This window comes from Pseudorhodobacter turbinis (assembly GCF_005234135.1).
In the GTDB taxonomy this organism is placed as follows: Bacteria; Pseudomonadota; Alphaproteobacteria; order Rhodobacterales; family Rhodobacteraceae; genus Pseudorhodobacter; species Pseudorhodobacter turbinis.
This window is the reverse complement of the sequence record NZ_CP039964.1, coordinates 689,166-802,079: the sequence shown is the minus strand read 5'-3', so window position 1 is coordinate 802,079 and position 112,914 is coordinate 689,166. Positions and strand designations below refer to the sequence as shown.

Below are 112,914 nucleotides of genomic sequence, written 5' to 3'. Positions count from 1 at the left end.
CATCCTTCAGCACAGCCGTGCGCAGCGCGATACAGAAATCCATCTCGCCGTTGGCTGCGAAATAGCCGACCCCGCCGCCGTAAACGCCGCGCTTTTCAGGCTCCAGCTCGTCAATGATCTCCATCGCGCGAACTTTGGGCGCGCCGGAAACCGTACCAGCAGGCAGACCGGCAAGCAGCGCCGATAGTGCATCCTCACCCTCGGCGATCTGGCCCACCACGTTTGAGACGATGTGCATGACATGGCTGTAGCGTTCGATGATGAATTCCTCGGTCGGGCGCACCGTGCCGATTTTGGCCACGCGCCCCACATCGTTGCGGCCAAGGTCCAGCAGCATCAGATGCTCTGCCAGCTCCTTTTGGTCACTCAGCAGATCGACCTCATTGGCGCGGTCTTCCTCGGGGGTTTGGCCGCGTTTGCGGGTGCCTGCGATGGGGCGGACTGTCACCTCACCGTCGCGCAGGCGCACAAGGATTTCCGGGCTGGCACCGATCACCTGAAACCCGCCGAAGTTAAAGAAGAACATGAAGGGAGAGGGGTTGGTACGGCGCAAGGAACGATAGAGCGCGAAAGGCGGCGCCTCAAACCGCTGGGCCCAGCGTTGCGAGGGGACGACCTGAAAGATGTCACCGGCGCGGATGTAGTCCTTGGCTTTTTCAACGGCTTGCAGATAGCCCTCATGGGTGAAGTTGGAAACAGGTTCCCCGACAGTGGCGGCTTGGCCGAAATCGCGATCGGCATGGGGCGCGCGTTCCAGATCGCGCAGCGCATCCATCACCCGCTCGGCAGCTTGGGCATAGGCCGCGCGCGCCGAAAGACCGGAACTGGCCCATGCGGGGGCGACCACGGTCACCTCTCCCTTGACGCCGTCCAGCACCGCCACGACCGAGGGGCGCATAAGCACCGCATCGGGCAAGCCAAGCGGGTCGGGGTTCACATTCGGCAAATGTTCCACCAGCCGGATCATGTCATAGCCGAGATAGCCGAAAAGCCCGGCGGCGATGGCCGGAAGGTCATTGGGCATATCAATCGCGCTTTCCGCGATCAGGGCGCGCAGGCTGTCCAATGGCGGGGTCGGATCGGCCTGAAATGCGTCGGGGTCAAAGCGGGCTTCGCGGTTTATCTCAACCGCCTCGCCACGACAGCGCCAGATCAAATCGGGCTTCTGACCCACCACCGAATAGCGGCCCCTAATTTCGCCCCCCGTCACACTTTCCAGCATGAAGGTATCGCTGCGCGCCTCACCGAGCTTGAGCATCAGCGACACAGGCGTATCAAGATCGGCCGCGATACGGGCCGAGACGACCTGATTGCGCCCCTCGGCCCAGCCCTTTTCAAATTCGGCGAAATCAGGTGTCAGATTTGTCATGCGCAGACCTTATTGGAAGCGGGCGTGAACGGCATTGATCACCGCATTGTCCAGCGTGATGCCGGCATCTTGTGTCAGCGAATTGGTGAACAGCGTGAAGGCATCCTGGGCCACGGCTTGCTCTGCCTGTGCGGCAATCGCGGATTTAAGCGCCTCTGCATCCGCACCGCTTGTCGGGCCGGGGATGATGCTTTCAAGCTGGGCTACGGCGATGAAGCTGCCATCCTCGATGACGCTGGCTTCGCCTTCTTCCATTTTGAAAACGGTGCTGAGCAGGGAGGCGGGTGTATCCTCTAGCGCGGTGGAGCGGGTCAGATTGGGGATCACTTCGGTGATCCCGAATCCGCCCAAGGCCTCGCCCTGATCTACCTTGGCTTTGATGTCATTGGCCATCGCTGCCAGATCTTGCGCCGTTGTTTGCGCGGTCCAGCTTTCGATCACGGCCTCGCGGGCCTCTTCCAACGGAATCGGGGTTGGGGGGATGATTGCATCCAGACGCAGGGCGAAGACGCCGCCATCTTCAAGCTGCACGGCTTCGGGGAAGTCACCTTCGGCAGCTTCGGTTGCGGCGGTGCGGAAGGTCGGGTAGCCGGCCATCGCCTCGCTTGAGTGTTCGTTGAAATCAATCTGGCCCAAGGTCAAATCGGTTTCAGCGGCAAGGTCCTCGAGCGTGGCACCACTGGCCAGACGGTCGTCGATATCCTCGACCAGATCATCGATTGCGCGGCGGGCCGCATCGGCGGCAAGCTCGGCTGCCAGATCGGGGCGTGCCTCTTCAAAGGTGACGTTTTGCGCGGCAAGGGTGGCGTTCATGCGAAACAGCGCAGGACCAAGGTCGGAATTGAACGGGCCAACGACGCCTGGGGCCTCTAGCGCGAAAATTGCAGCGCCAGCCTCACCCAGTTCTTCCTCGGATTTATCGCCAAGATCGATGTCCGAAAGGGTCACACCGCGCTGTTCGACCAATGTCTCGAATGGGGTGCCTTCATCCAATGCGGCTTTGGCGGTCTGAGCGGCCTCTTCGTTTGGGAACACCAGCCGTTCGACAAGGCGGCGTTCGGGCTGCACGAATTCTACGATACGGTCGTCATAAAGTTTTTGCAGTATGGCATCATCCAGCGGCATCTGGTCTGCGATGTCTTCGGGCAAAAGGGCGGCATAGGTGATGCGGCGCGCCTCCGGCTTGGTGAATTCGGCGATATTGGCGTCGTAATGCGCTTTGATTTCCTCGTCCGTCGGTGCAGCGGGCGCCGCTGCCAGATCGGCAGAGGTCAGGCGCAGCAGCTTGAGTTCACGACGTTCCGAGATTTGGGCGTAAAGCGTGTCGGTCAGCACGGCAGGCGCTGCAAAGCCACCCATGACTGCCCCTTGCAGCAAGGCGCGGGCCAGATCTTCGCGCATCTTGGTTTCATATTGCGCCTCGGTCAGGCCAACATTTTGCAAGGTGAAACGGTAGGTGTCACGGTCGAAGGTCCCCGAGGGGCCACGAAACACACTGGCGTTGGTGATCTCTTGCACGATGCGTTCGTCGCCAACCGAAAGGCCGATGCGTGCGGTTTCATTATCCAGGGCCGCAGCATTCACAAGCTGCTGGCGGACCTGCTGGTCGATGCCAAAGCTTTGGGCCTGCTGCAAAGTGATGCGGGTGCCGAATTGGGCCGACAGCGCGTTCACCTCTTGTTGTAGGCCACGTTCATAATCGCCGATGCTGATGTCCCGATCCCCGACCTTGCCGATCGCGTTGATGTCGCCACCAAAGTTGGTGATGCCAAAGCCGCCCAAGCCGAGGACAAGCATGCCCATCAGGATCCAGACAACAACGCTGGTGCCTTTGCCTTTTTTGCGGGGGGTATCGTCGGTCGGGTTTGCCATGGGTCTGCCTCGTGAAACGGGGGTTTTGTCGTGTCTATGGGGTTCGGGGCGCGGGGGCAAGATGTGCGCGCGCCACCGTCACTAAAGGTTGAGGTGCTGAAGACGTTTGAACAGCTCTGCAATGCCATCCGCGTCAACATTGGCAAAGGCGATCCGCAGCTCGCGCTTGGCGGAAAGATCATTCGCGGGCTTGAACATTGTGCCCGGCAACGTCAGCAATGCAGCCTCTGTGACCAAGGTCTTGGCCAGTTGATCCGAGGGCAGGGCATAGGGATGTTCGACATAGGCGAAATAGGCCCCGCAACCGAGCAGCTTCCAATCGGTCAGGGTTTTGAACCCTTCGATCATCGCGGCGCGACGCGAGAGTATTTCAAGCCGCTCGCCCGCGACCCAATCGCTAAGGTTCCGCATCCCCCAAAGGGCTGCGATCTGGCCAAGTTGGTTCGGGCAAATGGCAACCGTATCGAGGAATTTCTCGACCTGCGCTAGACGTTTTTCACTGGCCACGATGGCGCCAACGCGGTGGCCTGTCAGCCGGTAAGCTTTGGAAAAACTGTAAAGATGGATCAGCGTGTCGGCCCAGTCGGGATCGGTGAAAAGATCATGCGGCGCGCCGGAGCGGCTGTCGAAATCGCGGTAGGTTTCATCGACCACCAATGCGATCCCATGGGCGCGGGCCAGCTCCATGAATGCGCGCAGGGTGCTGGCCGGGTATTCTGCACCGCCTGGATTATTGGGGCTGACCAAGACAATCGCGCGGGTTTTCGGGGTGATCAGCTTGGCGGCATCTTGTGCGCTTGGCACAAGCCCCGGCCCGACTGTCAGCGGCACGCAGCGCACGCCTTGCATGTCAAGCCACATTTTATGGTTGAAATACCAAGGGGTTGGCAAGATAACCTCATCCCCTTTGGCGGCAAGCGTGGCCATGACGGCGCAATAGGCCTGATTGCAGCCTTGGGTGATCGCCACCTGCCTGTCGCGGATGGCACCGGCGTAGGACGCCGACCATTGCTGTGCGATCTCGGCCCGCAGGGCGGCCATACCCAGCACGGGACCATAAAGATGGGCCGCCGGATCGTTGATCGCGGCTTCGGCAATGGCTTGGCGCAGCGCGAGGGGCGGCAGATCCACGGGCGCTGCCTGCGACACATTGATCAACGGGCGATCAGCCGGAAACTGCACGCCATCCAGCCAGCTGCGCGCCTCCATCACGGGGGGCGTGCCGGTGGTTGCCATCGCGGGGTTAAGCGGCTTGGTCATGAAATGGCTCCTGCGTATCAAGGGGCGGTGCGTTTATTCCACGCCGCGGTAGGGCTGAACATATTGCAAGGCCATATCCCAAGGAAAGAAGATCCACGTATCTTGCGAAACCTCGGTGATGAAGGTTTCAACCATCGCACGGCCAAGCGGCTTGGCATAGACGGTGGCGAAATGCGCATTGGGGTAAAGCTGGCGGACCAGTTCAAGCGTTTTGCCGGTATCGACCAGATCATCCACGATCAAAATGCCGGTGCCATCGCCCATGATATCTTCTTGCGGGGCCTTGATAACTTTGGCCTCGGCGCGGTCCTGATGGTTATAGCTTTTGACCGAGATCGTATCGACAACCCGGATATCAAGTTCCCGCGCCACGATCATAGCGGGCACCATACCGCCACGGGTGATGCCAACCACGGCCTTCCAAGCGCCATCGTCGGGCCCTTTTCCATCCAGCCGCCACGCCAGTGCGCGTGCATCGCGGTGCATTTGGTCCCAAGAGATATGGAAGCCTTTTTCATGGGGCAAACGGTCTGTCATGGCGAGTCCTCTTTGGCGTTGGGCACTGGTTATGCAAGGGTCATATAACCTGCGGGCCCGCCGCGAAAGAAAAAGATGCGCAAATGCGGCCTAAAGGTTAAGGACGAGCATGACCCCAAGCCCGGCCATAGCGAAGGCAGCGATTGTATCAATCCAGAATTTTGCGGAAAAATAACGTTTGCGCATGGCGTTGGTCGACATGGCAAGGGTGACTGTGGCGTATAAAGTCAGCTCTGTCGCAAGTGCGGTTGCATAGATGGCCGCCAGCATCGTGCCGCCTTGCGGGTCGGGGAAAATGCTTAGGATAACGGCGGAATAGAATAGCGCGGGCTTGGGGTTTGACAGGTTCAGGATGATCCCGCCCATAAACCCGCTGCCAAAACGCCGCTTGGCGGCCTCGGGAAGGGGGGCACGCGCCCCGCGCCACAGCCCCACCGCCATATAAAGCAGATAAAGCCCGCCACCGATTTTTGCGGCCTGAAACAAGGGTGGATAAAGCTTGAACACAGCCGCCATGCCCAACAGCGCAAACAGGCACCAAAGAGAGGCCCCAAAGGCAAGGCCAAGCCCGTAGGGAAGCGCTTTTTCACGCCCTTGTGCCAGGGCCATTTGCGTTGCCGCAATAATGGCTGGCCCCGGCGAAAGGATCGCCGGGGTAAGTACTGCAATCAGGGCCAGAAACGGCTCTGGTGTCACTCAGCGCCTTTTTGGGCTTTGGCCGTGACCACGTCGATGTCGGGCGCATCAACCGCCTTCATGCCCACCACATGATAGCCCGCATCGACATGCAGGTTCTCACCCGTGGTGCCGGATCCAAGATCGGAGAGCAGATAAATCGCGGCTTTGCCCACTTCCTCTTGCGTCACATTGCGGCGCAGCGGGGAGTTCAGCTCATTCCAGCGCATGATGTAGCGGAAATCGCCGATACCGCTGGCGGCAAGCGTCTTGATCGGACCGGCAGAAATCGCGTTGCAGCGTATACCGTCCTTGCCCAGATCCTCGGCGATATATTTCACCGACGCCTCCAGCGCGGCCTTGCACAGGCCCATGACATTGTAGTGTGGCATCACTTTTTCGGCGCCGTAATAGGTCAGTGTCAACAGGCTGCCGCCCGGTTTCATGATGGCTGCGGCGCGGCGGCACACGGCCGTAAAGGAATACACCGAGACATCCATCGACATCGCGAAATTCTCACGTCCGGTGTCGACGTAGCGGCCGCGCAGTTCGTTCTTGTCCGAAAAGCCGATGGCATGGACAACGAAATCAACCGTTTCCCAGATATCTTTGATCCGCGCAAATAGCGCATCAAGCGAGGCTTCATCCGTCACATCGCATTCGATCAGCTCGGTAGAGCCGACCGATGCTGCCAACGGGCCAACCCGTTTCTTCAACTGCTCGCCCTGATATGAAAAGGCCAGCTCGGCGCCTTGTTCGGCGCATGCCTTTGCAATGCCCCAAGCGATGGACTTGTCATTGGCAAGCCCCATGATTAGCCCGCGCTTGCCTGCCAAAAGTCCAGCCATGAAATACCCCGTTTTTGCGAACAATAGAGCGTTGGTTTAAGCGATAGCGATTGCGGCATCAAGCCTCGTGGTGCCTTTGCGGGCATTGCAGGGCTTGCCCTTGCCGTATGGTAAGCTAGGTTAGTCCTTATAGTTAATGGTAAAATGGGGGCTGGCATGGATCGGGGCGGAATTTTTGCAGGGAATGATCCCTTTGCTTTGGCCCGATCATGGCTGACTGAGGCCGAAGCAACCGAGCCGAATGACCCCAATGCCATTGCTTTGGCAACTGTGGATGCCGGTGGCTTGCCCGATGTTCGTATGGTTTTGCTTAAGGATATCGAGGAAGACGCCTTTGTTTTCTACACAAACTACCAAAGTCGCAAAGGCGAGCAGATAGAGGCGGCGGGCAAAGCAGCTTTTGTCTTGCACTGGAAATCGCTGCGCCGCCAGATCCGCGTGCGCGGTGTGACCGAGCGCGTAGATGGTACCGTTGCGGATGAGTATTATTCATCCCGCTCGCTTAAAAGCCGAATCGGTGCATGGGCCTCGGCACAGTCGCAGCCCTTGTCGTCGCGTGCCTCTTTAATGGCCGATGTGGTTAAAATTACGGCAAAACTTGGCGCAAACCCTTCCAGGCCACCCTTTTGGGGGGGGATTCGAATCGTTCCAACAGAAATAGAGTTCTGGGCCGATGGTTCCTTTCGCCTGCATGACCGTTTTCGCTGGACACGTGCAGGTAGAAATGATTCTTGGAGTATTGAGCGGTTGAATCCGTAAAATGCGAAATGTTCAGGATCTGTTTCGCGCGTTAGCGCAGGATTGTCCGTAAACATTTAGACGAATGTTCCATGAGAACAACTAAAATTTAGGGCTCAATCTGGGGAAAAAGCTCTGTCATGAATGATGATGAAGAAATGCCGTTGCCGGTTTTGCACGGTCGAGTGAAATGGTTTGATCCGGTTAAGGGATTTGGGTTTATCCTCTCGGAGGAGATGGAGACCGATGTTCTATTACATGCAAATGTGTTAAGAAACTTTGGCCAAAGTACGGTCGCGGATGGGGCAGATATTACTGTCACGGTGCAAAGAACGCAGCGCGGCGTCCAAGCCGTAGAGGTGCTGTCTATTGTTCCTCCCGAAGGGGCGGGGTTCTTGATGGCGGGCGATGACGAGGTGGTTAGCGCCGAAGTTATTGCGGCCTGTCCACTAGAGCCTGCACGGGTGAAATGGTTCGATAAGGGTAAGGGTTTTGGCTTTGCCAATGTTTTTGGTCGGTCCGAGGATGTTTTCGTGCATGTCGAAGTGTTGCGGACCTCAGGCTTTGCGGATCTGACCGCGGGGGAGGCAATTGGCCTGCGTATCGTTGATGGCAAACGGGGCCGGATGGCCGCGCAAGTCCTCGCGTGGGATTCCGCTCTGCGTACGTCGAAATGAAACGGTTTCTGCTTTGCTTTATGCTTACCTGCGGCGTGCCGGCCGCAGGCCTCGCGCAATGCGCTGCCAGTCAGGTTGATATCCGCCTGACTGACGGCGGCTTTGTGCGTTTCAACGTTGAAGTTGCCGATGACGCGGCATCGCGCAGCAAAGGCCTGATGTTTCGCGAAAAGATGCCGAAATCTTCGGGCATGCTGTTTTTGTACGAACGTCCGCAGCGTGCCGTTTTCTGGATGAAAAACACACTGATTCCGCTGGATATGATTTTTGCTGATGCGACGGGCGTTGTTCGCCATGTCCATGCCAACGCGATTCCGCATGACGAGACGGGAATCGACGGGGGAAAAGGCGTTCTGGCTGTTCTTGAAATCAACGGTGGGCTGGCTAAACGCCTGAATATTAAGGCTGGTGCGGTACTTCGGCACCCGGGATTTAAACAAAATTCAGCTTCATGGGCTTGTGATGCGCAATAGGGCTTTTCAATCCCAAAACCTTTCTGTAGTAAGCCCACATGTTCGATGAAGTAATGAATTGAACACTGAAAAGGTCGGGGCGTAGCGCAGCCTGGTAGCGCGACGGTTTTGGGTACCGTAGGTCGTAGGTTCGAATCCTATCGCCCCGACCACTTCATCAACAAAAAATATCATCACAACATCGGTCCTGCGGGACATTAGGCTTAATTGTTGGCAGCAGAGAATATGCATCTTTCTTTGTTCAACCCGTATTTTTCATGCAGATAGAATGCTATAGCCGCCAAACCGGCTACCGGCATGTTCCAGCACCCAAGGCTTGGTTCAATATCAAAGAGCCCTGGCATGCATTTTCGGTATGTCTGCGTGTGCCGTGACGGGGGCTACCGGCCACGGGGTAATGTCTGTCCCATAGTCACGTTTCAGCTTGGGTCGCTATTGCAGCCCATCCATAACTGAAGATTCCAATCTTCGCTATTTCGGGACCAATCATGGCGCAAAAAGCCACCATTTATAAAATTGAACTCTCTGTCTCCGATATGGATCGTCATTACTATGAGGTCCATAAACTGACTGTTGCCAAACACCCGTCTGAGACGGATGAGCGGTTAATGGTGCGTATTCTCGCTTTTGCACTGAATGCGCATGAGCAGTTGGAGATGACCAAGGGGCTTTCAACAGATGACGAACCCGACATCTGGCAGAAAAGCCTAAGCGGCGATCTGGAGTTATGGGTGGCGTTAGGGCTGCCGAGCGAGAAGGTTGTGCGCCAATCCTGCGGCAAAGCCAGCAAGGTGATTGTTTATTGTTACGGCGGCAGGACGGCCGAGGTGTGGTGGGAGAAGATCAAGAATAGCACCACCCGCTTTGACAACCTTCAGGTTGTTAATCTCTCGGCACAGGACACGGGTGATCTGGGGAAGCTGGCAAGTCGCTCAATGAAGCTACAGGTTAACATTCAAGACGGCGAAGTAATGCTCAGCGTTGATGAGAGCATAGTCTATGTTGCGCCGGTCAAATTGAAAGATGTTGAGTAGAAATGGCCGTTGGGCGTTGACCGGTCCATTGCCGTCATAGCACGCCTTGTGTCGCCCGAAATTCGGCCCCGCCACCCAATAGTGGCGGGGGATTTTATGTGCAGCCCGGCATATCAATTCGGGCAGCAGGCAAGATCAGTCGCCCTGTGGGATGCGCAGAACTTGACCGGGATAGATTTTGTCGGGATGGCTTAGCATCGGCTTGTTGGCCTCAAAAATCTCGGTGTAGCGGTTCGCGTTACCAAGTGTTTTCTTGGCGACTGCAGAGAGGGTGTCACCGGCTTCGACGGTGTGGAACACAGCCTCATCGGCAGCGTCATCCTCTACCTCGGCGACGCCCGCGACGTTGCCGACGGCCAGAATGACTTTCTCACGGATCTCTTTTGAAACCGCATCGCCTTTGATTTTGACCTTGTCGCCCACGATCGAAATGTCGAGCCCTTTGGCATCAAGACCAAGATCGGCGACTTCTTTCTTGAGCGAATCCGCCGTCGGCTCATCTGCAACCTTCTTGCCGGAAGTCTTCCAGAAATTAAAAAGTCCCACTTGGTATCTCCTTTTACAAGTTTTCTATAGCGTCTGTTCAGTTCGCAGGCTTTGGCGCCGCCGGAGAGGGGGCTGCCGTACCTTCCGGGAAGAAGCAGGCTGTCCGATGCGTTGCACCGTCCAAAAGCGGGCGATCTACATGACAGCGGTCCTGCGCCTTCCAGCAGCGCGGCGCAAAGGCGCAGCCCGGCGGGACGTTCATCGGCGATGGCAGCTCCCCTACCAGCTTGATGCGTTGCTTTTCCAGGCCCGGCTCGGCCACAGGGGTCGCTGACAGCAGCGCCTTGGTGTAGGGGTGGCGCGGTTCTGCGAAGACCTCTTCCTTGGAGCCGGTCTCGACAGGGCGGCCCAGATACATCACGATCACATCGTCGGCCATATGTTTGACGACCGATAGGTCATGGCTGATGAACAGATAGGCAAGGCCCATCCGCTCTTGCAATTCGGTCAGCAGGTTCAGGATCTGGCTTTGGATCGACAGATCAAGCGCGGAAACGGGTTCATCCAGCACCAGCACCTTGGGGTCCAGCATCAGCGCACGGGCGACCGCGATTCGCTGGCGCTGGCCGCCGGAAAACATATGCGGATAACGCTCAAAATGCTCGGGGCGCAACCCGACGAGGCGCAGCATATCGCGCGCTTTGGCAGTGCGCTCGGCGGCGCTCATTTCGGGGCGGTTGATCTTGAGCGGCTCTTCGAGAATGGCACCGATCTTCTGGCGCGGGTTAAGCGAGCCATAGGGGTCTTGGAACACGATCTGCACATCGGTGCGCAGGCTGGCCCAGTTTTCCTTGGTGGCCGCCTGTCCGGCAAGCTCGAAATGCCCGCCGGTGGGTTCCTCGATCAGGGTGATAAGCCGCGCGAGGGTGGATTTGCCACAGCCGCTTTCGCCCACAACGGCAAGGGTTTTGCCAGGAAGCAGGGTAAAGCTTGCCTCGGACAAGGCGCGCACGATTTGGGGTTTACGGAACATACCGCCGCCGACCTCGTAATGGCGGCTTAGGTTTTTGGCGATGACTACGGGGGTGTCGCTCATGCCTTGACCTCCTCGGTTGCGTTCAAGGGGTAATGGCAGCGCGCGAGGCCCAGTTCGGGGCCACATGGCACGGGTGGTGTGCTGCGGCAGCGATCATCGGCAAGGGCGCAACGGGGTGAGAACAGGCAGCCTTTGGGGCGGTCGAACTGGCCCGGCACCACGCCCGGAATGGTCGGCAGCAGCTTGGAGGTTGCCCGTTCCGGCAGGGCGGCCAGCAGGGCGGCGGTATAGGGGTGATGCGGGCGCGCAAAGAGGTCATAGACCGGCTGGTCCTCAACCTTTTGGCCTGCATATTGCACCGAGACGCGTTCAGCGTTTTCGGCAACCACGCCCATATCATGGGTGATCAAGATCAGCCCCATGCCGGTATCGCGCTGCAACCCTGTCAGCAGGTCGAGGATCTGCGCCTGAATGGTCACGTCCAGCGCCGTTGTCGGCTCATCCGCGATCAAGAGTTTTGGGTTGCAGGCAATCGACATCGCGATCATCACGCGCTGGTTCATGCCGCCCGACATCTGGTGCGGAAAAGTGTTGAGGCGCGTTTCGGGGGCAGGGATGCCCACCATCTCCATCAGCTCGATCGCGCGGCGGTGGCGGGTGGCGCGGTCCATCTTCATATGCAGGCGCAGGGCTTCTTTGATCTGGAAGCCAACGGTGAAACAGGGGTTAAGCGATGACATCGGCTCTTGAAAGATCATGGCGATCTCTTTGCCAACGATCTTGCGCCGCGCCTTGGGGGGCAGGGTGCGCAGGTCGCGGCCCTCAAATTCCATCACATCGGCGGTGATGTTCGCGGTCCAAGGCAAAAGCCCCATTAGCGCCAGCATCGACACCGATTTGCCCGACCCGCTTTCGCCAACAATGGCCAGAACCTCTCCCTTATCGACCGAGACATCAACCGCATCCACGGCCCGAAAGGCCCCCGATGCGGTGGTGAAATCAACGCAAAGGTTGCGAATTTCCAAAAGGGCCATGGCTCAGCTCCGCTTCAGCTTGGGGTCGAGGGCGTCGCGCAAACCGTCCCCCATCAAATTGATCGCCAGCACGGTGACCAGAATCGCAAGACCGGGGAAAGTGACAACCCACCACGCGCGCAAGATAAACTCACGTGCCTCGGCCAGCATGGTGCCCCATTCCGGCGTTGGTGGCTGTGCGCCCATACCAAGAAAGCCCAATGCCGCCGCATCCAGAATGGCGGTGGAGAACGACAAGGCGCCTTGAACGATGATCGGAGACATGCAGTTGGGCAGCACGGTGATGAACATCAACCGCGCAAGACCAGCGCCGGTGGTCCGCGAGGCGGTGACATAATCCTTAGACAGCTCCGACATCACGCTGGCCCGCGTCAGACGCACGTAATGGGGCTGCAAAACAATGGCGATGGCGATCATCGCATTGGTCAGGCTTGGCCCCAGAATGGCAACCAAAACCAAGGCCAAAAGCAAGGACGGAAAGGCCAGAATGATATCCATCACCCGCATGATGATCGTATCCAACCACTTGGGCGCAAACCCCGCGATCAGCCCGACCAAAATCCCGCCCGAGGCTGCAACAGCCACCACGACAATCCCCACGTAAAAGGAATAGCGCGCGCCGTGCAGAAGCCGCGACAGCATATCGCGCCCCACGGCATCGGTGCCCAAAAGGAAGGCCGTCGTGCCACCTTCTTGCCAGAAGGGTGGTTGCAAAAGGTGCTGGCGGAATTGCTCGGTCGGATCATAGGGGGCGATCACATCGGCCAGAATGGCCACCGCCACGAATATGGCAAAGACCCAAAGCCCGAAAACAGCGCCGCGGTTTTCGCGGAAGTAATGCCAGAACTCGGTCAGCCTGCCGGGGCGTGCCTGCATGTCAGGATCTTGTTGGATAATATCGGCCATCAGCGTTTCCTGATCTTGGGGTTGATGAAACCGTAAAGCATATCCACGGTCAGGTTGACGATCATCACCATCACGGCGATTAGCAAAAGGCCGCCTTGCACCACGGGGTAATCGCGGCGGAAGATGCTGTCGACCATCCATTTGCCGATGCCCGGCCAGCTAAAGATCGTCTCGGTCAGGATCGCACCGGCCAGCAGGGTGCCGACCGAAAGGCCGATCACGGTGATGACGGGAATAAGGGCGTTGCGCAGTGCGTGGATACCGTTGATCCCGAAAGGCGAAAGCCCCTTGGCACGGGCGGTGCGGATGTAATCTTCGGACAGCACTTCCAGCATCGCGGAGCGGGTTTGCCGCGCGATCACCGCCAGCGGGATGGTCCCCAGCACGATTGTCGGCAAAACCAGATGGCTAACGGCCGATGAAAACGCGCCCTTTTGCCCCGAAAGCAGGCTGTCGATCAGCATAAAGCCGGTCGTGTCGGGGAAATAGAACATCAGGCTGATCCGGCCCGAAACAGGGGTCAGCCCCAACCAGCCCGAAACCACGATAATCAGCAAAAGCGCCCACCAAAAGATGGGCATCGAATAGCCGATCAACGCCGTGGACATCAACGCGCGGTCAAAGAACTTGCCGCGGTTCACGGCGGCAATTACCCCCGCTGGCAGGCCAAGCCCGACCGCAAAGATCATAGCACAGATCGACAGCTCGAACGTGGCGGGGAACAGGGTGAAAAATTCATCCCAGACCGGCTTTTTGGTCACAAAGGACGTGCCAAGATCACCTTGCACAATCCCCTTGAGGTATTCGAAATACTGCACATAAATCGGCTGGTCAAAACCCAGCTGCACCATCAATTCCTGATAGCGTTCGGGCGATACCCCGCGCTCACCCGCCATGACGGTGATCGGATCGCCCGGCAACATGCGGATAAAGGCAAAGGAGATTAATGTGACGCCGATGAACGTGGGAAGGAACGTCAGCAGCCGTGAAGCAAGATATTTGAGCATCAGCTTATCACCGTTAGGTCTTTGGGGAATTCGGTCAGGGAAAGGGCACCTCCATCAGTTACCAAAATATCATCCTCTATCCGAACTCCGATTTCATTCGGGATATAAAGCCCCGGCTCGTTGGTAAAAACGGTTCCGGCGGCCAGAACCTCATGGTTGCCTCGCATGATATAGGGCGCCTCATGCACATCGCGGCCCAGCCCGTGGCCGGTTTTGGTGCGGATATAATCGGCAAAGGCCGAGGCCTCAAGCACCGACGTTACGGCATCATCGATCAGGTGCGCGGTCACGCCCGCGCGTGTCACCGCATGTCCCGCCATATTGGCACGCAAGACGGTATCATAAACCTGATGCGCGCGGTCATCGGCATGGCCGATAAAGAAGGTGCGGGTAATATCGGCGGTAAACCCGTCCTTGCGCCCACCGAAATCGATCAGCAGGGCATCGCCGGGCGCAATCGCCACATCGCGGGCATGGGCATGGGGCATCGCCGCATTGCCGCCCGCAGCCACGATCGGCCCAAAGGAAAGCCCATCAGCCCCGTTGCGAAAGAGCGCGGCCACGAGCAGGCTTTCAACCTGCCGTTCGGTCATGCCGGGTTTCACTTCGGCGATGGTTTCGGCAAGAGCGGCCTCAGACAATCGGATTGCAGCGGTGAGGGCGGAAATCTCATCAGGGGTTTTGCGCAAACGCAGGCCGGAAATTTGCGCCTCGGCGTCCAAAATCCGCAGGCCGGGATAGGCCGTAGCCAACGCATGATGCACAAACACCCGCATCACCTGACCTTCAACCGCAAGGGAGGTCAGTGGCAGATGTGCGGCCATGGCCGCAAAAGCATCGCTATATCCGGTCTGGTCGCGCCAGTCAAAAACAGCGCCCTCAAAGCCAAGCGCCTCAAAAGACAGCAGTTCAAGGTTCGGGACCAAAGCCACCGGCGCGCCGATCACGGGGATGATGATGACCATTGGCCGCTCATGGCTGCCGAAACTGGCGTTATACAAACGTTCAAAGTTGCTGCCGGGGACGAGGGCAATGGCATCAACGCCCAAGTCGCGCGCAATCGCACGGTGTTCGGCATAGCGGTCGGTCATGGTGTTTTCTTACCTTGGCAAAGGGCTCAGGGGGTGGGAGGGGGCCGTTTGGCCCCCATCCCATGTCAGTCGATCACTCGGCTAGGTCAACGCCGTAGAAACGGACAGAGCCGAGCGGGCTCATCTCATAGCCCTGAACCTCTTTGCGCATTGGCGTGAAGGTCACGGAATGGGCGATCGTGCTCCATGGCGCTTGATCCTTGAAGATCACCTGCGCTTCCTCATAAAGCTTGGTGCGTTCGGCCTGATCAGCCGTAACCTTGGCTTTCTGGATCAGCGCGTCAAAATCGGCGTCACACCATTGCGCGCGGTTGGCGTTGCCAACAGCATCACAGCCCAGCAAGACGGCAAGGAAGTTGTCCGGGTCACCATTGTCACCGGTCCAGCCCAGCAGAACGGCACCGTCGCGGTCTTCGGCTTTGGCGCGTTCCAGATACTCGCCCCACTCATAGGATACGATCTCCACCGAGACGCCGATCTTGCCGAGGTCTTCTTGCATCAGCTCGGCCATACGGCGGGCGTTGGGGTTATAGGGGCGCTGCACAGGCATTGCCCAAATTTTCATAGACAGATCCGAAACACCCGCATCGGCAAGCATCTGCTTGGCCGCTTCGGGATCATAAACGTCGTCCTGCACCGCGTCATTATAAGACCACATCGCAGGCGGGATCGGGTTTTTGGCAATGCTGCCGGCGCCCTGGAAGACCACATCCAGAATTGCCTGTTTGTCGACCGCCATATTCAGCGCGCGACGCACGTTGACGTTATCAAATGGCGCAACCTTGGTGTTATAGGCCAGATAGCCGACGTTCAGGCCCTCTTGCTCTTGGACCACCAGATCGGCATCTTCTTGCATCGCGGCCACATCGGCAGGGTTGGGATAAGACATCAGGTGGCACTCGCCAGCCTTCATCTTTTGATAGCGCACCGAGGCGTCGGTCGTGATCGCAAAGACCAGATTGTCCAGCGGTGACGCGCCTGCCCAGTAATCGGGGTTGGCGGCATAGCGGATCACGGCATCTTTTTGGTAGGCCACAAAAGTGAACGGCCCCGTGCCGATCGGCGCTTGGTTAAGCATCTCGGGGGTGCCGACCTCAAGCATGGCATCGGCATATTCCTTGGACACGATCGAGGCGAAATCCATCGCGAGGTTGGCGATCATCGGCGCTTCTGGGCGGCTGAGCACGAATTTCACGGTGTTGTCGTCAATTTTGACGATTTCCGAGATCAGATCGGACATCGACATGGAGTTGAAATACTCCCAGCTGCCGCCCTCATATTTGTTGTAGGGGTTGTCCTCTTTGCGCTGACGGTCAAACGTAAAGATCACGTCGTCAGCGTTGAAGTCGCGGGTCGGGGTAAAGCTGTCGTTGGACTGAAACTTGACGCCCTCGCGCAGCTTGAAGGTGTATTCCAACCCATCCTCGGACACTTCCCAGCTTTCGGCCAGCGCCGGTTTGGTGGCCGTGGTGGCGCCATCAAATTCAACCAGACGGTTGTAAACCGGATGGGAGGAGGCGTTAAATGTGGTGCCTGTGGTGAACAGCGCCGGATCAAAGCCCTCGGGCGACCCTTCGGAGCAATAGACCATAGTCTTGGCGTAGGCCGCAGGGGCCAAAAGCGCGGTCATCACCAGACCGGTCGCGAGCGTAGTTTTAAGAGACATCTTGTCTTCCCTCGTTGTAAGGCCGCGATTCGGATGCGGCGTTTTAATGGGTGGACGCCCAAGCATACAAAGCCGGTAAACCGGATGTGGCCAAGGCATCGACCCAACCATCATGGCGATGATGAATTTTTTTGCAAGGGCGAGAACACACGCCGCGACGTAAGCGTGGGCACTGCGAGGCAGGGCCGCATTGATCCCGTCGTGCCCTTGTCTGGGTTGTTTTAGCTGCGCACCTACTGATCGCGCGGTGAATAAGAACCTTTTCCCAGCAAACCGGTCTGTGGTGCGGGGCTGTTTGCGGTGCTGTAAGACGGTTAGGTGGTTGTTGTGCCTTCCTCGTTCAGGGCGGGAAATAATTCTGGCTACTGGTGTGTTTTGGCGTTTGATGTTCCTTGCGCCTGCAATAACTTTACGAAATTGGAGGCAAAACACCTCAATTCGAAAAGGTTACATTATGCAACGGATCATGCTGTCTTCCCTGACGGGCCTTGCCATGTTTTGCGCCACGACGGCATTGGCGGGTGATTTCGGCCCGTTGATCATGCCCGCTGATCTGGCGGCAGGTACGGTGCCAGAGGCGGTCATTCTGGATATTCGCCCCAAGGGCTTTGAGGCGGGGCATATCGCGGGCGCGGTCTCTGCCCCCTATGGGTTGTTTCGCGGACCAAAATCCAATCCAGGCGCGGTGCCTCCGGTCGCAGATCTGGAACGGGCCTATGAGACGCTGGGCCTTGAGCTAGACCGTCCGGTGGTCATTGTGTCGCAGGGCGATACCGATAGCGATTTCGGCTCTGCGGCGCGAGTGTACTGGACGTTGAAAAGCTCGGGCTTTACCGAACTGGCGGTGCTGAACGGCGGTGCGACGGCTTGGGTCAATGCGGGGCTGCCGCTGTCAACGCAGGCCGCAACGCCGGTGCCGACCGAGCTTGCGATCACATGGGACAACACATGGACCGCCGATACCGCCGAGGTCACTGCCGTGGTTGCGGGCACCGAGCAGGCCACTTTGGTCGATTCGCGCCCCGGTTCGTTCTTCAACGGCAAAAAGATGCATGACGCGGCCGATCGCCCCGGAACGCTGCCGGGTGCCATGAACCTGCCGCATACCGATTTCTTTCGCCCCGGTGCTACGGCCATCAACGCCGATCCCGATCTGGAGGCGCTTCGGGCCAAGCTGGGCGGTACATCGAACACGCCCGTGGTCGCATTTTGCAATACCGGCCATTGGGCCGCGACCGATTGGTTCGCGCTGTCCGAGGTGGCGGGGATCGATAACGTGAAGCTCTATGCCGGTTCCATGGTCGAATATTCCCAGACCGATGGTGAGATGGCAAACCAACCGGGTTTGATTGCCCATTTGTTCAACCAGCTTTTGGGTGGCTAATTGATGTCTGATATTTCTTATGCACAGGCACGGACGTCCGATATGGTGTTTGGCCGCAGCGCGCTGATCGGGGCTGCGGTCGTTCTGGTGGTTTTGGTGGCGCTGTTTGCGGGTGCGCGGTTCGGGCTGATGCTTGCGCTTGGGCTGGGGTTTGGCGTGGCGCTGGAAGGGTTGCGCTTTGGCTTTGCGGGGCCTTGGCGCGCGATGATCCTGCGCCGTGAACCCGCCGGCATTTTTGCGCAGCTGTTGTCAATCGGCTTGGTGGCCTGCGTGGCGATCCCGCTGCTGGCCGCCAACCCCGGTGAGTTAAGCGGGGCGCAGGCGCCAATTGGTTGGGCGATGATCGGTGGGGCCTTTGTTTTTGGCGCGGCGATGCAGGTGGTCTTGGGCTGCGGTTCGGGCACTTTGCTCAATGCCGGATCGGGCAACCCGATTGGACTGCTGGCACTACCGTTTTTCGCGATTGGCAGCTTTGCGGGGGCCTATCATCTGGTCTGGTGGACGGATCTGGGGGCTTTGCCGATCCTGACGTTACGCGGCGGCGTGGGGCTTATGATTACTCTTGCGGGGCTTGGACTGACAGCAGGGGTGTTTTGGCTTTTGGGCAAGCCGGGGTCGCGCAAGGTGCCTGCACGCTATCTTGTGGCGGCGGGTGTCTTGGCGGTGCTGGCGGTCGGGAACCTTGTTGTGGCGGGGCAGCCTTGGGGCGTGGTTTACGGGCTTGGGCTTTGGGCCGCCAAAGGGGCCGTGGCGCTGGGGGCTGATCTGTCAGGGTCCGCGTTCTGGGCGGCGTCCGGATCGGTGCAACGGCTGAATGCAAGCGTGCTGACGGATTATACCTCGCTGACCGATATCGGTCTGATTGCGGGGGCGTTCGGGGTTGCGGCGTGGCGGCGTGGCGGGCTTTCGCAGGCGTTGCCGTCCTATCCGGCGCGGGCTTGGGTGGCGACGATCATCGTGGGCTTGGTGCTTGGCTATTCGTCGCGACTGGCCTTTGGGTGTAATGTCGGCGCGTTCTTTTCGGGCATTGCAACGGGCAGCCTGCACGGCTGGGTCTGGTTTATCGCGGCCTTTGCCGGTGCGTTTGTCGGCATCCGCATCCGCCCACTTCTTGGATTGGAGGCCCGCACATGACGCGTCGTTTCACCGCGTGTTTGGCCATTTCCGGATTGGTTGCCTTGGTCGCGCTGGATGTGCTTGCCAGCCCGCCGAACCCGTACCGTGCACCACCGATGCTGGCCTTCGGATCTGGTCTGGCGGCAAGCGGCGGCTTTTGCGGTGCGCTGCCCGATTGATCAAAAGGGGGCGGGTTAGTCTCGCCCCCTTTGCGGCTTGCCGTCTTGGTTAACGCTGGCTAAGCTTCCTTTACGTAATTTACGGGAGGGAGACTTTGATGAAGCGAACACTTGCAGTTGCCGTGAGCGGCGCGTTGGTGCTGACCCCGATGGTCGGCATGGCACAAGAGGCCGCGATTTACAGCGGAATGGACCGTATTCACCCGGCTTGGGCCCAGAATGGCATGGTCGTCGCACAAGAGGAAATCGCCGCTGAGGTCGGTCGTGATATCCTGAAGGCGGGCGGTAACGCGGCCGATGCGGGTGTTGCCGTGGCCTTTGCGCTGGCCGTGACCCTGCCGCGTGCGGGTAATCTTGGCGGCGGTGGTTTCATGATGGTGCATGACGCCGAAACCGGCGAAACCAAAGCGATTGATTACCGCGAAATGGCCCCGATGAGCGCCGATCGCGATATGTTCCTAGATGATGCAGGCGATGCCGATAGTGAGAAATCGCGCTTTACCGGCCTTGCGACCGGCGTGCCCGGAACCGTTGCGGGCATGCAGATGGTGCTTGATCAATACGGGACCATGAGCCTGTCCGAAGTGCTGCAACCGGCCATCGGTCTTGCGCGCGACGGGATCGTTGTCACTGCCGATCTGGCCGACAGCCTCAAAGGGCTAGAAAGCCGGTTGAAAAAATGGCCCTCCTCCGAGGCGATTTTTTATAAGGAAGGCGGCGCGTTCTTTGAGCCGGGCGACAGGTTGATCCAATCCGATCTGGCCGCAACGCTTCAGCGGATTGCCGACGCGGGGCCGGACGGCTTTTACAAAGGCGAAACCGCGCAGCATATCGTCGATGCGGTCCAAGCCTCGGGCGGGCGCATCACGATGGAGGATATGGCAGGCTATAAGGCGCTGAGCCGCGATCCGGTTAGCGGCACCTACCGCGGGTATGAGATTGTTTCCATGCCGCCGCCTTCATCCGGCGGGATCCATATTGTGCAGATCCTCAACACACTAGAGGAATATCCCATCGGATGGTTGGGGCATAACTCTTCGGATACGATTCATCTGATGGCCGAGGCGATGAAGCGCGCCTATGCCGACCGGTCCGAGTATCTGGGCGATCCGGATTTCTATGATGTGCCGCAAGCAGAGTTGATGTCCAAGGATTATGCCGCCGATATCCGCAAGGGCATTTCCCTGAGCCGTGCGACACCTTCGGAGGATATCAAACCGGCCGATCTGGCACCTTACGAGAGCGATCAGACCACGCATTTTTCCATTGTGGATAAAGACGGGAATGCGGTTTCCAACACCTATACGATCAACTTTTCCTATGGGTCGGGCATGGTTGCCGATGGCACCGGCGTCTTGATGAACAACGAGATGGACGACTTTGCCGCCAAGCCGGGCGTGATGAACGCTTATGGTTTGATCGGTGGCGATGCCAACGCGGTTGAGCCGGGAAAACGGCCTTTGTCCTCGATGAGCCCGACCTTGGTGATGAAAGACGGCAAGGTGTTCATGGTGACCGGCAGCCCGGGCGGGTCGCGCATCATCACGACCGTGATCCAGATGATCATGAACGTGATTGATCACGGCATGAATGTGGCCGAGGCAACCGTTGCCCCGCGCATTCACCACCAGTGGATGCCCGAGGTTCTGCGTGTCGAGGAAGGCCTGAGCGCCGATACGATTGCCGCACTTGAGGCCAAGGGCCATGTCGTCGAGGTGATGTCGACCATGGGCTCGGCGCAATCCATCGTTGTCGATGAAGCGAACGGCTTGTTGCTGGGCGGGGCCGATACACGGCAGACGAGTTCAGCCGCGCGCGGTTACTGATATGGTTGGCGGGCGGGCAATGGCCCCGCCCGCCAATTCCCTAGCTGGCTTTGATCAGGGCATCGATTGCCTTGAGGCTGCTCAAAAGTCCTGCAAGCTGGTCCAACGGCACCATATTCGGCCCGTCCGATGGTGCGGTGTCGGGGGCTTCATGGGTTTCAATGAAAACACCCGCAACACCGACCGCCACCGCGGCGCGCGCCAGAACCGGCACAAATTCGCGTTGCCCCCCTGATGACCCGCCAAGCCCGCCGGGTTGTTGCACCGAATGGGTCGCGTCAAAGATCACCGGCGCGCCGGTCTGTGCCATAATAGGCAAGCTGCGGAAATCGCTGACCAAAGTGTTATAGCCAAAGCTGGCACCACGTTCGGTCAACATCACATTGTCATTGCCCGATCCGGTCAGCTTGGCCACGACATTGACCATATCCCAAGGGGCCAGAAACTGCCCCTTTTTCACATTGATGATCCGGCCTGTCTTGGCGGCGGCAATCAACAGATCGGTTTGACGGCACAAGAACGCGGGGATTTGCAAGATATCGCAAACCTCGGCGGCGGGCGCGCAATGGGTGGCATCATGCACATCGGTCAGAACCGGCATGCCGAAGCGTTCCTTGACCTCGGCGAAAACCTCCATCGCGCGGGCCATACCGATGCCGCGTGTTCCTGAAAGGCTGGTGCGGTTGGCCTTGTCATAAGAGGCTTTGAACACCGCCTTTACACCAACGGCGCGGGTAATCTCATCAATCGCGGCGGCCATTTCCAGCGCATGATCGCGGCTTTCCATCTGGCAGGGGCCAAGGATAAAGGCCACGGGGTCCGCATTGCTGAACTCAACATTTCCGGCGGTCACTTTGGTTCTGGTTTGCATGATCGGCCCCTTTTGTCGTTGCACATAAGCGGTGGCCCATGGCCCCGACAGTGTCAACCCAAAGCATAGGTTCACGGTTTTTCTTGACACGAATCATACCTGCCCCCATGAATTGAACGGATGTTCAATTCATGGGGGAGGATACGACATGTTCATGGGCTCTATGCGGTTCGATCTGGGAGAAGATATTTCGGCGCTGCAAGATATGGTGCGCCGCTGGGCGCAGGAACGGGTGAAGCCGATGGCCACGCAGGTCGACGCCGACAACATCTTTCCGGCCGAGCTTTGGACCGAGATGGGGGAGCTGGGCCTGTTGGGCATCACCGTGCCAGAAGAGGATGGCGGCGCAGGCATGAGCTACCTTGCCCATGTGATTGCCACCGAGGAAATCGCGCGGGCTTCTGCCTCTGTCAGCCTGTCTTATGGCGCGCATTCCAACCTTTGTGTGAACCAGATCAAGCTGAACGGCACGGCGGCGCAAAAGGCGAAATACCTGCCGGGGCTGATCGCGGGCACCCATGTCGGCGCGCTTGCAATGTCGGAGGCGGGGGCGGGATCGGATGTGGTCTCGATGAAGCTGCGCGCCGAGAAGAAGGACGATTATTACCTTCTGAACGGCAATAAATACTGGATCACAAACGGTCCGGATGCTGATACGCTTGTGGTCTATGCCAAGACCGACCCTGAGGCGGGCAGCCGCGGTATGACGGCCTTTATCGTGGAAAAGACGATGAAGGGCTTTTCCACCAGCCCGCATTTCGACAAGCTGGGGATGCGCGGGTCGAACACGGCCGAGCTTATCTTTGACAATGTCGAGGTGCCGTTTGAAAACGTGCTGGGGACCGAGGGCAAGGGCGTACGCGTGTTGATGTCGGGGCTTGATTATGAACGTGTGGTGCTGTCGGGCATTGGCACGGGCATTATGGCGGCCTGTCTGGATGAGGTGATCCCATACTTGCAAACGCGGGAACAATTCGGCCAGCCGATCGGGAATTTTCAGCTGATGCAAGGCAAGGTTGCCGACATGTATACGGCGATGAATTCGGCCCGTGCCTATACCTATGAGGTGGCGCGCGCCTGTGATCGTGGTCAGGTCACTCGTCAGGATGCCGCGGCTTGCGTGCTTTATGCGTCAGAACAGGCGATGGTGCAGGCGCATCAGGCCGTCCAAGCGCTTGGCGGGGCAGGGTACCTTGGTGATAGCGTGGTCAGTCGCTTGTTCCGCGATGCCAAGCTGATGGAGATTGGGGCCGGCACCTCGGAAATCCGCCGCATGTTGATCGGGCGTGAGTTGCTGGGCAAATGAGCCTGCGTCAGAAATGCGCCATGAAAAAAGGCTGCGGGCATCGCCCACAGCCTTTCATGTCTGCTCTGCCGGTTAAGGGATCAGAACTTCATGACGTAGGATACGCCAAAGACCACGGGGTCGATATTGACCTCACCGATCTTGGCACCGTCAAGATAGACATCGCTGTCGATGTCGATGTAGCGCAGATCCATCCGCAAGGCGGCTTTCTCGCTCAGGGCGTAATCAACGCCAACATGGGCAGCAAGGCCCCAGCTGTCGTCGATCTTCAGCTCGCCACCACCCAGATCGGTGCGGTCCTCAAAGAAGGTGGTGTAGTTGATGCCAACACCGGCGAAGGGTTTGAACGCGCCACCTGTGGGGAAGTGGTAGTTCAAGGAAACGGTTGGCGGCAGATGCTTGGTCGTGCCGATCTTGCTGCCACCGATGTTGATGTCATGCTTGAAGGGCAGGGCGGCCAGAACCTCGATGCCGAGGTTGTCACGGACGAAATATTCAAATGTCACCGTGGGGCGCGCATTGCCGTCAATCGTGGTCGCACCGCCCGCAAGCGTGCCATTGTCGGATTTCGGCTCCACATAGCCGATACCAAACCCAAGCGTCATATCGCCTTGGGATTGGGCAAAGGCAGGGGCAGCAAGCGCCGCAGTGGTCAGGAAGGCTATGGCGAGGGTTTTCATAGGGATTCTCTCTGTTTGTATGCCGGGCGACCATGTCATGTAGCCGCGCTTGCAAGCCTTGATCTGGATCAAGCCTACCTTGTGGATTTCTGCGACAATATGGCGCATAATGCATTGATGTTGCATAAAAACAGCCGTCCCACGTTCCGCCGCTCAGATGAAGTTTGACAGGATTTAAAAGATGAAATTGAACTCCTCCTTTCTGCCCAATACCGATGCTGCCAAAAGCAACCGTGCGGCGCATCTTGAGATGTTGGAAACCGTTGCACAAGCGGCGCAAATGGCCGCGGCGGGCGGCGGTGAGAAATCCATGGCCCGCCATATCGGGCGCGGGAAAATGCCGCCGCGTGAACGGGTGGCCAACCTGCTTGATCCGGGATCGCCGTTTCTGGAAATCGGGGCCACGGCGGCGCATGGGCTTTATGGTGGGGCCGCACCGGGTGCTGGTGTGATTGCCGGCATTGGTCGGGTGATGGGCCGCGATGTGATGGTGGTCTGTAATGATGCCACCGTAAAGGGCGGCACCTATTACCCGATGACGGTGAAAAAACACCTGCGCGCCCAGGAAATCGCTGAGGAAAACCATCTGCCCTGCGTCTATCTGGTGGATTCGGGTGGTGCCAACCTGCCAAATCAGGATGAGGTGTTCCCCGACCGCGATCACTTTGGCCGCATCTTTTACAATCAGGCCCGCATGTCGGCCAAGGGCATTGCGCAGATTGCCGTGGTTATGGGCTCTTGCACTGCGGGGGGGGCTTATGTGCCTGCCATGTCGGATGTGACGATTATCGTGCGCGAACAGGGCACCATCTTTCTGGCCGGCCCCCCCTTGGTCAAGGCCGCCACCGGCGAGGTCGTCAGCGCCGAGGATCTGGGCGGCGGCGATGTCCATACGCGTCTGTCCGGCGTGGCCGATTATCTGGCCGAGGATGACGCCCATGCGCTGGCCCTTGCGCGGCGCGCGGTTGGCAACCTCAATGCGGTTCTACCCACTTCGGTGCAATGGCAGCCCGCCGAGGATCCGGCCTATGACCCCGAGGAAATCCTTGGCCTTGTCCCCGCCGACCTGCGCACCCCTTATGACATCCGCGAGCTGATCGCCCGCGTGGTGGATGGCTCCCGCTTTGATGAATTCAAGGCGCGCTTTGGTGAAACGCTGGTCACGGGGTTCGCCCATATCAACGGTTGCCCTGTGGGGATTATCGCCAATAACGGCGTGCTGTTTTCCGAGGCCGCCGTCAAAGGCGCGCATTTTGTAGAGCTGTGCAGCCAGCGCAATATCCCGCTGGTCTTTTTGCAAAATATCACCGGCTTTATGGTGGGCCGCAAATATGAGAATGAGGGCATCGCCCGCCACGGCGCCAAGCTGGTGACGGCGGTGGCCACCACCAATGTGCCCAAGGTGACGATGTTGGTCGGCGGCTCTTTTGGCGCGGGTAACTACGGCATGGCCGGTCGCGCCTATTCCCCGCGCTTTTTGTGGACTTGGCCAAACTCGCGCATCTCGGTGATGGGTGGCCCGCAAGCTGCGGGTGTCTTGGCAACCGTGAAACGTGACGGGATCGAGCGCGCAGGCGGCACGTGGTCCGAGGCCGAGGAAGCCGCCTTCAAACAACCCACGATTGACATGTTTGAGGAACAATCCCACCCGCTTTATGCCTCGGCTCGGCTTTGGGATGACGGGATCATCGACCCGCGCAAGACGCGTCAGATCCTGTCGCTGTCGCTGACCGCCGCGCTGAACGCCCCGATAGAGCCGACCAAATTCGGCATCTTCCGCATGTAGGCCGACCATTGTTCAACAGCATTCCGCGGGGCCAAGGGCTGGCCCCCGGCGCTCTCCCAAGAAATGGACGTAGAGATGTTTGATAAAATCCTGATCGCCAATCGCGGCGAAATCGCCTGCCGCATCATGGAAACCGCGCAAAAGCTGGGGGTTTCCACGGTTGCGGTTTATTCCGATGCCGACCGGCATGCCAAACATGTGGCCCAGGCCGATGAGGCCGTGCATATCGGCGGGCCGGCCCCGCGCGACAGCTATCTGCGCGGCGATGCCATCATTGCCGCCGCCTTGGATACGGGCGCGCAGGCGATCCATCCGGGCTATGGGTTCCTGTCCGAAAACCCCGATTTCGTCGATGCGGTTGAGGCGGCTGGATTGGTCTTTATCGGCCCTTCGGCCAAGGCCATTCGCGCGATGGGCCTGAAGGATGCCGCCAAAAAGCTGATGGAGGCGGCGGGCGTTCCCGTGGTTCCTGGCTATTTGGGTGAAAATCAGGACCCTGCCGTTCTGGCGGCCGAGGCCGATAAAATCAGCTATCCCGTGTTGATCAAGGCCGTGGCGGGCGGCGGAGGCAAGGGGATGCGCAAGGTCGATCACCCCAAAGGGTTCGCCGATGCTCTTGCCAGCGCCAAGGGAGAGGCCGCAACCGCCTTTGGCAATGATGCCGTTCTGATTGAAAAATACGTCGAAAAGCCGCGCCATATTGAGGTGCAAGTCTTTGGCGATGGCACCGATGCGGTGCATTTGTTCGAACGCGACTGCTCACTCCAACGTCGCCACCAGAAGGTGATTGAGGAGGCACCGGCCCCCGATATGCCCGAGGATATGCGCCAAGCGATGGGCGATGCGGCGGTCAAGGCGGCGCGCGCGATCGGCTATAAAGGGGCCGGCACGATTGAATTTATCGTGGACGCCAGCGACGGTCTGCGCGCCGATCGTTTCTGGTTCATGGAGATGAATACACGTCTGCAGGTTGAGCATCCCGTGACCGAGGCCATCACCGGCGTCGATCTGGTGGAATGGCAACTGCGCGTGGCCAGCGGCGAGAGCCTGCCCCTGCGCCAAGAGGATCTGACCATCAACGGCCATGCCTTTGAGGCCCGCCTTTATGCCGAGGATGTGCCCGCAGGGTTTTTGCCCGCAACAGGCAGGCTTGACCATCTGGCCTTTCCGCCCAATGCCCGCAGCGATAGCGGCGTGCGCCAAGGCGACAGCATCAGCCCGTGGTATGACCCGATGATCGCCAAGATCATCGTCCACGGCCCGACCCGCGCCGTGGCCTTGTCACAGCTTTCACGAGCCTTGGGCCAGACGCAGGTTGCGGGCTCTGTCACCAACCTTGCCTTTCTGGGGGCCTTGTCGCGCCATGCGGGCTTTGCCAAGGGCGATGTCGATACCGGCCTGATTGAGCGTGATCTGGAGGCGCTGGTTGCCGCCCCCGCCGCGACTGGTCCTATCAAGGCGCTGGCGGCTTTGGTTGCCGCTGATCTGACGGGGGATGCGCTTTCGGGCTTTACCCAATGGGCGCCTTTGCGCCACAGCGTGGCGTTGCTGTATGAGGGCGCGCAGCTCGATCTGACCATTGAGCCGCTTGGCCCCGATACCGCCCGTGTCACGCTGGACGGCACCGCACATTTGGCCACGCGCAGCGCGGGCCTGTGGCGGATCGACGGCGCGCCTTTGATCCCAGCACAGAAAACAGGTGCTACCGTAACGGTATTCGCCCCCGAGGCTGCCTTTATCTTTACGCCGGTTGATCCTTTGGTGCGGGCTGCGGAGGGCGCGGGTTCGGGCAATGCGACCTTGTCACCGATGCCGGGCTTGGTGAAGTCGGTCTTTGTGACCGCAGGTCAAGCGGTGACAGCCGGCGACAAGCTTTGCGTGTTGGAGGCGATGAAGATGGAACACACCCTGACTGCCGCGCGTGATGGTGTTGTGGCCGAGGTTCTGGTCGTCGAGGGCGCGCAGGTTGAGGCCGGCGCTGCGTTGATCTTGCTGGAGGAGGAGGCATGAGTTCTGTCGAGATCTATGAGGTTGGCCCGCGCGACGGTTTGCAAAACGAAGCACGGCTGATCCCGACCGCCGAAAAGGTCGCGCTGATTGATCTGTTGTCACGTGCAGGCTTTCGTCGGATAGAGGTGGCGAGTTTCGTATCCCCGAAATGGGTGCCGCAAATGGCCGATAGCGCCGAGGTGATGGCGCAGATCACCCGTGCGCCAGGGGTGATCTACGGCGCGCTGACCCCGAATATGAAGGGCTATGAGGCGGCTCGTACCGCGCGGGCGGATGAGGTGGCGATCTTTGCTTCTGCCTCGGAGGGGTTCTCTAAGGCCAATTTGAATGCGACCATCGCCGAAAGCCTTGAACGCTTTGCGCCCGTGGCTGAGGCTGCGAAACGGGACGGGATCGCCCTGCGCGGCTATGTTTCCTGTGTCACGGATTGCCCCTTTGACGGGCCGGTTGCCCCCGCTGCGGTGGCGCGGGTGGTGGCGGCCCTGCGCGATATGGGCTGCCATGAGGTCAGCCTTGGCGATACCATCGGCCAAGGCAACCCCAACACAATCGATGCCATGCTGGCGGCGGTGCTGGAGGAATTGCCGCCCGACCGGCTGGCGGGGCATTACCATGACACCAACGGGCGCGCGCTGGAAAATATCGGCGCGTCTTTGGCGCGTGGTTTGCGGGTGTTTGATGCGGCCGTGGGCGGGCTTGGTGGCTGCCCCTATGCGCCCGGTGCCGCAGGCAATGTCGCGACCGAGTCGGTGGCCGCCTATCTGGCCGCAGAGGGGTATGATTGCGCTTTGGATAGCGGGCTTTTGGCGCAGGCCGCAACAATGGCGCGCGCGATGCGCGGGCAGGGGGAACAGGCATGACATATCATACCATTCGCATTGAAACCGACACGCGGGGTGTGGCCACGCTGACACTGGCGCGCCCTGAAAAGCGCAATGCTCTTTCGGCGCTGATGATCGCCGAGCTGACCGAGGCGGCGGGCGTTCTGGCGGCCGATAGCGCCGTGCGCGTGGTGGTTCTTGCGGCCGAGGGCGACAGCTTTTGCGCCGGGGGCGATTTAGCGTGGATGCAAGAGCAGATGGGGGCCGATGGCCCGACCCGCGCCGCCGAGGCGCGCAAGCTGGCGATGATGCTGGCCGCTCTCGACAGCCTGCCCAAACCCCTGATCGGGCGTGTTCACGGGCAGGCCTATGGCGGAGGCGTGGGGATGATGTCGGTCTGTGATGTGGCCATCGGCGCCTCGGGGGCGCGTTTCGGCCTGACGGAGACCCGTCTGGGCCTGATCCCCGCGACCATCGGCCCTTATGTCGTGGCGCGGATGGGTGCGGCCAAGGCGCGCAGGGTCTTTGCCTCGGCCCGCCTGTTTGACGCACAAGAGGCGGTACAGCTTGATCTTCTGGCGCGGGTGGTCGCCCCCGAAGATCTGGACGCCGCGGTTGAGGCAGAGGTGAAGCCCTATCTGTCATGCGCCCCCGGTGCGGTGGCTGAGGCCAAGGCGCTTATCGCCACGCTTTCGCCCACAACAGGCACCGAGCAGATCGAGGCCAGCATCGCCGCCCTCGTCACCCGCTGGGAAAGCCCCGAAAGCGCCGAGGGGGTTGCGGCCTTCTTTGCCAAGGAAAAGCCGGGATGGGTCGGATAAACCCTGAATTACACATATAACTTACTGTTTTTGTCGGGTGAATTTGCCTGTATTTTTGCCCTGTTTTCCCTTCGCCTTCGGTTGACCCCGCTTAGGGGGCGGAGTAGATGAAGATGAAAGAGTCCTCTGCCCTTTGGTGGCAGAAGCCTGCGTGCAGCCAGCGATAGGAGCATCTTCGTGGACCACCTTCTTCGGGAATATCTGCCCATCATCATTTTATTGGCAATTGCCGTCGGGCTTGGGCTGGTGCTGCTTTTGGCCGCTGTTGTTCTTGCTGTGCGCAATCCGGACCCGGAAAAAGTATCGGCCTATGAGTGCGGCTTTAACGCATTCGACGATGCGCGGATGAAGTTCGATGTGCGGTTCTACCTCGTGTCGATCTTGTTTATCATCTTTGACCTCGAGGTGGCGTTCTTGTTCCCTTGGGCCGTTGCCTTTGGTGAAATCTCGATGACGGCCTTCTGGTCAATGATGGTCTTTTTGGCCGTGTTGACCGTTGGCTTTGCTTATGAATGGAAGAAGGGGGCGCTCGAATGGGAGTGATGGCCGGTGCAAATACCGCAGGGGCAGACCTTGAAGTGTCCACCCAAGCGCTGAACGCAGAGCTGCAGGACAAAGGTTTCCTGCTGACCTCGACCGAGGATATCATCAACTGGGCGCGGACAGGGTCCTTGCACTGGATGACATTCGGTCTGGCGTGCTGCGCGGTTGAGATGATGCACACCGCGATGCCGCGCTACGATGCTGAGCGTTTCGGGTTTGCGCCGCGCGCCTCACCTCGCCAGTCGGATGTGATGATTGTTGCCGGTACGCTGACCAATAAAATGGCGCCCGCGCTGCGCAAGGTCTATGATCAGATGCCAGAGCCGCGCTATGTGATCTCCATGGGTTCTTGTGCCAATGGTGGCGGTTACTATCACTACAGCTATTCCGTGGTGCGTGGCTGTGACCGTATCGTTCCGGTGGATATCTATGTTCCCGGCTGCCCGCCCTCGGCTGAGGCGTTGCTTTATGGCATCTTGCAGTTGCAGCGCAAAATTCGCCGCACCGGCACGCTGGTTCGTTAAGGAGTGACAGAGATGATCGAAGCCCTGACAGAACTGGCCGCCCGTCTGGAATTGCGCTACCCGGATGATATCGTTTCAACCGAGATTACGCATGGTGAGCTGGCTGTGACCATTCAGCCCTCCGCTTTGGTGGGGTTTGTGGACCATTTAAAAACCGATGCGGGCTGCCGTTTTTCAAGCCTTGTGGATATTACTGCTGTCGATTACCCCACACGGGGCGGTGTGCGGTTTGATGTGGTCTATCACTTCCTGTCGATGTACCAAAATCAGCGTATTCGCGTGAAAATGGCCGTGCGTGAGGATGAAATGGTGCCTTCTATCACCTCGGTTCACCCTTCGGCCAACTGGTTTGAGCGTGAGATTTTCGATATGTTCGGGATCTTGTTCTCAGGCCATCCAGACCTGCGCCGCATTTTGACGGATTACGGTTTCCGCGGGCACCCGCTGCGCAAGGATTTCCCGACCACGGGCTATACCGAAGTGCGCTATGATGAGGCGCAAAAGCGCGTGATTTATGAGCCTGTCAAGCTGGTGCAAGAATATCGCCAGTTTGATTTCATGTCGCCATGGGAAGGTGCGCAATATGTGCTTCCGGGCGATGAGAAGAAAGAAGGGGCGAAGTGATGGACGGCGACATTCACACCTATGATGACGGTTCCCATGACGCGCTGACGGGCGAGCAGAAGATCCGCAATTTCAACCTGAACTTCGGCCCGCAGCACCCTGCGGCCCACGGGGTTTTGCGTCTGGTGCTGGAACTGGACGGCGAGATTGTGGAACGTTGCGATCCGCATATCGGCCTGCTTCACCGCGGTACCGAGAAGCTGATGGAAAGCCGGACCTACCTGCAAAATCTGCCCTATTTCGACCGGCTGGATTATGTGGCCCCGATGAACCAGGAACATGCTTGGTGCTTGGCCATTGAAAAGCTGACAGGCGTAGAAGTGCCCCGTCGTGCGCAGCTAATCCGCGTGTTGTTCTGCGAAATCGGCCGCGTGTTGAACCACCTTTTGAATGTGACTACGCAGGCGATGGACGTCGGTGCGCTGACCCCGCCGCTTTGGGGTTTTGAGGAACGTGAAAAGCTCATGGTGTTCTATGAGCGGGCCAGTGGTGCGCGTCTACACGCCGCCTATTTCCGCCCCGGTGGTGTTCACCAAGACCTGACACCTGCGCTGATCGAGGACATCGATACGTGGGCCATTGAGTTCCCGCGTGTTCTGGATGATATCGACGGGCTGCTGACGGAAAACCGGATTTTCAAACAGCGCAACGCCGATATTGGCGTGGTCTCGGAACAAGAGATCCTCGACTGGGGTTTCTCGGGTGTGATGGTGCGCGGTTCCGGCCTTGCATGGGATTTGCGTCGCGCGCAGCCCTATGAATGCTATGATGAATTTGAGTTCAAAATTCCGGTTGGCAAGAACGGCGACTGCTATGATCGCTATCTTTGCCGGATGCAGGAAATGCGCGAAAGCACCTCAATCATCCGTCAGGCCATTGAGAAGTTGCGCAAGGAGCCGGGCGATGTTCTGGCCCGCGGTAAAATCACCCCGCCAAAACGCGGTGAGATGAAAACTTCGATGGAAGCCTTGATCCACCACTTTAAACTTTACACCGAAGGGTTCCACGTGCCCGCCGGTGAAATCTATGCCGCTGTTGAAGCGCCCAAGGGCGAGTTCGGCGTCTATCTGGTGGCGGATGGGACCAACAAACCCTACCGCGCCAAGATCCGCGCGCCGGGCTTTTTGCACCTGCAAGCGATGGATCACATGTGCAAAGGCCACCAGTTGGCCGATGTCGCCGCGATTATCGGTACCATGGATGTCGTGTTTGGGGAGATTGACCGCTGATGTCGCTGTATCTGGCTTTCTTCGGGCTCGCATTTGCTGCTGGACTGGTGGCGCGGTCATGCCATACGCCCGCCGTTGTGCGACGTGCTGCCTATAATTCCAAACAGTCTGCGGTTGGCCCGGCCCCGCGACTTGTTGCCATGATTTCGAACGGAGCCGCCTGATGCTACGCCGTCTGCACAAAGAACAACCCAGCCATTTCGCCTTTACCCCCGCCAACCAAACTTGGGCTGAGGGGCAGATCACGAAATATCCCGAAGGGCGTCAGGCCAGCGCGATCATCCCGCTTTTCTGGCGTGCGCAGGAACAAGAAGGTTGGCTGACACGGGCCGCGATTGAACATGTCTGTAATATGCTGGGCATGCCGTTTATTCGGGGCCTTGAGGTTGCAACATTTTACTTTATGTTCAAGCTCGAACCCCGTGGAACCATTGCAAATATTCAAATTTGCGGCACCACATCCTGCATGATTTGCGGGGCCGAAGATCTGGTCGCTGTTTGCAAAGAGTTGATTGCGGAAAAGCCGCATACGGTGTCGGCGGATGGCAAGTTTAGCTGGGAAGAGGTGGAATGCCTCGGTGCCTGCAGCAACGCCCCGATGGCCCAGATCGGCAAGGATTATTACGAGGATCTGACCCCGGACAGCCTGCGCGATTTGATCGCCCGTTTCTCTAAGGGGGAGGTGCCTGTTCCCGGCCCGCAAAACGGTCGTTACGCCGCAGAGCCACTGGGCGGGCTGACCAGCCTCAAGGATCATGAAGCTGGCCGCAAACCCTATAACGCAAGCGCGCAGGCGGCTGTGGATATTGGCGATACCGTCAAGCGGATCGACGGGACCGAAGTTCCGATCCTGACACCGTGGTTGGGTAAGGCCAATGCTGCTGCCAAGCCAAGCAAGGTTGCTGACAAGCCGATGTCCAAGGCGCAAGAGGCGGCTTCAGACAAGGCGGCCACTACCGATGCCGTCGAGAAGGCGCGCCCTCCACAAGCGCAAGAAAAGCCTGTTGAGGCCGTCAAGCCAGAGGGTTTGACCGCGGCACGTGATGGCAAGGCCGATGACCTCAAGCTGATCAAAGGTGTCGGGCCAAAGCTGGAAAAACTGTGCAACAGTCTTGGGTTTTACCATTTCGATCAGATCGCGAATTGGACACCGGAGCAGATTGTCTGGGTCGATGAAAATCTTGAGGGCTTCAAGGGCCGTGTGACGCGGGATACCTGGGTCGCTCAGGCGAAAATTCTGGCCGCCGGTGGCGAGACCGAGTTTTCACGCCGGAATGATAAAGGGAGTGACGGTTAACCGGGTTAAGGGCAAAGGAACGTCGGAATGCAGAAGAAACCATATATCATGACTTGTCCCGGTATCTGCCGGGCGGCAGGGGCGGGCTTTGGCCTTCTGATGGCGTTTCTTTTTGGTCCCGGCTTTGCTGCGGATGGTCTCAGGCAGATCAAAAGCATAGGCCCGAAACTGGCGCGCTTGTTGCGAGGCCTCGGAGGCGGTGTTGCCCGTGATAATTGGGGCGCGCAGGCGCGGGCTTTGGTATCGGACGAAAGCGCGGCGTTTTCGAAACGTGTCGGCATGGGCGAGGTTTATTGATATGACCAAAGCCCAACCCAGCAAGGTCGATATCCAGAACGCGCGCGACTCGCGGCTGGTGGCGATTGTGCTGGTTGGCACGATGGCGGGCTGGCTTGGCGCGCAATGGATCGGGGGTCATTTCGGCTGGGAGGCACGCTTTGTCTTTCTGTTCGACTTGGCCGCATTGGCCGCGTTCTTTTGGACGATGGTTGTAACTTATCGGATCTGGCGGCGGAACAAATCCTCCTCCGGGAATAATTGAGGGCATGACATGCTGAAAGATCAGGATCGGATCTTTACCAATCTGTACGGGATGCATGACCGCTCCCTTGCGGGTGCGAAGAAGCGCGGCCATTGGGATGGAACTGCGGGTTTCATCCAACAGGGGCGTGATTGGCTGGTTAACGAAGTGAAAGCCTCGGGTCTTCGGGGGCGTGGTGGCGCGGGCTTTCCCACGGGGTTGAAGTGGTCCTTCATGCCGAAGGAAAGCGATGGGCGCCCGTCCTATCTGGTGATCAACGCGGACGAATCCGAGCCGGGCACCTGCAAAGACCGTGAGATCATGCGCCATGATCCGCATACTTTGATCGAAGGTGCGCTGATTGCCTCTTTTGCGATGGGCGCGCATGCCTGCTATATCTATCTGCGCGGCGAATATATCCGTGAGCGGGAGGCGCTACAGGCCGCGATCGACGAATGCTATGATGCGGGGCTTTTGGGTAAGAATGCCGCCAAATCGGGGTGGGATTTCGACCTCTATCTGCACCACGGGGCAGGCGCCTATATTTGTGGTGAAGAAACTGCGCTTTTGGAAAGCCTTGAGGGCAAAAAGGGCATGCCGCGGATGAAGCCGCCATTCCCTGCGGGGGCCGGTCTTTATGGCTGCCCGACCACGGTGAACAACGTCGAATCCATCGCGGTTGTGCCTACGATCCTGCGGCGCGGGGCGGAATGGTTTACCTCCTTCGGGCGGCCTAACAATGCGGGGACCAAGCTGTTCGGGATTTCCGGCCATGTTGTGAACCCCTGTGTGGTTGAGGAATCCATGTCCATTCCGCTGCGTGAGTTGCTGGACCGTCACTGTGGTGGCGTGCGCGGCGGTTGGAAAAACATCAAGGCGGTTATTCCGGGCGGCTCTTCGGTGCCGATGCTGAATGCCGAGCAATGCGAAGACGCGATCATGGACTTCGACTGGCTGCGGGAGCAACGGTCGGGCCTTGGGACTGCGGCGGTGATCGTTATGGATCAATCCACGGATGTGATCAAAGCGATCTGGCGGCTTTCGGCGTTTTACAAACACGAATCCTGTGGCCAATGCACGCCCTGCCGTGAGGGTACTGGCTGGATGATGCGCGTCATGGACCGGCTTGTGCGCGGCGAGGCAGAGGTTGAGGAAATCGACATGCTGCTCGACGTGACCAAACAGGTCGAAGGCCACACCATTTGTGCGCTTGGCGATGCGGCGGCTTGGCCGATCCAAGGCCTTGTGCGGCATTTCCGTGAAGAGATCGAGGACCGGATTAAGGCGCAAAAGACCGGCCGCATGGGGGCGATGGCAGCAGAATGATGCATCCCGGCTTTCCCCTGACACTCTGCGCGCTGGCACTTTCGGCTTGCGCTGCATCCGTGCCACCCTTGCCGCGGGCACCGATCGTGCTGGACGGGGTCAGCTATAACGTGGCCAAACGGCCGACGGGGGCGGTTGAAGTTTCCCGTATCGGGCGGCCGTTCGAGAACTGGGAAGGCCAAGAGGCGCGACGCGCGGCGGACCGCTTTTGTGTCACCCGTGCCAAGACCTCTATCAAGGACCGCTTTCAGGGCAGCACTTGGTTGATTGTGGAGGGTTGCGCGTGACGGTTGCAAGCAGAAATGATACTGGCCACTGGCCGGAAATGAACAGCGCTGACCGGGGTCTTCCGGCACCAGCACAGCGGATGGCGGAGTAAAGGCATGTCCAACCTCAAGAAAATCATCATTGACGGCATCGAGGTCGAGGTTGATCCGGCCATGACCCTTATTCAGGCAGCCGAGATTGCCGGGATCGAGATCCCGCGTTTTTGCTATCATGAACGGCTGACGATTGCAGGCAACTGCCGCATGTGTCTGGTTGAGGTAGTTGGCGGCCCGCCAAAGCCGACCGCCTCTTGTGCGATGCAGGTCAGGGATTTGCGCCCCGGCCCCGAAGGCCAACCGCCCGTGGTCAAGACCAACAGCCCGATGGTCAAAAAGGCCCGCGAAGGCGTGATGGAATTTCTGCTGATCAACCACCCGCTTGACTGCCCGATCTGCGATCAGGGCGGCGAGTGTGATTTGCAAGATCAGGCAATGGCTTATGGCGTAGACTTCAGTCGTTTCCGTGAGCCAAAGCGCGCGAGCGAAAACCTTGACCTTGGTCCGCTGGTGTCGACCACTATGACGCGCTGCATTTCCTGCACGCGCTGTGTGCGCTTTACCTCTGAGGTTGCGGGTATCCTGGCCATGGGCCAAACCGGCCGCGGTGAGGATGCCGAGATCACGACCTATCTGGGCGCGACCCTCGACAGCAACCTGCAAGGCAACATCATTGATCTGTGCCCCGTTGGCGCGCTGACCTCTAAGCCCTATGCCTTTACCGCGCGGCCTTGGGAGTTGACCAAGACCGAAACCATCGACGTGATGGATGCGCTCGGGGCCAATATCCGGGTGGATGCAAAGGGGCGCGAAGTGATGCGCATTCTGCCGCGCAACCATGACGGCGTGAATGAGGAGTGGATTTCGGACAAGACCCGTTTCGTTTGGGACGGTCTGCGCCGCCAGCGTCTTGATACGCCTTATATCCGTGAAAACGGGCGCTTGCGCAAAGCGGGTTGGGATGAGGCATTGAAGGCCGCTTCCGCCGCGATGAAGGGCAAGAAGGTTGCCGGCCTGATCGGTGATCTGGTGCCAGTTGAGGCTGCGTTTTCGCTCAAGACCCTTATCGAAGGGATGGGCGGCAAGGTCGAATGCCGCACCGATAAGGCCAAGCTGCCAACGGGCAACCGCTCCGCCTATGTCGGGACGGCGATGATCGAAGATATCGACAGCGCGAAGTACATCATGTTGATCGGCAGCAACCCTCGCATTGAAAGCCCGGTCTTGAATGCGCGTATCCGCAAGGCTTGGTCCAATGGTTGCGATGTTGATCTGGTCGGCCCTGCCGTTGATCTGACCTATGACTATGCGCATAAGGGCGATGGTCGCGCGGCTTTGTTGGAGCTGGCGAAAACCAAATGTTCCGATAAGGTCAAGGAAAACCCGTCGATCATTATTGTCGGCATGGGGGCATTGAATGAGGCCGACGGTGAGGCCGTTCTGTCGCAAGCGATGGCCATGGCCGAAGCCTCGGACAGCAAGTTGATGATCTTGCACACGGCAGCCGGCCGCGTTGGCGCGATGGATGTCGGTGCGGTAAGCGAGCATGGGATGACCGATGCTTTGGACGGGGCAGAGGTTGTCTATAACCTTGGCGCGGATGAAGTCGAAATCGCCCCCGGTGCGTTCGTGATCTATCAAGGCAGCCATGGTGATCGGGGTGCTCATCGCGCCGATCTGATCTTGCCCGGTGCTGCCTATACCGAGGAATCGGGGCTGTTCGTCAATACCGAAGGCCGCCCACAGCTTTCGGCCCGCGCAGGTTTCGCGCCGGGCGAGGCCAAGGAAAACTGGGCGATCTTGCGCGCTTTGTCGGGTGAGCATGGTTCTGTGTTGCCATGGGACAGCCTTGCGGCGCTTCGCAAAGCGGTTGTTTCGGCGGTGCCGCATCTTGGTAATATCGACGAGGTTCCCGAAAACGCTTGGCAGCGCATTCCTTTGCGCGACCCGGCAACTGCCGATTTCCGCTATGCGGTCACGGATTTCTATCTGACCAACCCCATCGCACGGGCCTCCAGCCTGATGGGAGAGCTTTCGGCGATTGCCAAGGCGCGGTCTGAAAAACCCTTGGCGGCGGAGTAAGATATGAGCCTGCGCGCGTCCCTTTCCCCTAGCATTCTGGCAATTGTCAGCCTGTCGGCCTGTGTTCCGGCAGTGGGGGAAGACATGGCGCGTGCAGAGTTCAAACCGGTTTATGGCGGCATTCAAACGGTGCTGCTGGATGGTGATCTGGTGAATTTCCACGTGTCGATGAAGGGTGCGCGGGACCGGTCGGATGTGGATACCTATGCACGTTGTGCTGCGGCGCAATATGCATTGATCCGCGGTGCGTCATTTACGCGGCACGTCCGCACATCCATTGCACAAACGGGTGGTAATTGGCGCGGCGATGCGGTTTACACCATCTCAAAAGAGCTTCCCCGTGGGTCGGCAACAATCGATGCCGAGGTAACCGTCCGCGATTGCGGCGAACAGGGGATACCGACGATATGACGAAGACGAACTCGAATAAGGCCGAAGGATAAAAGGCGTCATGGATCAATTTCTGCAAACGGGCTTGGGGATCACATTGTTGATCGTTGCACAAAGCCTTCTTGTCATCGCCTTTGTGATGATTTCGCTGCTGTTTCTGGTGTATGGCGACCGTAAGGTTTGGGCCGCCGTTCAGATGCGGCGGGGCCCGAACGTGGTGGGCGCTTGGGGCATTCTGCAATCGGTTGCGGATGCGTTGAAATATGTGGTGAAGGAAATCGTTGTGCCCGCCGGTGCGGATCGCGCGGTGTTCTTTTTGGCACCGATGTTGTCTTTCGTGCTCGCCATTTTGATGTGGGCTGTGATCCCCTTCAGTGACGGTTGGGTTCTGTCGAATATCAACGTGGCGATCCTCTTTGTCTTCGCGATCTCTTCTTTGGAAGTGTACGGCGTGATCATGGGGGGCTGGGCCTCCAACTCCAAATACCCGTTCCTTGGCTCGCTGCGTTCTGCCGCGCAGATGATTTCCTATGAGGTCTCCTTGGGGTTGATCATCATCGGGATCATCATTTCCACCGGTTCGATGAACTTCAGCGCGATCGTTGAGGCACAGCGCGGTGATTTCGGGTTGTTCAACTGGTACTGGCTGCCACACTTCCCGATGGTCTTCCTGTTCTTCATCAGCGCCTTGGCGGAAACCAACCGCCCGCCCTTCGATCTGCCCGAGGCGGAGTCGGAGTTGGTTGCCGGCTTCATGGTTGAATATTCCTCGACGCCTTATCTGTTGTTTATGGCTGGTGAGTATATCGCCATCTTCCTGATGTGCGCGCTGATGTCCTTGCTGTTCTTTGGTGGCTGGTTGTCCCCGATCCCCGGTTTGCCGGATGGTGTGTTGTGGATGGTTGGCAAGATGACGTTCTTCTTCATCATGTTCGCCATGGTGAAGGCCATCGTGCCGCGCTACCGCTATGACCAACTGATGCGTATTGGCTGGAAAGTATTCCTGCCGCTGTCTTTGGGTTGGGTTGTGCTGGTGTCTTTCCTTGCGAAATTTGAAATTCTTGGCGGCTTTTGGGCACGCTGGGTTATTGGGGGCTGATCATGGGTGAGAACCGTCCAGTGGATTGGGGTCGTGCCGCGAAATATTTCCTTTTGATGGATTTCGTCAAAGGGTTTGGTTTGGGCTTCAGATACTTCTTCGCGCCGAAAAGCACGTTGAACTATCCGCATGAAAAAGGCCCGCTTAGCCCGCGTTTTCGCGGTGAGCATGCGCTTCGCCGCTATGCAAATGGTGAAGAACGTTGCATCGCCTGCAAGCTGTGTGAGGCGGTTTGCCCTGCGCAGGCGATCACAATCGATGCCGAGCCGCGCGATGACGGTAGCCGCCGCACCACGCGCTATGACATTGATATGACCAAATGCATCTATTGCGGTTTCTGCCAAGAGGCGTGTCCCGTGGATGCCATCGTTGAGGGGCCGAATTTCGAGTATGCCACCGAGACGCGGGAAGAATTGTTCTATGACAAGGAAAAGCTGCTTTCCAACGGTGACCGTTGGGAGGGGGAGATTGCCCGCAACCTCGAATTGGATGCACCTTACAGATGACCGATGATTTCGCAAAAATGTTCAAATCCATGATGGAGCAGGGGCAGGAAATGGCCAAGGCGTTCGCGCCTGCTCTGGAAGGGGCGAACGTGAAGGGCTTCGAGAAGCTGTTCCCGTCGATGCCGCCAGAGATGCTGGAACTGTGGTTTGGCAAAACGATGAACCCTGACGGGCTTGATGCCCGCACCCGTTTGCTGGTGACGATTGCCGCGCTGACGGTGCTTGGTGCGCAGGCCGATGCACAGCTGCGGCTGACCATTCAGCAGGCGCTTACGGCAGGGGCCACAAAACGCGAGATCGCCGAGGTGATCTGGCAGATGAGCATGTTCGGCGGCTTGCCCGCCATGCAAAAGGCGTTGGAAATTGCCCAATCCGTCTTTGCGGAGACCGAGGAGACAGAGAAATGACCATCGCCGATCTGGCCTTTTACGCCTTCGCCCTAACGGCTGTAGCTGCCGGGGTTTTGGTGACTGTGTCGCGCAACCCGGTGCATTCGGTGCTGTGGTTGATCCTTGCGTTTCTGTCCGCTGCGGGGCTGTTCGTTCTGTTGGGCGCTGAATTCGTGGCGATGCTTTTGATCATCGTTTATGTCGGCGCTGTTGCGGTCTTGTTCGTCTTTGTGGTGATGATGCTTGATGTCGACTTCTCCGAGCTTAAGGGCGAGATGTCGCGCTATATGCCCATTGGCCTGCTGATTGGTGTCGTGCTTTTGATGCAGCTTTTGATCGGCGTTGGTGCCTGGGTTCAGGCGGATGGCGCCATGGGGCTGCGCAAGGCTGTGACGCCTGACATGGCGCAGGTGGAAAACACCCGTGCGATTGGCCTGCTGCTTTATGATAAATACCTGATGCTGTTCCAGCTTTCCGGGATGGTGCTGTTGGTTGCCATGATCGGGGCGATTTCCTTGACCCTGCGCCACCGCAAGGATGTGAAACGTCAAAACGTGTTGCATCAGATGTGGCGTGACCCGGCCAAGGCGATGGAGCTTAAAGATGTGAAACCGGGGCAGGGGCTTTAACGCCAGAACCGGTCGCCGGGGGGCGCTATTTGCCCCCCAAACAATACGAAGAAATCGGGCAATGACCCGGAGGGACGTAAGATGGTAGGACTAGAGCATTATCTGGCAGTGGCTGCCGCACTGTTCGTGATTGGGATTTTTGGCATCTTCCTGAACCGGAAGAACGTGATCGTCATCTTGATGTCGATCGAACTGATGCTGTTGTCGGTGAACATCAACCTTGTCGCGTTCTCTTCCTTTCACGGTGACCTTGTCGGGCAGATCTTTACGATGTTCGTGCTGACGGTTGCCGCGGCAGAGGCGGCGATTGGCCTTGCGATCCTTGTCACCTTCTTCCGGTCCCGTGGTTCTATCGACGTCGAAGATGTCAACGTGATGAAAGGCTAAGCTGATGGCAACGATCATCCTTTTTGCGCCCTTGATTGGCGCCCTGATCTGCGGCTTTGGCTGGCGTTTGATCGGAGAATTCGCAGGCCAGGTGATCACCACCGGCCTGGTGTTCCTTGCGGCCTTCCTGTCGTGGATCATCTTCCTTGGTCATATCGACGAAACCCAGCACATCGTAATTATGCGCTGGATTGAAAGTGGTTCGCTTTCCACCGAATGGGGTATCCGGCTTGACCGTCTGACGGCGATTATGCTGGTCGTGATCAATACGGTGTCGGCGCTGGTGCACCTTTATAGCTTTGGCTACATGGCACATGATGAAAACTGGACGCACCATGAGAATTATAAGGCGCGTTTCTTCGCCTATCTGTCCTTCTTTACCTTTGCGATGTTGATGCTGGTAACGGCAGATAACCTTGTCCAGATGTTCTTTGGCTGGGAAGGCGTGGGCGTTGCCTCATATCTGTTGATCGGGTTTTATTATCGCAAGCCCACGGCAAATGCTGCTGCGATCAAGGCCTTTGTGGTCAACCGTGTCGGGGATTTTGGTTTCCTGTTGGGGATTATGGCGCTGTTTTTCCTGACCGACAGCATTCGTCTGGATGATATATTTGCCTCGGGTGCCAAATTGGCGGAGACCAATCTGCATTTCTTGTGGACGGATTGGAACGCGGCCAACCTGATTGCGATGTTGCTTTTCATCGGGGCGATGGGGAAATCGGCGCAGCTGTTCTTGCACACATGGTTGCCGGACGCGATGGAAGGCCCAACGCCTGTGTCGGCGCTGATCCACGCGGCGACCATGGTTACCGCCGGTGTGTTTCTTGTCGTGCGGATGTCGCCGATCTTTGAATATGCGCCCGATACATTGGCCTTTATAACCTACCTTGGTGCGACGACTGCCTTTGTTGCCGCAACGATTGGCTTGGTTCAGAACGATATCAAGCGTGTGATCGCCTATTCGACCATGTCTCAGCTTGGATATATGTTTGTGGCCGCCGGTGTTGGCGCCTATCCTGTGGCAATGTTCCATCTGTTTACCCACGCCTTCTTTAAGGCGATGCTGTTTCTGGGCGCGGGCTCGGTCATCTATTCGATGCACCACGAGCAGGATATGCGGAACTATGGCGGGCTGCGTAAGAAGATCCCGATGACCTTCTGGGCGATGATGATCGGCACGCTGGCCATCACCGGCGTTGGCATTCCGTTGACGCATATCGGTTTCGCGGGCTTCCTTTCCAAGGATGCCGTGATTGAAAGCGCCTTTGTCGGCTCCAATTATGCCTTCTGGATGCTGGTGATTGCAGCGCTGTTTACCAGCTTCTACAGCTGGCGGCTGATGTTCCTGACCTTCTTTGGCAAGGCGCGCGGCGACAAGCATACGCATGACCACGCGCATGAGGCGCCAAAAGTTATGCTGATCCCGCTTGGGGTTCTGGCGCTTGGGGCCGTGTTCTCAGGCATGGTTTGGTATAACTCCTTCTTTGGCGATCTTGATAAAATCCACAGTTGGTTTGGCATGGAAGTTGTTCAGCATGAGGCCGCCGAAGGTGTTACCCATGCCGAGGTTGCCCATGATCTGGCGCCCAAAGGTGCGATTTTCTTTGGCCCCGAAAACCACACGATCCATGAGGCACATGACGTGCCTGCCTGGGTGAAGGTTTCGCCTTTTGTAGCAATGATTTTGGGCTTTGCTGTGGCGTGGATTTTCTACATTGCCAAACCGAGCCTGCCGGCCAAATTGGCCAAGCAACAGCGCCCGCTTTACCTGTTCTTGCTGAACAAATGGTATTTCGACGAGCTTTATGACCTTATCTTTGTTCGCCCTGCCAAGTGGCTTGGTGCCTTCCTTTGGAAAAAGGGCGACGGCAAGGTTATTGACGGAACAATCAACGGGATTGCTTTGGGGATTATCCCGATGCTGACCCGCCTCGCTGGCCGCGCACAGTCCGGTTACATCTTTCACTACGCATTCGCCATGGTCTTGGGCATCGTTGCCCTTGTTACCTGGATGACGCTCTCGGGGGGCGCGCACTAATGGAAAACCTCCTTTCCATCATCACATTCATCCCGGCGGTTGCTGCCGCCATACTTGCGCTTTTCCTGCGGGGCGATGATGCTGCGGCGCGCAAAAATGCAAAATGGGTGGCACTGGTTGCGACCTCTGCGACTTTCCTGATTTCCCTCTTCGTTCTGGCTGATTTCAACCCGAGCGATACCGGTTTCCAGATGGTTGAGGAATATAATTGGATCCTTGGCCTGAAGTATAAGATGGGCGTCGACGGGATTTCGGTTCTTTTCGTGATGCTGACAACCTTCCTGATGCCAATTACCATCGCGTCCTGCTGGACCGTGGAAACCCGCGTCAAGGAATATATGATCGCCTTCTTGTTGCTAGAAACGCTGATGCTTGGTGTGTTCTGCGCCTTGGATCTGGTGCTGTTCTATCTGTTCTTTGAAGCGGGCCTGATCCCGATGTTCCTGATCATCGGCATCTGGGGCGGTAAAGAGCGGATCTATGCGGCGTTCAAGTTCTTCCTTTATACCTTCCTTGGCTCGGTGCTGATGTTGGTTGCGATGATCGCGATGTATGCCGATGCAGGTACGACCGATATCCCGACATTGCTGACGCATAACTTCGGCTCTGACACGATGACCATCGCTGGCTTCCATGTTGTTGGCGGCTTGCAGACGATGCTGTTCCTTGCTTTCTTTGCAAGCTTTGCGGTCAAGATGCCGATGTGGCCTGTGCACACTTGGTTGCCTGATGCGCACGTTCAGGCGCCGACGGCCGGTTCCGTGGTGCTGGCGGCGATTTTGCTGAAGATGGGGGGCTACGGCTTCTTGCGGTTCAGTTTGCCGATGTTCCCGGTTGGGGCCGATTTGCTAAGCCCCGTTGTGCTTTGGATGTCCGCGATCGCGATTGTTTACACCTCGCTCGTGGCCTTGGCGCAAAGCGATATGAAAAAGCTGATCGCCTATTCCTCGGTGGCCCATATGGGCTATGTGACGATGGGGATTTTTGCTGCAAACCAGCAGGGTGTTGATGGTGCTATCTTTCAGATGATCAGCCACGGCTTTGTCTCGGGCGCGCTGTTCATGTGCGTCGGGGTGATTTACGATCGGATGCACACCCGCGAGATCGACGCCTATGGTGGTCTCGTCAACCGGATGCCGCATTACGCGCTGATCTTCATGTTCTTTTCCTTGGCCAACGTGGGCCTTCCGGGAACTTCCGGCTTTGTTGGCGAATTCCTGACTTTGGTCGGCGTTTTCCAAGTGAACACTTGGGTCGCGCTTGTGGCGGCTTCGGGTGTGATCTTGTCGGCCTCTTACGGGCTGTGGCTTTATCGCCGGGTGGTTTTCGGCGATCTGATCAAGGAAAGCCTGAAATCCATCACCGACATGACCACCCGCGAGCGTCTTATCTTCGCTCCGCTGGTTGTGATGACTTTGCTCTTGGGCGTGTATCCTAGCCTTGTGACCGATATTATCGGCCCCTCGGTGACCGCGCTTGTGACCGACTACCAGGCGGCCATCCCCGTTGCGGGTGATGTGCAGCTGGCAACACATTGAGGGACGACAGATGACTCCGATAGATTTTTCAACCGTCCTCCCGGAAATCACCTTGGCGCTTGTCGCTATGGCGGCGTTGCTTGGGGTGGTTTACACGGGTAAGGATGCACTGGCGTCTTCGCTGAACTGGGGCATGGCCGGGGTTTTCGTGATCCTTGCCTTCTGGATCGGTGTCGGCACAAGCGGGGAACGCGTCGCTTTTGACGGGATGTTCAACGACGATCCTTTCGCGCGCTTTGCCAAGGTGACGATCTTGCTGTCGGCAGCGGCGGTTTTGGTCATCAGCCATGATTACATGGTCAAGCGCGGCCTGATGCGGTTCGAGTATCCGATTTTGATCGCGCTTTCCGTGCTTGGTATGATGTTCATGGTTTCGGCCGGTGATTTGATCGCGCTTTATATGGGGTTGGAACTGCAATCCCTTGCGCTTTATGTGGTGGCCAGTTTGCGCCGTGACAGCGTGAAATCGTCGGAGGCAGGCCTCAAGTACTTTGTGCTCGGTTCGCTTTCCTCGGGGATTTTGCTTTATGGCGCCTCGCTTACATATGGCTATGCGGGCACGACCGATTTTGCAGGGATCCTGTCGACATTGGGGCATGGTGATGTACCGCTTGGGTTGGTATTCGGCCTGGTCTTCTTGATTACAGGCTTGGCATTCAAGGTTTCGGCCGTACCGTTCCACATGTGGACGCCTGACGTTTATGAAGGCTCACCCACGCCGGTCACTGCATTTTTTGCAACTGCGCCCAAGGTTGCCGCGATGGGGCTTTTGGCCCGACTGATGTATGATGCCTTTGGTGCAATCCCGGGGCAGTGGGGGCAGGTCATTGCTGTGCTCGCCGTTCTGTCGATGTTTGTCGGGGCAATCGCCGCGATCGGCCAGCGTGATATCAAGCGCCTGATGGCATATTCGTCCATCTCTCATATGGGATTTGCGCTGATCGGGCTTGCTTCGGGCACGGTGTTTGGTGTGCAGGCCATGCTGATTTATGTCGTGATCTACGTTAGCATGAACATTGGCACCTTTGCCTTTATCCTGTCTATGGAACGTGACGGCGTGCCTGTGACCACGATTGACGGGCTGAACATGCTGTCGAAAAAGGCGCCCCTGCAGGCTTTGGCCATGCTGGTGCTGCTCTTCAGCCTTGCGGGCGTTCCGCCAATGCTTGGCTTCTTCGGCAAGTTTTATGTGCTTCAAGCCGCGGTGAAGGCCGATATGACATGGCTTGCTGTGTCCGGTGCTGTGGCCTCGGTGATCGGTGCGTTCTACTATCTTCGTGTCGTCTTCTTCATGTACTTCGGCAAAGAGGGCGCTGGTATCGACGCGCAAATGGGCCGTGTGCAATGGCTGGCGCTTATGGGGTCTGCGGCGGTGATGGTCTTTGGCATCATCAACCTCTTCGGGGTTGAGGGCGTTGCACAAATTGCGGCGGAAGCGCTTGTCCGTTAACGAGGCAACTCCGGGCTGGCCGCAAGGGGTGGCCCGGATCTTGCTTGATGGCGTGGACAGCACCAATGCCTATGCCACACGGCTTGCCCCCGTTGGTCCGACGTGGATCATGGCGGCAGAGCAAACTGTTGGGCGTGGCCGTCGTGGCCGCCCATGGCAAAGCCCCCGCGGGAATTTCTATGCCACACATGTTCTGCATCCGGCTGAAACTGCGGATAAGGTTGCGCTCCGGTCCTTTGGCGCGGCGCTTGCCTTGCGGGATGCCTGTGTCGCGGTGACGGGACTTGAGGCGGGGCTATCGCTGAAATGGCCCAATGATGTTTTGCTCAATGGTGGTAAACTTGCCGGGATTTTGCTTGAAAGCAGTGGTAACGGCCCGCAGATAACACAGCTTTGCATCGGGATTGGCGTCAACCTGATCGCCGCCCCCCCGCGCGAAGCTGTGGAAGAGGGCGCAACCCCGCCGGTTTCCCTGCTGGCTGAAACGGGTATGCGCGTCGCGCCAGAACGGTTCCTGACCGCCCTTGCGCAGGCCTATGCCCATTGGGAAGCGGTTTTCACCAGCCAAGGCTTTGCCCCTTTGCGCAGCGCATGGCTGTCTCATGCCGCGCGCTTGGGCGATACCATCACCGCGCGCACCGGAACCACATCAGAGGATGGCGTTTTCGAGAGCATCGACGAGACCGGAGCGTTGATTTTGAAAACGGCACGGGGTCGCCGCGCCATTCCCGCGGCAGAGATTTTCTTTTGAGACGGAAGGACGCGCCTTATGCTGATGGCAGTCGATTGCGGTAATACCAACACCGTGTTTTCCATTTGGAACGGGGCAGAGTTCATTGCAACCTGGCGCTGTTCCACCGACCACAAGCGGACGGCGGATGAATACTACGTCTGGTTGACCACTTTGATGACGCTCCACAAGATGGATGTGCATATCTCTGAGGTAATTATCTCCTCTACCGTTCCGCGTGTGGTTTTCAACCTAAGGGTTCTGACGGATCGTTATTTTAGCTGTCGCCCCCTGGTTGTGGGAAAGCCGGACTGCGCGTTGCCAGTTGCACCGCGCGTTGATATGGGCACCACCGTCGGGTCGGACCGCTTGGTGAATACTGTTTCGGGGTTTGACCGTCATGGTGGTGATCTGATCTTGGTTGATTTCGGCACGGCCACCACCTTTGATGTCGTGGATCAGGACGGTGCCTATATTGGCGGTGTCATTGCGCCCGGTGTTAATCTTAGCCTAGCGGCGTTGTCCTCGGCGACGGCTGCCTTGCCACATGTGGATGTTACGCATCCCGCCCAGACAATCGGAAAGAATACGGTGGCTTGTATGCAATCGGGCGTGTATTGGGGCTATATCGGTTTGGTCGAGGGCATTTGCCGCCAGATCAGGGCGGAACATATTCGCCCGATGAAAGTGATAGCCACCGGGGGGCTTGCCCCGTTGTTCCAACAGGGAACAGAAATTTTTGACGCAATCGAGGACGATTTGACCATGCATGGTCTTGTCCTCATAAATGAACTGAATAAGGATCGAGATACCGCATGAAAGCGAACCGGCTAATTTACCTCCCCCTCGGCGGCGCGGGTGAGATTGGGATGAACGCATATGTTTATGGCTACGGGCCTGAGGACAAAGAACGCCTGATCCTCGTGGATCTGGGCGTGGCCTTCCCCGATATGGATACAACCCCTGGGGTTGATTTGATCATGCCTGACATTTCGTGGCTTGAGGCGCGCAAGGACCGACTGGAAGCGATTTTCATCACCCACGCGCATGAAGACCACATCGGCGCTGTTGCGCATTTCTGGTCGCGGTTCAAATGCCCCGTCTATGCCCGCCGCTTTACCGCGACGATCGGCAAGCTGAAGTTTGACGAACATGGCCACCCCAAAGACGCGATCACAGTGGTGGAACCGCGTCCCGATGTGGTCAAGGCCGGCCCGTTTGATGTGCAATTTGTGCCTGTTGCCCACTCCGTTCCCGAAAGCTCTGCGCTGATCATTGATACCGAAGCCGGGCGCATCGTCCATTCGGGCGATTTCAAACTTGACGAAGATCCCTTGGTGGGTGAGGCGTGGCAGCCGGATGTGTTCAAGGCCATCGCGCAGGAACGTCCGGTCAAAGCCTTGATGTGTGACAGTACCAATGTGTTCTCACTACACGCAGGCCGTTCCGAAGCGACTTTGCGCGATCCTCTGCGGGAGCTGATCAGCGCCCAACGCGGCATGGTTGTGGCAACGACATTTGCGTCGAACGTGGCGCGCCTGAAAACGCTGGCAGAGGCCGCCCAGGCCGCGGGCCGCACGATTTGCCTTTTGGGCCGTGCGATGCGGCGGATGGTTTCGGCTGCCGAAGCTTCGGGCGTTTTGACTGGCTTTCCGCGCACCGTCAGCCCCGAAGAGGCACAAGATGTTCCGCGTGGCGATCTGATGTTGATCGTGACCGGCAGTCAGGGAGAGCGGCGCGCCGCCTCCGCACAGCTGTCACGCGGGAAATATTTGGGGTTGTCGATGAAGGAAGGCGATACCTTCCTGTTCTCCTCCAAAACCATTCCGGGCAATGAGCGCGGTGTTATTTCCATCATGAACGCCTTTTCCGAGATGGGCGTGAATATCGTCGACGACAGTGGCGGACTTTACCACGTTTCTGGGCATGCCAACCGTCCTGATCTGGAAACTGTGCATCGTGTGCTGGACCCTGAAATGGTGATCCCGATGCATGGCGAGCACCGGCATTTGCGCGAGCATGCACGGATTGCAATGGCGGCCGGGCGTGTTTCGGATGTTGTGACCAACGGCATGATGATCGATCTTACCGGCAAGAAACCGGATGTTGTCGAATATATCGAGGCGGGCCGGACCTATCTCGACGGCTCAGTCATGATTGGCGCGCGTGACGGTGTTGTACGTGACCGCATTCGGATGGTTTTGAACGGCCATGTTATGGTGACGCTCTTGCTTGACGAAAGCGATTCTTTGCTGGGCGATGCCTGGGTAGAGGTTAAGGGTCTGGCTGAAAAGGGCCGCACGGGTGCAGTGTTGGGCGAGACGCTTGAGGCGGATTTGACGGAATACCTCGACGGGGCCGGCAAGAAAGTCTTGAAAGACGATTCCAAGCTGGATGAGGCTGTGCGCCGTGTTGTGCGCCAGATCTGCATGGAAGAAATCGGCAAAAAGCCCGAGGTGACTGTGGTTGTCAGCCGCTTGACCGAAGGCTGATCCGGTTCAAAGTTAAAGAAAAGGCGCGCAAGGGAAACCCTGCGCGCCTTTTTCTATGTCATATTTGATGCGGGTATCGCGTCACAATCGGAATAGGGAAGCTCTGCCGCAAAAACGCCAGAGCTTTGATGCCGTGACTATTCGGTCGTTGCATCCTCAATATTCGATGTATCTGTGTTCTCAGTATCGTCGCTAGAGTAATCCTCAAGCTTGAAGCTGCGCAGAATGAAGTCAGGCACATGATCGCCCATGCCGACAACCCGGTCATTGCCGCCATTGTTGCGTCGATCGCCTCGTTTGTCATCACGCCGCGATTCGCGCGGTGCCCGACGGGAGGTATTCGCCGGTGCGTCGGTTGCTGCACTGTCTTTTACCGGAGCTTCTTTCGCCGGGGTTTGTACAGCGGGTTCTACCGGCGCTGCCTCAACCGCAACGGGTTCTACCTTTTCGACCTTGGGGGTGCGGGTCCTGCTACGGGTCCGGCTGCGCGCAGGCTTCTCGGCCTCTTCGGTTTTGGCGTCTTTGGCCGCAGGGACGGCTGGTTTTACCGCACCCTCGGGCAACTCGCCGCGCGGGATAGGTTTGCCGATCAACTGTTCAATCGCCGCAAGATATTTCGCATCCGATGGGGAGGACAAAGTGAAGGCCTTGCCTTCGCGCCCGGCACGACCGGTGCGGCCGATGCGGTGCACATAATCCTCTGGATGGCTGGGCACGTCAAAGTTGAAAACATGGCTGACAGCAGGCACATCCAAGCCGCGCGCCGCCACATCGGAGGCCACGAGCAAATGCACAGACCCATCGCGGAAACCGTCCAGCGTGCGGGTGCGCACTGACTGGTCAAGGTCGCCGTGGATTGGAGAAGCGTTAAAACCATGCTGCTTCAAAGACTTGGAGACAATATCCACATCTGACTTGCGATTGCAGAAAATGATCGCATTGGTACAGCTTTCACCTTCGGCACGGATAAGCGTCCGCAAAACATCGCGCTTCTCCGAGGCCGTGCGGTCCTTACGGCTCGGCACCACCTCAATCAGCTTCTGCGTGATCGTATCGGAGCTGGAGCTTTGACGCGCCACCTCGATTTTTACGGCGGCAGAAAGGAACGTGTTGGTGATCCGCTCGATCTCGGGGGCCATCGTGGCAGAGTAAAAGAACGTCTGGCGCGTGAAGGGCGTTAGGCTAAAAATCCTTTCGATATCAGGAATGAAGCCCATATCGAGCATCCGGTCAGCCTCATCGACAACCATGATTTGCACGCCTTGCAGCAGCAATTTGCCACGCTCAAAATGGTCGAGCAGGCGGCCGGGGGTCGCAATCAGCACGTCAACGCCGCGGTCGATCAGCTTGTCTTGTTCGCCAAAAGCCACGCCGCCGATCAAAAGAGCTTTGGTCAGCTTGGTGTATTTAGCGTAAATTTCAAAGTTTTCAGCAACTTGCGCCGCCAACTCCCGTGTCGGGGCCAGAACGAGCGAACGTGGCATACGCGCGCGCGCGCGGCCTTTGCCCAAAAGGGTAATCATAGGCAAGGTAAAGCTTGCGGTTTTGCCGGTGCCCGTTTGGGCGATGCCCAAAACATCACGGCCTTCGAGCGCGTGTGGAATCGCTTGCTCTTGGATCGGGGTTGGGGATTCGTAGCCAGCTTCGGCCACTGCTTTCAACACGCGGGGATCCAGCGCGAGATCAGAGAATTTGGTCATGTGCGTCCTGTATATGCGGTATCGGACCGCAAAAATGGGATGGGACGCAAGATTTCCGGGCGTCCCGGCGTCATTGCCCGAAGGCGTGACAGCAAATAGCCTTTTTGGCACCAAAGGTCAAGTTGTAGCCGCATAGCGCTGTTTTTTTTACTTCAGATACATCTCTGCCAGACCGGTCAGATCCGGCGGCGATGATATGGCATGGTCCGTATGCGGGTTTACGGCATTGGGATGTGCCTTGCATCTGTCACGGAAATCACGCATCGCGGGCTTTTGGAGCATCGTATAATAGCGCGAAAGATGGGTGTAGATCGCGGTTTGACGCAACTCCATCAACTGCCCGTCTGAGGCCTCGTCCAATGCGTTCATCCGGGCGATAGTGCGTGCTTGCCATGGCGCCATGCTACCGTCGATTTCAAAGTTTTTGTTACGCTTTTTCCAGTGACGCAGCACCGTTCTACGGTCAGCCTTCATGTCAGAGTTTTCCGTGGACTTCAGCAAAAAACTGGTCAAGTCGCGCGTGATATAGTGGTTGATTTGCGCAAATTCACAGCCGCAAATATCGGTGGAGAGGATGCTTTTGACTCGGTAATGATCGGGGCGCAACCCGCTGCCGTTGGTATAGCGAATGGCCTCGGGTGCAATCACGGGCTTCTCGGGGTGGTGGATGCCGGGACGTTGAAATAACGACGGCCGGAACAGGCATTTATAGGGACTGGCGTTTTCGGTTGGGCCAAGCGGGTGGTCGGCCATGCAAAAACGGTCCGTCACCAGCTCATCCGTCAGCAGCTCAAAACCGGAGTTGCCAAAATCACGGCGGTTGAGGTGCAGGCAATCACTTTCCGGCACAGCCGCAATCAGATCGGTCAGGGTGCCATTGCCGGTTTTGACAACCAGAAACTCGTTCATATCCAGCGCCATCGCCCAATCGCAGTCCTTGAATTCGGGAAAGCTGTCTGCACGCGTATAGGCCTGCGTTTTGATCTGGCGATTTTCGGCGCGGTTATAGAAATATCGAATGGCGCCGATCTTGCGCAAGGCAAAGAGGGTTTCATGTGTCAGGTCATCGCTATCGTTTTGAAAAATAACGATATCGGTGAAACCAAGTTCCAGATGATGGGCGACCCACTCCAGAAAATAGGGGGCCTCATTCTTGGCGGTGGTTACCAGAAACGCTCTCATCTTTGCCATCCCGCCTGTTGATACATCAAGCCTTGCGCCCCGCGATCCGCGCCTGCTTTTTTGCGCGCATTGCGGAAATACGCCGGAAAATACCGCCCTTATCATGGTTTAGCCGGTCCAGCAGGGCGTAGGCAAGCGGCCCCATGACCGGCTCTTCTTGGGCGCGTTGCCAAAGCGGGGCAAGCAGGTTGATATCGAGCCCCCCCGACGCCAGTGAAAACGGGGTCATCTCCAGCGGCATTTCGGCATCGATACGGCGCAGGCCAAAGGTTTCATCCGGGGCTTTGCCGCTATGGAGGCGTTCGAATTCGTAAAGCTTCATGATCGAAAACAGCATCCCCATTTCACGTCCCAACAGCTTTTCGCGCGCTGTGGCACCATGCTCGCCAAAGGTGATCACCGCAGAGATCAGCCAGCGCGTGTTGAGGCACCCAAGCAGGTAGGGGGACTGCTCGGACCAGATTTTGCGAAACAGGGCCGGGGTGTGTCCCGGAAAACGGCGTTTGCGCAGGTGGGCGATCACCAATGCGTGCAGCAAGACCAACTCTGATTGACCGCCAAGCTCGCTGCGCAGCTCATGCTCTTTTGCGGCGTGCCTGCTGGCGCCTTTGGGCAGATCGGCGGATGTTGGCGGTAAAATAACCTGCGCAAGGGCGGCCAGATCGACATCCAGCCCCGCCAAACCCTCACCCTCTTGCAAGTGCAATGGGCCGCGCCGCTTGTTCCAATGGTCAATCAGGCTTTGGGGGGCATCGGGGTAAGTGGGGTCGGTCATGCTCTGCCTCGTCTTGATCGGTCCGGCGCAAAGGTTATGCCATCATTTCCTTTGTCGCCGTCAGCTTCAGTTCGGGGTAATCGCGGGTGATCCGGTCAATATCCCATTGCAAGCGCGTCAGGAACACCGTGTCGCCATCGCTGTCTTGCGCGATATGGCCCTTGTTGACGGCCATGAATTTGTCCATCTCGGCCTTCGGCCCCTGCACCCAGCGCGCAGAGCTGAATTGCGACGGTTCAAACCGGACGGGGAGTGAGTATTCCTGCTCGATCCTGCTGGCGAGCACGTCAAACTGCAAAGGCCCCACAACGCCGACGATATAGCCCGAACCGATCATCGGCTTGAACACTTTGGCCGCACCTTCCTCGGCAAATTGCAAAAGCGCCTTTTCCAGATGCTTGGCCTTGAGCGGATCACCTGCACGCACACCTTGCAAGAGTTCCGGCGCAAAGGACGGGATGCCGGTAAAGCGCAGGGCCTCACCTTCGGTAAGCGCATCGCCGATCCGCAACTGGCCGTGGTTGGGAATGCCGATGATGTCGCCGGCCCAGGCCTCTTCGGCCAACTCGCGGTCGGCGGCGAGGAACAGCACGGGGCTGCTGATTGTCATCGCCTTTTTGCTGCGCACATGGTTCAGCTTCATGCCGCGGGTGAAATGCCCCGAGGCAAGGCGCACAAAGGCCACACGGTCGCGGTGCTTGGGGTCCATATTGGCCTGCACTTTGAACACGACACCGGTGACGGCGTCCTCGTCAGGAAAGACCTCGCGGGCGGCGGTGGGTTGGGGCTGTGGCTCGGGGCCAAATTTGGCGATCCCGTCCATCAATTCCTTGACCCCGAATGAGTTGATCGCAGAGCCGAACCAGATCGGTGTCATCGACCCGTTTAGCAGCGAATCGCGGTCCAGCGCGGGCAGCAATTCGCGTGCCATTTCCAGCTCTTCACGCAGGCGGGAAAGGGCTTCGGCAGGGATGTGTTGTTCCAGTTTGGGATCATCGAGGCCGTTGATCGAAATGGTTTCGGCCACCCGATTACGGTCGGCGCGGTCCATCAATTCCAGCCGGTCGTTCAAAATGTCATAGCAGCCCAGAAAGTCCCGGCCCGACCCGATGGGCCAGCTGGCGGGCGACACATCAATCGCCAGATTTTCCTGAATTTCATCGATGATCTCAAACGTATCACGGGCCTCGCGGTCCATTTTGTTACAAAACGTCAGGATCGGCAGGTCGCGCAGACGGCAAACCTCGAACAGCTTGCGGGTCTGGCTTTCCACACCTTTCGCGCCGTCGATCACCATCACGGCCGCATCCACCGCCGTCAGCGTGCGGTAGGTATCCTCCGAGAAATCCGAGTGGCCGGGGGTGTCGACCAAATTGAACCGGTATTCGCGAAAATCAAATGACATCGCCGAGGCCGAGACCGAGATCCCACGGTCTTGCTCCATCTTGATGAAGTCGGATTTGGTGCGCCGCGCCTCACCTTTGGCGCGGACCTGACCCGCCATCTGGATCGCCCCGCCAAACAGCAGAAACTTTTCGGTCAGGGTGGTTTTACCGGCATCCGGGTGTGCGATGATCGCAAAGGTCCGGCGGCGGGCGATTTCAGGCGGAAGGGGGGGGCGATTTTGCTGCATGTGCTGGCACATATCCGCTATTTCAACGCTTCGCAACTGGCGTGGCACTGCCTTTTACGTTGTGCCGCGCCTGCGTCTGGCCGCATCCAGCTTGAGGGCTGCCACAACTTGCGGCCCTGCCTCCACCCCGAAGTGCTGATTCTGGCTTACCCCGGGAAAACGCGCTTGCACTTCGGCAGCAAGATCCGAGGGCAGACGAGAGACAGTCGCCTCGGTCACCAGCAGGCTTTCGGCGGGAATTCCTTCGGCATAGATGATCTCATGGCTGCCAAACACAAGGCTGAAATAATCGACATAGCCACCCTCGCGGATAAAGATATGCTCACCATCGACCAGATGCTTGGCCTGTACCAGCACCTCGGACTTCGCAAGACCGCCGCTGCGATGACGTTGGTAAAGGAACATACGGTGGTGTTGGCTGATGACCAGATCACCCGCATTTCCCATCTCGCCCGCCGGGATCACCACAGGGGCATAGGTGCCCACAGCGCGCAATGTTACCTTCCCCAGCCAGTGCAATTCCTGCGGGCCGTGATCGCGGGTCAACACCCGATCGCCCACGCACAGCTCCTCAACCGGGCGCTGCGCGCCATTGCCCAGCGTGATCAGAGTGCCCGCAGCAAAAGAGGTGCAAAGCAGATCCAGAAGCCGTTCTGCCGGTTGCGGCTCTTCCATCTTGAGCAAGGTATAGTCGATGCCGGTACCGATCGGGGACAGAGGCAGCAACCAATAGCTGCCATCATGCCCCAGCCGGAGCGAAAGAAGCTCCACCCGGTCGCCGTCGGGCGCCATCATGGTATAGCGCGCATTCATGGTGACGGGGGAATGTGGCGCGCCGATACTGCTGCCCTCGGCCACCGTCTGGGTATTGCCGCTTCGGTTCAGCATCAGTTTTTTCGGGCTGGCATCCTGCATCAACTCGTAGATGTCGCCAAGGCAGGCATCATCCAGGCCCGCGAGCCCGTCGCCCATGTTTACGCCGATGGTGACAATCAAGTCATCTGCTTGAAAAACCTGACAAACCTGTTCGGGCAATGAATGGTTTTGCATAGCGAAGTTCACAGAGTTGTCCAATACGAGAGCGAGGGTTCTATTATAGTGTTTGGCATTATATCTAGCAAACCCTTAAGATTGACGCCAGAAGCTTCATTTTTTCAGATTTTTTGCGCGGGTATGATTTGCGTCATGCCACTTTCCCTTTGTTCCCTTGGCTGATAGCCAAGGAGCAGTGAATTCACGTGCATGAGGGCAGGAATATGGATCTGGGTATCAAAGGCAAAACAGCGCTGGTTTGTGCGGCGTCCAAGGGCTTGGGGCGCGGATGTGCCGAGGCGTTGGCCGAGGCAGGGGTCAACCTCGTCATCAATGCGCGCGGTGCTGAGGCGCTTACGGCGACCGCCGAACATATCCGTGCGGCCTACGGCGTGACGGTCACCACCGTTGCCGCTGATATCACCACCGAAGAGGGTCGTGCAGCCGTTCTGGCCAAGGCCGAGGGGGCCGATATCTTGGTCACCAACGCTGGTGGTCCGCCCCCCGGCATGTGGTCGGACTGGTCGCGTGATGATTTCATCAAAGCGCTGGATAGCAATATGCTGGCGCCGATTGCCTTGATGCAGGCGCTGCTGCCGGGGATGATCGCGCGCAATTGGGGCAGGGTGGTGAACATCACTTCGGGTTCAGTCAAGGCGCCGATCCCGCAGCTTGGCCTGTCGAATGCGGCCCGCACTGGCCTGACGGGATTTGTTGCGGGTACGGCACGGCAGGTGGCACCGCATGGCGTCACGATCAACAACCTGCTGCCCGGCATCCATGACACAGACCGCGCCATCAGCCTTGATACCGGCGTGGCCGAGGCGCAAGGCATCGATATGGCGGCGGCCCGCAAACAGCGTGAGGCCACGATCCCCGCCCGCCGCTATGGCAGTCCTGAGGAGTTTGGCGCGGCCTGTGCGTTCTTGTGCTCGGACAAGGCGGGCTTTATCGTTGGCCAGAACCTCTTGCTGGATGGTGGGGCCATTAATGCCACGATCTGACGGAGCAGCGCAGGCGGATTGGCAATGCGTCATGTTCTTGTGGGGCGACAAATATGATGTCGCCCTCGTAAACCGCTTGATCGATGCGATTGCACAACATGCAAGCAGCCAACCCCGTTTTGTGCTGCTGTCCGATCGCGCACGCCCCAACCTTGACCCAAGGGCAGAGCTGCGCATGATCCCCGACTTCTGGCTGACGCCGCAGTTTCGCGGGGCGGGCTGCCAAACCAAGCTTGCGATGTTCGAAAAAGGCGTTCTGGCCGATGATTTGCCCGCGCTCTATATCGACCTCGATACCGTGGTGACGGGCGATCTGAAGCGGATATTGAACCTTTTACCACGCCCTGATGCCTTGATGTTGCTGCAAAGTGCGATTGTGCCTTTGGGGGCTGTGGGGCGGTTTATCTGGCGGCGGACGAAGGGGCGGAAATACGCGCGAGGCAATTCCTCTTTGGTGGCGTTTCACCCAAAGCATCACACAAAGATCGCCGCGCAATTTACTGAATTATGGAATAAAAAGCAGGAATGGTGGTTTCGCCCCATGATCGCGGACGAACGCTTCATGAGCTGGGCCGCGCAAGAAACAGTAGAGGCCATCCCCAAGAGTCTGGCGGTGAAATTCCCGACAGAGTTTATGTCGCGGATCAATCTTCTTAGCTATGTCTGGGCGGTTTTGCCTTGGGTGCGTGCCCGTCGCCAAGGTCTGATTGCCGTGACGCTTTGCGGGGTAGAGATCAAGCCCGACGAGCTGCTCCAAATGGCCGAAGGCGCGCGGGTGACAGACCCCAAGGGTCGGACGTTGATCTGGTCCGATTTCATATTGGGCAAAACGCGCGGTGATATCATCCGTTTCTACAGCAGGAAACTGAAGTAATGCGCATTTTGTATTTGTCACATCCAGAGGTGAAGATTGACCCGCAAACCCCTGTTCTAGAATGGGAATTGTCGGATCAAGGGCGTCGCCGTCTGCGCGCGGCGGTCAAGCGGGGCTGGCCGGGGCGCGGTTGGCGGCTTATCGCCTCTCCCGAGGTCAAGGCCCAGCAAACCGCCGAGATCCTGTCGCATGCTTTTGGCCTGCCGCTGCACACCCACCCCGAAATGGGCGAGGTGGACCGGAGCGCCACCGGCTATTTGCCGCAAGACCAGCATGAAGCGCTTGCCAAGGAGCTTTTTGCGCAGCCCGAGACAGGCCCCGAAGGTTGGGAATCCGCCAATGCGGCCTCAGCCAGAGTTTTGGAGTGTTTTCATCAGGTTATGGCAGAAGTATCTGACGATATTATCTTTGTTGGCCATGGGGCTGTTGGCAGTTTTCTGTGGTGTGCGCTGACCAATCGCCCGATTACGCCTGCAGCGGATCAAACTCGGGGCGGCAGCTTTTGGGCTGGTCGCTATGACGGATCCGGCTTCTCGGCGGTGCATAGCTGGCAAGCCTTGGAGACGGCTGCGGCAAAGTGAACGGCTTGCCCCTTTTGGCTTGGCCTGCTAACCCATTTCCGATTGAATTGATAAGGTAAGGCTCCGCGCCAAGATGCCCCAAACTGCAACACCCCGCCTGCAAGCCAGCAACCTAACCCGGAAATTTGGCCCGCGTGCGGTCGTCAGTGACCTGTCGCTTACCGTCGCTGCGGGGCAGGTCACGTGCCTTCTTGGCCCCTCGGGGTGCGGTAAATCCACCACGTTACGGATGATCGCAGGGGTGGAGACGCCTGATAGCGGCACCATTCAGATCGACGGACAAATTGTTTGCGATGCCACCCGCCACCTGCCGCCAGAGGCGCGCGGTGTGGGCATGATGTTTCAGGATTTCGCGCTGTTTCCGCATTTGACAATTGCGAAAAATGTGGCGTTCGGCCTGCATGGGGATAGCGCCAAAAAGGCCGCCCGCGTCCGGGAGTTGCTGGAACGGGTGAATCTTTCGGGGTTTGACCGCAAATACCCGCATGAGCTTTCGGGCGGAGAGCAGCAGCGCGTGGCCCTTGCCCGCGCGCTTGCCCCGCGCCCGCGTGTGATGTTGATGGATGAGCCGTTCTCGGGCCTTGATAACCGGTTGCGCGACGGTATCCGCGACACCACACTGGAGGTGTTGAAAGAGGAAGGTGCCGCAGTTTTGCTGGTCACGCATGAGCCGGAAGAGGCGCTGCGCATGGCCGACGAGATTGCCCTGATGCGCGATGGAAAGATTGTGCAGCAAGGCTCTCCTTATAATATCTATAACGCCCCCGCAGACAGAGAAGCGGCAGCTTTCTTTAGCGATATCAATGTAATTAAGGGTGTTTCTAAGGGCGCGCTGACCGATACCCCCTTTGGTGCCTTCCTGACGCCGGGCCATGCGGATGGTGGTCTTGTGGATATTGTGATCCGCCCGCAGCACCTGAAGATTGACTTTGATCGCGCGGGGCGTGGCCCGAACCCGACCTCATTGGAAGGCACACCTGCGCGTGGCGTGGTTTCCCGGGCGCGGTTTTTGGGACATGAAAGCCTTGTCGATTTCACGATGGAGTTTGATGGCTCCAAGCTGACGGCGGCGGTGCCGGGGGTGTTTTTGCCCAAGATCGGCACGCCTTTGTGGCTGATGATCCGCCGCGACCGTTGCTTTGTTTTCAAGGCCTAACCCAAATCCTCGGGGTTCGGGATCAAGCCGGCCTGTGGCAGCAGCGTGGTGATCTTGAAACGCAATGCGCGCGCGGCTTTGGCCTGTGCGCTATCGTCACTTCCCACGCGTGCAAGCCCATCCATCAAGGCCTCTAGTTCCTCGGCCGTTAGCATGAGGGGCGGCAGAACCAATGGTGATCGCAGGATATAGCCCAAGCCACGCTCCCCCTCAACGGGGATGCCGGTTGCCGCCATCATCGCCATATCGCGCCATATCGTTCTGGTGGAAACGCCAACCGCCTGTGCAAGCTCGGCCGCGGTGCGCAGCTTTCCGTCCCGCATCCGCTGGATCAAGTCAAATATACGCTGGTCGCGGCTCATGGCATGGGGCCTGTCGGTTTTGTTGCTACTGACAAAATACTGTCAGCAGCATGGCGCGTAAAGCAAAAACACCCTTTGATCCGCCGCGTAATGGTCCTAAACGAATAGGGTAACGTTGCGGGCCCGGCATCCAGGCCCGACATAGGAGAATAGGCATATGCTTAACAATATCGGTATTCCGGGCCTTCTTTTGATCGCCGTTGTCGTCCTCGTGCTGTTTGGCCGGGGCAAGGTTTCGTCCTTGATGGGCGAAGTGGGCAAAGGCATCAACGCGTTCAAAAAGGGCGTGAAGGAAGAAACAGAAGAGCTTGATAAGGTTTCGGATGACGCAGTGGATGTGACACCGAAAGAAAAGGACAAGGTCTGAAAAGCGCTGCGCGGGGAAAACGCCCATGTTTGATATCGGTTGGACCGAACTTATGGTTATCGGGATTGTCGCGCTGATCGTGATCGGCCCCAAAGACCTGCCCGAGATGTTCCGTACCCTTGGCCGCTTTACCGCCAAGGCCAAAGGCATGGCGCGGGAGTTTTCGCGCGCGATGGAAACGGCGGCGGATGAGGCGGGCGTCAAGGATGTCGCCGCAGACCTGCGCAAGGCAACATCGGCCAAATCGATGGGGCTTGATGCCGTCAAGGATGCGGCAGGCAAGTTTGAATCGTGGGACCCGATGAAATCGAGCAAGGCCAGCGCAGCCAAGCCCGATCCTGCGGCCCCCACGCCGGAGGTGCCAACCAAAGGCCCCGAAACGCAGGCCATGACCGAGACGCAGACCGCGAAACGAACAGAACGTCCGGCCGTTGCCGCACCTGCCAAGAAACCTGCGGCAAAACCAAAGGCCAAAACCACAACAAAGGCAGGCCCCAAGGCGGCGGCGAAAAAGACGGCTGCCAAGAAACCTAGCCCAAAAAAGAGTGACGTATGAGCACCGAGAACCTTGATGATAGCTCCGCCCCGCTGATCGAGCATCTGGCAGAGCTGCGTAACCGGCTGATATATTCCGTGCTGGCCTTTGTGGTCGGCATGGTTTTGTGCTTTACGGTCTGGAACCCGATCTTCAATTTCCTGACGCAGCCGATTTGCTCTGCACTGGCCGAGCGTAATCAGGATTGCGGGCTCGTGCTTATCAAGCTGCAAGAGGGCTTCTTTGTTGCCATCCGAATCTCGCTTTTTGGCGGTTTTATCCTTTCGTTCCCGATGATTGCCTATCAGATGTGGCGTTTCGTGGCGCCGGGGCTTTACAAGAACGAGAAGGGCGCCTTCCTGCCGTTTCTGATCGCCTCGCCGGTGATGTTCACGCTTGGCGCGGGGTTCGCCTATTACGCGATCCTTCCGCTCGCCTTTGATTTCTTCCTCGGGTTCCAGCAAATGGCCCCGACCACGGGAGAAGTGGAAAACAGCAGCGCCGGCGTCTTGTTCCAGGGGTCGATGGAGGAATATCTGGCGTTGACGACCAAGTTCATTCTTGCCTTCGGGATCTGCTTTCAGCTTCCGGTATTGTTGACATTGCTAGGCAAGGCAGGGCTGGTTTCTGCGCGAGGTCTGGGCTCAGTGCGTAAATATGCGGTGGTCGCAATTCTGGCGCTGGCCGCTTTGGTGACGCCGCCGGATGTGATCACGCAGGTGATCCTGTTTGTCGTGGTTTACGGCCTATATGAGATTTCGATTATTCTGGTTCGCCGCGTTGAAAAGAAGCGTGAGGCTGAATTGCGCGCCCAAGGGCTTTGGGTGGATGAAGATGACTATGACGAAGACGATAGCGGCGAGGAGATGAAGTGATGGATAATGCAACCCTGCTCCGCATCGCCGAGGCCTTTGAGCGGATTAGCCCCCGCCCGCAACCGGCACCGGATTTTGACGCAGCCAGCGCCTTTATCTGGCATGTCGCGCCGGACCGGTTGGATCCGGTACCGAATGTGTCGGGGGTGGATCTGTCGCTTTTGGTGGGCATCAACCGGGCACGCGATATCTTGCACGATAACACCCGCCTGTTCGCCCAAGGGTTGCCCGCCAACAACGCGCTTCTTTGGGGCGCGCGCGGGATGGGGAAATCAAGCCTTGTCAAAGCGATACATGCCGAAGTTAACCAAAAGCACAATCTGAAACTGGTTGAGTTGAGCCGTGAAGACCTGCCAACAGTCGCTGCCCTTCTTGGCCATTTACGCGCCGCCAAGGACCATCGTTTTATCCTGTTTTGCGATGATCTGAGCTTTAGCCATGATGATACGCATTACAAATCGCTCAAGGCGGTTCTGGATGGCGGTATCGAGGGGCGCCCAGAGAATGTGATCTTCTATGCCACCTCCAATCGTCGCCATCTGATGCCGCGCGATATGATTGAAAATGAGCGTTCCAGCGCGATCAGCCCCTCGGAAGCGGTAGAGGAGAAAGTATCGCTTTCGGACCGTTTCGGACTTTGGCTGGGGTTCCATCCGTGCAGTCAGGATGAATATCTGGCGATGATCGACGGCTATTGCGCGGCCCATGGGGTGAGCGTCGATGCCGATACCCTGCGCGCCGAGGCGATTGAATGGCAGGCCACGCGCGGGTCCCGTTCGGGGCGGGTTGCATGGCAATTCTTTACCGATCTGGCGGCGCGTCACGGCGTCAAACTCTAACCGGTTCAGAGCTTATCCAAGAGTCTGATTTTTGCGGGCGGCACGAGGCTGCCCGCAAAAGGTATTCTGTGGCGCTATTGTAGAAACGTCATCGGGTCCAGCGCCTCAACCCCTTTGCGCAGTTCAAAGTGCAAGAACGACGGGCTGGCGCTTTGGACCACGGCGATGGCTTGGCCCTTGGTCACGTTATCGCCCTTTTTGACCTTCACCTTATCGATCCCGGCATAGACTGAAAGCAGGTTGTCCTCATGGCGCATCACCAAAATCGGCACCTGACCGGTGTCTTTGGTGATGGCGACAACTTGTCCGGCGGCTGTCGCACGCACGGTTGCTCCTGCGGACGCACCAATATCGATGCCCTCGCTTTTGCCCTTCACGAAGGGCCGGATGATTTTTCCATCCACAGGCATCACAAATTTGCTGCTGGAGGCTGCCGTGCGGGTTTTCCCGAGATCCGGAGAGGCGGGCGTGCCTTGGGCCTTGGCCGCTGCGGGCTGTGTCTTCTCGGTGGGCAAAGGTTGGGCCGCAGAGGGCGGCACCGGCGTGGGGGAGGTGGTGCCGGGCAGGTTGGTGGTTTGGGTCGCAGACGCGCTGCCGGTGACCACCGGGATCAACAGGTATTGGCCCTCGCGCAGGCTTAGATCGGTGCCAAGGCCGTTCCAGTCGGCAAGCGCCTTGACGCTGACGCCGTAGGTGCGGGCGATGGAATAGGCGGTCTCTCCGCGCTGGACACGGTGACGGCCGGGCTGTTCGGCGGTGGCTGTGGGGGCGGTTTGCGGTGCTGCTGTGCCAACACGGTCCAGCGCGCCCGAGGCAATTGCAGTCACCTCGATCGGGGCAGGCGCAATCGTGCCGCCAATGATCGCACCCGATTGTGGCGCGCCGCCGATGACCGATGCGGCCTCGATACGGCGGGGCAGGGCGATGACCTCGCCGTCGCGTAGCAGGTCACCGGGTTTGAGGGCATTATAGCTGCCCAGCTCATCCGCGCTCATGTTCAGGCGGCTGGCAACGCTGGCCAGCGTATCGCCGCGCCGCGCAAGCGCAACCTGATAGCCGGGATAAGAGATCACCCCGCGCGCATCCGGACTGGGGCGGTTTGCGGTGGCGTTGCGGACAGCGTCGCTGGTATCAAGCGCGCCACCGGTCATTCCGCGCAGATCCCAGTCCAGCGCGTTGCCATTCGGCCCGCAGGCAGAAAGCGCACCAAGGGCCACACCAAGGGTAAGGAAGCGGGAAAAACGGGTCATCATGCAAGGCCTCATTGGGTTCGTCCGGGTTGGCCCCGGTACGGGTTGAAACAGGGTTAGTCTAGTCCTAGGCCTTCGAGCAGCGGCACAAAGCGCACTGGTCGAAGCTCTTCGTAATCATAGCCCTTCTCAAGGCGGGTGACCTTGATCAGGGTTTGCACGGCATCCGACTGGCCGACAGGTACCACCATGATACCCCCAATCTTCAATTGCGCCAAGAGCGGCCCGGGCGGGTCTTCGGCGGCGGCGGTTACCAAGATCTTGTCAAACGGGCCTTGGTCGGGCAGGCCAAAGCTGCCATCGGCAACAAAAGCGGTGATATTGCTCAGGTTGAGCCGCAGGAAAACCTCGTTCGCCTCACGCACAAGGCGGCGGTGGCGGTCGACGGTATAGACGCGCCGCGCTAGCTGCGCGACGATGGCCGCCTGATAGCCGGATCCTGTGCCCACCTCTAACACCGTATCGCGCGGCAGGATGTGCAGCGCCTGCGTCATCAGCCCCACAACCGAGGGCTGGCTGATGGTTTGGCCACAGGCGATGGGCAGGGGCATATCCTCATAGGTGCGGTCCGCAAACAGCCCTTTAATGAAATGGCCACGGTCCACCCGTTCCATGGCGGTCAGGACGCGGGCATCTGTGACGCCTTTTGATCGCAACGCAAAGAGAAAGCGCATCTTGCGCTCGGCAAGGGCATCCTCTTCTTCTGATGCGCTTAAACTCATGCGAGGCGGGCCTGTAAATCGGCGATGCGGTCATGGGCGGTCAGATCGGCGCGCATCGGTGTGATAGAAATGAAATCTGCCAGATTGGCGTGGACATCGGTGCCGGGGCCGGAATCCACATGTTGCTCACCACCTTTGATCCAAAGGAAACGGCGGCCGTTGGGTGCGTGATGCGGTTCCACGCCGAAATAGCTGCCCGGACGCCAGCCTTGGGTTACGACCTGCTTGCCCTTCACATCCGCCGCCGAGCAGGGCGGAAAGTTGATGTTGTAGAAAAGCTGGTAGTCGTCATCCTTGTCCCACATCCCCTTGTCGAGCAGGGTGCGGATCACACCCACGCCATGCGCGCGCGCGCCTTCAAACGGGTCGGCGAGGGTTTGGGTGCGGTGGCCCAAAAACTGCGACATCGCAATCGCGGGGATGCCTTGCAGGGCGGCTTCCATCGCGCCGCCGATTGTGCCGGAATAAAGCGCGTTCTGTCCCGCATTATTGCCACGGTTCACGCCTGAAAGCACCAGATCGGGGCGGGCATGGGTCATCACATCATAGATGCCGGCCATCACGCAATCGGCAGGGCTGCCCTCGGCGGCAAAGGCGCGCGGCGCCAGTTCAGAGATCATCATCGGGTGGGTGTAGCTGATGCAATGCCCGACGCCGGATTGCTCAAACGCGGGGGCCACGGTCCAGACCTCGCCGTCGGGGCCTGCGATTTCTGTCGCGATTTCGTGCAAAGCCTTGAGGCCTGGCGCGTTTATACCGTCATCATTCGTGATCAAAATGCGCATTGATGCCTCCTATATCTTGTCCGTTTGATTAAACGACCACAGCGCCCCGGTAAAGTGCACGCGGTCCGATTGATGCCGATACTGTGTCAATTCCTGCGAATTTCACACATTACCCGTCACGTGTGTAAACACCCTGCGCGGTTTCATGCCGTTAATTTTGTTTGATCTTGGCCTTGGGGGCAAGCTGTGGTCTGAGGCGCGTAAGACCCAAGCAAACCGGAGAACCCCATGACCGCGCTTACCTGCTTCAAAGCCTATGACATTCGCGGGCGCTTGGGCGAAGAGCTGAATGAGGGCATAGCCGAACGTATCGGCCGTGCCTTTGCGCAGGTTCTGGGGGCAGAGCGGGTGGTGGTTGGCCATGATCCACGGGCCTCATCAGGGGCGCTAGTGGCGGCGGTCAAGGCGGGCTTGGTGAAATCAGGGGTGGAGGTTCTGGACCTTGGCCTTTGCGGCACCGAGGAGATGTATCACGCCACCGCCTATTTTGAAGCCGACGGCGGGATCGAGGTGACGGCCTCGCACAATCCGATGGATTATAACGGGCTGAAGCTGGTGGGAAAAGGGGCGCGCCCGCTGGACCCTACAACGGATATGGTGGCGATCAAGGCACTTGCCGAAAGCGGCGATTTTGGTCCCGATAAAGCGGGGGGCGAGGTGCGCCCTGCCAAGGCCGCGCGCGGCGCCTATGTGCGCACGGTGCTGTCCTTTGTGGATGTGGCCGCACTGCGCCCGTTGAAAATTCTGGTGAATGCGGGCAATGGCGCGGCCGGCCCCACCTTTGACGCGCTGGCCGAGGCGCTTGCGAAACGCCGCTCTCCGGTGTCGTTCATTTGTCTGAACCATGAACCCGATGGCAGCTTTCCCAACGGTATTCCCAATCCGCTGTTGCCGGAAAACCAGCCGATGACGGCCAATGCCGTACTGGCGGCCAAGGCCGATATGGGCATCGCGTGGGACGGTGATTTCGACCGCTGCTTCTTCTTTGACCATTTGGGCCGCTTTGTTCCGGGCGAATATATCGTGGGCCTTCTGGCCGAGATTTTTCTGGCCAAGGAGCCGGGCGCGAAAATTGTTCATGACCCGCGTATTCGGTGGAACACCCAAGAGGTCGTGACCCGCCTAGGCGGCGTGCCGTTGATGGCACCAACGGGGCATGCCTACCTGAAACGGGCGCTGCGCGATACCGGCGCTGTTTACGGCGGTGAGATGTCGGCGCATCACTATTTCCGTGACTTTTCCTGTTGTGACAGCGGGATGATCCCGTGGCTGCTTTTGATCGAACTGATGTCGCGGCGCGGTGTCAGCCTTGCCGATCTGGTCAGCGCGCGGATGGCGGCGTTTCCCTCCTCGGGCGAAATCAATTTCCGCAACGACGATCCGCAAGCCGCGCGTGACCGCGTTCTGGCCGATCTGGGGGATGAGGTGGTCGCGCGTGATGACACCGACGGGATGTCGCTTGATATGGGGACGTGGCGGTTGAACCTGCGGTCTTCGAATACCGAGCCCTTGCTGCGGTTGAATGTGGAAACGCGCGGCGATGCGGATTTGCTGGCACGCTCTGTCACCCGCCTGCGCGGCTTGATCGAGAATGGCGCGATCTGACGACCGGCCTCTTGGCCTCTCCCCTAGCGGATGCTAGAGGGTGGCCAGCTAAGGAGAGGGCCGCAGATGACCGAGATACTGGAGCAAGAACGCCAAACCGCCGCCGCGTGGTTTGAAACGCTGCGCAACGAGATTGTGGCAAGCTTCGAGGCGCTGGAAGAACGCCAAACCACCGGCCCGACCGCAGGTTTGCCCGCCGGCCGGTTTGAGGTCACCAAGACCACGCGCACCTCCGAGGATGGCTCTGACGCGGGGGGCGGTTTGATGTCGGTCATGCGTGGCGGGCGGGTGTTTGAAAAGGTCGGGGTGAATATCTCGACCGTTTACGGCCAGTTGGGGGCGGCGGCGCAAAAGGCGATGGCTGCACGCGGTGTGCCGGGCATGGACAGTGATCCGCGCTTTTGGGCCAGTGGCATCAGCCTTGTTGCCCACATGCAAAACCCCCACGCGCCTGCCGTTCATATGAACACCCGGATGTTCTGGACACCGCATGCTTGGTGGTTCGGAGGCGGATCGGACCTGAACCCTTGCATCGAATATGCCGAGGATACCGCACATTTCCACGATGTGCAGCGCGATCACTTGGCCGCCCATGGTGATGATCTTTACCCCAAGCTTAAGGCTTGGGCGGATGAGTATTTCTTTATCCCGCACCGCAATCGCGCGCGCGGGGTTGGCGGGATCTTTATGGATGATCGCAACAGCGGCGATTGGGCGGCAGATTTCGCACTGACCCAAGATATCGGCCGTGCATTTCTGCCCGCTTTCGTGCCGTTGGTGGACAAACGCCGCGACACCCCTTGGACCGAGGCCGATAAGGACACGCAGCTTGTCCACCGCGGGCTTTATGCCGAATATAACCTTGTCTATGACCGCGGGACCAAATTCGGCCTTGCCACCGGCCATGATGCCAACGCGGTTTTGATGAGCCTGCCTCCGATGGCGAAATGGATCTGATTCCGGCATGGATTGACGGGGCTCTGCAGCCCGTCGAAAAGCTGTCTGTGCATCAGCGCGGGCTGCGGCATAAGGCGGTGTCGGTCTTTGTGCTGGATGGCACCCGCGTGCTGATCCAGCAACGCGCGGCAAGCAAATATCATACGCCAAATCTTTGGGCCAATACCTGTTGCACCCACCCGCATTGGGATGAGACCGATCTGGCCTGCGCAAACCGGCGCTTGGCCGAGGAGCTGGGAATTGAAAACCTGCCCCTTACCCATCAGGGGCAAGTCAGCTACCGCGCCGATGTGGGGGGCGGGTTGACCGAGGATGAGGTGGTGCAGGTGTTCACCGCGCAGGCCGATGCCGGTTTGCCCCTCGCCCTGAACCCCCAAGAGGTGCAGGCCGCGCGTTGGGTGGATTTGCCCGATCTTATGACCGAGATTGCAGTTAATGAGGCGGCCTTTACGCCGTGGCTGCGGATCTATTTGGCCGAGCATCGCGCACAGATTTTCGGTCATGTTGCATGACGTCGGTTTTCGATTTCCCCAACTGAAAGGTTAAAAAATGAAGCTCTATCTGGCGAGAGGTACTATCTCTGTCGCGGCGGCGATTGTGGCAGAGGAGGCGGGGCTGGCCTATACGCCCGTGGTTCTGGATTTCGCCGGCGAAGAGCAAAGCCGACCAGAATATCTTGCCATCAACCCCAAAGGCCGTGTGCCCGCACTTGAGGTGCCAAACGGTATCCTGACCGAGACGGGGGCAATTTTGGACTATCTCGCCGCTCTTGCGCCCTTGGCGGGTGTGGTGCCGCAAGATCCGGTGCAAGCGGGACGGATGCGGGAGGTGATGTATTACCTCGCCTCGACCATGCATGTGAACCACGCCCATAAGCTGCGCGGTCATCGCTGGGCGGTGCAAACGGCAAGCCATGAGGATATGCGCGCCAAGGTGACGGAAAATATGGCCGACTGCTGCGCCTATCTGGAAGGGGCCTGTATGCAAGGCCCCTATGTGCTGGGCGACGATTTCAGTCTGGCAGACGCCTATCTATACATCGTGTGCACATGGCTTGCGGGCGACGGGGTGGCGATTGCCGATTACCCAAAGCTGGCAGCCCATCACGCGGCCATGGGCGAAAGGGCCTCCGTCAAGGCGGTGCGCGCGGCAGGATACCTTTAGGTTTGACCCGCGCTGGTAGGGCGTCCAAATCAGGGCGGTGCCGGTGCTAAAGGGGGAAATGGTTAAAATTTGATTTAGGCCGTGCGGGATTTGGTGTGAGATAACTATGCAATACTATGCATTATTCCACGCCAAGCCCGCGCGGCGATGTTGCCCATTTCGCGGTTCTGTGTCATCAGATCGAGAACAGCAATTAAACCAATGGGTTCATCTATGATCGATTTTGCCGCTCGTCGGACCATGATGGTCGACACGCAGGTTCGTCCTTCTGACGTCACAAAATTCCCGATCATCGAGTCGATACTGGCCGTCCCGCGGGAGGTCTATGTGGGCGCGGATCAGCATGAGGCGGCCTATGTTGGCGGCAATCTGACCATCGCCCCCGGCCGTGTGATCCTAGAACCGCGCAGCTTTGCCAAGCTATTGGACGCTGTGGATATTCAGCCGGATGAGGCGGTTCTCGATCTTGGCTGTGGCTTTGGCTATTCCACCGCCGTAATTGCCAACCTTGCGGATGCCGTGGTTGCGGTCGAGGATGGGGCCGAGATGGCCGATGACGCACAGGGCCGCCTGTCAGAGCAGGGCGTAGATAACGCTGCCGTGATCACCGGCCCCTTGGCCGCAGGCGCTGCAAAACACGGTCCCTATGACGTGATCGTGATTGAGGGCGCCGTGCAAGAGGTTCCACAAGTCTTGCTTGACCAGCTAAAGGACGGTGGCCGCATTGGCGCGCTGTTCATGGAAGGCAGCCTTGGTGTGGCACGTATCGGACATAAGGGCGAGGGCGGGGTAACGTGGCGCTATGCGTTCAATGCCTCGGCCCCGGTGTTGCAAGGATTTGAACAGTCAGCCGCTTTTGCGCTGTAATACGACGGCTTGGCCGGAATTTGGAAATGCGGAGATAGGTAAATGACATCACTTGGCAAATGGCTGCGGGTCGGGATTTTGGGCGCGGCACTGGCGCTTCCGCAGGCGGCCTCGGCGGAAAGCCTTGCTGATGCGCTGATCGCGGCATACCGAAATTCCAATATCTTGGAACAGAACCGGGCCGTACTGCGCGCCGCAGATGAGGATGTGGCGATTGCCGTTTCCAGCCTGCGGCCGGTTTTGGCCTTTCGGGCCGGTGGTGCTTACAGCCACACAAAATACACCGAAGGGTTGACCAGCACGGTTAGCCTGCTGGCCGAGATGACGCTTTATGATTTCGGTCGCAACAAGGCCACGATTGCAGCCCGTAAATCGGCCGTTCTGGCGGCCCGTCAATCGCTTGTCAGCTATGAGCAGGATGTGCTGCTGAACGCGGTAAGCGCCTATGTCACCCTGCAGCAGGCCCAAGATACAGTGGCGCTTCGTCAGTCCAATCTGCGGCTGATCACGCAAGAATTGCGGGCCGCGCAGGACCGCTTTGAAGTGGGAGAGATTACCCGGACCGATGTCGCGATTGCGGATTCGCGTCTTGCGGCCTCTCAGTCAGAGCTTGCTGCGGCACAGGGCGATCTGTCCGTTGCGCGTGAAAATTACAAGCTGGCGATCGGTAAGGTCCCCGGAAGGTTGCAGCGCTTGCCTGCAATGCCACGCACTGCAAACAATTTGGCAGAAGCAAAATCAGTCGCGATGCGGACCCACCCTCTCGTCCGTCAGTTGCAGTATGAGGTGGCCACCGCTGAGGCCGGCATCGTCCTTGCCAAGGCAAATATGGGTCCGACACTGAGCGGAAGCCTTGCCGCGACCGACAACAATGTGAACACCGATAGTTTCAGTGCTTCGGTAACGCTGAACCAAACGATCTATGCGGGTGGAAGCTATTCGGCGCTTTACCGTCAGTCGCTGGCACGGCGCGATACGGCGCGCGCGCAGTTGCATCAAAGCACAGCGCAGGTTGTGCAGGCGGTGGCTGCTGCTTGGTCCAATATTGAAGTGGCGCGTGCCAGCATTGCTGCCAGCCAACGTCAGATCCGCTCTGCCCAGACCGCCTATGATGGCGTGAGGGAAGAGGCGCGGCTTGGCTCCCGGACCACGCTGGATGTGTTGGACGCCGAACAAGAATTGCTAAGCGCGCGCACATCCCGCCTTACGGCGCAGTCGAATTATTCGATCGGGGTTTACACCCTGTTGTCGCGCATGGGTCTGCTTACGGTTGATCACCTTAAGCTTGGCATCCCAACTTATGATCCCGAAGCCTATTACAATGCTGTCAAAAACGCACCTGCGACCTCCAGTCAGGGCAAGCGTCTGGACCGTATTTTGAAAGCAATCGGCAAGTAAGCGCCCCTGATGATGCCACAGATTCGGCCGGTTACCCGGCCGGATGCTGTTTTGTCGGGCGGTGGCCCTATGGCAACGCGCTCTGGTTGAGGGAAATTGCAGAATAGGCCGATGCGACGACTGCCAATTCCTTGTCTTACTCACGGCGGTTTGATAACCTTTGCTAAGCGATGTCAGGCAGCAGGCTGTCCCTTCGTTTGGGCAATTAAAAAGAAACATGGTGTCAAGCTGTGTCGCTCTTGGGTGGTTTAGGTAATGAAGCAGGGTCACATGTCAGAACCGATGAGTTCGGGTGAGATTGAAGACGTTTTGTCCTCGATCCGCCGTTTGGTAACCGAGGATCTGCGCCCTGCGGCCCCGTCACCCAGTGAGGAGCCCGTTGGAAAGCTGCTTTTGACGCCCGCATTGCGGGTGGTTTCGGGTGAGCCCGTGGAGCCAAGCCGCCAACCGGCGCGTCCGAAGGCGAAATCACCGGCCGCAGAAGAACCACAAACCCAGGCCCAAGCGGATATGGCGCGCGTGTTGAGCGAAATCCGCGCCGCCGTAGCGGGCACCCATCAAGAGTGGGAGCCGGAGAACGGCGATGGACCTATGGCCCCGGTGTCATGGCAGGCGCCTGAATGGGTTCCCGAAGCAGAGGTAGTTCCGCCAAAAGGGGATGGCCGCCGGGCAACCGAAAAAGAGATTGCAGATGCTGCCGAGGCCGCTGCGGTGGCCGAAATTACGGCCCGTATGGCCGCTGAGGCCGCACCCGCAGATGCTGGTCAGCTGGGCGGGATTGACGACAAAGTGCTGCGCGATCTGGTTCGTGATTTGATCCGTGAGGAATTGAGCGGATCATTGGGCGAACGTATCACGCGCAATGTTCGCAAATTGGTGCGCGCAGAGATTAACCGCGCAATTACAGCCCGAAACCTCGATTAATTACATTTTCGACGCTCAAATGAAACAAAACGCGCCCGGATAAGGCGCGTTTTGTTTTGCTCGTTTGAAAATGGAAAGATCGGGACGTTCCGATCTGATCCGGTTCAGGCAGCTTCGGCTTGTTCCAACGCATTGCGGCGCTCGGACTCTTCGCGCGAAAGCGCGACCGATGTCCGGATGCCTTTGGATACAAACTCCATCAGACCTTTTACAACACGTTCGTTCGGATCAATCCCGGCGCAAGATAGCACCTCACGCCCGTCACGAGAGCGTGCCCAGCGGGCGATTTGATCCGGGCCGTTTCCGTATTTCTTGTCGTCAGCAATAGCGTCATCCAATGCGGCAAGAACTACAGCGGCAAAAAGCTTGCGCGCCCGCTGTCCCTGTTCAAAGTTGAACGCAGTTCCATCCACGAAGTCTAGCATAGTGTCGTCCTACTCTTGCTCTTGCTCTTTTTTGACGTTCGCCCAATATGACTATTTTTGGCCGATTCGGCATGCCCCGTTTGGAATAGCACATATGCGTTGAGTGCATAGCTTTCTTTTTGCAATACCGCATATTGTTATCTTGCCGTTGGGCATGGTGGTATATATAGGGGTGGATCGATTTCCTTCAATGTTTTGTCAAGGTTTTGTGATAATGCCCAAGATTAACGGCAACGAGATTAAACCCGGCTATGTGCTGGAGCATGATAAAGGCCTTTGGGCAGCGGTTAAGGTTAATAGCGTCAAGCCCGGCAAGGGTGGTGCCTTCGCTCAAGTTGAGCTGAAGAACCTGCGTGATGGCCGCAAGTTGAATGAACGCTTCCGCTCCGAGGATAAGGTGGAACGGGTTTCGCTTGAAACCAAGGACCAGCAGTTCCTGTATGAGACTGACGGCATGCTGGTGTTCATGGATAATGAAACCTTTGAGCAGATTGAACTTCCTGCCGATCTGTTGGGGGAGCGTCGCCCGTTCTTGCAAGACGGTATGATGGCCGCGGTGGAATATTACGGCGATGAGGCGCTCTCGATGCGCTTGCCGCAAAAGGTGCGCTGCAAGATTGTTGAGACGGAGCCGGTGCAAAAAGGCCAGACGGCGGCCAACAGCTTCAAGCCCGCAATCCTGGATAATGGCGTGCGCATCATGATCCCACCCTTCATCGGCGTGGACGAGGATATTATCGTCCACACCGAATTGATGGAATATTCCGAGCGCGCTTAATCCGCGCTGAGCGGGGAAACTGTTGCATCACCGGCCTGCATCGGGCCGGTGGCACGATCAAACCGCAGATAGGCCAGTGCGAAACCGCCGCTTTGGGTAAAGAGCGTGCCTGCGGGCTTGCCATTTTGGGTGGTTATTTCGGTCCCGATCGGGGCCGTGCCCTCAATGCGGACACGGGCCAGACCTTTGCGCAGCTCGGTTTTATGCTTCATGCGGGCGGTGACCTCTTGCCCGACATAGCAACCTTTGCGAAAATCCACACCGTGCAGGCGCTCAAACCCCATCTCTAGCAAATAGCTGTCATCGGGGATCAGCTCTACCCCGCTTTGGGGGATGGCATGTTCGACGCGGATCGCATCCCAGTCAATCGTCGGCGCCTGTCCTTGGGTTTCGCCATAAAGCCGCCAGCCAAGCGCAGGGTGGCGTGGGTCCGCCATCGCGCCATCAGGGGCCGTACCCAAGCCTCGGATGACATGCTGCGGGCTGGGTGTCAGCTGTACATCGGCGCGCAGTTTATACATCGTTAGCCGTTTGATCGTCGCATCAGCCAGCGCTTCGGGTAGGTCCAGCAGCAGCGCATCGCCCGTGTTGACCACAAAGAAATCCGCCAGATATTTGCCCTGCGGCGTCAGAAACGCTGCCCAGACGATGCCCCGCGCATCCTGAAGGCACAGAACGTCATTGCTGACCAAGCCTTGCAAGAAACCCAAAGCCTCCGTGCCGGTCACGGATATCAGGCGGCGGTCGGTTGTCATTTCACCTTGCATGGAAATATCCCCTCAGGACTGGAATTGCAGCTTGCACAGATCGGCATAGAGGCCGGAACGCGCAAGCAATTCTTCATGTGTGCCGCTGTCAACCGCGCGGCCAGCATCCATCACCACAATGCGGTCTGCATTGCGGATCGTGGCAAGCCGGTGGGCAATGACCAGCGTTGTGCGCCCCTTGGAGGCCTCGGACAGGGCCTCGGCGACCAGCGCCTCTGATTGGGCGTCCAGCGCGCTTGTCGCCTCATCCAGCAGCAGGACGGGGGCATCACGCAGCAGTGCGCGCGCAATCGCTACCCGCTGGCGCTGCCCGCCCGAAAGTGCCGACCCACGCGGGCCTGCCGGGCTGTCGAGGCCAAGCGGCAAACCGTCCACGAATTCGCTAACATGGGCGGCATCCATCGCGGCGCGCAGTTGGGTCTCGGTGGGGTTGCTGCCAAGGGCGATATTCTCGCGGATGGTTTCATCAAAGAGCGCGGCATCTTGGGTGACAACGGCAAACTGGCTGCGCAAGGCGGGCAGGGGCAGGGTGGCGATATCGGTGCCGTCCAGTGTGATTTTCCCGTCTTGGGGCGTGGCCATGGCCGTTAGCAGGTTGAAAACCGTGCTTTTGCCTGCGCCCGATGCGCCAACAAGGGCTGTCATCTTGCCTGCCTCGGCCACCAGCGACAGCCCGTGCAACACCGGTACGTCGCCATAGCCGAACACGACATCGCGCACCTCGATGCGGGGCGCTTGGCCTGCATTGGGCAACGTCGCGATTGCATCGGGGCGCGGAGTGGGCTGGGTATCAAACAGGCGGAAAAGCCGCTCAAGGCTGGCTGCTGCCACCTGCCAGAACCCGGCCATATCGCCCAGGCGGCGCAAAGGCTGGAACGTCAGCGCCATCGCCGAGAAAAACGCCATGAAATCCCCGATGGTGCGGGTGCCATCGGCGATCTGCGCGCCACCCAGCATCAGCACCGTGAAAAAGCCGATGCCGGTGATCACATCGATCAAGGCGGGAAGGGTGGAGCGGCCGATCATCATCTTGATCTCGGCGCGCACGATTGTGTTGACGATGGTTTTGAACCGGCCGGTTTGGTATTCCTCCATCCGGTTCAGCTTGACCGCCTGAATACCGTGGAACACCTCATCCAGCCGTGTGGCGCGTTGACCCGCATCAATGCGCATCGCAGCTGTTTTGCGGCGGATATAGCGCTGGATCACCAAGGCGGGCAAAATCAGCAACGGCGCGCCGATCAGCGCGGCCACAGTCCAAGTCGGATCAACCGCCAAGGCGACCGCAAACAGCCCGATCAAAGAGATAACATCGCGCCCGACCCCGGTAATCAGCGTGGACCAAACCCCTTGTACCGCAGCCGTATCGCCCTGCACCCGCTCAATCAGCGCGCCGGGCGGGTTTGATTGGAAAAAACCAGCGTCCAGCGTCAGGATATGGCGCAACAGATCCACCTGCATCGCCGATGAGGACCGCTGCGCAATCGTTGTCAGCAAGGACTTGGAGGTGATCGATGTGATCGCCCGCAACACAAACAACCCCAGAATCGCAAAGCCGACCCATATCAGCGCATCCTGCCCACCTTCCGAGAATACCTTATCGAACAGCGGTTTAAGAAGGTAAGACAGTGCGCCAAGTGTGCTGCCCTCAATCACCATCACACCAAAGGCCACGGCCATCAGCCCTTTGAACGGGCGCAGATAGCCGGCCCAAAGCCGCCCGAACAGGCGAGAGGAACGGTAAGGGTTCGCGGGTTTGGTCTGGGTCACGGGAAGGGCGCCGCCATCATTGGATCAGGTTGGCCATGATGTAACGCGATATGATCGCAACCCGCAAGCGCAGGTGGCGGGATCAGTATTGACGCACGGCCTGCGCGCGCCTAGCAGTTGTGGCAGAACACAAGCCAGAAAGTCTGCTGATGTCTGATACTTCCCGTCCTGCCTCGCTTGCCTTCGGGCGTCCCTATTTGGCAATTCCCGGCCCTTCGGTGATGCCCGACCGCGTGCTGCGGGCCATGCACCGCGCCTCTCCGAATATCTATGGCGGAGAGATCTATGATGTAGTGGACGATATCTGGCCGCGTCTGAAGGCGGTGGCGGGCACCACGCAGCATTGCGCGGTTTACATCGGCAACGGCCATGCCGCGTGGGAGGCGGCGAATGCCAACCTCTTTAGCCGCGGGGATAAGGCGCTTGTGCTGGCGGTCGGGCATTTCGGGCTGAATTGGGCGCGGGCGGCGCGCGCACTTGGGGTGGATGTTGATGTGCTGGATTTCGGCACCTCTGCCCCCGTTGATCTGGCCCGGCTAGAGGATGCCTTGCGCGCCGATACCGGACATAAGATCAAGGCGCTGCTGGCCACTCATGTTGATACGTCAAGCTCTATCAAGACCGATGTTGCGGCCCTGCGCGCGGTGCTGGATGCGACCGGCCACCCGGCTCTTTTGGCGATGGATTGCATTGCCTCGCTGGGGTGTGATGAATACCGGATGGATGATTGGGGCGTCGATGTGACCGTGGCTGCCAGCCAGAAGGGGCTGATGACCCCGCCGGGGCTGGGCTTTTTGTGGTTTTCCGAAAAGGCGCGGCAGCGGTGTGCGGGCGGCGATCTTTGCACCCCCTATTGGGATTGGGAGCTGCGCGCCCGTGGCCCTGAATTTTGGCAAAAGTTCAACGGCACGGCCCCCACGCATCACATCTACGGGCTGTCCGAATCCTTGCAGATGTTGGAGGAGGAGGGCCTGCACAACGTCTGGGCGCGCCACCGCACATTGGCGGGCGCTGTTTGGGCGGCCTTTGATGCTTGGGGGCGCGATAATCCTGCCATCGCTTTGAATGTCGTAAACCCGCAAGATCGGGGCTGTTCGGTGACGGCGGCCCGGCTTGGCGGCAAGGATGCAACCCGCTTGCGCGAGTGGTGTGAGAAAGAGGCAGGGGTGACGCTTGGCATCGGCCTCGGCATGGCCGCCCCCGATGATCCGGCGTGGCACGGCTTTTTGCGCGTGGCCCATATGGGGCATGTGAACGCCCATATGACGCTGGGTGTTCTGGCCGTGATGGAGGCGGGTCTGCAAAGCCTGCGCATCCCGCATGGCGAGGGCGGTATTCTTGCGGCGACAAAGGCGATTTCATCACATTTCGGGTGATCGCGTTCAAGTAGATTGATTTCTGCTGTAATTATGCTATATATAGTTGCAGGAGAAATGCCATGCAAAGACAGATCAAAATCGCACAGGACCAGCGCCCAACCCCCGGACGGGTGGCGGCAAAAGCGGTTTATGCCGCAGCTCAGGAATTGGGTCTGACACAAAAAGACCTTGCCCGCGTGATCGGCGTATCCGAGCCGAGCGTTAGCCGGATGAAGGGCGGCGGCTTTGACCTTGACGGTAAACCGTTGGAGCTTGCGCTATGTTTGGTCCGGCTGTTTCGTGCGCTGGATGCCATTACCGGGGGCGAGGCCGCCGTGACACGGGGCTGGATGGCCAATAACAACCGCGACCTTGGCGGGGCACCAAAGACGTTGATCGCCTCTGCCGCCGGTTTGGTCGATGTGATGAACTATCTGGATGCGGCGCGTGCGCCGGTTTGACGGCGCGCTGGGGCCTTTAAAATCCGGCCTGTGGCGCATTATCGAAGGACAGTACCGCTCCTCTACCCTGCGGCTGGTGGATACGTTCGAAGAGCATGACATGCTGGAGGCGATGCTGGAGGCGACAAAGCCGCCTGTGCCGCCCGAATGTGCGCATCTCGATTTTCAGTTCTGGTCGCCCTTTCGGTATGGCTGCTACCCCAAGGATTCGCGGTTTCGCAGGGCGGGCCGCACGCCGGGGGTCTGGTATGGCTCTGAGATGCCCTTGACCGCGATGTGTGAAATGATCTGGGGGATGCTGCGGTTCTTTCGCGCCTCGGATGGGACGCCCCTGCCGCGCCGCCCGATCGAATATACCGCCGTTCGGGCCGATATCCAGACGCCCTTGATGCTGGACCTAACGGCCGAGGATTGGGCCGCGCAAGGCAACTGGATGGCGCCGGATGATCACAGCGATTGCCTTGCCCTAGCGGACGAGCTGCGCACGGCCGGCGGAGAGGCTGTGCGCTATGCCTCTGTACGTGCGCCCGATCATGCGGCGAATGTGGCGGTTTTGACCTGTTCTGCCTTCGCCAATCCGCGGCCCGTGGGCTTGCAAACATGGCACGTGCTCTATTCGGATCTGTTGCAACGCGTGACATGCGAAAGCGATGGTACGCGTCACAGCCTTGCTGTGAATGGATCAAAACTTATTTATAAGTCATAGACTTACAAGGCAAAGTTAAAGCCACTTCTTGTATTTGAAATACAGATAAGGCAGCACCGCAAAAAGCACCATCAGCCCCAAGGCAAAGGGATAGCCATAGGTCCAGCCCAGCTCTGGCATGTTCACAAAGTTCATCCCGTAAAGCGAGGCGATCAGGGTTGGCGGCAGGAAAATAACCGCCGCAACCGAGAATATTTTGATAATACCGTTTTGCTCGATGCTGATCAGGCCAAGCGTGGCGTCCAGTAAAAACGTGATCTTATCTGACAGGAAGTTCGCATGATCGGCCAGTGATTTCAGATCGCTGCCAAGGGTCTTGCCCCGCGCGCGCAAGTCAGCCTCCACCTGGTTTTTATCCAGAATTTGCATGAGAAACGCCGAGAGCCGATCCATCGTCAGCAAGCTGTCGCGGATGTTGGAATTTAAAATCCCCATCTGCCCGACCTTTTCCAGAACCGCCTGAAAATCCCGGGGCGTTCCCTTTTGGGCGGGGCGGAAAATATCGCGGGACAGCCGGTCAATATCGCGGGCGCTGCGTTCCAGGATATCGGCCTGCCGGTCAATAATGGCCTCCAACAGACCAACCAGAACATCCTGCGGGCCGTCCATTTCGGCATGCGTTGCTTGGGCGCGGGCCGGAAAATTGGTAAACACGCGCGGATCGTGAAAGCGGATGGTAACCAAATGTGTCCGGGTCAGCGCAAAGGCAACGGGCCCCATTGCCGGATCGCCGCTGTCAGAGTTGGCGGGCAGAACGGCTGTCATATAGGCGGTGTTTTTATAGGTATAAAGCCGCGAGGAGATCTCGATCTCGTGCATTTCCTCATGGGTCGGGATTTCAAAGTTAAGCGCGGCTTCGACGGCACGCTCCTCCTCGGGCGTCGGAGAGTGCAGATCAACCCAGGCCGCCTCCGCAAGGTTGCCCTCTTGCGGGACAAGGAGCTTATCCTGAAGGGCGTAGCTTTTGATCATCGTGATCTCCATCCTAGGGGCAATTTGCCCTCATCTGGCCCAACTGTGCCCAATTGTCACGCGTTTTGGCTGTGTAACGCAGCATTGATCGGCGTTGCGGGTTCATTCCACTTTCCGTCGCGGGAAAATCGCCCTATCTTTGGCCAATGATGAATTATGTCCGGACCTGTCCATGACCCGCCCCACCCCGCGCCGTCCCGTTGTCGGAATTATTGGCAATATGAGCATGCTGAACGACAGCTATCCTGTCCACGCCGGCGGCACCATGAACACCGAGGCCGTTGCGCAGGTGGCGGGCTGTTTACCGCTGATCATTCCGCCGGACCCGAGCTTCGTGAGCGTGGAAGAGCTTCTCTCACTGTGTGACGGTTTTTTGCTGACGGGGGGGCGGCCGAATGTGCATCCCAGCGAATACGGCGAGGATGAAACCCCTGCGCATGGCGATTTCGATCGCTGCCGTGATGCCATTACCTTGCCCTTGGTGCGTGCCTGTGTTGAACGGGGGCAGCCCTTTTTGGGCATTTGCCGTGGGTTCCAAGAGGTGAATGTCGCGATGGGCGGCAGCCTTTATCCCGAGATCCGCGACTTGCCGGGGCGAATGAACCACCGCATGCCGCCAGATGGCACGATCGAGGAAAAATTTGCCCTGCGTCATCCAGTGAAATTCACGCCGGGCGGGGTGTTTGCGCAATTGCTTGGCGCGGATGAGGTGATGACCAACACATTGCACGGGCAGGGTATTTGCCGTGCCGGCGCGCAGGTGGTGGTGGATGGCCATGCCCCCGATGGCACGCCCGAGGCGATCTACATCAAGGGCGCCCCCGGTTTTACCCTTTCGGTGCAATGGCATCCGGAGTGGAACGCGGCGGCAGATCCGGTGTCGCGCCCGCTTTTCACCACGTTTGGCAAGGCAGCCGCCGCTTGGGCGGCAGACAACAGGCCGATGCCCTTGTCTGCGGCCTAAAAGCGGACAGACCGTTTACTGGGCAGGTTCTGCGGGCACCGAGGGCCGCGGCACCTCAGGGATCGTTGGTACAATGAGGTTGGTCGTGGTGGGCGTCGCCACCTCTGGTGTGGTTTCTTCGGCCTGTACCTCTACCTTCGCCTCTGGCTGATAGCTGACGGTTTTGATTTCCGGCTCTTCCAGCTTGGGGATAGGGGTCATTTTCGGCTTCGCAACCTTCTTCGGCTTTGGCGGCGTCGGGATTTTCAACCCTTTGGGCATAGAGCCGTCCGCGTTCAGCACCAGTACATTCGCGCCCTTGCTGACCCGTTGATTGAGGTCGATGATGTCTTGCTGCACCATGCGGATACAGCCAGAAGAGGCATTGCGCCCGATTGACCACCAATCCGGCGTGCCGTGAATCCGGTAGCCGTAATCACGCCCGTTCGACAACAGATAGATCGCGCGTGCGCCCAAGGGGTTGGTCGGACCACCGGGTTGGCCGTCTTTCCACTTTTCCAGCTTTGGGCTGCGGGCGATCATTTCCTTTGGCGGCGTCCATGTCGGCCAGTTTTTGGTCTGCGAAACAACGGCCTCTCCGGCCCATTCAAAGCCGGATTTCCCGACCGAAATGCCGTAGCGAATTGCGCGGTTCTTTCCGGTCACGAAATACAGGTATTTCTGCCCCGGATGGATGATGATGGAACCGGGGGGCTGATCGGTTGTGTAATCCACCTCTTGGCGGCGATATTGTTCCGGAAATTTTTCCAGCGGCACGGCGGGGATCACAATGTCGCCATCCATCTTCGAGACATAGGCGACTTCGGCAGGTTCCACCGCGGCGTTACGCTTGGCAGCCTCTGGGTCGGTTGGCGCGGTGGCGACAGGTGCCACGCAGCCCGACAAAAGAAGGGCAACAGCTACAGGCAAAGCTGTCAATCGAAGGGAGAAACCGGTTCCGCGCATAAAGATATACTTCCACAATACCGCCCGAAGGCAGATTCATTCACTTGGGGGGTGTGGTAAATCAAACCCGCGTGTGGGTCAAAGCCCAAGGTCTTAAAATATGACGTAAATCCGCCTATTACCAGCATGCAAGCCCCCGTTCACAGGCTTGTGCGCAGGTGCCAAAGCTCTGGGAACAGCTCTACCTCCAGCATCTTGCGAAGATATTGCACGCCAGAGGTGCCGCCCGTACCGCGTTTGAAGCCGATAATCCGTTCGACCGTTGTGACGTGATTGAACCGCCAGCGCCGAAAATAGTCTTCGAAATCAACCAGTTTCTCGGCCAGCTCATAGGCCTCCCAATGGGTTTCGGGATCGCGGTAGACAATTTCCCAAACGGCTTGCACACCGTCATGCGCGGCCCAAGGTTGCGTCAGGTCCCGGGTGATCACATCTTCGGGAACAGGCAGGCCCGCGCGGTGCAAATGGCGCAGCGCCTCATCGTACAGGCTGGGGCGGGCCAGCTCTGCCTCTAGCCGCTCAGTGTAATCGGCGCGATGTGCGTGGGGTTGCATCATGGCGCGGTTGCGATTGCCAACGGCAAATTCGATCAGCCGGTACTGATGGCTTTGAAACCCCGAGGATTGCCCGAGATCATCACGAAAGCGGGTGTATTCCGAGGGCGTCATGGTGCGCAGCACATCCCACGCGGAATTAAGCTGCTCAAAGATCCGAGCGATGCGGGTGAGCATCTTGAACGCCTCGCGCGCGCGGCCCTGTGCGATGCAAACCCGTGCTGCGTCCAGCTCATGCAGGGCGAGGCGCATCCACAGCTCTGATGTCTGGTGCTGGATGATGAACAGCATTTCGTCATGCGCATCGCCGCGCGGATGCTGCGCGCCAAGGATGGCATCTATCCCGAGGTAGTCGCCGTAAGACATCCGGCCCTCAAAAGACATTTCCGCACCATCTTTGGCCGGATCAACTTGCGTCATCGGGCATTTCATATCTGCTCTCCTATGGGCTCAAGTCACGCGGGCGCGGGTTTTATATTCGGGTTGATCCCAAAGGGCGCGGTCCATGACATCACGGATAATCTCGATGGATTTATCGACGTCATCTTCATTGATGAACAGGGGGGTAAAGCCGAATCGCAAAATATCAGGTGCGCGGAAATCGCCGATCACGCCGCGCGCGATCAGGGCTTGCATGATCGCATAACCCTCGGGGTGGCGGAAAGACGCCTGCGAGCCGCGTTGCTTGCCATCGCGCGGCGAGGCGAGGGTAAGGCTTGGGCAACGCGCCTCGATCCCCGCGATGAAGCGGTCGATAAGCGCGATCGATTTGGCGCGCACATCGGCCATATCCACTTGGTCCCAGATATCAAGCGAGGCCTCCAGTGCTGCAAGTTGCAACACCGGCGGCGTGCCAACGCGCATCCGTTCCACGCCTGCGCCGGGGCGGTAGTCGAGATCAAAGGCAAAGGGGGCCTCATGCCCCAGCCAGCCCGAAAGGGCAGGGCGCGCCACATCCTGATGGCGCGGCGCGACATAGATAAAGGCTGGCCCGCCGGGACCGGAGTTGAGGTATTTATAGGTGCAACCCACCGCGAAATCCGCGCCACAATCCGCCAGCGCCACCGGCAGCGCCCCTGCGGAATGCGCAAGGTCCCACACCGTCAAGACCCCCGCCTTATGGGCAAGTTCGGTCAATGCGGCCATGTCATGCTTGCGGCCCGTGCGGTAGTCGACCTCTGTGATCATCAAGACCGCGACGCTGTCATCTATTGCGCCGGCGACATCTTCGGGGGCGACGGTTTTAAGGGTATAGTCAGGGCCAAGCGTGCGGCAAAGCCCGTCTGCCATGTAAAGATCCGAAGGGAAATTGCCGGTGTCGGACAGGATCACGCGCCGTTCAGGGTTCATCTCCAGCGCTGCGGCCAAGGCCTGATAGACCTTGATGGACAGCGTATCGCCCATCACCACCGATCCAGCCTCGGCCCCGATCAGCCTTGCGATACGGTCGCCAATTGCGGCCGGTTGCGCCATCCAGCCAGCTTTGTTCCAGCCGGTGATCAGCAGTTTCCCCCATTCTTGCGTGATCGCATGGCCCACACGTGCCGCCGCCGCCTTCGGCATCGGGCCAAGGGAGTTGCCGTCAAGGTAGATAACGCCCTCGGGCAAATCAAACTGGGAACGAAGGCTGGCAAAATCGGTTGGCATAAGGCATCCTTTAATTGGTCACGGCATTGAACCGTTTCGCCATAAGAGTTTCAAGTTCAAGATGATGAAAACCGTGGAAAAGCTGCTGGATTGGCCGCCAGTCTGGTTGGCGGGCGCATTGGCGCTGGCCTATGCGCTGCGGCATGCGGGCGGGGGGCCGTTGTGGGCGCGCGGGCTTGGACTGGCTTTGGTGGTGGCGGGGCTGGTGCTTATGGCTCAATCGGCGCGTCAGTTTCGCGCGATGAAAACCACAATTGTGCCGCACCGCACGCCAAGCGCGCTTGTCACCAATGGCGTCTACCGCTTTTCGCGCAATCCGATCTATCTGGCGGATGCGGCGATCTTGCTGGGCGCGATCCTTTACTGGTATGCGCTGGCAGCCCTTATCCTTGTCCCTGCCTTCATGGCAATTATCGAGTGGCGCTTTATCCGGCCAGAGGAAGAGCGCCTTCGTGCCAGCTTTGATACAGCGTTTGCGGCGTGGGAAAAGAGGGTCCGGCGCTGGATCTGACATATTTTCAAGCGTGGCTTAATACATATTCTTGTTCCCTAGCATCTTGTGAAATATTGTTACGCGGTGTTTAAGGGGCTTTCCAAGGGCATGTAGCCTGTTGTTGGGCCATTTTTACGGGGGGAAGAAGCTGTTGAAGATTGGGGCACCCAAAGAGATTTTTGAGGGCGAAGCGCGCGTAGCGATGACGCCGGATTCGGCCAAGCTGCTGCAAAAGCTGGGCCATACATGCATGATCGAGACCGGTGCCGGTATGCGCGCCGGGTTCTCCGATAAGGCCTATACAGATGCGGGCGTCGAGGTGGTGAAAACCACCGCCGCCCTCTTTGGGGCTGCGGATGTGATCGTGAAAGTGCGCGGGCCGGATCCTGCGGAAGCCAAACAATTGGTTGCGGGAAAGACGCTGATCTCCTTCTTCTGGCCGGCACAAAACGCCGAGCTTTTGGAACAGATGAAGGCGCAAGGGTCGTCCGTCATTGCGATGGATATGGTGCCACGCATCAGCCGCGCGCAAAAGATGGACGCGCTGTCGTCGATGGCCAATATCGCGGGCTACCGTGCGGTGATCGAGGCGGGCAACAACTTTGGCCGCTTCTTTACCGGTCAGGTTACGGCAGCGGGCAAGGTGCCGCCGGCCAAGGTGCTGGTGGTTGGGGCTGGTGTGGCCGGTCTGGCTGCGATCGGTACGGCGACCTCGCTTGGTGCGATCACCTATGCCTTTGACGTGCGTCCCGAAGTGGCCGAGCAGATTGAATCAATGGGCGCTGAATTCGTCTATCTGGAATTTGATGCCTCGGAGCTGCCGGATGGTGCGGAAACGGGTGGCTATGCAGCCCCCTCGACGCCGGAATTCCAAGCCAAGCAATTGGCGAAATTCCGTGAGTTGGCACCCGATATCGACATCGTCATCACCACCGCCCTGATCCCCGGTCGGCCTGCGCCGAAGCTGTGGACCAAGGACATGGTCGAGCTGATGAAGCCCGGCTCCGTCGTGATCGACCTTGCAGCCGAGCGTGGCGGCAACTGTGACCTGACGGTCATGGATGAAAAGATCGTGTCGGACAATGGCGTGACCATCGTAGGCTATACCGATTTTCCAAGCCGGATGGCGGCACAGGCATCGACGCTTTATTCCAACAACATCAGGCATATGCTGGCCGATCTTACACCGGGCAAGGACGGCGTTATCAACCATAACATGGAAGATGACGTGATCCGCGGTGCCACGGTTGCCCATCAGGGGGAAATTACCTTCCCGCCGCCTCCGCCAAAAGTTGCGGCGATTGCGGTGCAAAAACCCAAACCGAAAGTCAAAGAGTTGACGCCCGAAGAACGCCGCGCCAATGAAGTGGCGGCCTTCAAGACGCAGACGCGCAACCAAGTCGGGCTTTTGGCGATCAGCGGCGGGCTTTTGCTGCTGGCGGGGCTTTTCACGCCTGCAAGCTTCATGTCGCATTTCATCGTCTTTGTGCTGGCGTGCTATGTCGGCTTCCAAGTGATCTGGAAAGTCAGCCACAGCTTGCACACACCATTGATGGCGGTAACCAACGCGATTTCCTCGATCATCATCTTGGGCGCCTTGCTCCAGATCGGATCAAGCAGCGCTTTGGTGGTCATTCTGGCGGGCTTGTCGGTTTTGATGGCCGGGATCAACATTTTCGGCGGTTTCATGGTGACACGGCGCATGCTCGCCATGTTCCAAAAGTCGTAAAGAGGGGCGATTATTATGGAATATGGTTTTACAACAGCAGCTTACGTCGTATCGGCGGTTCTGTTCATTCAATCGCTCGGCGGGCTTTCGGGGCAAGAGAGCGCGAAACGCGCGGTGTGGTATGGCATTGTCGGTATGGCTTTGGCTGTGCTGGCAACGATCATGGGGCCGGGGGCCGGCAATTGGGTAATCTCGATCCTGATGCTGATCATCGGTGGCAGCATCGGTTGGGTCGTGGCCCAGCGGGTGAAGATGACCGAGATGCCACAGCTTGTGGCGGCGATGCACTCGCTCGTTGGTCTGGCCGCGGTATTCATCGGCTACAACGCGCATATCGAGGCGGCATTGGTCGCGGGTACGCCGTTGGACCAACGCGCAGCCTTGGAAGGTTTCGCGGCCTTGCTGGCGCATAAAGCGCCGGTAGAGCTGACGATCCTGCGGATCGAGGTTTTCCTTGGTGTGTTCATCGGTGCGGTGACATTTACCGGCTCGGTCGTTGCTTATGGCAAGCTGGCAGGCAAGGTGGATGGCAAGGCCAACAAGCTGCCCGGCGGGCATATGTTGAACGCTTCGGCGGCGCTTGGCTCTGTGCTGATGCTGGTGCTTTACCTGCAAACCGCATCGGCGATGCCACTGATCGTGATGACATTGCTGGCTTTCTTCATCGGGTACCATTTGATTATGGGCATCGGTGGCGCGGATATGCCGGTGGTGGTTTCCATGCTCAACAGCTATTCTGGCTGGGCGGCGGCGGCGATTGGTTTCTCGCTGTCCAACGACCTGTTGATTGTGGTTGGCGCGCTGGTTGGTTCCTCGGGTGCGATCCTGTCGTATATCATGTGTAAGGCGATGAACCGCAGCTTTATCTCGGTGATCCTTGGCGGTTTTGGTGGCACCACTGGCCCCGCGATGGAAATCTCGGGTGAACAAATCGCGATTGATACCGACGGTGTTGCGGCGGCCTTGAATGAGGCCGACAGCGTGATCATCATTCCGGGTTACGGTATGGCGGTGGCGCAGGCGCAATCGGCAGTGGCGGAACTGACCCGCAAGCTGCGCGCCAAGGGCAAGAATGTGCGCTTTGCCATTCACCCCGTTGCGGGGCGTTTGCCGGGCCATATGAACGTGCTGCTGGCCGAGGCCAAAGTGCCCTATGACATCGTGATGGAGATGGACGAGATCAACGAAGATTTCCCGTCGACAGATGTGGCCATCGTTATCGGCTCCAACGACATCGTGAACCCTGCGGCCCAAGAAGACCCTAACAGCCCTATCGCCGGCATGCCGGTATTGGAATGCTGGAAGGCGAAACAGGTGTTTGTTTCCAAGCGTGGTCAAGGCACCGGCTATTCCGGGATCGAGAACCCGTTGTTCTTTAAAGATAACACCCGGATGTTCTATGGCGATGCTAAAAAATCCTTGGACGCATTGCTGCCGTTGATTGACTGACACGGATTTTACTGATGATTATAACGCCCCGCTGGAAACGGCGGGGCGTTTTGCGTCTTCAGCGTGGCGGAAATACCAGTGTACCATTGCGCACCGTGCAGGTTGCCCCTGCGGAATTTACAATGCGGCTGTCGCGTCCTTAAGTGTCGTATCTGACTGAGGACCCTATGCCAAAGATCGAAGACCACCCGCAACGCTACGCCCTTGTGAATGAGTTGCACGCCCGTCCTTTTCCCGCGCTAAGCGTGCCTTGCCATGCCGTCTATGTGGCGATTAAGGAACCGGAGCGCGCTGTCGGTCGGGATCGCGGGGCCGATATTGCGCATCTTCTGGCCTTATTGGATCGTCACGGCTGCGCCCACCCCCAGCCCGCCGCCACGCATTTTTTCACCACCATCGGACGGCATAGCCTGAAATGGGAAAACCATACCGAATTTGTGACCTATTCGGCCTTTGGCGCAGGGCTTTCGGCGCGTGCATTTGACCCGAGCGAGGCTGATGTTTTTCCTGAGGGCTGGCTGGCCACCGCCCCCGGCGCGCGGCTTGTCTCGGCCCTGATCCGGGTGGAGGAAATGCCCGAGGATGAGGCCGATATGCTGGCCAAGCTTGAGGACTGGTTTGTCCCTGAAAGCCTTGCCATTTCGTGCGTGGTTGATGGGGCCGCGGTGATCGCGGGGGATTTTCGCATCGATCCGGCGGGCCATATGCGTTTTGCCGTGTTCATCCGCAAAGGGGCGGAGGGCCGGCGTGTGGGCCGGATCGTGCAGCGGCTCTGTGAGGTGGAAACTTACCGCGCGATGTCGATGCTGGGCCTGATGCGCGCGCGCGATCTTGGCCCCCAGTTGAATGCGCTGGACGCGCAGCTTTCGACCTTGATCTCGGGGATGACCGCGACCGACCAACCGCCCGAGGCTGTGCTGCAAACCTTGCTGCAAATCGCGGCGGAACTGGAAAGCCTATCGGTACAATCGGGTTTCCGCTTTGCCGCGACCGAGGCCTATGAGGCCATCGTCAACCAACGTATTTCTGTTATGCGAGAGGAGCGGGTGCAGGGCCGCCAAACCTTTGGCGAGTTTATGACACGTCGCTATGACCCCGCGATGCGCACCGTAAAATCGGTCGAGGCGCGCCTGCATGCGATGGCGGCACGTGCCACACGGGCGGCGGAATTGCTGCGCACAAGGGTGGATGTGGAACGCTCGGCACAAAACCAGCGCTTGCTTGAAAGCATGGATGCGCGGGCGGATGTGCAGCTGCGGCTGCAAACTACGGTTGAGGGGCTCTCGGTCGTGGCGATCAGCTATTACGCGGTGAACCTGCTGGCCTATATCGCCTATCCGCTGACCGAGGGTGTGGGGCTTTCCAAGGGAATGACGCTGGCGATGCTGGCCCCTTTGGTGATTTTAGGGGTCTGGGGCATGGTGCGACGGATCCGCAAGAAATTCCATTAGCCAAAGGCGGGCTGGGCGTCGCGCCCTTGCAAGGCGCGGTCCGCCAGACGTGCGCCAAGCGCGATCGCGGCCAGCGCCAGAAGGGCAGAAACCGATAATGTAGGCACGCCCGCCAGCCCGGCCCCAAGGGTGCAGCCCCCCGCCAGAACGCCGCCAACCCCCATCAAGGCCCCGCCCAAAAGGTAGCGCCCCGTTTCGGCAGGCGAGCCAAAGCTTTGCCATTTGAAGCGGCGCGTGGCCAGTGACGACAGCGCCGCCCCCGCAACCGAACCACCAAAAAGCCCGATACCAAAGCTTGCCGCAACCGAGGATGAGGCAATCGCCCAGAACAGGGTCTCGGACAGGGGCAGGGTAAAGGACAGGCTTTCCATGCCGATGGGATCGAATTCGTCGAACAACACCAAGCCGGTGCCAACCCACGCCAGCGGGACCAAAGCACCAATCGCCACGCCTGCGATGACCTGTTTGATACCAAGGCGCGCAGAAGCAGCATATGCAAGTGCTACCACCGCCAAAAGCCCCGTCACCAAAAGCGGACCGCCGGGCAAGACGCCAAGGCTGATCGCATCACCCATCGGCAGGGTCAGGCTGCCAAGCGTGGTGCGCAACGGCGCCAGAAGCCCCTTCATCGTCGCATGGGCGGCAATGGCAAAGACCACCAGAACCGTTAGCGCCCGCAGGTTTCCCGTGCCCGTCAACACCGTCAACCGCGATGCACAGCCGCGCGTCAGCACCATCCCCGCGCCAAAAGCCAGCCCGCCAAACAAGATCGCAGCCCAAGGCAGGTCCGGCGTCAACAGGCGGTGGCTCTCAAACCCGATCCATCCCAGTGCAACGGCGGCTTGGGTCCCGATCAGCGCAGTTGCCAGTGCCACCGCCCACAAGGCAAGGGCAGGGGTGCGTTCGGCCTTTGGCCCAACAAGACCGCGGCGCAAACAAAAACGGGTCCCCTCGGCCAGAATACCAAAGGCCAGACCGATCAGCAGACCAAGGATCACCGAAGCACCGCGTGGTGTCAGGTTCTCAAAACCAAGGGACTCAAACATGAATGCTCCTGCAATATGCGCAATTTCATTCCCTTTGAGAGATGCTGCTTTGAAACACAATGGGGCAAGCCGATTGCCAAGACAGGCGGGGCGGAATGACGTTCTGCCATGACCGCGCCATTGGAACGTTACCCCTCAATCGCCGCCGCTCTGGAACATGTGTCCACAACAGGCGGCGACGGTAGAGGATTTATTTTATTCTGGCAGCCGAAGCGCAATGGCTTCCTACCCGCCGATCTGGGGGGTTACAGATTGCGCAGCTCTCGTCGCATCACCTTGCCGGTCGCGGTCATTGGCAGGCTGTCCACAAAGACCACGTCGCGCGGGGCGACATGCGGGCTGATGCGGGCGCGGACACGGGCGATAAGCCGCGCCTCGGCCCCTTCCTGGAATGCCCCGTCGCGGAGCACGACATAGGCGCGCACGGCCTCTGTCCGGACCGGATCGGGGATACCAACGGCGGCCGCCATGACCACATCGCTGTCCCCCATCAGACAGTTTTCGATCTCGCTTGGCCCAATGCGGTAGCCGGCCGAGGTGATCACATCATCATCACGCGCGGCAAAGGTCAGGTAGCCATCCGTATCCATGCTGGCCAGATCACCGGTGCGCAGCCAATCGCCGCGAAACTTTTTGGCGGTTTGCTCGGGCTGGTTCCAATAGCGCAGGAACATGCTGGCAGCCCCTTTGCGCACGCAAATCTCGCCCATCACGCCGGGCGGGCACGGGGTGCCATCCTCGTCCATCACGACGACATCGAAGCCGGGCAAGGGCTGGCCCATGCTGCCCGATTTCACCACCATCATCCCCGCCACCTGGCTGACACTAAGGTTGCATTCCGTCTGTCCGTAAAGCTCGTTTATCGGCGCGCCCAGCGTGTCCTTGCCCCAAGCCAGCATCTCGGCCCCAAGGCTTTCCCCGCCCGAGGAAATAGAGCGAATATTGACGCCCGCAGGCACATCCGTGCCGCGCATCAGTTTAAGCGCTGTGGGCGGCAGGAACAGGTTGCGGATGTTATGCTCGGCAATCATCGCATAGGCCGCAGCCGCATCAAACTTGCGCATCCGGTGGGCAACCAGTGGCACACCGTAAAAAAGACAAGGCATCGCCATATCCATCAGCCCGCCGATCCACGCCCAATCCGCAGGGGTCCAGCCCTTGTCACCGGTTTGGGGAAACCCTTCATGCGTCAGCTCCATACAGGGCAGATGGCCGAATAAAACACGATGGGCATGCAACACGCCCTTGGGTGGGCCAGTGGTTCCGGATGTATAGATCATCAGGGCCGGATCCTCGGCCAATGTGGTGACTGGGGTTTCCAAAGGGGGATGGTCGGCGATCTCATCCCAGAGGTTGGGGGTGTCCCTATTGGTTTCCGTGCAAAAAACCACTTTCAGATCAGGAAGCTGCGCAGAGATGTTCAGAACCTTTGGCAAGCTTTCGCCATCTGTCAGAACCGCTGCCGCACCTGAATCCGACAGGCGAAACAGCAAGGCATCCTCGCCAAAAAGCGTGAACAGCGGCAGTGCCACAGCCCCCAGTTTCATCGCGGCGAAATGCACTATGGGCACCGCTGCCGATTGCGCCAAAAGCACGGCTACGCGATCGCCGCGCGTCACGCCCGCGTCAGCAAGGGCGCTGGCCAAACGGTCAGAGGCATCCTTCAGCGCACCATAGGTCCAATCGGTGCTGCCGCCCTCGGTAATCTCGGTCAGTGCGATTCGGTCAGGTTCCGTGGCGGCCCAATCATCACAGCAGGCGTTTGCAATGTTGTAGGCTTCGGGCCACCCCCATCTAAAAGCGGCGCGTTTTGCGGCCCAATCGCCGGTCAGCGGGATCAATCTATTGCGCATAAATTGTCACTTCCGGAAGGTCGGTCAAGGACAGGTTGAGCGCACGAAACGCCGCTAATGATAGTTGTGCTGCCCCCTCACCGGGGATCAGATCCACGGCAATCGACGCCCCGCCCGCCGTGACGACACGGCCCGCGCCCGGGGATGTCACCAGCGCCGAGCGTAGCCAGAACCCCGGCTCTGTTACATTGCCCAAACCAACGGCGGTCTTGCCCAAAGCTTGTTCCCCAACGGATTTCGCAGGTGCCAGAACCGCGGCCTTTTGCGCGGCGGTTGTCGTGTCCAATGCAGCAGCCGTCCGCGCGCCCTGTGGCGGGGCTGTAACCCCTTGCGACAATGGGCGCGCTTGGGGGCGTTGCTCAGTCGCGGCGGCAGAATTCTGGCCTTGATCCGCCTTGCCAAAGGGCAGGCTGGCACAGGCAGAGAGGACAAGAAGGGCGGGGATCAATGCGGCGGATATATGTTTCATAGCGCAAAGGATAACCCCGCCCACAGCCGCATTCAATGCCCTTGCGCAAGCCACGGTCGCACCATAGGTTGATCGGCATGAATACGCCCCTGATTGACCCATTCGCCCGTGCCATCAACTACCTGCGCGTCTCTGTGACGGATCGCTGTGATTTCCGCTGCGTCTATTGCATGTCGGAAAACATGAGCTTCCTTCCCAAGGCAGAATTGTTGACGCTGGAGGAGCTGGACCGCATGTGCACCACCTTCATCAGCATGGGGGTGGAAAAACTTCGCATCACCGGCGGGGAGCCTTTGGTGCGCAAAGGCATCATGACGTTTTTCGAGGGCATGACGCGGCATCTGGAAAGTGGCGCGCTTCAAGAGCTGACATTGACAACCAACGGCAGCCAGCTGCGCAAATTTGCGGCTGATCTGGCAGCTTGCGGTGTCAAACGCATCAATGTTTCGCTTGATACGCTGGACGCCGATAAATTCGCGCGCATCACCCGTTGGGGGCGTTTGGCCCAAGTGCTCGACGGAATTGAGGCTGCCAAGAATGCCGGATTACGGGTTAAAATCAACGTGGTCGCCCTCAAAGGTTTTAATGAGGATGAACTTTTCAGCATTACCGATTGGTGCGCGACCCAAGGCCACGATCTGACCTTTATCGAAGTGATGCCAATGGGCGATCTGGGGAATGAAGACCGGATTGATCAATATTGGCCCCTCAGCGATCTACGCGCGCGCCTGCGCGAACGGTTCACCGTCACCGAACTGGACGAGCGTACCGGCGGCCCCGCGCGCTATGTCCGGCTAGAGGAAACAGGCCAGAAGCTGGGTTTCATCACCCCGCTGACGCATAATTTCTGCGAAAGTTGTAACCGCGTACGTCTGACCTGCACGGGCGAACTTTATATGTGTCTTGGCCAAGAAGATATGGCGGATCTGCGCGCGCCCCTGCGTGCTAGCCCTGATAACAAGATCTTGGAAACCGCCATTAGGGATGCGATTGCCCGCAAGCCCAAAGGCCATGACTTCGATTATTCACGTCAGAAAGCCGACGGTCAAATGACCCGCCACATGAGCCACACCGGAGGTTGACCTCTGCCTGTTGGGATGTCCATGGCAATGCGTTTCGCAGGCGGCTCAATGCCACCAAGAAACGCGGGCCCTTAGCCCAGGTACTGCCCGGACTCTTTGCGCGCCCAAGTTTTCATCAGATCACCGAATTCTGCCAGGAAGGCTTCTGTTCGCGCAGGATCATGTTTGGAGAGATCGCGCAGCCAGCTTGCAACGGCTTTCTGGATGAACCAATCCTTGTCGCTAAGAAAGGACGCCGCCCAAGACAAAACCCGCTCGCGCGCCTGTTCTTCTACGGGTTTAAGGTTGTTCAGGCGGGCAAAGGGCAGCGTGGCCACAAGGGCTGCGCGCCGTTCCCACATCAAGGGGCTTTGGGTCCATGCCTCCACATCATCAAGCCGCGAAGGGTCTGCGACAATACGCTTGGAGGCGGCACCGGCCACCGCATCGGCAATCGCCCAAGCGTCCAGCTGTGGTATCCAAGAACAGATAAGCGCCCAAGCGGCGGAGTCATTGGGTTTTATCCGCGCTTGGGTCAGCAGTTTGGCGGCGGCAATGCGGGCCTCATGGATATTGCTGTCCCACAGGCCTTCGCAAAGCGACAGGCGTTCCTCCAGCGTGATGTCCGCGCGCCATGCTTTGCACAGGGCGTCGATTTCGGGCGTGGCTGTGCCCAGATAGGGGCGCTCCGCCTTATGATAGGCGGCCATCTCGGCTGCTTTTTCGGGAATAGCGCAGGCGGTCATCTGTTCGATTGCGAGTTCTGGGGTCATTCTACTGTCACCGATTTTGCGAGGTTGCGCGGTTGGTCCACATCGGTCCCCTTCGCGATTGCTGTATGATAGGCCAAAAGCTGTGCAGGCACGGCATAAAGGATCGGCGCCAGAAAATCAGGAACCGAGGGCATGGTAATCGTGCGCCAACAGCCCATCCCGGCCTCCTCCAACCCCGCCGCATCCGAGATCAGCAATACCTTACCGTGGCGGGCCATCACCTCTTGCATGTTCGAGACTGTCTTTTCAAAAAGCGCATCACGGGGCGCAAGTACGACCACGGGAACATGCGCATCGATCAAGGCGATCGGCCCGTGTTTCAACTCACCACTTGCATAACCTTCGGCGTGTATGTAGCTGATTTCTTTAAGCTTTAGCGCGCCTTCCATGGCCAGCGGGAACAAAGGCCCGCGCCCCAAGAAAAGGATATCCTGCGCTTCGGCCAGCTCCTTTGCTACGCGCGACACTTCGGGCGCGATCAGCAAGGCTTGGTTGACCAACCCCGGCAGCGCCGACAGATCCGCGATGTATTGCGCCAGTTCCGCAGCCGTCAGCCGCCCGCGATCTTGCGCGGCCTTCAGCGCCATCAGGGCAAGGGCCGTCAACTGGCAGGTAAAGGCCTTGGTGGAGGCAACGCCCACCTCAACGCCCGCGCGGATCGGCAAGGCGATATCGGATTCCCGCGCAATAGAGGAGGTCGGCACATTGACCACGCCCACAATCTTGGCGGCTTTGCCTTGGCAAAAGCGCAGGGCGGCAAGCGTATCGGCAGTTTCGCCGGATTGGCTGACGAAAACGGCCCAAGTGTTGGGCGTGATCGGCGGCTCGCGGTAGCGAAACTCAGAGGCGACATCGACCTCTACCGGCAGGCCCGCGACTTTCTCGAACCAGTATTTGGCCACGACACAGGCGTAATAGGCCGTGCCGCAGGCCACCATCGTCAACCGCTCTACCTTGGAAAAATCCATGTCTTCTGGCAAGTTAAGCGTGCCATTCGCGACACCGCGCTGGATCGCCTCGGCCAGAACCACCGGTTGCTCGGCGATTTCCTTGGCCATGAAGTGCTTGAAGCCACCCTTTTCAATCTGCGCCTGATCCAGCGCGATTTGCGTGACCTTGCGGGCGACGGGCTGGTTTGCCTCATCAAAGATTTCTGCGCCGGCACGGGTGATGACCGCCCAATCGCCTTCTTCCAGATAAGTGACGCGGTCGGTCATAGGGGCCAATGCAATCGCATCCGATCCGACAAACATTTCACCCTCTCCATGCCCGATCGCAAGGGGGGAGCCTTTGCGTGCAGCGATCATCAGGTCTTCTTCGCCGTCGAACAAAAAACACAGCGCAAACGCTCCGCGCAAACGGCCCAGCGTTTTGCGCGCCGCCGCCCTTGGCTCCATGCCCGCATCCAGATGCGATTGCGTCAGGATGGCGACAGTTTCGGTATCGGTCTCGGATTCGAAGGCATAGCCCTTGCCGGTCAGCTCGGTCCGCAATTCGCGAAAATTCTCGATGATGCCATTGTGGACGACGGCAACCTTGGCGGTTTTGTGCGGGTGGGCGTTGGCGACAGTCGCCGCCCCATGTGTGGCCCAACGCGTATGGCCAATGCCCGCCTTGCCCGCCAGCGGCTCATGTACCAACAGATCCGACAGGTTCACCAGCTTGCCAATCGCGCGGCGACGGCCCAGTTTGCTGTTGTTTACCGTGGCAATCCCCGCGCTGTCATAGCCGCGATATTCAAGCCGTTTAAGCGCCTCAACCAAAAGAGGTGCGACTTCATGCTTGCCTAAAACGCCAATAATTCCGCACATTTACAGCTTTTCCTTCTGGCGATCAGCTTTGATTTTCTCAAACCGGTCCATCAGGCGCGCGGCCAGTCCGGGTTTGTTTTCTTGACGCGCACGGGCCACGGCAAGCGCCTCGGCCGGGACATTGGCGGTAATAACCGAACCCGAGGCCGTCATCGCATCGCGCCCAACCGTGACGGGTGCCACCAGCATAGTGTTGGAGCCGATGAAGCTGCGCGGTCCGATTTCGGTGCGGTGTTTGTTCGCGCCGTCATAGTTGCAAGTGATGGTGCCTGCGCCGATATTTGTACGCTCGCCCACATGGGCATCGCCCAGATAGGTCAAGTGGCCGACTTTGACGCCTTCATCCAGAACGGTGTTTTTGATCTCGACGAAATTGCCGACATGCACATCCTCGGCCAGCTCGGCGCCCGGGCGCAGGCGGGCAAAGGGGCCAACGGTGGCGCCTCGGCTGATATGGCAGCCCTCAAGATGGCAAAAGGCAGCGATCTCGGCACCGGATTCAATGGTGACCCGCGGGCCAAAGACCACATTCGGGCCAATGGTCGTATCGCGGCCAATCACGGTATCAAGCGCGAAATAGGTCGTCGCGGGATCATAAAGCGTGACACCGTTTTCCACCGCTTGATCGCGCATGCGGGCCTGAAAGGCAGCCTCGGCGTGGGCAAGTTCCGCGCGGGTATTGATGCCAAGGGTTTCCGCCTCGTCGCATTGCACCACGCCGGCAGAAAGCCCCTTGGCACGCGCCAGCGCCACGATATCGGTCAGATAGTATTCACCCGAGGCATTCTCATTGCCGACTTGTGCGACCAGATCAAACAGAACCGATGCCTCGGCACAAATGACGCCAGAATTACAAAGCGTTATGGTGCGTTCTTCATCCGTTGCATCCTTGAATTCAACGATGCGGTCCAAGGTGTCGCCAGTGGTAATCAAGCGGCCATAGCGGCCCGGATCGGCGGCCTCAAACCCCAAGACGACAACCGCGTGGTGGGCGCGGGCGTCAAGCATGGCTTGCAGGGTTTCGACCCGCACAAAAGGCGTGTCACCGTAAAGCACAATCGCGTCGCCCGAAGCATTGGCCAGCAAGGGGGCCGCTTGGGCAACAGCATGACCTGTGCCAAGCTGTTCGGCCTGAAGCACCACCTCAACGCCGTCATCAAAGGCGCGGGCAGATTTTTCGACCTGACTTGCGCCATGGCCGGTCACAACAACGACCTGTGCGGGATCAAGGGCAAGACCGGCCTGAAGCGCATGATGCAGCAAGGGCGCGGCCCCGATACGGTGCAGCACCTTCGGTAGGTCCGAATTCATCCGCGTGCCTTTGCCTGCGGCCAGAACAATCAATGAAACCGACATGAAACCCTTTCCTTCAACGTGACAACCCTTTTACACGGGGGGGCGCGAGTCGCAAGGTGGCCGCGGGTAACGCGCTGTTGCAGCGCTGACATATGAGGGTTTTATGCGCACGGTGGTTTTTGATCTGGATGGCACGCTAGCCGATACCAGTGCTGATTTGATCGCTGCGGCGAATGCCTGTTTTGAGGGCGTGGGCCATGGCAGCCCTTTGGGTGTGGCACAGGATGCGCTGACGGCCTTTGGCGGCGGGCGCGCGATGCTGCGGCTTGGGGCTTCTCGTTTGGGCTTGGATTGGGATGAGGCGCAGATAGATGCGCAATATCCCGTGTTGCTTGAGGCTTATGCTGGCGCGATTGCCGTCCATAGCACAATTTACCCGGGCGCGGTGGCGGCTGTGAACAGCTTGCGTGCGGCTGGATTTTCCACCGCGATTTGCACCAATAAACCCGAACGCCTTGCGGTGGCGCTTTGCGATCAGCTTGGGATTTCGGGCCTGTTCGGTGCACTTTTGGGGGCGGATACCCTGCCTGTGCGCAAACCCGACCCGCAACATTATTTTGAAACCGTGGCCCGCGTTGGTGGAACGGCGGCGCGGTCCTTGTTGATTGGCGACACAATCACCGACCGCGACACCGCACGGGCGGCAGGTGTGCCGATTGTGCTGGTGGGCTTTGGCCCCGAAGGTGCGGGTGTTTCGCGGCTTGAACCCGATGCGCTGCTGGATCATTATGACGATCTGCCCGCGCTTGTAGAGCACCTTATACCGGCCTAGGGGTTAGCGCGGCGAGATATGGGTGATACCAACCGCCGCCGCCCGTGCCAATTCGGGATCAAGCGACATTGGGATATATTCACCGCGCCGCCACAACACGCCCAGATCATCATAATGGCGTGACAGTGGATGGCCCGACTGCCCCGTGGACAGGATAAACACCGAACTGTCAGGATCGGCGAAATCATAGACCCCGCGATAGCCGGCACCATGCACATTCTGGAACGGGTCGGGGTCCATCCCCGAGGTGCGCCCGCGCATCAAGGTGCTGTCGCCGCCGCTGGTCGATTGGCGCAGGTTCACAAAATAACGCAACGCGGGCACATTGCCCAACACCGGATGGTCATGCGTGGCCTCATGGGCATCGCCCCAGCGCCATGTCTCGATGTTGCGGCCGTAACGCTCTGACAGGGTCAAAAGCGCCTCATCCAGGGACACCCGCGCGATATCGGCGCAGGTTTCAATGGCGGCCGATTGCAGGATGTCACACCATTTTTCGGCACCGTCGGTATTGCGGAACACGCGTTCGATAAACACCGGATCGGGGTGGGTGAATTCATTGGCCAAGGGACCAAGCTCATCCCGGATCAAGCGTTCTTGCAGTGCGCGCAGCCAAGCCGCATAGATCAGCGGCTCGGGCAGATGCTCGTTCATCTCGCCGTTCCATTCGGCAAGCAGGTGCAGCGCGTTTTCACGCATCCGTTCCGGTGTGCCTTCAGGGGAAGGGGTCTCGGTGAACCACAGCTCTGCGCCGATCAGCGGCAGGATGGCGCGCGCGATGGGCGAGACCGTATCAAGCTGCGCCTCGATAAAGCTTTCGCGGGTGTGGACCTCGCGGGTTTTCATCAGGGTCAACCAGCGCTGGATGCGGTGGGTATCGCCCCATGTAAAGCTGATGTTATCGGGGAAGGCGGCATCGGTGGTTTTATTGTTGGTATTGCCCAGCAGCCCCGAAGAGGGGTCCAGCACTTGCAGGTTTTTCGCGTATTCCTGCATCCCGTTCCAGCGGTTGCGCGGATCATCGCCAAGGCTGGGCATACGCCCTTGGGTTGCGTGTGCGGGGTTGCGGTTGGGAACGGCCCCGATCAACTGAAAGGCGATCCCGTCGCGGTCTGCCAGCATGAGGTTCTGTGCTGGTGCGATAAACAGCCGCCCCGCCTCGATCGCCTCGGGCACTGACCGCGCCTGCATCAGGCGCATCGCTGCCGTCATGGAGGTATCTTGCGCCGAAAGCGCCGTCCAAGACAGGGCGGCGACATGGCCGGGGGGGGTGACGGTGGCAAGGTTGTAATGGCTGCCCGGCAAGACCGGCCCCGCCTCGGACCAGCGCAGGGTGATGGTAACGGGATCGCGCTCCTTCACCTTGATAATGGAGCGGCGCGTCTCAAAATCTTGCCAGCCATCGGCGCCTGCGTATTGCTGGTTATTGTCAGGGTTGATGCGTTCCATCACCACATCCTGATCGTCCAGATAGGATGACGTCAGCCCCCACCCCAGCGCATCGGAACGCCCGATAAGAATGGCGGGAATGCCGGGAATGGTGGCCCCGATAACGCCGCCGCTTTGCAGTTCCATCCGCGCCAGATACCACAGGGTCGGCGCGGTAAAGGCCAGATGCGGATCATTGGCCAAAAGCGCGCCCCCCGCGGCAGAGCGTTCAGGGGCCGCGGCCCATGCGTTGGAGGCACCGGCAAAAGCGCCCGACCGAAACGGCGACAGTGGATCATAAGCCACGCGCTGCGGAAAGCCGCCGGGCGGTGGATTGGGCATCATGTCGGCGTAATCGGGCAGGGCCGTTATGCCGCTCCCCAGCGCATCGGGCAAAATGTCGTGCAACCGTGCCTGTGGCAACAGCATAGAGGTGCGGGCGCGCAACACCTCTGCCTCAAGTTGACCCGAAAGCTGCAAGGCCATGAGCTTGATCAAGGCGATGCTATCGGCGGGCTGCCATGCGGCGATCTGGTTGGAGAAAAAGAAAAACTCCGGCGCGCCACGCCCCCGGGCCTTGTCGTTGACCTCTCCGATCCAGGCGTTAACGCCGCTGGCATAGGCGGTTAGCGCGGCTTTGGTCGCATCATCCTGTGCCGCGACGGATTGAGATGCGAGGGAGTAAAGATCATAGCGCCGCATCAGCTCGTCAATTTTTAAGGTGCGCTCGCCAAAAACCTCGGACAGGCGGCCCTGAACGGTGCGGCGCAGCATTGTCATCTGCCACAAGCGGTCCTGCGCATGAGCAAAGCCAAGCGCGAAATACACATCCGGGTCCGACTGCCCAAAGATATGCGGCACATTGGCGTTGTTGCGCACGATCTCTACCTCGGCGCTGATGCTGTCTGTGACGAAGTCTTCTGAATAATCAGGCAGGGAGCGGGACAAAAAGAAATAGGCAATCAGCAGCGCCATAGCCGTAAGGGCCAAAAGCACAAGAAGGATGCGGCTGAGCCAACGAAAGGCAGTAATCATATACGGTCTTTTCTTGATGTCTTGGATTGTCTGCGTACCTATGCGATCTTGCAGGGCGAGGCAATTGGAAGGGAAGAGGCAATGGCAAAACTGGCGTTTTTGGGCTTGGGTGTGATGGGCGCACCGATGGCGGGGCATCTATTGGCCAAAGGGCATGAGGTGACGGTCTATAACCGCACCGCCGCCAAGGCACAGGCTTGGGTGGAGGCGCATGGCGGACGTATGGCAGCTACCCCGCGCGAGGCCGCAGAGGGACAAGATTTTGTGATGGCCTGCGTTGGCAACGATGATGATCTGCGCGGCGTATGTCTTGGCGATGACGGCGCTTTTGCGGGCATGTCGAAGGGGGCGATTTTTGTGGATCACACCACCGTGTCGGCGCAAGTCACCCGTGAGATGCATGCAGCGGCGGCAGAACTGGGGATCGGCTTTGTCGATGCGCCGGTTTCTGGCGGGCAGGCGGGGGCTGAAAACGGTGTGCTCTCGGTGATGTGTGGTGGGGACGAGGGGCAATATGCCGCGGCAGAGCTTGTCATTTCCGCCTATGCCAAGATTTGCAAACGGCTGGGCGACAGCGGCGCTGGGCAGATCGCCAAGATGATGAACCAGATTTGCATCGCCGGTTTGGTGCAAGGCTTGGCAGAGGCGCTGGCCTTTGGACAAAAAGCCGGAATGGACAATGAGGCCGTGATCGAGGTGATCGCTGGCGGGGCTGCGGGATCTTGGCAAATGGCCAACCGGCACAAGACCATGCTGGAGGATCACTTTACCCACGGGTTTGCTGTGGACTGGATGCGCAAGGATCTGGGCATTTGTCTGGCCACCGCGAATGAGATCGGCGCAAGCCTGCCGGTTACGGCGCTGGTCGATCAGTTCTATAAGGATGTGCAGAACATGGGCGGCGGGCGTTGGGATACGTCCAGCTTAATCAAGCGCCTTAAGTAAATCGTGTAATGCCCCGATTTTAAATGAAAAACCGGGGCATGTATTTTATGGGATGATGCGCGAGTATTTGGACCCGGCAAGGGTTGCCCCAAGAATAAGACCCGACTGTCCAAAGACAAAGGCAATGACCGGCGCATATTCGGTGGTCTCTTTGCCGATGCTTGCCCCCTCATTCGGGGTGGCATAGCGGATATCGGCGCTTGCGGCCCAGCCAGAGGCACGGCGGAAATCACCCAAAGCAGCCTCAGTCATGAAGAACAACGCGTGGGCATATTGCTGCGCGCCGATCTGCAAACCAATCGTGGCGCGTGTGGCAGAGTAATAATCCACCGTTACATCATTGATGCGCAACGCACCTTTGCCATAAGCGGCACCAATGCCAAAGCCGGCCTCGGTCATCAATGGCATGTACAGCACGCCAAACGCCTTTTGCGCCAGATCACGTGTGCCGGGATAGCGCGAGAACAGGAAGTCACGGGTCGCATCAACACGACTGTCCATCCGGGGCCCGCCCGTTCCGCCAACGCCATTCGCACAGCCGCCAAGCGCAAGCGCCGAGGCAGATGCCCCAAGGAAAACCCGTCTGTTCAAAATTGTCATGCTCTATCGCCTCATATACCGCGCCGGGGTGGTTCCCCGGTCGCCAATTGATTTTATCAATACCTGACCCGAAGGGTAGCGTGTTTTCGCGCCCATGTCATCCATTTGCCAAACATCTGCGCGTTTTATTGCCGCGCGTCAGGCCTTGCCTTGCAAAATGCGGGCCACGCGGGGGGCAAAATAAGTTAAAACCCCGTCACATCCGGCACGGCGAAACGCCATCAAACTCTCTAGCATGATCTTTTCGCCATCAATCCAGCCGTTTGCAGCGGCGGCCATGATCATCGCATATTCGCCCGACACCTGATAGGCATAGGTCGGCGCGCCGAATGTATCCTTGGCACGGCGGCAGATGTCGAGATAGGGCAATCCGGGCTTGACCATGACCATATCCGCGCCCTCGGTCAGGTCACGCTCGATCAGGCGCATCGCCTCATCGGCGTTGGCGGGGTTCATCTGATAGGTGTTCTTGTCGCCCACCAAACGGCTGCCTGCGCCGACCGCATCACGAAACGGGCCGTAAAAGGCCGAAGCATATTTCGCCGCATAGGACAGGATCGCCACATCCTTATGCCCCGACATCTCCAAGGCCAAACGCATCGCGCCGATCCGCCCGTCCATCATATCCGAAGGGCCGATAATATCAGCGCCCGCATCCGCTTGGGCCAACGTCATTTTCACCAGCGCCTCAACGGTTTCATCATTTAGGATGATGCCATCTTGCACCAAACCGTCGTGGCCGTTGGCATTATAGGGATCAAGCGCCACATCCGTCATGAGCGCCATATGCGGCACGGCGGCCTTGACGGCGCGGATCGCGCGGTTGGCAATGTTGTCGGGGTTCCAAGCCTCGGCGCAATCATCGGTGCGATTATCGGGATCGGTATAGGGGAAAAGGCAGATCGCGGGGATGCCAAGCTCGGCAGCTTCCTCGGCCGCTTTCACGATCAGATCAACCGAGAGGCGCTGCACGCCGGGCATAGAGGTGACAGGCTCTGACACATTCTCGCCCTCGCGCACGAACAAGGGCCAGATCAGATCATTCACAGAAAGCGCGTTTTCCTGTGACAAGCGTCGCAGCGCGTCGGATTTGCGCAAGCGCCGGAAACGGGTTGCGGGATATTGACCGATTGTCGGGCGCATAAGCTGGCTCCTGCTTGCTGTGATGCTATTGCAAGGGGTTGCGGGTTTTTTCTCTGACTGTCATGGAAAAGAACCTATCTCAAGGGTAGGAATGACGCAGCACCTGCGCAACCTCAATCGGATGCAGGGTATTTAGACAAAAAGGTTGTTGCAGTGGATTGGTATAAAACAGTTTTTGGACTGATCGACCTGCGGTCATTCTCGAATCTCTGGTTCTGGATTGCTTTGGCGGTTCTTTGGTCCACGACCAGCCATTGGGTGTTGGGTGTGCCTTTTGACATGGTGACGCGCGCGCGCAAATATGGCGGAGAGGTCACGCAGGACCTGCATGACCTTGTCGGCATCAACACACGGCGGCTTTTGTTTATCGCAGAGGTCTCGGGGGTGTGGCTGATCGCGATTATCGCATTTTTGCTGACGGCGCTTGCGGTCTTGGGGTTTGTCTATAGCATCCAGTTTGCACAGGCCGTGTTCTTGCTGCTTGGCCCGATGACCCTCGTTGGCGCGCTAAGCCTGTCGGCGGCCAAACATATCGCCACAGTGCAGCCAGAGGGCGAGGATCTGTACCGCCGTTTGACTCGTCACAGGATCATCGTGCAAGCCATTGGAATGGTATCAATTTTCATCACATCACTTTGGGGAATGTGGCAAAATATGCAAGTGTTTAGCGGTTGGCCGAACTGAATCCCATGACAGATCATATCACACTGGGCGGAGCGCCCGAAGGTTTCGACGCAAGGCTGGTGGCCAAGGAATTGGCGCGCGGTGTTCCTGTTATCCATGTCGCACGCGATGACAAACGGCTGGAGGCGATGCGCGATGCGCTGGCGGTGATGGCCCCCGAGGTTGTGGTCCTGGAGCTGCCAGCCTGGGATTGCTTGCCCTATGATCGGGTGTCACCGAACCCTGATATTATCTCTCGGCGGATGGCGACATTGGCGGCGCTGGCGCAAGGGGTGCCGGGGGCATTTGTGCTGCTGACCACGCTGAACGCCGCGACGCAACGCCTTCCTGCACGTGAGGTTCTGCGCGAGGCGTCCTTTGCCGCGACCGTCGGCCACCGCTTGAATGAGGAAAACCTGCGCAACTTTTTGACGCGCATGGGCTTCACCCCCAGCCCCACGGTGGCAGAGCCGGGCGATTATGCGATTCGCGGCGGTATCATTGATATCTATCCGCCGGGTCCCGGTGGGCCGGTGCGGCTGGATCTTTTTGGTGATGTGCTTGACGGGGCGCGGCGGTTTGATCCGCAAACCCAGCGCACCACGGAAAAGCTGAAATCGTTGGAATTCGCGCCGGTGTCAGAGGTGATCCTCGATGAGGCGGCGATCGCGCGGTTTCGCCAGAACTACCGTGTAGAGTTCGGCGCGGGCGGGTCGGATGATCCGCTGTATGAGGCGGTAAGCGCGGGGCGCAAACATCAGGGGATGGAGCATTGGCTGCCGTTCTTCCACGCGACGATGGAAACGATATTCGACTATGTTCCAGATGCGTCGGTCATGTTGGACGACCAAGTCCCCCCCGCACGGCTATCGCGTTGGGAAGGGATCGACGACCAGTATGATGCGCGGATGGAGGCGATGCGTGCCAAGGGGCGGCTTGATACGGTCTATAAACCTGTCGCGCCCGCGCTGCTTTATCTGAATGAGGCGGCTTGGGATCAGGCCGTTGCGGGACGTCGGGTGATCCAGTTGTCGCCCTTGGCACAATCACCGGGGCCGGGTGTGTTGGATGCGGGCGGGCGGATGGGGCGCAGTTTCGCGCCGGAACGGCAACAGGAAAACATTAGCCTTTTCAGCGCACTTGCCGATCATATCAAGACATTGCGCAAAGATGGAAATGTGGTGATCGCCAGCTGGTCCGAGGGCGCGCGAGAGCGGCTTCGCGGGCTGATCGCCGATCAGGGGATTGAGGGCGCGGTCGAGGTTTCCGATTTTCGCGACGTCATCGGAAAGGCCGGAATTTTCCTGATGGTCTGGCCGCTGGAGGCAGGGTTTACCGCGCCCGGCGTGGCCGTGATTTCGGAACAGGACGTGTTGGGGGATCGGCTGGTCGGCAAGCCCAAGCGTAAACGCAAGGCCGATAACTTCCTGCGCAACGCTGACACGTTGTCGCCGGGTGATCTGGTGGTGCATGTTGAACATGGCGTCGGGCGCTATCACGGGTTGGAGATGATAACCGCCCTTGGTGCGCCGCATGAATGTCTGGCCATTGAATACGCCGAGAATGCCAAGCTTTATCTTCCCGTTGAAAATATCGAATTGCTTAGCCGTTATGGCCATGAAGACGGGCTTTTGGACCGGCTTGGCGGTGGCGCTTGGCAGGCGAAGAAAGCCAAGCTCAAGGCGCGCATCCGTGAGATCGCCGAACGCTTGATGCGGATTGCCGCCGAACGCCATCTGCGCAAAGCCCCAGTTCTGGAAGCACCCCATAGCATGTGGGAGGCATTTGCCGCGCGCTTTCCCTATACCGAAACCGAGGACCAGCTGACTGCGATCACCGATGTCATTACAGACCTAGAGGCCGGCAGTCCGATGGATCGTTTGGTGGTTGGCGATGTCGGCTTTGGCAAGACCGAGGTCGCGATGCGGGGCGCGTTTGTTGCGGCGATGTCGGGGATGCAGGTGGCGGTGATCGCGCCGACAACGCTTTTGGCGCGCCAACACTACCGCAGCTTTGTTGAAAGATTTCGCGGATTTCCGATTAATGTCAAACCTTTGTCGCGCTTTGTTAGTGCAAAAGAGGCAAGCGGCACGCGGGCAGGAATTTCGGATGGCACCGTTGATATTGTCGTCGGCACCCATGCGGTTTTGGCCAAGGCGATTAAATTCAAAAACCTCGGCCTGTTGGTGATCGATGAGGAGCAGCATTTCGGCGTCAGCCATAAGGAACGGCTGAAAGAGATGCGCTCAGACGTGCATGTGTTGACGCTGACGGCAACGCCTATTCCGCGCACCTTGCAGCTGTCACTGACGGGTGTGCGCGACCTTTCCATCATCGCAACACCGCCGGTGGACCGTCTGGCCATCCGCACCTATGTGAGCGAATTCGATACAGTTACCATCCGCGAGGCGCTTTTGCGTGAACGCTATCGTGGTGGACAGTCGTTCTTTGTGGTGCCACGGATTTCCGATTTGCCCTTCGTTGAAGATTTCTTGAAAACCCAAGTGCCGGAAGTGAATTATCTGGTGGCACATGGGCAGTTGGCGGCAGGCGACCTCGATCAGCGTATGAATGATTTTTACGATGGAAAACATGATGTTCTGGTTGCAACCTCTATCGTTGAATCAGGTCTGGATATCCCCACTGCGAATACGATGATCGTTCACCGCGCCGATATGTTCGGCCTTAGCCAGCTTTACCAAATCCGGGGCCGTGTGGGCCGTGCGAAAACGCGGGCCTATTGTTATTTGACCACCAAGCCGCGCGTGCCGCTGACACCGCATGCGATGAAACGGTTACGGCTTTTGGGCAGCCTTGACAGCCTTGGTGCCGGGTTCAATTTGGCGAGCCATGACCTTGACTTGCGCGGTGCAGGCAACCTTTTGGGTGAGGAACAATCCGGTCATATCAAAGAGGTCGGCTATGAGCTGTACCAATCCATGCTGGAAGAAACTATCGCCAAGCTGCGGTCGGGTGAGATCTCGGGGCTGGCAGAGGTGGATGATCAATGGGCGCCGAATATCAACCTTGGTGTTCCGGTATTGATACCAGAGGTTTACGTTCCAGACCTCGACCTTCGTCTTGGCCTGTACCGCCGCCTGTCTGCATTGACCACGAAGGTCGAGCTTGAAGGCTTTGCTGCCGAATTGATCGACCGTTTCGGGCCCTTGCCGCGCGAGGTGAATACCTTGATGCTGGTCGTGCGGATCAAGGCGATGTGCAAACGTGCAGGCATTGCGCGGCTGGATGCAGGGCCGAAGGGCGCGACGGTTCAGTTTCACAACGACAAATTTGCCAATCCTGCTGGGCTTGTGGACTTTATCAAAACCCAAGCTGGCGCGCGGGTTTCTGGTAATAAAATCGTGCTGGTGCAGGACTGGAAAACCGAAGGTGAACGGATCAAGGGGGCCTTTGCCATTGCGAAAGCTTTGGCCGAGAAGTTGTTGGAACTAAAGAAGTAACGCCTGTTATGATTTATCCTGCGGCATCAAAAGCATCAGCCCCATCGCCACCACGGCCATAACCGCCACACCGCCCACCAACGGTAAATAGGTGCCGTTGAACGCAAGCCCCAAGGGGGCGGCCAAAAGCACGGCCACAATCGTCGCAATCGCCCCGCTGACAGAGGCGGCCATACCGGCAATATGGCCCACGGATTCCAACGCTAGCGCGTTCAGGTTGCCCAAGGTCAGGCCCGCCATTGCAAAGACGCCGATCATCCAGACCACGAAGGCCGGAAATGTCAGCCCCTCGGGCAGCAAGCCTGAAACGGTCAGCACCAGCATGCTGCCCGACAGCACAATTTGCGCCACCAGCGTGCGTGTGATCATGTAGCGCATGCCCATACGTTGCACCAACATTGCGTTGGTCGGGCTGGCAGAGCCTGCACAAACAGCAACCAGCGCGAACCACAAAGGAAAGCTTGCCCCGCGATCAAAGGTTATCTCAAAGATCGATTGCGCCGAGGAAAGTGTGCCAAAGAGCGCCCCGATGATCAGGGCTTGAACGGCGATGGCGATCAGGATGGTGCGATAGGAAAGCACCTCGCGAAGCGCGGCCCACATCGGCTTGGCACGGAAGGGCCGACGGGCCTCAGCTGACAAGGTTTCGGGTTGCCGGATCAGCAACCAAGCCATCGATGCCAGCGAGAATAGAATGAATGTCACAAAGATAGAGCGCCAACCAAAGGCAGAGATAATCCCGCTTGCTACCAGTGGGGCCACGGCGGGCACCAGTGAAAACACCATCATCGCAAAGCTGACGACTCGCGCCATCTCACGCCCTTTGTACAGGTCCCGCACAAGTGCCAATGAGACCACGCGCGGCCCAGCAGCCCCCAAGCCCTGCACGATCCGCGAAAGCAGCATCGTTTCCAGTGTCGGGGCAAAATAGGCGGCAACCGCCCCACCACAATAAAGCAACGTCCCCAGAATGATGATCGGACGGCGCCCGTAGCTGTCTGACAAAGGCCCGACGATAAAGGTACCAAGCCCCATCCCAAGCAAAAAGCTGGTCAAGATAAGTTGGGCGTTGTTGGGCGCTTGTGGCGACAGCTCTGCCGCGATGGTGGGCAAGGCGGGCAGCATGCTGTCGATGGCAAAGGCGACGGTTGCCGAAAGCATTGCGATCATCGCAATAAACTCGGGTTGCCCCATGCGCTTGGTCGGTTGGTTCATGGGGAGGGCCTTTGTCTTTTGTGCATTCTGTCACACCCTGCCGTAATGCAGGGAGGGAAGAAAAGGCAAGCCCTGTGCCTAGCCTTGTTGTGTTAGCTGGGCCGCCAGTTCATCGATTACCTGTTGCCATGTTTCCACCGATTGCGCACCCGACATCACGTATTGTTGTGCAACGAGAAATGCAGGAACGCCGCTTAACCCCTTTTGGCGCGCATCCATATCGCGGGCCATCAGGTCATCGCGGTCGGCGTCGCTTTCCAAAAGCCGCATTGTGCCTTCGGCGTTCATGCCAATGGAGGTTGCAATCTCGACCAGAACCTCTCGATCACCGATATCGCGCCCCTCTTTGAAGTAGGCGCGAAAGAGGCTGGCAGCGGCTGCGGCTTGGCGGCCCTCCAACCCGGCCCAATGGATAAGGCGGTGGGCGTCCATTGTGTTGGGTGTACGGGTGATCGCGGCGAAATCAATCGCGACACCTGCATCTTGGGCGGCCTCTGCGATGTGGGCGTAAACCTCAACCGCTTTTTGTTTACCGCCGAATTTGGTTTCCAGATATTCGCGCCGGTCCATACCATCTGCGGGCATTTCCGGGTTCAACTGGAACGGATGCCATTCAATTTGGAACGGGTGATTTGGACGGCTTTCAAGCGCTTTGTCCAGATAGGCTTTGCCGATCAGGCACCAAGGGCAGATCGGATCGGAAAAGATATCAAGGCGGATCATTGCGGGTCCAATGCATTAGGGAAGGGGGTGAAAGCCAAATACCCCGTGTTTGGCGGGGCTTGGGCCTATGTGGAAAAGGGGAAGTCGGCCCCTAGAGCATATCCGACACGCGGTTGGATGCGCCCGAAATATCGCGCCCGATCCCGTCAATCGTGCCACATGCCGCAAGGGTTGCAAGCAGTGCCATCAAAACAAGGGGGCGTAGCTGGATCATCGTGTGTTTCATCTGCTCTCACTCAATTTGGCCGCTTATGCGGGCTTTATTTTGCTTCATACCACCAAACATCGGGCTGAAAACCCGGCCAGTCGCCATAAACTGGCAATCTTTCGGGAAATTTCAATTCCTTGACATGGGCCAGACGTGAAATCTCTGAATACCAGAAGGGGATGACATAGCGTCCGGCGGTTAACACCCGGTCAAGCGCCTTTGTTGCCGCGATAAAGTCCTCTTGGCTGGTCGCGTTGAGCAGGGTTGAGATCATCGCCTCGGCGGCCGGAGAATTCATGCCCATCAGGTTGCGGCTGCCCGGAACGGTCACCCCGGCAGAGCCCCAATAGTAGGTCTGCTCATTTCCCGGTGACAGCGACATGTTGCGGATCATATGGGTCATGTCAAAATCATAGGCGGTGGTGCGCTCTGTCATCTGGGCGCTGTCGATTGTGGTCAGCGTCGCGGTAATCCCAAGCAGTTTAAGCGCCGCGATATACATATTTGCGATGGTTATCTTTTCGGAAGATCCATTGGTGAGCAGGATATCAAACGCGAAAGGCGTGCCCTTTGAATTCACCAAAATGCCCTCGTCATTGGCGTTCCAGCCAGCCTCCTCCAGCAGTTTTTTCGCGGCGCGGATGTTTTTGCGGTTGGTGCCGCCGTCCGAGACGGGCAGGGCATAGCCCTCGATCGTGCCGGAGGGCAGGTTTGCCGCATAGGGTTCCAGCAGCGCCAATACCGGACCCGTGGCAGGCGCGCCGGGTTCCATCCCCAGAACCGAATTGTGGAAATAGGATTGAATGCGCGGGGCCGCCCCGCCGGTGATGGTGGTGTTGATCTGCTCAAAGTTGAAGGCTTGTATCAACGCCTCGCGCACACGCCAATCGGTGAATTGCGGACGGCGGGTGTTCATCACAAACCCGTCGATGCCGGAAGGGCGCGCATGTGGGATTTCGGATTTCACGATCTCGCCTGAGGTGACAGCCGGAAAATTATATTGTTGCGCCCATTTTGCCGCGTTGGTTTCGCGGTAACTGGTGATCTCACCTGCCTTGAAGGCCTCAAACACCACGCCACCATCGCCAAAGAAATCATAGCGGACCTCGTCAAGGTTATGGCGACCTTTGTTGAAATTCAGATCCTTGCCCCACCAATCCGGATTTTTAACAAAGGAGACAAAACGCCCCGTCTCATATTCACCGACCGTATAGGGGCCGGAGCCTATGGGCGCCTCCAGAGTGGAGGCTGCGAAATCCTTTTCCGCCCATTGGGCCTTTTGCAAGATCGGGCGCAGGCCAAGGATCAGCGGCAATTCGCGGTCCGGTTCGCTAAAGGTGAAGCGGACGGTCCTCGGGCCGGTGATTTCTGCTGCCTCGATCTTTTGCCACGCGTTGAGATAGCGCGGGTGGCCGATGGTGCCCAAGGTCTCGAACGACCAAAGCACATCTTCGGCGGTGACCGGGCTGCCATCGCTAAAGCGTGCCTCTGCGCGGAGGGTGAATTCGACGAAACTGCGGGCGTCATCGGTGTCGACTGATTCGGCCAAAAGCCCGTAAAGGGTGAAGGGTTCATCGTAAGATCTGCCCAAAAGTGTCTCGACTGTCAGATCCGTTTGGCCCCAGGGCGCGCGGCCCTTCAAAATGAAAGGGTTGAGGGAATCATAGCTGCCCGATTCGCCAAAAATAATGCGCCCGCCGGACGGTGCATCGGGGTTGGCATAGGGGAGGGACACAAAATCAGGTGGAAGGGCAGGGGTGCCATACATAGCTATGCCATGTTCCGGCGCTGCAATTGCGGGAATCGCCACTGTGCAAAGGCAAAAAGCGACCGTTGCATCGCGCAGTTTATTGAAAATCTGATACTTCATTCCGGCAACAACCCCATTTCCCTCAGGTTTACTGGCGCAAACACTACGGATGGTTGTCGGGGTTTTCAAACTTTTTGCTTGGCCCCCGATAAGTTAACGCGTATAAAGTAGACACTGCTCGATAGGTTTCTTGCCTGTATGAAACCTGCCTCAATAACTCAACGCCAGCCTTGTGCTGGCGTTTTTTTTGTTTTGATCGCAATGAAGTGAGATTATCCTTTGTGCAAGGGCGTTCCTTTTGGCGGCCGAGGGTGTATTGATTGTGCAGACGCAGCAATCAGGAGGCTTCGATGACCCTTAAAGGTAAAACCGCAATCGTGACCGGATCGAATTCAGGCATCGGGCTTGGCGTCGCGCATGAGCTGGCGCGGGCAGGGGCCAATGTGGTCATCAACTCTTTTACCGACCGCGATGAGGATCACGCCTTGGCCGCCGAACTGGCTGCAGAGCACGGCGTCGATGTGCGCTATATCAAGGCGGATATGTCCAAAGGCGATGAATGCCGCGCGCTGATAGAGGCTGCGGGAGCCTGCGATATTCTGGTGAACAATGCGGGCATCCAATTTGTCGCGGGGATTGAGGAATTCCCGACCGAAAAATGGGATGCGATTATCGCGATCAATATGTCGTCGGCTTTTCACACCACGGCGGCGGCCCTGCCATTAATGCGCGCCAAAGGCTGGGGGCGTGTGGTTAACATCGCCTCGGCGCATGGCCTGACGGCAAGCCCCTATAAATCGGCCTATGTCGCGGCGAAACACGGGGTCGTCGGGCTGTCGAAAGTGACCGCGCTGGAATGTGCGGGCCAGGGAATTACGTGCAACGCGGTTTGCCCCGGCTATGTGCTGACCCCTTTGGTTGAGTCGCAGATCCCCGATCAGATGAAAACCCACAACATGGATCGCGAGACCGTGATCAAGGAAGTCATGCTGGAACGTCAGCCCTCGCGCCAGTTCGCCACGACCGAGCAGGTTGGCGGTACGGTGACATTCCTATGCTCCCCCGCCGCGGATCAAATCACAGGCACCACGATTTCGGTTGATGGCGGCTGGACCGCGCTATGAGCGAGGGTTCCGAAAAGCTGGAGATTACCGACCGCGTTCTGGTCGGGTCCAGCTTTCTCCGTGTGAACCTTAGCAAAGTAGCGTTTCGGCAGTCTATTATCGCCGATGCGCTATTTGACGATGCCAATATGGCCGGGGCTACATTTGAAAACGTCAACCTTTCGGGCGCGGTGTTTCATAATTTGAACCTTTCAGGCGCAATGATTGGCAATGCAAATATGCGGGATATGAAAATGGAAAATATTGACATGGCCGGGATGACGATTGATGGGGTGCTGGTCTCGGATATGATCGCGCATTGGAACGCAAAATGACGCCGGTCCGCGTCAATCTGGCGCTGCAGGGTGGCGGCGCGCACGGGGCGTTTACTTGGGGCGTCTTGGACCGGCTGCTGGAAGAGGAGCGGCTGGAGATTGCCGCGATTTCCGGCACCTCGGCCGGTGCGCTTAATGGGGCGGCGCTGAAATCGGGGCTGGTACGCGGCGGGCGCGATGGGGCCAAGGCGGCGCTGGATGCGCTCTGGGGCTCTGTCGGGCAGGTGGGTGATATGCGCATGAGTGCGTGGATGCAGCCCGCGCTGCCCTTTGCCGCGGCCCTGACGGATGCGTGGGAAGCTGCGTTCAAGACATCCCCGCAAGGGATCGCCGCGCAGTTGTTTTCACCCTATGCGATGGGTGGCGCGTGGAAAAACCCCTTGGCCCCTGTTGTTGCCAGTTTCGACTATGACTCGGTGTGTT

The 112,914-nt window shown here is 58.6% G+C and carries 111 protein-coding genes and 1 tRNA gene (2 of these 112 running past the window's edge); 68 read left to right on the top strand and 44 right to left on the bottom strand.

The genetic code is table 11. The features are described 5' to 3' along the window. The 6 genes from trpE to fabI all read right to left on the bottom strand — a co-directional run. Positions 1–1,369, bottom strand: partial view of an anthranilate synthase component I gene (gene trpE / locus EOK75_RS03750; RefSeq protein WP_137192646.1) — the 5' portion only. The gene continues 140 nt to the left of window position 1, outside the view; only the first 1,369 of its 1,509 coding nucleotides appear in the window; it begins with the start codon at positions 1,367–1,369; the stop codon falls past the left edge of the window. A 9-nt stretch (positions 1,370–1,378) separates the two neighbouring features. Further along, positions 1,379–3,241, bottom strand: coding sequence for a SurA N-terminal domain-containing protein (locus EOK75_RS03745; protein ID WP_137192645.1), 1,863 nt, complete (start codon positions 3,239–3,241; stop codon positions 1,379–1,381). Between the two features lie 81 nt (positions 3,242–3,322). Then, positions 3,323–4,501 (bottom strand): aminotransferase, encoded by a 1,179-nt coding sequence (locus tag EOK75_RS03740; RefSeq protein ID WP_137192644.1) that lies wholly within the window; start codon positions 4,499–4,501, stop codon positions 3,323–3,325. A gap of 33 nt (positions 4,502–4,534) precedes the next feature. Further along, positions 4,535–5,038 carry a xanthine phosphoribosyltransferase gene (gene gpt / locus EOK75_RS03735; RefSeq protein ID WP_137192643.1) on the bottom strand — a complete coding sequence of 168 codons (504 nt, stop codon included), beginning with the start codon at positions 5,036–5,038 and terminating at the stop codon, positions 4,535–4,537. A gap of 90 nt (positions 5,039–5,128) precedes the next feature. Beyond that, positions 5,129–5,734: a LysE family translocator gene (locus EOK75_RS03730; RefSeq protein ID WP_137192642.1), complete on the bottom strand. Its 606-nt coding sequence runs from the start codon at positions 5,732–5,734 to the stop codon at positions 5,129–5,131. After that, positions 5,731–6,561 carry an enoyl-ACP reductase FabI gene (fabI, locus tag EOK75_RS03725; RefSeq protein WP_137192641.1) on the bottom strand — a complete coding sequence of 277 codons (831 nt, stop codon included), beginning with the start codon at positions 6,559–6,561 and terminating at the stop codon, positions 5,731–5,733. Before fabI ends, EOK75_RS03730 begins: the two co-directional genes overlap by 4 nt. Before the next feature lie 156 nt (positions 6,562–6,717). Between fabI and pdxH the strand changes: the two genes are divergently transcribed. The 5 genes from pdxH (at position 6,718) to EOK75_RS03700 (ending at position 9,483) form a co-directional block, all read left to right on the top strand. Next, on the top strand, positions 6,718–7,320 hold the full coding sequence (gene pdxH, locus EOK75_RS03720) for a pyridoxamine 5'-phosphate oxidase (protein ID WP_137192640.1): 603 nt from the start codon (positions 6,718–6,720) through the stop codon (positions 7,318–7,320). Between the two features lie 119 nt (positions 7,321–7,439). Further along, positions 7,440–7,976, top strand: coding sequence for a cold-shock protein (locus EOK75_RS03715; RefSeq protein WP_137192639.1), 537 nt, complete (start codon positions 7,440–7,442; stop codon positions 7,974–7,976). After that, entirely contained in the window at positions 7,973–8,449 is a 477-nt protein-coding gene (locus EOK75_RS03710; protein WP_168199137.1) for a DUF192 domain-containing protein, read from the top strand. The genes EOK75_RS03715 and EOK75_RS03710 overlap by 4 nt, the downstream gene beginning before the upstream one ends. 75 nt (positions 8,450–8,524) lie before the next feature. After that, positions 8,525–8,601: transfer RNA gene (locus EOK75_RS03705), tRNA-Pro, on the top strand. Between the two features lie 336 nt (positions 8,602–8,937). Further along, entirely contained in the window at positions 8,938–9,483 is a 546-nt protein-coding gene (locus EOK75_RS03700) for a YaeQ family protein (RefSeq protein WP_137192638.1), read from the top strand. Positions 9,484–9,618: 135 nt separating this feature from the next. Here EOK75_RS03700 and lysM read toward each other — a convergent pair whose 3' ends face one another. The 7 genes from lysM to EOK75_RS03665 all read right to left on the bottom strand — a co-directional run bounded on the left by lysM (position 9,619) and on the right by EOK75_RS03665 (position 16,709). Continuing rightward, positions 9,619–10,029, bottom strand: coding sequence for a peptidoglycan-binding protein LysM (gene lysM / locus EOK75_RS03695; protein WP_137192637.1), 411 nt, complete (start codon positions 10,027–10,029; stop codon positions 9,619–9,621). Positions 10,030–10,066: 37 nt separating this feature from the next. Next, positions 10,067–11,065 (bottom strand): ABC transporter ATP-binding protein, encoded by a 999-nt coding sequence (locus EOK75_RS03690; RefSeq protein ID WP_137192636.1) that lies wholly within the window; start codon positions 11,063–11,065, stop codon positions 10,067–10,069. Next, complete coding sequence (locus tag EOK75_RS03685) at positions 11,062–12,039, bottom strand: ABC transporter ATP-binding protein (RefSeq protein ID WP_137192635.1); 978 nt, start codon at positions 12,037–12,039, stop codon at positions 11,062–11,064. Before EOK75_RS03685 ends, EOK75_RS03690 begins: the two co-directional genes overlap by 4 nt. A gap of 3 nt (positions 12,040–12,042) precedes the next feature. Continuing rightward, complete coding sequence (locus EOK75_RS03680) at positions 12,043–12,945, bottom strand: ABC transporter permease subunit (protein ID WP_137192634.1); 903 nt, start codon at positions 12,943–12,945, stop codon at positions 12,043–12,045. After that, positions 12,945–13,952, bottom strand: a complete 1,008-nt coding sequence (locus EOK75_RS03675) for an ABC transporter permease subunit (protein ID WP_137192633.1) — start codon at positions 13,950–13,952, stop codon at positions 12,945–12,947. Before EOK75_RS03675 ends, EOK75_RS03680 begins: the two co-directional genes overlap by 1 nt. Then, a complete protein-coding gene (locus EOK75_RS03670) occupies positions 13,952–15,043 on the bottom strand; it encodes a M24 family metallopeptidase (RefSeq protein WP_137192632.1) in 1,092 nt (363 codons plus the stop codon). Before EOK75_RS03670 ends, EOK75_RS03675 begins: the two co-directional genes overlap by 1 nt. 73 nt (positions 15,044–15,116) lie before the next feature. Further along, the gene (locus tag EOK75_RS03665) at positions 15,117–16,709 is read right to left on the bottom strand and encodes an ABC transporter substrate-binding protein (protein WP_137192631.1); all 1,593 of its coding nucleotides are present in this window, start codon (positions 16,707–16,709) and stop codon (positions 15,117–15,119) included. A 454-nt stretch (positions 16,710–17,163) separates the two neighbouring features. Here EOK75_RS03665 and EOK75_RS03660 point away from each other — a divergent pair, with 454 nt between their 5' ends. The 4 genes from EOK75_RS03660 (at position 17,164) to ggt (ending at position 21,214) form a co-directional block, all read left to right on the top strand. Beyond that, positions 17,164–18,093 (top strand): sulfurtransferase, encoded by a 930-nt coding sequence (locus EOK75_RS03660; protein ID WP_137192630.1) that lies wholly within the window; start codon positions 17,164–17,166, stop codon positions 18,091–18,093. 3 nt (positions 18,094–18,096) lie between these two features. Further along, a complete protein-coding gene (locus EOK75_RS03655; protein WP_137192629.1) occupies positions 18,097–19,227 on the top strand; it encodes a YeeE/YedE thiosulfate transporter family protein in 1,131 nt (376 codons plus the stop codon). Then, positions 19,224–19,388: a hypothetical protein gene (locus tag EOK75_RS20730; RefSeq protein WP_168199136.1), complete on the top strand. Its 165-nt coding sequence runs from the start codon at positions 19,224–19,226 to the stop codon at positions 19,386–19,388. Before EOK75_RS03655 ends, EOK75_RS20730 begins: the two co-directional genes overlap by 4 nt. A 98-nt stretch (positions 19,389–19,486) precedes the next feature. Then, a complete protein-coding gene (gene ggt / locus EOK75_RS03650) occupies positions 19,487–21,214 on the top strand; it encodes a gamma-glutamyltransferase (RefSeq protein WP_137192628.1) in 1,728 nt (575 codons plus the stop codon). A gap of 40 nt (positions 21,215–21,254) precedes the next feature. Here the strand turns inward: ggt and kdsA are convergent, their stop codons facing one another. After that, positions 21,255–22,088, bottom strand: a complete 834-nt coding sequence (kdsA, locus tag EOK75_RS03645; RefSeq protein ID WP_420821935.1) for a 3-deoxy-8-phosphooctulonate synthase — start codon at positions 22,086–22,088, stop codon at positions 21,255–21,257. A 145-nt stretch (positions 22,089–22,233) separates the two neighbouring features. Here kdsA and EOK75_RS03640 point away from each other — a divergent pair, with 145 nt between their 5' ends. Continuing rightward, positions 22,234–23,391, top strand: coding sequence for an isovaleryl-CoA dehydrogenase (locus tag EOK75_RS03640; RefSeq protein ID WP_137192626.1), 1,158 nt, complete (start codon positions 22,234–22,236; stop codon positions 23,389–23,391). Positions 23,392–23,471: 80 nt separating this feature from the next. Here the strand turns inward: EOK75_RS03640 and EOK75_RS03635 are convergent, their stop codons facing one another. Further along, positions 23,472–24,071 (bottom strand): OmpW/AlkL family protein, encoded by a 600-nt coding sequence (locus tag EOK75_RS03635; RefSeq protein ID WP_137192625.1) that lies wholly within the window; start codon positions 24,069–24,071, stop codon positions 23,472–23,474. A gap of 181 nt (positions 24,072–24,252) precedes the next feature. Between EOK75_RS03635 and EOK75_RS03630 the strand changes: the two genes are divergently transcribed. The 26 genes from EOK75_RS03630 to EOK75_RS03505 all read left to right on the top strand — a co-directional run bounded on the left by EOK75_RS03630 (position 24,253) and on the right by EOK75_RS03505 (position 49,625). Beyond that, positions 24,253–25,857, top strand: coding sequence for a carboxyl transferase domain-containing protein (locus tag EOK75_RS03630; RefSeq protein WP_137192624.1), 1,605 nt, complete (start codon positions 24,253–24,255; stop codon positions 25,855–25,857). Between the two features lie 75 nt (positions 25,858–25,932). Continuing rightward, a complete protein-coding gene (locus tag EOK75_RS03625; protein WP_137192623.1) occupies positions 25,933–27,867 on the top strand; it encodes an acetyl-CoA carboxylase biotin carboxylase subunit in 1,935 nt (644 codons plus the stop codon). Then, positions 27,864–28,727: a hydroxymethylglutaryl-CoA lyase gene (locus EOK75_RS03620; RefSeq protein ID WP_137192622.1), complete on the top strand. Its 864-nt coding sequence runs from the start codon at positions 27,864–27,866 to the stop codon at positions 28,725–28,727. Before EOK75_RS03625 ends, EOK75_RS03620 begins: the two co-directional genes overlap by 4 nt. After that, positions 28,724–29,509 carry a crotonase/enoyl-CoA hydratase family protein gene (locus EOK75_RS03615; protein WP_137192621.1) on the top strand — a complete coding sequence of 262 codons (786 nt, stop codon included), beginning with the start codon at positions 28,724–28,726 and terminating at the stop codon, positions 29,507–29,509. The genes EOK75_RS03620 and EOK75_RS03615 overlap by 4 nt, the downstream gene beginning before the upstream one ends. 177 nt (positions 29,510–29,686) lie before the next feature. Then, entirely contained in the window at positions 29,687–30,052 is a 366-nt protein-coding gene (locus EOK75_RS03610) for an NADH-quinone oxidoreductase subunit A (protein ID WP_137192620.1), read from the top strand. Then, positions 30,043–30,576, top strand: coding sequence for a NuoB/complex I 20 kDa subunit family protein (locus EOK75_RS03605; RefSeq protein WP_137192619.1), 534 nt, complete (start codon positions 30,043–30,045; stop codon positions 30,574–30,576). Before EOK75_RS03610 ends, EOK75_RS03605 begins: the two co-directional genes overlap by 10 nt. Positions 30,577–30,588: 12 nt before the next feature. After that, positions 30,589–31,200 carry an NADH-quinone oxidoreductase subunit C gene (locus EOK75_RS03600; RefSeq protein ID WP_137192618.1) on the top strand — a complete coding sequence of 204 codons (612 nt, stop codon included), beginning with the start codon at positions 30,589–30,591 and terminating at the stop codon, positions 31,198–31,200. Next, a complete protein-coding gene (locus EOK75_RS03595) occupies positions 31,200–32,429 on the top strand; it encodes an NADH-quinone oxidoreductase subunit D (protein ID WP_137192617.1) in 1,230 nt (409 codons plus the stop codon). The genes EOK75_RS03600 and EOK75_RS03595 overlap by 1 nt, the downstream gene beginning before the upstream one ends. Positions 32,430–32,592: 163 nt before the next feature. Continuing rightward, the gene (gene nuoE, locus EOK75_RS03590) at positions 32,593–33,726 is read left to right on the top strand and encodes an NADH-quinone oxidoreductase subunit NuoE (RefSeq protein ID WP_137192616.1); all 1,134 of its coding nucleotides are present in this window, start codon (positions 32,593–32,595) and stop codon (positions 33,724–33,726) included. A 27-nt stretch (positions 33,727–33,753) separates the two neighbouring features. Beyond that, positions 33,754–34,023 carry a hypothetical protein gene (locus EOK75_RS03585; RefSeq protein ID WP_137192615.1) on the top strand — a complete coding sequence of 90 codons (270 nt, stop codon included), beginning with the start codon at positions 33,754–33,756 and terminating at the stop codon, positions 34,021–34,023. A gap of 1 nt (position 34,024) precedes the next feature. After that, on the top strand, positions 34,025–34,267 hold the full coding sequence (locus tag EOK75_RS03580; protein ID WP_137192614.1) for a DUF5337 domain-containing protein: 243 nt from the start codon (positions 34,025–34,027) through the stop codon (positions 34,265–34,267). A 9-nt stretch (positions 34,268–34,276) separates the two neighbouring features. Continuing rightward, positions 34,277–35,572 carry an NADH-quinone oxidoreductase subunit NuoF gene (nuoF, locus tag EOK75_RS03575; protein ID WP_137192613.1) on the top strand — a complete coding sequence of 432 codons (1,296 nt, stop codon included), beginning with the start codon at positions 34,277–34,279 and terminating at the stop codon, positions 35,570–35,572. Next, complete coding sequence (locus EOK75_RS03570; protein WP_137192612.1) at positions 35,569–35,859, top strand: hypothetical protein; 291 nt, start codon at positions 35,569–35,571, stop codon at positions 35,857–35,859. Before nuoF ends, EOK75_RS03570 begins: the two co-directional genes overlap by 4 nt. Before the next feature lie 96 nt (positions 35,860–35,955). Further along, positions 35,956–37,977, top strand: coding sequence for an NADH-quinone oxidoreductase subunit NuoG (nuoG, locus tag EOK75_RS03565; protein WP_137192611.1), 2,022 nt, complete (start codon positions 35,956–35,958; stop codon positions 37,975–37,977). 3 nt (positions 37,978–37,980) lie between these two features. Then, on the top strand, positions 37,981–38,388 hold the full coding sequence (locus tag EOK75_RS03560) for a hypothetical protein (RefSeq protein ID WP_137192610.1): 408 nt from the start codon (positions 37,981–37,983) through the stop codon (positions 38,386–38,388). 40 nt (positions 38,389–38,428) lie between these two features. Continuing rightward, entirely contained in the window at positions 38,429–39,466 is a 1,038-nt protein-coding gene (gene nuoH, locus EOK75_RS03555; protein WP_137192609.1) for an NADH-quinone oxidoreductase subunit NuoH, read from the top strand. A gap of 2 nt (positions 39,467–39,468) precedes the next feature. After that, positions 39,469–39,972 carry an NADH-quinone oxidoreductase subunit NuoI gene (gene nuoI, locus EOK75_RS03550; RefSeq protein ID WP_137192608.1) on the top strand — a complete coding sequence of 168 codons (504 nt, stop codon included), beginning with the start codon at positions 39,469–39,471 and terminating at the stop codon, positions 39,970–39,972. Continuing rightward, complete coding sequence (locus EOK75_RS03545; RefSeq protein ID WP_137192607.1) at positions 39,969–40,379, top strand: carboxymuconolactone decarboxylase family protein; 411 nt, start codon at positions 39,969–39,971, stop codon at positions 40,377–40,379. The genes nuoI and EOK75_RS03545 overlap by 4 nt, the downstream gene beginning before the upstream one ends. Beyond that, the gene (locus tag EOK75_RS03540; protein WP_137192606.1) at positions 40,376–40,990 is read left to right on the top strand and encodes an NADH-quinone oxidoreductase subunit J; all 615 of its coding nucleotides are present in this window, start codon (positions 40,376–40,378) and stop codon (positions 40,988–40,990) included. The genes EOK75_RS03545 and EOK75_RS03540 overlap by 4 nt, the downstream gene beginning before the upstream one ends. Before the next feature lie 81 nt (positions 40,991–41,071). After that, on the top strand, positions 41,072–41,377 hold the full coding sequence (gene nuoK, locus EOK75_RS03535; RefSeq protein ID WP_137192605.1) for an NADH-quinone oxidoreductase subunit NuoK: 306 nt from the start codon (positions 41,072–41,074) through the stop codon (positions 41,375–41,377). Positions 41,378–41,381: 4 nt separating this feature from the next. Then, a complete protein-coding gene (gene nuoL / locus EOK75_RS03530) occupies positions 41,382–43,415 on the top strand; it encodes an NADH-quinone oxidoreductase subunit L (RefSeq protein WP_137192604.1) in 2,034 nt (677 codons plus the stop codon). After that, positions 43,415–44,953, top strand: a complete 1,539-nt coding sequence (locus EOK75_RS03525) for an NADH-quinone oxidoreductase subunit M (protein WP_137192603.1) — start codon at positions 43,415–43,417, stop codon at positions 44,951–44,953. Before nuoL ends, EOK75_RS03525 begins: the two co-directional genes overlap by 1 nt. A gap of 10 nt (positions 44,954–44,963) precedes the next feature. After that, positions 44,964–46,403, top strand: coding sequence for an NADH-quinone oxidoreductase subunit NuoN (gene nuoN / locus EOK75_RS03520; protein WP_137192602.1), 1,440 nt, complete (start codon positions 44,964–44,966; stop codon positions 46,401–46,403). 28 nt (positions 46,404–46,431) lie between these two features. Beyond that, positions 46,432–47,154 carry a biotin--[acetyl-CoA-carboxylase] ligase gene (locus EOK75_RS03515; protein WP_137194266.1) on the top strand — a complete coding sequence of 241 codons (723 nt, stop codon included), beginning with the start codon at positions 46,432–46,434 and terminating at the stop codon, positions 47,152–47,154. Positions 47,155–47,172: 18 nt separating this feature from the next. After that, a complete protein-coding gene (locus EOK75_RS03510; RefSeq protein ID WP_137192601.1) occupies positions 47,173–47,952 on the top strand; it encodes a type III pantothenate kinase in 780 nt (259 codons plus the stop codon). Then, a complete protein-coding gene (locus tag EOK75_RS03505; protein WP_137192600.1) occupies positions 47,949–49,625 on the top strand; it encodes a ribonuclease J in 1,677 nt (558 codons plus the stop codon). Before EOK75_RS03510 ends, EOK75_RS03505 begins: the two co-directional genes overlap by 4 nt. Positions 49,626–49,762: 137 nt before the next feature. Here the strand turns inward: EOK75_RS03505 and EOK75_RS03500 are convergent, their stop codons facing one another. The 5 genes from EOK75_RS03500 to EOK75_RS03480 form a co-directional block, all read right to left on the bottom strand. Beyond that, complete coding sequence (locus EOK75_RS03500; protein WP_137192599.1) at positions 49,763–51,325, bottom strand: DEAD/DEAH box helicase; 1,563 nt, start codon at positions 51,323–51,325, stop codon at positions 49,763–49,765. 147 nt (positions 51,326–51,472) lie between these two features. Beyond that, positions 51,473–52,507, bottom strand: a complete 1,035-nt coding sequence (locus EOK75_RS03495; RefSeq protein ID WP_168199135.1) for a glycosyltransferase family 2 protein — start codon at positions 52,505–52,507, stop codon at positions 51,473–51,475. Between the two features lie 25 nt (positions 52,508–52,532). Beyond that, positions 52,533–53,282 (bottom strand): hypothetical protein, encoded by a 750-nt coding sequence (locus EOK75_RS03490; protein WP_137192597.1) that lies wholly within the window; start codon positions 53,280–53,282, stop codon positions 52,533–52,535. 34 nt (positions 53,283–53,316) lie between these two features. Continuing rightward, entirely contained in the window at positions 53,317–54,915 is a 1,599-nt protein-coding gene (locus EOK75_RS03485) for a peptide chain release factor 3 (RefSeq protein WP_137192596.1), read from the bottom strand. Positions 54,916–54,969: 54 nt separating this feature from the next. Further along, positions 54,970–55,965, bottom strand: coding sequence for a Hint domain-containing protein (locus EOK75_RS03480; RefSeq protein ID WP_137192595.1), 996 nt, complete (start codon positions 55,963–55,965; stop codon positions 54,970–54,972). Between the two features lie 206 nt (positions 55,966–56,171). Between EOK75_RS03480 and EOK75_RS03475 the strand changes: the two genes are divergently transcribed. From EOK75_RS03475 to EOK75_RS03460, 4 genes are all read left to right on the top strand, one after another. Continuing rightward, positions 56,172–56,951: an SDR family oxidoreductase gene (locus EOK75_RS03475; RefSeq protein ID WP_137192594.1), complete on the top strand. Its 780-nt coding sequence runs from the start codon at positions 56,172–56,174 to the stop codon at positions 56,949–56,951. Then, a complete protein-coding gene (locus EOK75_RS03470) occupies positions 56,938–57,825 on the top strand; it encodes a hypothetical protein (RefSeq protein ID WP_137192593.1) in 888 nt (295 codons plus the stop codon). The genes EOK75_RS03475 and EOK75_RS03470 overlap by 14 nt, the downstream gene beginning before the upstream one ends. Beyond that, positions 57,825–58,406, top strand: coding sequence for a histidine phosphatase family protein (locus tag EOK75_RS03465; RefSeq protein WP_137192592.1), 582 nt, complete (start codon positions 57,825–57,827; stop codon positions 58,404–58,406). Before EOK75_RS03470 ends, EOK75_RS03465 begins: the two co-directional genes overlap by 1 nt. Before the next feature lie 73 nt (positions 58,407–58,479). Beyond that, complete coding sequence (locus tag EOK75_RS03460; RefSeq protein WP_137192591.1) at positions 58,480–59,562, top strand: ABC transporter ATP-binding protein; 1,083 nt, start codon at positions 58,480–58,482, stop codon at positions 59,560–59,562. Here the strand turns inward: EOK75_RS03460 and EOK75_RS03455 are convergent. Next, a complete protein-coding gene (locus tag EOK75_RS03455; protein WP_137192590.1) occupies positions 59,559–59,924 on the bottom strand; it encodes a helix-turn-helix transcriptional regulator in 366 nt (121 codons plus the stop codon). The two genes, EOK75_RS03460 and EOK75_RS03455, sit on opposite strands and share 4 nt — an antisense overlap. 157 nt (positions 59,925–60,081) lie before the next feature. On the opposite strand from EOK75_RS03455, the gene tatA reads away from it, so the two are divergent. Genes tatA through EOK75_RS03435 form a run of 4 tightly spaced genes read left to right on the top strand, consistent with a single transcriptional unit; the run spans position 60,082 to position 62,540 of the window. After that, positions 60,082–60,291 carry a twin-arginine translocase TatA/TatE family subunit gene (gene tatA, locus EOK75_RS03450; protein ID WP_137192589.1) on the top strand — a complete coding sequence of 70 codons (210 nt, stop codon included), beginning with the start codon at positions 60,082–60,084 and terminating at the stop codon, positions 60,289–60,291. A gap of 25 nt (positions 60,292–60,316) precedes the next feature. Further along, positions 60,317–60,847, top strand: coding sequence for a Sec-independent protein translocase protein TatB (gene tatB, locus EOK75_RS03445; RefSeq protein WP_137192588.1), 531 nt, complete (start codon positions 60,317–60,319; stop codon positions 60,845–60,847). Further along, the gene (tatC, locus tag EOK75_RS03440) at positions 60,844–61,701 is read left to right on the top strand and encodes a twin-arginine translocase subunit TatC (protein WP_137192587.1); all 858 of its coding nucleotides are present in this window, start codon (positions 60,844–60,846) and stop codon (positions 61,699–61,701) included. Before tatB ends, tatC begins: the two co-directional genes overlap by 4 nt. Next, on the top strand, positions 61,701–62,540 hold the full coding sequence (locus EOK75_RS03435) for an ATP-binding protein (protein ID WP_137192586.1): 840 nt from the start codon (positions 61,701–61,703) through the stop codon (positions 62,538–62,540). Before tatC ends, EOK75_RS03435 begins: the two co-directional genes overlap by 1 nt. A 74-nt stretch (positions 62,541–62,614) precedes the next feature. On the opposite strand, the gene EOK75_RS03430 is transcribed toward EOK75_RS03435, so the two are convergent. Genes EOK75_RS03430 through surE form a run of 3 tightly spaced genes read right to left on the bottom strand, consistent with a single transcriptional unit; the run spans position 62,615 to position 65,297 of the window. Further along, the gene (locus tag EOK75_RS03430) at positions 62,615–63,790 is read right to left on the bottom strand and encodes a M23 family metallopeptidase (protein ID WP_137192585.1); all 1,176 of its coding nucleotides are present in this window, start codon (positions 63,788–63,790) and stop codon (positions 62,615–62,617) included. A 56-nt stretch (positions 63,791–63,846) separates the two neighbouring features. Next, entirely contained in the window at positions 63,847–64,512 is a 666-nt protein-coding gene (locus EOK75_RS03425; protein ID WP_137192584.1) for a protein-L-isoaspartate(D-aspartate) O-methyltransferase, read from the bottom strand. Continuing rightward, the gene (gene surE, locus EOK75_RS03420; protein WP_137192583.1) at positions 64,509–65,297 is read right to left on the bottom strand and encodes a 5'/3'-nucleotidase SurE; all 789 of its coding nucleotides are present in this window, start codon (positions 65,295–65,297) and stop codon (positions 64,509–64,511) included. The genes EOK75_RS03425 and surE overlap by 4 nt, the downstream gene beginning before the upstream one ends. 228 nt (positions 65,298–65,525) lie before the next feature. On the opposite strand from surE, the gene EOK75_RS03415 reads away from it, so the two are divergent. From EOK75_RS03415 to EOK75_RS03385, 7 genes are all read left to right on the top strand, one after another. After that, the gene (locus EOK75_RS03415) at positions 65,526–66,902 is read left to right on the top strand and encodes a phosphohexomutase domain-containing protein (RefSeq protein ID WP_137192582.1); all 1,377 of its coding nucleotides are present in this window, start codon (positions 65,526–65,528) and stop codon (positions 66,900–66,902) included. Between the two features lie 66 nt (positions 66,903–66,968). Then, on the top strand, positions 66,969–67,859 hold the full coding sequence (gene hemF / locus EOK75_RS03410) for an oxygen-dependent coproporphyrinogen oxidase (protein WP_137192581.1): 891 nt from the start codon (positions 66,969–66,971) through the stop codon (positions 67,857–67,859). Continuing rightward, positions 67,850–68,371, top strand: a complete 522-nt coding sequence (gene idi / locus EOK75_RS03405) for an isopentenyl-diphosphate Delta-isomerase (RefSeq protein WP_137192580.1) — start codon at positions 67,850–67,852, stop codon at positions 68,369–68,371. The genes hemF and idi overlap by 10 nt, the downstream gene beginning before the upstream one ends. Positions 68,372–68,408: 37 nt before the next feature. Further along, the gene (locus EOK75_RS03400) at positions 68,409–69,023 is read left to right on the top strand and encodes a glutathione S-transferase family protein (protein ID WP_137192579.1); all 615 of its coding nucleotides are present in this window, start codon (positions 68,409–68,411) and stop codon (positions 69,021–69,023) included. A 213-nt stretch (positions 69,024–69,236) separates the two neighbouring features. Further along, positions 69,237–69,890: a protein-L-isoaspartate O-methyltransferase family protein gene (locus EOK75_RS03395; protein ID WP_137192578.1), complete on the top strand. Its 654-nt coding sequence runs from the start codon at positions 69,237–69,239 to the stop codon at positions 69,888–69,890. Positions 69,891–69,932: 42 nt separating this feature from the next. Continuing rightward, positions 69,933–71,288: a TolC family outer membrane protein gene (locus EOK75_RS03390; RefSeq protein WP_137192577.1), complete on the top strand. Its 1,356-nt coding sequence runs from the start codon at positions 69,933–69,935 to the stop codon at positions 71,286–71,288. 270 nt (positions 71,289–71,558) lie between these two features. Then, entirely contained in the window at positions 71,559–72,212 is a 654-nt protein-coding gene (locus tag EOK75_RS03385) for a hypothetical protein (RefSeq protein ID WP_137192576.1), read from the top strand. A 104-nt stretch (positions 72,213–72,316) separates the two neighbouring features. Here EOK75_RS03385 and EOK75_RS03380 read toward each other — a convergent pair whose 3' ends face one another. Beyond that, a complete protein-coding gene (locus EOK75_RS03380; protein WP_022703400.1) occupies positions 72,317–72,637 on the bottom strand; it encodes a DUF6280 family protein in 321 nt (106 codons plus the stop codon). A gap of 214 nt (positions 72,638–72,851) precedes the next feature. Here EOK75_RS03380 and efp point away from each other — a divergent pair, with 214 nt between their 5' ends. Beyond that, on the top strand, positions 72,852–73,415 hold the full coding sequence (efp, locus tag EOK75_RS03375; protein WP_137192575.1) for an elongation factor P: 564 nt from the start codon (positions 72,852–72,854) through the stop codon (positions 73,413–73,415). Here the strand turns inward: efp and ygfZ are convergent. Both ygfZ and EOK75_RS03365 read right to left on the bottom strand, forming a co-directional pair. Further along, positions 73,412–74,182 (bottom strand): CAF17-like 4Fe-4S cluster assembly/insertion protein YgfZ, encoded by a 771-nt coding sequence (gene ygfZ, locus EOK75_RS03370; protein WP_137192574.1) that lies wholly within the window; start codon positions 74,180–74,182, stop codon positions 73,412–73,414. The two genes, efp and ygfZ, sit on opposite strands and share 4 nt — an antisense overlap. A gap of 12 nt (positions 74,183–74,194) precedes the next feature. Next, positions 74,195–75,862, bottom strand: a complete 1,668-nt coding sequence (locus tag EOK75_RS03365; RefSeq protein WP_137194265.1) for an ABC transporter ATP-binding protein — start codon at positions 75,860–75,862, stop codon at positions 74,195–74,197. A 239-nt stretch (positions 75,863–76,101) separates the two neighbouring features. Between EOK75_RS03365 and EOK75_RS03360 the strand changes: the two genes are divergently transcribed. The 3 genes from EOK75_RS03360 to EOK75_RS03350 all read left to right on the top strand — a co-directional run bounded on the left by EOK75_RS03360 (position 76,102) and on the right by EOK75_RS03350 (position 78,477). Further along, on the top strand, positions 76,102–77,328 hold the full coding sequence (locus EOK75_RS03360; RefSeq protein WP_137192573.1) for a pyridoxal-phosphate-dependent aminotransferase family protein: 1,227 nt from the start codon (positions 76,102–76,104) through the stop codon (positions 77,326–77,328). A gap of 62 nt (positions 77,329–77,390) precedes the next feature. After that, on the top strand, positions 77,391–77,771 hold the full coding sequence (locus tag EOK75_RS03355; protein ID WP_137192572.1) for an MbcA/ParS/Xre antitoxin family protein: 381 nt from the start codon (positions 77,391–77,393) through the stop codon (positions 77,769–77,771). Next, positions 77,758–78,477: an RES family NAD+ phosphorylase gene (locus EOK75_RS03350; RefSeq protein WP_168199134.1), complete on the top strand. Its 720-nt coding sequence runs from the start codon at positions 77,758–77,760 to the stop codon at positions 78,475–78,477. The genes EOK75_RS03355 and EOK75_RS03350 overlap by 14 nt, the downstream gene beginning before the upstream one ends. A 15-nt stretch (positions 78,478–78,492) precedes the next feature. Here the strand turns inward: EOK75_RS03350 and EOK75_RS03345 are convergent, their stop codons facing one another. Next, positions 78,493–79,449 carry a magnesium transporter CorA family protein gene (locus EOK75_RS03345; RefSeq protein WP_137192570.1) on the bottom strand — a complete coding sequence of 319 codons (957 nt, stop codon included), beginning with the start codon at positions 79,447–79,449 and terminating at the stop codon, positions 78,493–78,495. A 172-nt stretch (positions 79,450–79,621) separates the two neighbouring features. Here EOK75_RS03345 and EOK75_RS03340 point away from each other — a divergent pair, with 172 nt between their 5' ends. Then, a complete protein-coding gene (locus tag EOK75_RS03340) occupies positions 79,622–80,413 on the top strand; it encodes a gamma-glutamyl-gamma-aminobutyrate hydrolase family protein (protein WP_137192569.1) in 792 nt (263 codons plus the stop codon). A 15-nt stretch (positions 80,414–80,428) separates the two neighbouring features. Here EOK75_RS03340 and EOK75_RS03335 read toward each other — a convergent pair whose 3' ends face one another. From EOK75_RS03335 to kynU, 3 genes are all read right to left on the bottom strand, one after another. Next, entirely contained in the window at positions 80,429–81,358 is a 930-nt protein-coding gene (locus EOK75_RS03335; RefSeq protein ID WP_137192568.1) for a L,D-transpeptidase, read from the bottom strand. A 140-nt stretch (positions 81,359–81,498) separates the two neighbouring features. Next, the gene (gene kynA, locus EOK75_RS03330; RefSeq protein ID WP_137194264.1) at positions 81,499–82,332 is read right to left on the bottom strand and encodes a tryptophan 2,3-dioxygenase; all 834 of its coding nucleotides are present in this window, start codon (positions 82,330–82,332) and stop codon (positions 81,499–81,501) included. 30 nt (positions 82,333–82,362) lie between these two features. Next, positions 82,363–83,559, bottom strand: a complete 1,197-nt coding sequence (gene kynU / locus EOK75_RS03325; protein WP_137192567.1) for a kynureninase — start codon at positions 83,557–83,559, stop codon at positions 82,363–82,365. Here kynU and EOK75_RS03320 point away from each other — a divergent pair. The 4 genes from EOK75_RS03320 to EOK75_RS03305 all read left to right on the top strand — a co-directional run bounded on the left by EOK75_RS03320 (position 83,504) and on the right by EOK75_RS03305 (position 88,681). Then, positions 83,504–84,070 (top strand): methyltransferase family protein, encoded by a 567-nt coding sequence (locus EOK75_RS03320; RefSeq protein ID WP_338053354.1) that lies wholly within the window; start codon positions 83,504–83,506, stop codon positions 84,068–84,070. The genes kynU and EOK75_RS03320 overlap by 56 nt on opposite strands. Positions 84,071–84,203: 133 nt before the next feature. Further along, positions 84,204–85,781: a Re/Si-specific NAD(P)(+) transhydrogenase subunit alpha gene (locus EOK75_RS03315; RefSeq protein WP_137192565.1), complete on the top strand. Its 1,578-nt coding sequence runs from the start codon at positions 84,204–84,206 to the stop codon at positions 85,779–85,781. 15 nt (positions 85,782–85,796) lie between these two features. After that, positions 85,797–87,230 carry an NAD(P)(+) transhydrogenase (Re/Si-specific) subunit beta gene (locus EOK75_RS03310; RefSeq protein ID WP_137192564.1) on the top strand — a complete coding sequence of 478 codons (1,434 nt, stop codon included), beginning with the start codon at positions 85,797–85,799 and terminating at the stop codon, positions 87,228–87,230. A 167-nt stretch (positions 87,231–87,397) separates the two neighbouring features. Next, positions 87,398–88,681 (top strand): DUF3422 family protein, encoded by a 1,284-nt coding sequence (locus tag EOK75_RS03305; protein WP_137192563.1) that lies wholly within the window; start codon positions 87,398–87,400, stop codon positions 88,679–88,681. Here the strand turns inward: EOK75_RS03305 and EOK75_RS03300 are convergent. The 3 genes from EOK75_RS03300 to EOK75_RS03290 form a co-directional block, all read right to left on the bottom strand. Further along, positions 88,678–89,727 carry a YeeE/YedE family protein gene (locus EOK75_RS03300; RefSeq protein WP_137192562.1) on the bottom strand — a complete coding sequence of 350 codons (1,050 nt, stop codon included), beginning with the start codon at positions 89,725–89,727 and terminating at the stop codon, positions 88,678–88,680. The two genes, EOK75_RS03305 and EOK75_RS03300, sit on opposite strands and share 4 nt — an antisense overlap. 245 nt (positions 89,728–89,972) lie before the next feature. Then, a complete protein-coding gene (locus tag EOK75_RS03295) occupies positions 89,973–91,580 on the bottom strand; it encodes an AMP-binding protein (protein ID WP_137192561.1) in 1,608 nt (535 codons plus the stop codon). Further along, positions 91,570–92,049: a hypothetical protein gene (locus EOK75_RS03290; RefSeq protein WP_137192560.1), complete on the bottom strand. Its 480-nt coding sequence runs from the start codon at positions 92,047–92,049 to the stop codon at positions 91,570–91,572. The genes EOK75_RS03295 and EOK75_RS03290 overlap by 11 nt, the downstream gene beginning before the upstream one ends. Positions 92,050–92,126: 77 nt before the next feature. Between EOK75_RS03290 and moaA the strand changes: the two genes are divergently transcribed. Next, on the top strand, positions 92,127–93,131 hold the full coding sequence (moaA, locus tag EOK75_RS03285; protein ID WP_137192559.1) for a GTP 3',8-cyclase MoaA: 1,005 nt from the start codon (positions 92,127–92,129) through the stop codon (positions 93,129–93,131). A gap of 71 nt (positions 93,132–93,202) precedes the next feature. Here moaA and EOK75_RS03280 read toward each other — a convergent pair whose 3' ends face one another. The 3 genes from EOK75_RS03280 to glmU are packed head-to-tail and all read right to left on the bottom strand — an operon-like array spanning position 93,203 to position 97,050. After that, positions 93,203–93,883 (bottom strand): DNA alkylation repair protein, encoded by a 681-nt coding sequence (locus EOK75_RS03280; RefSeq protein ID WP_137192558.1) that lies wholly within the window; start codon positions 93,881–93,883, stop codon positions 93,203–93,205. Then, complete coding sequence (glmS, locus tag EOK75_RS03275; protein WP_137192557.1) at positions 93,880–95,694, bottom strand: glutamine--fructose-6-phosphate transaminase (isomerizing); 1,815 nt, start codon at positions 95,692–95,694, stop codon at positions 93,880–93,882. Before glmS ends, EOK75_RS03280 begins: the two co-directional genes overlap by 4 nt. Next, entirely contained in the window at positions 95,695–97,050 is a 1,356-nt protein-coding gene (gene glmU / locus EOK75_RS03270; RefSeq protein ID WP_137192556.1) for a bifunctional UDP-N-acetylglucosamine diphosphorylase/glucosamine-1-phosphate N-acetyltransferase GlmU, read from the bottom strand. Positions 97,051–97,153: 103 nt separating this feature from the next. Between glmU and EOK75_RS03265 the strand changes: the two genes are divergently transcribed. Then, positions 97,154–97,822 (top strand): HAD family hydrolase, encoded by a 669-nt coding sequence (locus EOK75_RS03265; RefSeq protein ID WP_137192555.1) that lies wholly within the window; start codon positions 97,154–97,156, stop codon positions 97,820–97,822. A 3-nt stretch (positions 97,823–97,825) separates the two neighbouring features. Here the strand turns inward: EOK75_RS03265 and EOK75_RS03260 are convergent, their stop codons facing one another. Beyond that, on the bottom strand, positions 97,826–100,285 hold the full coding sequence (locus tag EOK75_RS03260; protein ID WP_137192554.1) for a penicillin acylase family protein: 2,460 nt from the start codon (positions 100,283–100,285) through the stop codon (positions 97,826–97,828). Between the two features lie 81 nt (positions 100,286–100,366). Here EOK75_RS03260 and EOK75_RS03255 point away from each other — a divergent pair, with 81 nt between their 5' ends. After that, positions 100,367–101,230, top strand: a complete 864-nt coding sequence (locus EOK75_RS03255) for an NAD(P)-dependent oxidoreductase (protein ID WP_137192553.1) — start codon at positions 100,367–100,369, stop codon at positions 101,228–101,230. Between the two features lie 45 nt (positions 101,231–101,275). On the opposite strand, the gene EOK75_RS03250 is transcribed toward EOK75_RS03255, so the two are convergent. Next, positions 101,276–101,830 (bottom strand): lipid-binding SYLF domain-containing protein, encoded by a 555-nt coding sequence (locus EOK75_RS03250; RefSeq protein WP_137192552.1) that lies wholly within the window; start codon positions 101,828–101,830, stop codon positions 101,276–101,278. A 138-nt stretch (positions 101,831–101,968) separates the two neighbouring features. After that, positions 101,969–102,973 carry a porphobilinogen synthase gene (hemB, locus tag EOK75_RS03245; RefSeq protein WP_137192551.1) on the bottom strand — a complete coding sequence of 335 codons (1,005 nt, stop codon included), beginning with the start codon at positions 102,971–102,973 and terminating at the stop codon, positions 101,969–101,971. A 153-nt stretch (positions 102,974–103,126) separates the two neighbouring features. Here hemB and EOK75_RS03240 point away from each other — a divergent pair, with 153 nt between their 5' ends. After that, positions 103,127–103,657, top strand: a complete 531-nt coding sequence (locus EOK75_RS03240) for a component of SufBCD complex (protein WP_137192550.1) — start codon at positions 103,127–103,129, stop codon at positions 103,655–103,657. 5 nt (positions 103,658–103,662) lie between these two features. Then, positions 103,663–107,097, top strand: a complete 3,435-nt coding sequence (gene mfd / locus EOK75_RS03235) for a transcription-repair coupling factor (protein WP_137192549.1) — start codon at positions 103,663–103,665, stop codon at positions 107,095–107,097. Positions 107,098–107,103: 6 nt separating this feature from the next. On the opposite strand, the gene EOK75_RS03230 is transcribed toward mfd, so the two are convergent. The 4 genes from EOK75_RS03230 to EOK75_RS03215 all read right to left on the bottom strand — a co-directional run bounded on the left by EOK75_RS03230 (position 107,104) and on the right by EOK75_RS03215 (position 111,113). Next, the gene (locus EOK75_RS03230) at positions 107,104–108,312 is read right to left on the bottom strand and encodes a multidrug effflux MFS transporter (RefSeq protein WP_240794010.1); all 1,209 of its coding nucleotides are present in this window, start codon (positions 108,310–108,312) and stop codon (positions 107,104–107,106) included. Positions 108,313–108,390: 78 nt separating this feature from the next. After that, the gene (locus tag EOK75_RS03225) at positions 108,391–109,035 is read right to left on the bottom strand and encodes a DsbA family oxidoreductase (protein ID WP_137192548.1); all 645 of its coding nucleotides are present in this window, start codon (positions 109,033–109,035) and stop codon (positions 108,391–108,393) included. Between the two features lie 91 nt (positions 109,036–109,126). Beyond that, positions 109,127–109,261 carry an entericidin EcnA/B family protein gene (locus EOK75_RS03220; protein ID WP_240794009.1) on the bottom strand — a complete coding sequence of 45 codons (135 nt, stop codon included), beginning with the start codon at positions 109,259–109,261 and terminating at the stop codon, positions 109,127–109,129. A gap of 34 nt (positions 109,262–109,295) precedes the next feature. Continuing rightward, complete coding sequence (locus EOK75_RS03215; RefSeq protein WP_137192547.1) at positions 109,296–111,113, bottom strand: extracellular solute-binding protein; 1,818 nt, start codon at positions 111,111–111,113, stop codon at positions 109,296–109,298. 290 nt (positions 111,114–111,403) lie between these two features. On the opposite strand from EOK75_RS03215, the gene EOK75_RS03210 reads away from it, so the two are divergent. The 3 genes in view from EOK75_RS03210 to EOK75_RS03200 are tightly spaced (each overlapping or abutting the next) and all read left to right on the top strand, a layout consistent with a single transcriptional unit that may run on beyond the window. Continuing rightward, positions 111,404–112,177, top strand: coding sequence for a 3-hydroxybutyrate dehydrogenase (locus EOK75_RS03210; RefSeq protein ID WP_137192546.1), 774 nt, complete (start codon positions 111,404–111,406; stop codon positions 112,175–112,177). After that, positions 112,174–112,491, top strand: coding sequence for a pentapeptide repeat-containing protein (locus EOK75_RS03205; RefSeq protein ID WP_137192545.1), 318 nt, complete (start codon positions 112,174–112,176; stop codon positions 112,489–112,491). The genes EOK75_RS03210 and EOK75_RS03205 overlap by 4 nt, the downstream gene beginning before the upstream one ends. Continuing rightward, positions 112,488–112,914 carry the 5' end (the start) of a patatin-like phospholipase family protein gene (locus EOK75_RS03200; RefSeq protein WP_137192544.1) on the top strand. It continues 611 nt past the right edge of the window, so the window shows 427 of its 1,038 coding nt (coding positions 1–427); the start codon lies at positions 112,488–112,490; the stop codon falls past the right edge of the window. The genes EOK75_RS03205 and EOK75_RS03200 overlap by 4 nt, the downstream gene beginning before the upstream one ends.

Excerpts from the sequence above, each read along its gene's own strand:
- EOK75_RS03745 (WP_137192645.1), bottom strand. The coding sequence starts at position 3,241 with ATGGCAAACCCGACCGACGATACCCCCCGCAAAAAAGGCAAAGGCACC.
- EOK75_RS03740 (WP_137192644.1), bottom strand. The coding sequence starts at position 4,501 with ATGACCAAGCCGCTTAACCCCGCGATGGCAACCACCGGCACGCCCCCC.
- gpt (WP_137192643.1), bottom strand. The coding sequence starts at position 5,038 with ATGACAGACCGTTTGCCCCATGAAAAAGGCTTCCATATCTCTTGGGAC.
- fabI (WP_137192641.1), bottom strand. The coding sequence starts at position 6,561 with ATGGCTGGACTTTTGGCAGGCAAGCGCGGGCTAATCATGGGGCTTGCC.
- pdxH (WP_137192640.1), top strand. The coding sequence starts at position 6,718 with ATGGATCGGGGCGGAATTTTTGCAGGGAATGATCCCTTTGCTTTGGCC.
- EOK75_RS03715 (WP_137192639.1), top strand. The coding sequence starts at position 7,440 with ATGAATGATGATGAAGAAATGCCGTTGCCGGTTTTGCACGGTCGAGTG.
- EOK75_RS03710 (WP_168199137.1), top strand. The coding sequence starts at position 7,973 with ATGAAACGGTTTCTGCTTTGCTTTATGCTTACCTGCGGCGTGCCGGCC.
- EOK75_RS03700 (WP_137192638.1), top strand. The coding sequence starts at position 8,938 with ATGGCGCAAAAAGCCACCATTTATAAAATTGAACTCTCTGTCTCCGAT.
- EOK75_RS03690 (WP_137192636.1), bottom strand. The coding sequence starts at position 11,065 with ATGAGCGACACCCCCGTAGTCATCGCCAAAAACCTAAGCCGCCATTAC.
- EOK75_RS03685 (WP_137192635.1), bottom strand. The coding sequence starts at position 12,039 with ATGGCCCTTTTGGAAATTCGCAACCTTTGCGTTGATTTCACCACCGCA.
- EOK75_RS03680 (WP_137192634.1), bottom strand. The coding sequence starts at position 12,945 with ATGGCCGATATTATCCAACAAGATCCTGACATGCAGGCACGCCCCGGC.
- EOK75_RS03675 (WP_137192633.1), bottom strand. The coding sequence starts at position 13,952 with ATGCTCAAATATCTTGCTTCACGGCTGCTGACGTTCCTTCCCACGTTC.
- EOK75_RS03670 (WP_137192632.1), bottom strand. The coding sequence starts at position 15,043 with ATGACCGACCGCTATGCCGAACACCGTGCGATTGCGCGCGACTTGGGC.
- EOK75_RS03665 (WP_137192631.1), bottom strand. The coding sequence starts at position 16,709 with ATGTCTCTTAAAACTACGCTCGCGACCGGTCTGGTGATGACCGCGCTT.
- EOK75_RS03660 (WP_137192630.1), top strand. The coding sequence starts at position 17,164 with ATGCAACGGATCATGCTGTCTTCCCTGACGGGCCTTGCCATGTTTTGC.
- EOK75_RS03655 (WP_137192629.1), top strand. The coding sequence starts at position 18,097 with ATGTCTGATATTTCTTATGCACAGGCACGGACGTCCGATATGGTGTTT.
- EOK75_RS20730 (WP_168199136.1), top strand. The coding sequence starts at position 19,224 with ATGACGCGTCGTTTCACCGCGTGTTTGGCCATTTCCGGATTGGTTGCC.
- ggt (WP_137192628.1), top strand. The coding sequence starts at position 19,487 with ATGAAGCGAACACTTGCAGTTGCCGTGAGCGGCGCGTTGGTGCTGACC.
- EOK75_RS03640 (WP_137192626.1), top strand. The coding sequence starts at position 22,234 with ATGTTCATGGGCTCTATGCGGTTCGATCTGGGAGAAGATATTTCGGCG.
- EOK75_RS03635 (WP_137192625.1), bottom strand. The coding sequence starts at position 24,071 with ATGAAAACCCTCGCCATAGCCTTCCTGACCACTGCGGCGCTTGCTGCC.
- EOK75_RS03630 (WP_137192624.1), top strand. The coding sequence starts at position 24,253 with ATGAAATTGAACTCCTCCTTTCTGCCCAATACCGATGCTGCCAAAAGC.
- EOK75_RS03625 (WP_137192623.1), top strand. The coding sequence starts at position 25,933 with ATGTTTGATAAAATCCTGATCGCCAATCGCGGCGAAATCGCCTGCCGC.
- EOK75_RS03620 (WP_137192622.1), top strand. The coding sequence starts at position 27,864 with ATGAGTTCTGTCGAGATCTATGAGGTTGGCCCGCGCGACGGTTTGCAA.
- EOK75_RS03615 (WP_137192621.1), top strand. The coding sequence starts at position 28,724 with ATGACATATCATACCATTCGCATTGAAACCGACACGCGGGGTGTGGCC.
- EOK75_RS03605 (WP_137192619.1), top strand. The coding sequence starts at position 30,043 with ATGGGAGTGATGGCCGGTGCAAATACCGCAGGGGCAGACCTTGAAGTG.
- EOK75_RS03600 (WP_137192618.1), top strand. The coding sequence starts at position 30,589 with ATGATCGAAGCCCTGACAGAACTGGCCGCCCGTCTGGAATTGCGCTAC.
- EOK75_RS03595 (WP_137192617.1), top strand. The coding sequence starts at position 31,200 with ATGGACGGCGACATTCACACCTATGATGACGGTTCCCATGACGCGCTG.
- nuoE (WP_137192616.1), top strand. The coding sequence starts at position 32,593 with ATGCTACGCCGTCTGCACAAAGAACAACCCAGCCATTTCGCCTTTACC.
- EOK75_RS03585 (WP_137192615.1), top strand. The coding sequence starts at position 33,754 with ATGCAGAAGAAACCATATATCATGACTTGTCCCGGTATCTGCCGGGCG.
- EOK75_RS03580 (WP_137192614.1), top strand. The coding sequence starts at position 34,025 with ATGACCAAAGCCCAACCCAGCAAGGTCGATATCCAGAACGCGCGCGAC.
- nuoF (WP_137192613.1), top strand. The coding sequence starts at position 34,277 with ATGCTGAAAGATCAGGATCGGATCTTTACCAATCTGTACGGGATGCAT.
- EOK75_RS03570 (WP_137192612.1), top strand. The coding sequence starts at position 35,569 with ATGATGCATCCCGGCTTTCCCCTGACACTCTGCGCGCTGGCACTTTCG.
- nuoG (WP_137192611.1), top strand. The coding sequence starts at position 35,956 with ATGTCCAACCTCAAGAAAATCATCATTGACGGCATCGAGGTCGAGGTT.
- EOK75_RS03560 (WP_137192610.1), top strand. The coding sequence starts at position 37,981 with ATGAGCCTGCGCGCGTCCCTTTCCCCTAGCATTCTGGCAATTGTCAGC.
- nuoH (WP_137192609.1), top strand. The coding sequence starts at position 38,429 with ATGGATCAATTTCTGCAAACGGGCTTGGGGATCACATTGTTGATCGTT.
- nuoI (WP_137192608.1), top strand. The coding sequence starts at position 39,469 with ATGGGTGAGAACCGTCCAGTGGATTGGGGTCGTGCCGCGAAATATTTC.
- EOK75_RS03545 (WP_137192607.1), top strand. The coding sequence starts at position 39,969 with ATGACCGATGATTTCGCAAAAATGTTCAAATCCATGATGGAGCAGGGG.
- EOK75_RS03540 (WP_137192606.1), top strand. The coding sequence starts at position 40,376 with ATGACCATCGCCGATCTGGCCTTTTACGCCTTCGCCCTAACGGCTGTA.
- nuoK (WP_137192605.1), top strand. The coding sequence starts at position 41,072 with ATGGTAGGACTAGAGCATTATCTGGCAGTGGCTGCCGCACTGTTCGTG.
- nuoL (WP_137192604.1), top strand. The coding sequence starts at position 41,382 with ATGGCAACGATCATCCTTTTTGCGCCCTTGATTGGCGCCCTGATCTGC.
- EOK75_RS03525 (WP_137192603.1), top strand. The coding sequence starts at position 43,415 with ATGGAAAACCTCCTTTCCATCATCACATTCATCCCGGCGGTTGCTGCC.
- nuoN (WP_137192602.1), top strand. The coding sequence starts at position 44,964 with ATGACTCCGATAGATTTTTCAACCGTCCTCCCGGAAATCACCTTGGCG.
- EOK75_RS03510 (WP_137192601.1), top strand. The coding sequence starts at position 47,173 with ATGCTGATGGCAGTCGATTGCGGTAATACCAACACCGTGTTTTCCATT.
- EOK75_RS03505 (WP_137192600.1), top strand. The coding sequence starts at position 47,949 with ATGAAAGCGAACCGGCTAATTTACCTCCCCCTCGGCGGCGCGGGTGAG.
- EOK75_RS03500 (WP_137192599.1), bottom strand. The coding sequence starts at position 51,325 with ATGACCAAATTCTCTGATCTCGCGCTGGATCCCCGCGTGTTGAAAGCA.
- EOK75_RS03495 (WP_168199135.1), bottom strand. The coding sequence starts at position 52,507 with ATGAGAGCGTTTCTGGTAACCACCGCCAAGAATGAGGCCCCCTATTTT.
- EOK75_RS03490 (WP_137192597.1), bottom strand. The coding sequence starts at position 53,282 with ATGACCGACCCCACTTACCCCGATGCCCCCCAAAGCCTGATTGACCAT.
- EOK75_RS03485 (WP_137192596.1), bottom strand. The coding sequence starts at position 54,915 with ATGCAGCAAAATCGCCCCCCCCTTCCGCCTGAAATCGCCCGCCGCCGG.
- EOK75_RS03480 (WP_137192595.1), bottom strand. The coding sequence starts at position 55,965 with ATGCAAAACCATTCATTGCCCGAACAGGTTTGTCAGGTTTTTCAAGCA.
- EOK75_RS03475 (WP_137192594.1), top strand. The coding sequence starts at position 56,172 with ATGGATCTGGGTATCAAAGGCAAAACAGCGCTGGTTTGTGCGGCGTCC.
- EOK75_RS03470 (WP_137192593.1), top strand. The coding sequence starts at position 56,938 with ATGCCACGATCTGACGGAGCAGCGCAGGCGGATTGGCAATGCGTCATG.
- EOK75_RS03465 (WP_137192592.1), top strand. The coding sequence starts at position 57,825 with ATGCGCATTTTGTATTTGTCACATCCAGAGGTGAAGATTGACCCGCAA.
- EOK75_RS03460 (WP_137192591.1), top strand. The coding sequence starts at position 58,480 with ATGCCCCAAACTGCAACACCCCGCCTGCAAGCCAGCAACCTAACCCGG.
- EOK75_RS03455 (WP_137192590.1), bottom strand. The coding sequence starts at position 59,924 with ATGAGCCGCGACCAGCGTATATTTGACTTGATCCAGCGGATGCGGGAC.
- tatA (WP_137192589.1), top strand. The coding sequence starts at position 60,082 with ATGCTTAACAATATCGGTATTCCGGGCCTTCTTTTGATCGCCGTTGTC.
- tatB (WP_137192588.1), top strand. The coding sequence starts at position 60,317 with ATGTTTGATATCGGTTGGACCGAACTTATGGTTATCGGGATTGTCGCG.
- tatC (WP_137192587.1), top strand. The coding sequence starts at position 60,844 with ATGAGCACCGAGAACCTTGATGATAGCTCCGCCCCGCTGATCGAGCAT.
- EOK75_RS03435 (WP_137192586.1), top strand. The coding sequence starts at position 61,701 with ATGGATAATGCAACCCTGCTCCGCATCGCCGAGGCCTTTGAGCGGATT.
- EOK75_RS03430 (WP_137192585.1), bottom strand. The coding sequence starts at position 63,790 with ATGACCCGTTTTTCCCGCTTCCTTACCCTTGGTGTGGCCCTTGGTGCG.
- EOK75_RS03425 (WP_137192584.1), bottom strand. The coding sequence starts at position 64,512 with ATGAGTTTAAGCGCATCAGAAGAAGAGGATGCCCTTGCCGAGCGCAAG.
- surE (WP_137192583.1), bottom strand. The coding sequence starts at position 65,297 with ATGCGCATTTTGATCACGAATGATGACGGTATAAACGCGCCAGGCCTC.
- EOK75_RS03415 (WP_137192582.1), top strand. The coding sequence starts at position 65,526 with ATGACCGCGCTTACCTGCTTCAAAGCCTATGACATTCGCGGGCGCTTG.
- hemF (WP_137192581.1), top strand. The coding sequence starts at position 66,969 with ATGACCGAGATACTGGAGCAAGAACGCCAAACCGCCGCCGCGTGGTTT.
- idi (WP_137192580.1), top strand. The coding sequence starts at position 67,850 with ATGGATCTGATTCCGGCATGGATTGACGGGGCTCTGCAGCCCGTCGAA.
- EOK75_RS03400 (WP_137192579.1), top strand. The coding sequence starts at position 68,409 with ATGAAGCTCTATCTGGCGAGAGGTACTATCTCTGTCGCGGCGGCGATT.
- EOK75_RS03395 (WP_137192578.1), top strand. The coding sequence starts at position 69,237 with ATGATCGATTTTGCCGCTCGTCGGACCATGATGGTCGACACGCAGGTT.
- EOK75_RS03390 (WP_137192577.1), top strand. The coding sequence starts at position 69,933 with ATGACATCACTTGGCAAATGGCTGCGGGTCGGGATTTTGGGCGCGGCA.
- EOK75_RS03385 (WP_137192576.1), top strand. The coding sequence starts at position 71,559 with ATGTCAGAACCGATGAGTTCGGGTGAGATTGAAGACGTTTTGTCCTCG.
- EOK75_RS03380 (WP_022703400.1), bottom strand. The coding sequence starts at position 72,637 with ATGCTAGACTTCGTGGATGGAACTGCGTTCAACTTTGAACAGGGACAG.
- efp (WP_137192575.1), top strand. The coding sequence starts at position 72,852 with ATGCCCAAGATTAACGGCAACGAGATTAAACCCGGCTATGTGCTGGAG.
- ygfZ (WP_137192574.1), bottom strand. The coding sequence starts at position 74,182 with ATGCAAGGTGAAATGACAACCGACCGCCGCCTGATATCCGTGACCGGC.
- EOK75_RS03365 (WP_137194265.1), bottom strand. The coding sequence starts at position 75,862 with ATGGCCGTGGCCTTTGGTGTGATGGTGATTGAGGGCAGCACACTTGGC.
- EOK75_RS03360 (WP_137192573.1), top strand. The coding sequence starts at position 76,102 with ATGTCTGATACTTCCCGTCCTGCCTCGCTTGCCTTCGGGCGTCCCTAT.
- EOK75_RS03355 (WP_137192572.1), top strand. The coding sequence starts at position 77,391 with ATGCAAAGACAGATCAAAATCGCACAGGACCAGCGCCCAACCCCCGGA.
- EOK75_RS03345 (WP_137192570.1), bottom strand. The coding sequence starts at position 79,449 with ATGATCAAAAGCTACGCCCTTCAGGATAAGCTCCTTGTCCCGCAAGAG.
- EOK75_RS03340 (WP_137192569.1), top strand. The coding sequence starts at position 79,622 with ATGACCCGCCCCACCCCGCGCCGTCCCGTTGTCGGAATTATTGGCAAT.
- EOK75_RS03335 (WP_137192568.1), bottom strand. The coding sequence starts at position 81,358 with ATGCGCGGAACCGGTTTCTCCCTTCGATTGACAGCTTTGCCTGTAGCT.
- kynA (WP_137194264.1), bottom strand. The coding sequence starts at position 82,332 with ATGACGCAAGTTGATCCGGCCAAAGATGGTGCGGAAATGTCTTTTGAG.
- kynU (WP_137192567.1), bottom strand. The coding sequence starts at position 83,559 with ATGCCAACCGATTTTGCCAGCCTTCGTTCCCAGTTTGATTTGCCCGAG.
- EOK75_RS03310 (WP_137192564.1), top strand. The coding sequence starts at position 85,797 with ATGGAATATGGTTTTACAACAGCAGCTTACGTCGTATCGGCGGTTCTG.
- EOK75_RS03305 (WP_137192563.1), top strand. The coding sequence starts at position 87,398 with ATGCCAAAGATCGAAGACCACCCGCAACGCTACGCCCTTGTGAATGAG.
- EOK75_RS03300 (WP_137192562.1), bottom strand. The coding sequence starts at position 89,727 with ATGTTTGAGTCCCTTGGTTTTGAGAACCTGACACCACGCGGTGCTTCG.
- EOK75_RS03295 (WP_137192561.1), bottom strand. The coding sequence starts at position 91,580 with ATGCGCAATAGATTGATCCCGCTGACCGGCGATTGGGCCGCAAAACGC.
- EOK75_RS03290 (WP_137192560.1), bottom strand. The coding sequence starts at position 92,049 with ATGAAACATATATCCGCCGCATTGATCCCCGCCCTTCTTGTCCTCTCT.
- moaA (WP_137192559.1), top strand. The coding sequence starts at position 92,127 with ATGAATACGCCCCTGATTGACCCATTCGCCCGTGCCATCAACTACCTG.
- EOK75_RS03280 (WP_137192558.1), bottom strand. The coding sequence starts at position 93,883 with ATGACCCCAGAACTCGCAATCGAACAGATGACCGCCTGCGCTATTCCC.
- glmS (WP_137192557.1), bottom strand. The coding sequence starts at position 95,694 with ATGTGCGGAATTATTGGCGTTTTAGGCAAGCATGAAGTCGCACCTCTT.
- glmU (WP_137192556.1), bottom strand. The coding sequence starts at position 97,050 with ATGTCGGTTTCATTGATTGTTCTGGCCGCAGGCAAAGGCACGCGGATG.
- EOK75_RS03265 (WP_137192555.1), top strand. The coding sequence starts at position 97,154 with ATGCGCACGGTGGTTTTTGATCTGGATGGCACGCTAGCCGATACCAGT.
- EOK75_RS03260 (WP_137192554.1), bottom strand. The coding sequence starts at position 100,285 with ATGATTACTGCCTTTCGTTGGCTCAGCCGCATCCTTCTTGTGCTTTTG.
- EOK75_RS03255 (WP_137192553.1), top strand. The coding sequence starts at position 100,367 with ATGGCAAAACTGGCGTTTTTGGGCTTGGGTGTGATGGGCGCACCGATG.
- EOK75_RS03250 (WP_137192552.1), bottom strand. The coding sequence starts at position 101,830 with ATGACAATTTTGAACAGACGGGTTTTCCTTGGGGCATCTGCCTCGGCG.
- hemB (WP_137192551.1), bottom strand. The coding sequence starts at position 102,973 with ATGCGCCCGACAATCGGTCAATATCCCGCAACCCGTTTCCGGCGCTTG.
- mfd (WP_137192549.1), top strand. The coding sequence starts at position 103,663 with ATGACAGATCATATCACACTGGGCGGAGCGCCCGAAGGTTTCGACGCA.
- EOK75_RS03230 (WP_240794010.1), bottom strand. The coding sequence starts at position 108,312 with ATGAACCAACCGACCAAGCGCATGGGGCAACCCGAGTTTATTGCGATG.
- EOK75_RS03225 (WP_137192548.1), bottom strand. The coding sequence starts at position 109,035 with ATGATCCGCCTTGATATCTTTTCCGATCCGATCTGCCCTTGGTGCCTG.
- EOK75_RS03220 (WP_240794009.1), bottom strand. The coding sequence starts at position 109,261 with ATGAAACACACGATGATCCAGCTACGCCCCCTTGTTTTGATGGCACTG.
- EOK75_RS03215 (WP_137192547.1), bottom strand. The coding sequence starts at position 111,113 with ATGAAGTATCAGATTTTCAATAAACTGCGCGATGCAACGGTCGCTTTT.
- EOK75_RS03210 (WP_137192546.1), top strand. The coding sequence starts at position 111,404 with ATGACCCTTAAAGGTAAAACCGCAATCGTGACCGGATCGAATTCAGGC.
- EOK75_RS03205 (WP_137192545.1), top strand. The coding sequence starts at position 112,174 with ATGAGCGAGGGTTCCGAAAAGCTGGAGATTACCGACCGCGTTCTGGTC.